The sequence below is a fragment of the Paenibacillus hodogayensis genome (assembly GCF_039536325.1).
GTDB lineage: Bacteria > Bacillota > Bacilli > Paenibacillales > NBRC-103111 > Paenibacillus_AB > Paenibacillus_AB hodogayensis.
This window is the reverse complement of record NZ_BAAAYO010000006.1, coordinates 1-115343: the sequence shown is the minus strand read 5'-3', so window position 1 is coordinate 115343 and position 115343 is coordinate 1. Positions and strand designations below refer to the sequence as shown.

The window sequence follows — 115343 nt, the reverse complement described above, 5'->3', positions numbered from 1 at the left end:
AAGCCCAATCCGGTCTGCTGGACGATATCGAATGGCTGCTGGCCGAGGGGAGCTACTGGGGAGACGACAAGGATGCGCTGCGCCTGGACTATTTGAAGAAGAACGGCATTGAAGTGTACGGCGCGGTAGTGACCGGTCCGGTCCGCGAGCTGGAGAAGCTGAAGCGCGAGGAGCAGTTTTACGAGTTCAAGCTCGGTCAGGTGGAAATCTGGAACTGGAGATAACCGAGTTGACACGATCCCCTTTTTCGCCTAGAATTAATTTAATTTATTGATTAAGTTAATACAGGGAAAGGGAGGAAGCGGCTCTTGTACAAAACGGAACCCAACTACGACCTCGAACAGCTCGTCCGCCAAAATCTGCATATCCATACGATTCATTCGCCTTGCGCCAGCCGCGAGATGGTCGTGCGCGATATCGTGGAGACGGCCGTCAAGGACAACATTCGGGTCATCGCCTTTACCGATCATTTTAATAGCAGCGACTTCAATATTCTGGACATCAGTCTGGACTTGAAGAAGCAAGTGGAGGAATGCGGCGCCGATCTGAAGGTGCTTTATGCGGCGGAGCTTTCGGCTTACGGGGTCGGCAAATTTCTCGACGATCTTGCCGTCAACGAAGCGTTGGACTACAGGCTTTATTCCTACAATCATTATCATCTGGACTATTGGGAGCATCCCGAAGACAAGTCGCCGCGGGGGTATGTGCGCCATGCGCTGCAAGTGCTGGAGTCGTTGTTCGCGACGAGCCGGGCCGACTGTATCGCCCATCCTTTTATAGGCAGGTTCATCCGCACGCTTGAGGACCGGACATCGGTCACCAGGGAGATGACGGATAACGAGCTGGGGGACATATTGGAGAAAGGAAAGCGCAGTCAGGTCGCTTGGGAGCTCAACGTTCCGGCGTTGTTCGGCGATCCAGAATTTTCGAAACGGTATTGGCGTATCGGCAAGGAAGTCGGCGTAGTGTTCCACCTGGGGACGGATGCCCATGCGTTGGAGGCGGTCGGCACGTCGCAGCATCTCGAACGGCTAAAGCAGCTGCTGCAATAACTTCTGCATAACCGCGAGGACGATTTGGCCGAGGGCCATCTACGATCGAGCAGCCGGGAGACAATCTTGGCTGCTTTTTGCCGTCCGGCGCTTGTGGAGCAGCTTCGGTGGATGATAGGGCAGGCCCTGGCCGGATTTCCATAAAGATGGGGACGGGCAGCCGGATGATTTGCAGGTTCGTCACACGTTTGGGCAGGAGTAGCCGCTGTCCGTGTCGAATGTTGCACTCATATACGAAGAAAGGATGATCGTTCTCGATGGGAAACGTATTTCATGCTTTTGACCACCGGTACGAGCTGTACGTCGAGGAAACCGCAGCGCGCCGCTACCATGTTGTCATTAATCTATATGCCGAGCCCGAGCCGATCGTTCTCCACGCTTATCCGAACAAGGAAGAGGCGATCGGCGTCGCCCAGACGTTCCCGAAGCTGTACCGGATCGCCCAGCAGAAAGGCTACGAGCTTGCCGGCCAATATTTCGAGCATCCCGACGGCCGGAGCGTTCACGTCTCGTTCGCGATGGAGCCGGGCACGACGCCCGACCGCTTCATGAAGGTGCTTGTCTAATTCAAGGCGACTTTGCACACTAGAACCGTCCGGATTTGAAAATGGAATGAATGAGCCACAGGACGAGAAAGATGGCGATCACGAAGCCGATTTCGAGCGCAGGGACGTGCCACAGCATGCTGGACTGGCGGTTCAGCGACGAGCCGATAATCAGCCCGGTCATAATAATGCTGAACGACAGCAGCACGATGCTGAACGAGATGCGGTTGATGATCCGGTCGAGCTTGCGCAGAAATTTGTCAAAATCGGGTACGGCGATTTCCAGCCGGCCCTTTTTGAGCGTGGTCATCATGTCCTTCAGATGCTTCGGCATATGCAGGAACAGCTCGCCAAACTCCCCCAGCTGCTCCCACAAGCCGGCCGCCAGCTTGCGCGGACGGATCTGCTCCAAGAGAAGCCGTTTGCCGAACGGCTCGGCGATGCGGACGATGCTGATTCCGGGATCGAGCTGGCTGACCAGCCCTTCGATCGTGACCAGCGCCTTGCCGATCAGGATGAAGTCGGTCGGAATCCGGATGCGGTGCCGGTACGCCACGTCCAGCAGATCGTTGACCGCCTCGCCGAGGCTGATCTCGCCGAGCGGGACCCCCACGTACTTGTCCCTCAGCCGGTCTACGTCGCGCCGGAGCTCCTGCATGTCCACCTCGTCGGTCACGATCCCCATGCGCAGCACCGCATTGATGATTCCGGTCGTGCTTTGACGCATCAGGGCGATGATCAGAGCGGCAAAATGGTCCTTCATGTCCGGAGTGAGCCGGCCGACCATCCCGAAGTCGAGAAAGGCGACGGTTCCGTCCGCGAGCACCATAATATTGCCGGGATGCGGGTCGGCGTGGAAGAAGCCGTCGATGCAAATTTGCTGGAGCACCGCCTGCATGAGCCGTTCGGCGATCGCTTGCGGATCGTGCCCCATGGCGCGCAGACGATCGGGCCGGTTCAGCTTCATTCCGTCCACAAACTCGCTCGTCAGCACCGTTCTCGAACAATAGCGGGCATGGGCGCGAGGGATGCGGATATGCGGGTTGTGGCGGAACCGGTTGAACAGGACGTCGGCGTTGCGTGCCTCGATGGAATAATCCAACTCGTCGATCAGCGCCTTGCCCAGATTTTCGAGCATATGCTGGAGCTGGAACCGTTTGGCCCATTCGAAGCGGGCTTCGGCCAGTACGGCCAGGTTTTGCAATATGGCCAGATCGGTGCGAATCGTCTCGGCTATCGCCGGACGCTGTACTTTAACCGCGACCTTCTCCCCGGTTTTGAGCACGGCGACGTACACCTGGCCGATCGAAGCGGCCGCGAGCGGTTCGGCATCGAACGAGGCGAAAGCATGCTCCAGCTCCGAGCCGAGCTCGGCCTCGATAATGGTTCGGGCTTCGTGGAAGGAGAAGGGCGGCACATCGTCCTGCAGCTTCTCCAGCTCCTTCAGAATCGGCTTCGGGATCAGGTCGGAACGGGTGCTGGCGATTTGGCCGAGCTTGACGAAGGTCGGACCCAGCTCCTCGAGTACGTTGCGGATGCGCTCGCCGACCGTCTTCCGGTCCGTTCTGGCGGCTTTCCAACCGAGCCGCTCCGGAATCGACAGCAGGTGAAAAATGTCCATCTCCTCGACGACGAAGCCGAAGCCGTGCCGGGTGAGCGCGAGGGCGATGTCCCGGTACCGGTTAATATGGCGAAGCCGTTTGCCGATCACGCGGCATCATTCCCTTCGGGGGATATCTTGCGGGCCGGGCGAGCTTGTTACAGCGGAGGCGGGGCCGTCTCCGGCGCTTCCGGCGTTCCTTCCAGCTTGGCGATGCGCTGCTCGAGCCGCTCGATATCGCTTCTCGTGGCGACGTGCAGCTCGGCGAGCAGCTTCTGCAGCTGCTCTCGCGCCAGACGTTTCATCTCGCTCTGGCCTTCTTCGCCCTTGGCGATCAGACTGGCGATCAGCTCGCCGGATTCGGCGGGGGCCACCTCGCCTTTTTTGACCAGCTCGTCGACGACGCTTTCGATTTTTTCCTTGCTGGCGACCGTAATGCCAACTCCGAGCGACAACGCTTTGCGGATCAGTTCGTTCATCGGTGCGACACCTCCGTTAATGGCTTTCATCTTTAAGAAGATTCCCCTCGAACGGCAGTATTATCCATGGAGCGAAAAGCCAACCGGACGCGCAAAGGCCGATCCTGCCGAGATTGGAGCCGGCCTGCGGCTTGCGGTCTTCTGCAAGGGGGAGTCGGCGGTCATGGAACGATTGCGCGCAAAAAAGACGCGTCCCGTCATGGGAACGCGTCTTTATCTGCTTATTCGGCCCGGCCTGTCCGCCGAGATGGATTCGCTCAAGGAAACGCCGTAGAAGGAAGCGTACTGCTCGTCGTTGCAAAAGCTGCAGCTGGACAGCTCCGCGCCTTGACGGAGCCGGATGCTCAGCAGATGAATGCTTTGCAGGAGCCGCTGACGCTCCGTTTCGTCCAGAGAGAAGGCGATGCCGTATTCGAAAACTTTATCGGAATGGGACGATTTGCGTGTAATCGTGCCCAGATAGCGATGATCCGTATGGAAGAGGGTAAAGCCGAATTCAAGCAGCAGATCGGGCGTAACCGGAAAGCTGTGCACGGAATGAATGCGCACTCCGCCGGCGCCGAGATCGAGTATGAACATGTGAGCCAGCTTGGAATCGAGCTTCTTCTCGTTTAGGCCGACGATCTTCAACGTGCCGTACAACGGCTCGGCCAGCATGAGGCGATGGAATTTGCGTTTGTTGGCGAACGACATTGCGTTATTCCTTTCCCGGTAATGCTACTATTATACACCAAGAGAGGCCGTGCAGGGAATGCTTGAAGCTTGTCCCGATCGTTCGGTATACTGGATTTATTTGATAAACGCATTCAACCGGCCGAGGCCGGGTGAAACGATAATGGGGGAAACCGATGTTGAGCGCAGTTCCGATCGATTCCGTACTCCCCGAGCTCGCAAGACTGCTCGGGGACGCCGGCCGCGCCGTGCTCGTCGCGCAGCCCGGTGCAGGCAAAACGACGCGGGTGCCGCTTGCGCTGCTGGATTCGCCGTGGCTTGACGGCAAGAAGATCGTCATGCTCGAACCGAGACGGCTCGCCGCACGCTCGGCTGCGCGGTATATGGCGGCCGGACTCGGCGAGGAGGTCGGCCGAACGGTCGGCTACCGAATGAAGCAGGATACTCGTGTAGGGCCGGCTACGCGAATCGAAGTCATCACCGAAGGAGTATTGACGCGGATGCTCCAGTCCGATCCGGCGCTGGAGCAGGTCGGACTGATCATCTTCGACGAATTTCACGAGCGCAGCCTTCACGCCGATCTCGGGCTGGCCTTGTGCCTGCAAGCCTGCGAGCTGTTCCGCGACGATCTGCGGCTGCTCGTCATGTCGGCGACGCTGGACGCGGCGGCCGTGGCGGACATACTTGGCGGCGCTCCGGTCGTGGAGAGCCCCGGACGCGTCTACCCGGTGGAGACGCATTATTTGCCGCGCAAGCCCGAGGGCCGCATGGAAGATATGGCAGCCCGCGCCGTGCTGAGGGCGCTTGCCGAGCAGGCCGGCGATGTGCTGGTGTTTTTGCCCGGCATGAAGGAAATACGCCGCGTCGCTTCGCTGCTCGCCGGACAGGCGACGGTGCCGGACGTCCAGGTGCTGCAGCTGCATGGCAGCATGCCCCAGGACGCCCAGGACCGGGCGATCCAAGCGTCCGTTCCCGGCACGCGCAAGGTCGTGCTGGCGACCTCGATCGCCGAGACGAGCTTGACGATCGAGGGCACGAAGGTCGTCATCGACAGCGGCTGGATGCGCGTGCCGCGGTTTTCGCCGCAGACCGGGATGAGCCGGCTCGACACGGTGCGCGTATCGGCAGCCTCCGCCGATCAGCGCAGAGGCCGGGCCGGGCGTCTCGGGCCGGGCGTCTGCTACCGCTTATGGACGCAGCAGGAGCAAGCTTACTTGGAGCCGCACGGCACGCCGGAGATCGAAGAGGCGGATCTGGCTCCGCTGGCGCTCGAGCTGGCCGTCTGGGGAACAGCCGATCCGAGCGAGCTGCGTTGGCTGGACGAGCCTCCCGCAGGCGCCTACCGGCAGGCCAGAGAGCTTCTGGAGCTGTTCGGCGCCCTCGACGGACAAGGGGCGATCACGCCGCATGGCGCGCGTATGGCCGAGATCGGGCTGCATCCGAGACTGGCCCAGATGTCGCTTCGTTCCGTGCCGCTCGGTCTGGCGGCGACGGCGTGCGATTTGGCGGCCTTGCTGAACGAGCGGGATTTGTTCCGCCAGTCGTTCACCGGCTCGTCCGCGGCCGACTTGCGGCTGCGGCTGGAAGCGCTCGGGCGCGCCGATGCGGGCGCGCATTCCGTGGACGCCGCCGCTTTGAAAAGGGTTCGCTTGGAGGCGGAGAACGGAAGGCGGGCGCTTGGCGCGACCGGCAAGCGGACGGACAGCGAGGCGTGCGGGCTGCTGCTGGCGCTGGCGTTCCCGGATCGGATCGCGCAGGGCAGGGGAGACGGGCGCTTCCTGCTCAGCAACGGCAGAGGGGCGGTATTCTCCGAGTCGCAGACGTTATCCGGGGCCGCCTACCTCGTAGCGGCCGAGCTGGACGATGCCGGCACGGACAGCCGGATCATGCTGGCCGCCCCCGTCGATGCGGCTCAGCTGGAAGCCGCCCTGCCGGGGCTGATCGAGGAGGAAGCGCTCGTGGAATGGGATAGCACGGCGCAGACGGTGCGGGCGCGGCATAGACGCCGTCTAGGCGCTATTGTGCTCAGCGACAAGCCCCAGCAGCGTCCGGACCCGGACCGGCTGGCCGCGGCGCTGCTCGGCGCGGTGGAGTCGGAAGGAACCGGCATGCTGCCGTGGACGAATACGGCCAGAAAATTGCAGCAGCGCGTCGTATTTATGCACCGCTTCGACAGCGGCTGGCCCGATTGGTCCGATGAAGCGCTTGTTGCGACGCTGGACGAGTGGCTGAAGCCGCATCTCTACGGAATGCGGAGCCGCAACGATGTCCAGAAGCTGAATGTGGCGTCGGTGCTGGAAGCGGCGCTGAGCTGGGAGCGGCGGAGGAGGCTCGACGACCAGGCGCCGACGCATATCGTCGTGCCCAGCGGCACGCGCGTTCCGGTCGACTACGCGGACCCGGCCGCTCCGGCGCTGGCTGTTCGGCTCCAGGAGCTGTTCGGCATGACGGAAACGCCGAAGATTGCCGGAGGCCGGGTGCCGATCACCATGCATCTGCTTTCTCCGGCCCAGCGGCCCGTGCAGGTGACACGCGATTTGTCCAGCTTTTGGAAGGATGCCTATTTCGAAGTAAAAAAAGATTTGAAAGGCCGTTATCCGAAGCATTATTGGCCGGACGATCCCTTGACGGCGGCTCCCACTCACCGGGCGAAGCCGCGCGTCTGAGAGGCTGCCCGCCTTTACACGGAAACCGGTTGAGCTTCGCGGCATGCCGGCATGTCGGCAATACGTCTGCGCAGTGGCGTATAGTCCCGCACGGTGCCGGTATAGATCAGAGTGGCGCGAGACGATCTGCCCAAATCCCCGGGCGTCGTCAGCTCGGGGCATTTGCCGGACAGCGAAATGCCTCCGGTCTGGAAGACGGCTGCGACGAATTGCGAGCAGAAGTAGGCGTTTCGCCGCTTGACCGGGGTGTTCAACGCGACGCCGAGCAGGCCGAGGGCATTGTAACGGTATTCGTTCTCCCTCTGCCGCATGGCGGCTACGGTTTGCCGGATGCGTTCGTAGGCGGCTCTGCCCACCTCGTATTCGTAAACCGCGCAGGTCGTGTTTCGCTGCTCGTCGAGGAACAGCGAGCCGAGCATATTTTCCCGCACGAAGCCTCCGCTCAGCGGGGTGGATTGTTCCTTGCGGCCGAAGCTGTACACCTCGCGCAGCTCCTTGTCGAAGGCAAGGGAGGCGTGATTGAACGGCTCCTTCGTGTAGCTTTTGATTACTTTGGTCAGCCAGGTTCCCGTGTCGGTCAGAACAATGTACAACCGTTTCTTGTCCTGCATCGTTCATCCACACCTCTGTCAACTTGTTGATTTTATTGTAAAAGAACGCTGCCTTAGCCGGAACCGACTGGCGACGGGAACCAAATCTGGACCTCGGTAGGGGGAAAAGCCGGACGCGCGCCAGAGGCGGTCGTCGAGCCGAAGCGAAATGTTCGCGCACGGGACGGGCTTTTCATGCTAGAATAGAACCGTGAAACAGTTCGGGAAACGGAAAAAAAACGGGCAATGCGAGACTTTGGATGGGGCGGGGGATGCCGGTGAACGAGCGGATACGACCGGCCGGCGAGCAGCCGGGTGCGACGGCCGGAGGGAAAGCGACCCATACGGACTGGAGCGCGGAAGTCGAGCTGCTCCAGCTTCGTCTGCGCGATCTGCGCCGGTCGGCGGCTCCGGCCGCACGGCAGCCGGCAAGCCGCGAAGAAGCGGACCGGCCCGGCGCCGGGCCGGCCGGGATGGGCAAGTCGCTGCTGGAAAGCCTTGCGTATGCGCAGACGGTGCAGCCGCGGCAGGAGCGGCCGCGGAAGACGGTGCGGCGAAACTGGCGGGCCGAGGCGTTCGAGACGCCGCTCGGCTCCGACCTGCTGCCGGACAGCGGCTGGACGAACAAGCGCGAGCGCGGCGACAACTGAGGTATTGCGATGGACGCCGGACGAATATACATAAGTTTATAAGCATACCGGGCAATCACATAATCGCCCGGGCGATGAGGCCCTTTAGCCCCGACCGGTCGGGGAGCGTACGAGATCGGAGGGGGTTGGGTTGGAGAAGGAGCGTACTATGAGAATCGTCTTTTTCGATTCGGGCGTCGGGGGGCTTACGGTGCTGCGGGAAGCGTGCCGCAGGCTGCCTGCCGAATCGTTCCTGTACTATGCGGATACGCAAAACGTGCCATACGGCGTACATACGAAAGAGGAAGTATACGGGTTCGTCGTCGGCTGCATCGACGACATGCTGCGCAGCCATCCGGTGCGCGCGATCGTCGTTGCCTGCAATACGGCGACGAGCGCGGCTGTCGACGAGCTGCGCAAGCGCTACGCGTTCCCGGTGATCGGCATGGAGCCGGCCGTCAAGCCGGCATTGGCAACGGTCCGCGAATCGGGCAAGCGCGTGCTGGTTACGGCTACGCCGCTGACGCTGAAGGAGCACAAATTCCAGCAGCTGCTGCGCAAGCTGGAGGCGCCGAGCCAGGTCGATGCGGTCGGTCTTCCCGGTCTCGTGGAATTTGCCGAGCGCGGCGTGTTCGAAGGTACGGAGGTGGAAGCTTATTTGCGCGAGTCGTTCGCTCCCTTCGAGCTGGAGCGTTACGGCGCTGTCGTGCTCGGCTGCACGCATTTCGTCTTTTTCCGCGAGACGATCCGCACGATGCTCCCGCCCGACGTACTGCTGATGGACGGCAACGACGGGACGGTCAAGCAGATGATGCGCATCCTGGAGCTGGAAGGCACCTCCGAATGTTCGTCCGGGTCGGAGGCGGATATCGTCTATATGTCTTCGCTCGGCACAGATGACGACAAGGCTCGTCTGGCGGCTGGTTACCGGAGGCTGGTGTAAAACGCGAGCGGCCTCGTGGAGGAAACGGCCGTTCGGGCGTCCTGGGCGGAAGCTCCACAGGCGGCGCTCCGGCAGATCCGCAAACCGCATAGGAAGTCTCCCCGCTTTGGCGAACAAGGCGCGGGAGGCTTTTTTTGGCATGCACGTACGGTCGGGAACTCGTTTTCGATCGCAAACCTATCGCAACTTGGCGCTCTTGAGGAACGGCCGCATGCAGGCGACGGGCGGACGGCGACATTTTGTTCTGGACAAAATTGTTTGAATATAACATAATAAATGTTGAAAACAAACATTTTATAATATGCAATTCGATCAGGAGGCCTTTCTTATGTCCATCATGCCCAGAATGAACCGTCTGTTCGGCGAAGACGGCAAATGTTTCGACGTAGCGATCGACCACGGCTTTTTCAATGAGGTTTCGTTTTTAAGCGGGATTGAAAATATGAAGCAGGCGATCGAAACGATCGTAGCCGCCGACCCGGACGCCATTCAGCTCAGTCCCGGCCAGGCGAAGCTGCTGCAAAGCATACCGGGCAAGAAGAAGCCTTCGCTCGTGCTGCGCACCGACGTGGCGAATATTTACGGTAAGGCGCTGCCGTCCCATCTGTTCAGTCAGCTTGTTCACAATCCGGTGGAGCAGGCGCTCGCGCTCGATGCGGCGTGTGTCGTCGTCAATCTGCTGCTGCTGCCGAATCAGCCGGAGCTGTACCATCAATGCGTCAAAAACGTATCCGAGCTTAAGCCGCAATGCGAGCGTTACGGCATGCCGCTTATGGTGGAGCCGCTGGTGATGCTCCCGAACGATAAGCACGGCGGATATATGGTGGATGGCGATTTAAGCAAAATCGTACCGCTCGTCCGTCAAGGCGTAGAGCTCGGAGCGGATATTATCAAAGCGGACCCTTGCGATAACCTCGAGGAGTACCACAAAGTCGTCGAGGCCGCTTCCGGCAAGCCGGTTCTTCCGCGCGGCGGCGGTCGTGCGGCGGACGAGGAAATTTTGTCGCGCACGCACACGCTGATGCAGCAGGGCGCTTCCGGCATCGTATACGGCCGCAACGTCATTCAGCATGCGACGCCAGACCGGATGACGCGGGCATTCATGGCGATCGTGCACGAAGGAGCGTCGGTCCGGCAGGCGATGGCGCTTTTGGAGGGGGAATAAGCGAATGGATAAAACGATCGTACGCTTCGGTGTCATCGGCTGCGGTTTGATGGGCAAAGAGTTTGCGAGCGCCGCAGCCCGCTGGTGCCATTTGACCGACGTCGGCTTCGAGCCGCGCATTACGGCGGTATGCGACGCCAATCCGGCCGCTGCGGAATGGTTCGTCCGCCAGGTGCCGAGCGTGAGCAAGACGACGACCGACTACCGCGAGCTGCTGGCCGATCCGGACATCGACGCAATCTATTGCGCGGTGCCCCATAACCTGCATGCCGACTTGTATATCGATATTATCCGCGCCGGTAAGCATCTGCTCGGCGAAAAGCCGTTCGGGATCGACCGGGAGGCCAATGCCCGCATCGTTGCCGAGATGGCTAAACGTCCGGACGTGCTCGTGCGCTGCTCTTCGGAGTTTCCGTTCTTCCCCGGCGCTTACCGGATCGGTCAATGGGTGCGCGAAGGGCGATTCGGGCGCATTATCGAGGTGGAGGCCGGCTTCTGGCACAGCAGCGACCTGGACCCGCTAAAGCCGATCAATTGGAAGAGACGCATCGCCACGAACGGCGAATACGGCTGTATGGGCGATCTCGGCATGCATGTGCTGCACTTGCCGCTGCGCTTCGGCTGGCAGCCGGACAGCGTGCGCGCCCTGCTGCAGAAAACCGTGGATCAGCGTCCGGACGGCAAAGGCGGCATGGTGCCTTGCGAGACGTGGGACAATGCGATTTTGGCTTGCGACGTCAAACGCGAGGACCAGCGGTTTCCGATGGTGCTGTCGACGAAGCGGATCGCTCCCGGCCACGCCAATACGTGGTTCATCCGCATCAACGGCACCGAGCTTTCGGCCGAATATTCCACGAAAAATCCGAAGCAGATTCGCTCGCTGCCTTACAAGCCGGGCGGGGAGCAGGCGTGGCATACGCTCGATGTGCCTTACCAGACGGCTTATTCCACGATTACCGGCGGCATTTTCGAATTCGGCTTCTCGGACTCGATATTGCAAATGTGGGCCGCCTTCTGCGACGAGCTGGTGAATCGCGACGGGATGAGCCAGCCGCTTTATTGCGCTACGCCGGAAGAAGCGGCGGCCAGCCACGAGCTGTTCACGGCGGCGCTGGAATCGGACCGCACCGGTCAGACGGTGCGGATCGGCGGGAGGGATTCGCTTGAAGCAGCCGCACGGTCAGCCGGGATTTGAGCCGCAGCCGGCCGGGAACCGGGAACGGCCGGGCGTTATCGTAGCCGGACATATTTGTCTCGACGTTATACCGGATATGGGCGGCACCGGTCTGTCGGCATTAAGCGTTCCCGGCGCGCTCATTAATGTCGGAGGCGCTCTGCTGTCCACCGGCGGAGCGGTCGCGAATTCGGGGCTGGCGCTGAACCGCCTGGGCGTTCCGGCTAAGTTGATGGGCAAGATCGGGAACGATGCCTTTGGCCGCCTGATCGCGGAGACGCTGGAGCGTCACGGAGCCGGTATCGCGGACGGCATGATCGTCGGCGAGGGCGAGCAAAGCTCGTACAGCCTTGTCATCAGCCCGCGCGGCTCGGACCGCATCTTCCTGCATTGTCCGGGTGCGAACGATACGTTTGTGGCGGACGACGTTTCCGCCGATTCGCTGGCGGGGGCGGGACTGTTCCATTTCGGCTACCCGCCGCTTATGAAAGAAATGTATGCGCAGGACGGACGGGAACTGGAGAAGCTGCTGGCCAAGGCGAAGGGACAGGGACTTACCGTGTCGCTGGACATGTCGCGGCCCGATCCCGACTCCCCGGCGGGCCAAGTGGATTGGCGGTCGCTGCTGAGCCGCGTTTTGCCTTACGTGGATCTGTATTTGCCTAGCTGGGAAGAGACCGCGTTCATGCTGGGCGCGGGCAGCCTGACGGCCTCCGGCTGCGATACGCCGCCAAGCGGAGCGGCTCTTGCCGAGCTGTCCGGCCAACTGCTCGACATGGGCGCCGCAGTGGTAGGCATTAAGATCGGCGAGGAAGGGCTGTACGTCCGCACGACGAGCGACAAGGAGAGACTGCAGGCTTTCGGCGCCTGCCGGCCGGACGATGCCGATCAGTGGGAAGGCCGGGAGCTGCTCGTCCCGTGCTTTGTGACCGAAGTTGCCGGCACGACGGGCGCAGGCGATTGCACGATTGCCGGGCTGCTGTGCGGCTTGCTGCACGGCTTGCCGCCGGAGCGGGCGATGACGGCCGCTGTAGGCGTCGGAGCGTGCAGCGTAGAGGCCCTCGACGCCACAGGCGGTCTCGTGCCTTGGTCCGACGTGCTGCGGCGGATAGAGGCAGGCTGGGAGCGTCGCAGCACGTCTCTGCCTTTGGAAGGCTGGAGAAGCGCGGATCGGGGGGCCGTCTGGATCGGGCCGTATGACAAACGCCATGCCAATTCGGTATAATGAAAGGAAACGAGGAACGGAGTGAACGTGAGGGCATGCGTCTGAATTTGAACGACCGGCAAAACGATATATGGAATGCCATCCAGCGGGACGGGGAGGCGAAGATCAGCGAGCTGAAGGAACAATATGCCGTCACCGATATGACGATCCGCCGCGATCTGGAGAAGCTGGAGTCGCTCGGTCTCGTGCGCCGCACGTTCGGGGGGGCGATTCCCGTTACGCTGGACGTCTCGCTGCAGGAACGGGATACGGTGCGGACGGACGAGAAGGCCCGGATCGGTAAAGCGGCCGCTTCGCTCATCCGGCCGAATCAGGCGGTGTTTATCGACGGCGGTACGACGACGCTGCAGGTTGCCCGGCATATCCATCCCGATAGCTCGATTACGGTCGTCACGAACGCCTTGAACGTGGCGGCGGTGCTGCTGGACAAAGGCATCCATACGATCGTAGCCGGCGGCATGCTGCTGGAGAAAACCGGTTCGATGGTCGGTCCGATCGCGATCGGCACGCTTGGCGCGATGGCGTTCGATCAGGTGTTTCTCGGCACGACGGGCATTACGGCCGAGCACGGCTTCAGCAATTCCAACTCGTTCGAGGCCGAGCTGAAGCGCCAGGCGATGCGCCGGGCTCACCGCGTCAACGTCGTCGCGGATGCGACCAAGTTCGGGGAGCGGACGCTGCATTCCTTCGCCTCCCTGACGGAGGTGCACTGCGTCGTTACCGACCGCGCTCCTTCACTGGCGCTGGAGGAAGCGGCAGGCGGAGACGGCCCGGACTGGATGATCGCCCCCGTCTGAAACCGGCCTGCCGGATGACGCAAACGAATCAAGACAAGAGGCTGCGGAGCCGCTCCGCCGTCCTTGTCTTTTTTTCATATTAGTTCCATTCAGCATGAACAAAGCCTTTTGCGAAAAAAATCGGACTGGATGTGCGGCGCGTTTCAGTGTAGACTGTTCAAGTCAAGATTCGCAAGGAGGCAAGACCATACCGATGAAAAAACACCCGTTCGATTACGATCCGTCCCAGCCCTACATGAAGCAGGCGGGAGCCTGGATTGCGGATATATTTTACGATTTGCTGCCGGAGCACGGCTTCGAGCTGCGCGACGAGCAAATATACATGGCGTTTCAGCTGGAGAAAGCGTTCGCGGAGAAGCGGCCGCTTTTTGCCGAAGCGGGAGTGGGTACGGGGAAAACGCTCGTCTATTTGCTCTATTCGATCTGCTACGCCCGTTATATGCGCAAGCCGGTCATTATCGCCTGCGCGAACGAATCGCTGATTGAACAGCTCGTCAAGCCCGGCGGGGATATCGACAAGCTGTCGCGTATTCTGGATCTCGAGATCGACGCCAGACTGGGGAAATCCCCGGATCAGTTCGTCTGTCTCGTCAAGCTGGACGAGGCAAGGTTCCGCGACGAGGAGTCTGAGCGTTACGAGAAGCTGTACCGGGGTTTGCCGGAATTCGTCCGCACCCGCGAGGCGATGCAGTCTTTCCACGCTTACGGCGACCGCAAGCATTACCCCGAGCTGAACGACGCGCAATGGAGCCGGATCAGCTGGGATTCCTTCCAAGACTGCTTCGTCTGCGACAGAAGGCACCGCTGCGGCATGACGCTTTCCCGCGACGCCTACCGGAGGTCGACGGATCTGATCGTCTGCTCCCACGATTTTTATATGGAGCATGTCTGGACGTACGATGCCCGCAAACGGGAAGGACAGCTGCCGCTGCTGCCCGACCACGCGGCGGTCGTGTTCGACGAAGGCCATCTGCTGGAATACGCCGCTCAGAAAGCGCTGGCGTACCGGCTCAAGCATTCCGTGTTCGAAGAGCAAATTACCCGCCTGCTCGGAGGGACGATCCGGGAGTCGCTGGCCGTCCTGATCGACGAAGCGATCGCGCAAAGCGAGGTCATGTTCGAGTCGCTGGCCCGTCACAGCTCGACGATTCACGGCTCCGAACGAAAGCGGATCGAGCTGGCCGGGGAGCTGGTGGGCGAGGTGATACGGTTCCGCACGCTGTTGGCGACGATCGAAGAGGAACTGGTGTTCGAGAGCGGATTGTTTACGATCAGCGAATACCACCTGCGAATCGTCGAAGAGCATCTGGATATGATGAACAAGGCGTTGACGCTGTTCGATAAGCTGGAGACACTCATTTGCTGGACGGAATACGAGGGGGCGGATCTGACGCTGTCCATTATGCCGAGAACAGTTAAGGAAGTACTGCGGGAAAGGGTGTTTTCCGCCAAAATGCCGATCGTGTTCTCGTCAGCAACGCTCTCGGTGAACGGTTCGTTCCGCTTCATTGCCGACAATCTGGGCATGGAGGACGGCCTTTCCTTCACGGTGGCGTCTCCCTACGATTACGAGCGGCAGATGCAGGTCGTCGCTCCGGCGGCGGAGCCCGGAGACGCATTCGAACGCAAGCTGAGACTGGCCGCGCGCTGGTTAAGCCGCACCGGAGGCCGGGCGCTGCTGCTGTTCTCCGAGCAGAGGGAGCTTCTTCGTTTCAAGGAGGGTATTTCCCGATATGCGGAATGCGCCGCGATCCGGTTCGTCTTCGAAGGCGACGGGGAAATAAGCGGTCTGATATCCGATTTCCAGCACGACGAGGAGAGCGTTCTGGGGGCGGTTAGTCTATGGGAAGGGCTTGACGTGCCCGGGCCTTCGCTGTCTAACGTATTGATCTGGTCGCTGCCCTTCCCGGCGCCGGACCCAGTTATTATGGCCAAACGGCAAGATGCGAATTCGCCTTACGAGGAGGTCGATCTGCCTTATATGCTGCTGCGGCTCAGGCAAGGGATCGGCCGCCTGGTCCGCGGCCGCGACGACAGCGGGCATATCGTCCTCCTGGACGAGCGGATGCACGAACAGCCCGAGCTGCGCTCGCAGATTGTCTCGGTACTGCCGGAGGGCGTGGAGCTCACCGGCTGGCCGGAGTAACCGGGACTGGGCAGTGGGCAGGGCGGCAACGGAGAGAGTATTTTCGGCAGGCGGCTAAAGCGGGTTTATGCCCTTGCTTAAACGCAGGCAAGCTCCCGCAGCGCTTCCGGGGTTACGACGACCGTATCGCGCGACACGCTCGCCCAATCGAAGAGAGGTATGAGTTCGGCGGCGGCAAGCGGTTCCGGCCGGTCGGTCAGTCCGCTCCAGTAGGCCAGCCAGCCGACTACCCGCTCCGGCTTCGTTCCGGCGGCCCTTATCTCGCCGAGCATGACGGCGTCGTCGCGTTTGGCCAGCCTTCGCCCGTCCGTACCGACCAACAAAGGGATGTGGCCGAAGCGCGGGATTGGCCAGCCGAACGATTCGTAAAGGGCCATTTGCCGCGGGGTCGAATCGAGCAGATCGCAGCCTCGTACGACATGAGTTACGCCCATGGCCGCATCGTCCACGACGACCGCCAACTGGTACCCGATGACGCCGTCGGCGCGCTTGACGACAAAGTCGCCGCCAGCGCCTGGGGCGAACCGCTGCGGTCCCATTGCCATGTCATCGAAAGCGATTTCGCGCTCGGGCATCGCGAAGCGCAGCGACGGCTGCTTCGCTGCGGCTCGCGATGCGCGATCCTCTTCTGTATGATGCCGGCATGTGCCCGGATAAGCCGGCCCTTCCGATTCCAGCCCGTGCGGGGCGCTGGCGATGGCCGCCAGCTCGGCGCGGCTGCAAAAGCAAGGGTACAGCTTGCCGTTCAAGCCGAGCGTCTCCAAAGCATGCTGGAACCGTTCCTCCCGCAAGCTTTGCACGTAAGGCCCGTACGGTCCGCCTATGTCCGGTCCTTCGTCCCAGTCGAGACCGAGCCAACGCAGCTCGTTCGTCATCTGTTCGGCGTAAGCCGCCCGGGACCGGGATTTGTCGATATCTTCGATTCGGAGAATAAACTGCCCTTCCGCAGCGCGTATATGCAGCCAGGCGAGCAGGGCGCTCCGGGCGTTGCCGATGTGCAGCCGCCCGGAAGGCGTGGGGGCGAATCGTCCGCGTATCAGGGTAAGCACCGCCTTTACATGACAGGTCAGGTCCAGATGACAGAATCGTATCATACGGCCGCGAGGCGTGCAATGCGCGATGCATGCGGGGCAAGGCACAAGCGCACTTGGATTCGTATCGGACAAAAAACAGGCGATCTTCCGAGTAGGGAAGACCGCCTGTTTTTTCATGGCGAGCGAAAAAGCGTGCTCTATTGTCCGATTACGCGGCGAGCGGTCGTATAATGCTCGTCCCACCAGCCGGAATTGAGATCGTCGATCGTCACGCCGGGATCGCCGTACGTGTGCAGCACTTTGCCGTTGCCGATATAGATGCCGACATGGTGCACGGGCGAATAGAAGAATACCAGATCGCCGGGTTGAAGCTGGCTTCGCGGTACGTACGTGCCCGCCTTGGACTGCTCTTTGGATGTCCGGGGCAAAGTAACGCCTTTCAACTCATACAAATATTGGGTGAAGGACGAACAGTCGAACGACTTCGTATTGCCGGTTTTGGCGCCAAAGTCGTAGCGAACGCCCATGAACGTTTTGCCTTTGGCAATAATATCGCTGGCCGTCTGCGAGGCGGAGCCGGATGTCGACCCGGAATTGGAGCCCGAACCGGATTGATTCCCGCCCGAATTCGAGCCGGAGCCGGTGTTCCCGTTACCGGAACCTCCCCAGTTCCCCCAATTAAAATCCCAACGACTGGCGGAGCTGTTGTCGCGGTTGGCCGCATGGGCCGAGGAAGCATTAAAGATCAGGTTTCCGGACAAGAAGAGGGTCACGCTCAATCCTATGGCGACAGTGGCGCGGCTGAAGCGTTTTTTGGCTATAGTCATTGCAGTATTCCTCCTCGTAATGTTGTGGACTCGCGAATAAGCATGCAACTACCATAACACATAAAAAAACAAACATAATTTGGATCGTCCCGGCAAGATCCTTGTCTCGCCGGACGTCGGCTGCTATAATGAGAAATTCATTAGAATTGAAAACGAATTTTTACTTGACAATAACCAAATACGGGGACTGTCTGGTTTTGAGCTTGGTGGGAGGGCAAGATTTCATGATCTTCGAGCACGTATTAAAGCGGGTGACCTACGCGTTGGCCATCAGTTTCGTTTGCGCGGTCGGGTTTGGCGGCATCGCCCTGCTTGTCGGCGTCAATCGGATGGACGCTTTCGATTCGGCCGTGATTGGCTTTATTCAAGGGATGGAGTCCGATTCGTTGACGAAAGTCATGAAGATGTTCACATGGTTGGGAACGGGCTTGCCTATAGCCGTCTTGACGGTGATTGTTGGCTGGGTGCTCTATTCAGCGCTGGGGCATCGGCGCGAGCTGCTGCTGCTCGGCATCGCGATGGCCGGATCCGGACTGCTGAATTATTTATTGAAGCTGGCCTTTCAACGGGCGAGACCGAACATTCACCGGATTATGGAGGTGAACGGCTACAGCTTCCCGAGCGGACATTCGATGGCGGCATTCAGTTTATACGCCACGATCGCCTATTTGCTGTGGAGACATATTCCCAGCGCGTCAGGGCGGGTTATCCTGATCTTGGTCAGCTCTCTGTTTATATTGATTATCGGCATCAGCCGGATTTATTTGGGGGTGCATTACCCGAGCGACGTCATCGGCGGATATTTGGCCAGCGGCTGCTGGGTTTACGCCTTGGTCTGGGCATATACCGGATTTGGCAGGGCCTCCGCGGTCACCTATCCGGGTTCCAGGTAATTCAATGCGGTTATAACAGTCCGATGGATAAAGTCGGCTGTATGACCCATTCCAAGAGGTGACAGGATGGCTGTAGTCAAAGCAAGAGAGAGATCGACTTGCTGGCGAGGCTGTTGCGGGCGGACATTTACAATACGTTCGCCTAAAGGCGCTCGTCGGACGATGCTTGACCGCGGAAAAACGCAAAAAAAAGCTTGAGCGATCAAGCTTTTTTTGCGTTGAATACCGTTGAGACCGCAGGCAGACGTTTTGACTCAACCGGCGGTTTGCGGTTCTAAGAATCCGTCGCTACGGTCTGATCGTCCACGGTTGCCGATCCGCCCGTTTGCGACCCGGCGGCTCCCGGGCGGTGCTGAAGCTGGCGAATATGCTTCACGCGGACTTCCGAGCGAATGGCGCAGTTGGAACCGACCTGCAGGACCGAGGAGGAGGAGACCGAGATGATATCGACGGCCTGGACGCGAATAAACGGATCGCGGGTCGAGACGTCCATCCGCACGTCGTCCATCGGGGAAGGCTCGGGCATAGCCAAGCTTCTGGAAAATAGAGGGAACTGATCGTAAGACCCTTCGTTACCGCTGAAAACGGACGTTTGGCGCTGCACTGCCAACGCTTTGCTGACAGGCTTGACTTCGATGCAATCGCCGATCAGGCAAGTCGAGGCGAGACCGACCTCCTTGATATGGATATGCCAGACGGTTGACGTTCGCGTTTCCATCCGCCTCCTTTGTCGAAGTGTGAGCAGCTTGCATTCATCGCTCCGCAGCCAGCGGGACGAGCGGACCGATAATCAGCGATTCGGGCGGGGTATCGAAAATGGAAGACAAGGTGATTTCCTTCGTGTCGCCGATCAGGACGACCGAGGAGCTGGCAACGCCAATGATCCGGATCAGCCCCACCGACAGCTGCCGGTTTTCCACTTGCATATTCATCATGCGTCATCTCCTTTTTTGTGCGTCTGCAGATGCCGGTCAATCGCAACCGTAATATCCGCTTTGATTTTCTCCACAATCAGATCTTCCCTGGCAGAGTGCGGGTAAGACGGGATTCCTTGAGAGGGAGTGCCCTCTGGAACGGATTGCATATAATGAGAAATTCGCTGGTCGATCTGGCCGGCCATATCCTGAATCATAACCTCCACGTAGTCGCTGCCGAGCACGAGCCGATAATGCCCTTCCCGTTCCCGGATCAGCTGCCGGCACTCTTCGTTCAGAAACCGGTCGATGCGATCGCGGATGCGAGAGCGGGTATCCGGCTGCTTGGATGTCATCGGAAATTGCAGCGGACTGCCGTTTGCCGTAAAATCCTCAATTGATTGCCCGAGCTCGGGGGAAATGCCGATATGGAGCGTACCGTCCAGTTTTTCAATCTTCAGCTGGTCAAATTTGTATTCGATTTTCTCGACGTTCATCGTCCGCTGCTTGCCGAGCGCATCCAACTGCTGCTGCATCTGCGCGACTTTGCTTTCCAGCTGCGTGACCTTGCTTTCCAGCTGCGCGACCTTGCTTTCCAATTGCTGCAGCATCTGCGCTTGCCATTGCAAGCAGGCGCCCAGCTCCTGGAAGTAGGAAGGCGGCGGCAGCTCGTTCATTGCTCGTTTCTCCTTTCTGGCGAACATATCGGCGGCTTCTGCGGTACGCCCGGCACCCTAGTCTTTCACGTAGGGGAAGGAAGCGGAACGAGCGTTTCTGCGCCGACTGTGGCGAGCGCGGAAGGGGCGGGGCCGGTAAAGCCGCCTGTATTGTACAAATTAGACAGCCCTTTGATCATGCCGGCGCTGCCGATCTGCAGGACAGAGGAGTTGGCGACGGAATCGACCTTCAACTGGTGAATGACGATGCTTTGGTGAACGATCAGGTTCATCGCTAAAGGACACCTACCCCGTTGGCCGATACCGCATTCGCATCGGCGATATCGGAATCGTATGTGACGGTGCTGCTGACCGCATTGTAATTCTGCACGGAATCTCCTGTGTTGAAGGAGCCCGCTCCGGCAAACGTCTTTGAGGCGCTTTGCGGAGCAAGCTGGATGGAATCGCCGATATGTACGATGGAGCTCGGACCCACGTTCACTATTTTTATGCTACCGACGATGGCGGGCATCCGGTCACATCCTTGTCGCATGTCGTACTGTCATTGTATGTATAGGGCCATTCGGGTATGATATTTCGGTTCTAACGGAAGCTGCCGATCGGAAGCGCTGGCGTGGAATTGCGCTATCGTCCGCGACATATACTGGTGCATAGAAGGGTGAGGGGTGGGATTATCGTGGACGATCCGAGAAAAGATTTTTTCGCCAACTTCGACTGGAAAAGCTTCGAACAGTTTTTCGGCGGCACCTTTCCGCTGACGCCGACAGGCGTGAAGCAGGATGCGTCCTGGGTCGGAAACGTGGTCAAGGACGTCATGACCAAGGCGTTCCCGGGCGGGGTCGAAGCCAGTGTGCTGGCCAGACAATTCCGAACAGAGGTGTTCGAGACGCACAATAATGTGATCATCAAGGTTTATATTCCCGATAAGGAGCAAGCCCGCAACATCAGACCGGCGCTTTCCGCCAACCGGCTTGTGCTGGAGGGTGCGGACGAGGAAGGACAGACCGTGCATTTGACGTCTCCTGTTATTCCCGACAGCTGCAAGGCCGTTTACCGGGACGGCGTGCTCCAGCTTCATATGAAGAAACGGAAAGGCAACGAGCGCATGCATGAGGTTCATGTCCGTTACTTTGAGTAGCGATTGCCCCCGGCCGAGCTCCTTCTGCCCGATCTCGAAGGCGGAAAACCTTGCCTAGCGTCAAGAAATGCGTGGCCGGACAACAAACGCCAGACCGGGTACAGATGAGGTCTGGCGTCTTCGTTCGACGGAGTTTGATTAGCCTTTCAGTGCGGAGACCGAATCGATCACGTCCGGATCGGAGGTGATCGTAAAGCTGAGCAGCGAGATAGCTTGCGAGAAATCGCCGGTGTTGCCCCCGCCCGAGCCGGTATACGTTTTCGACGAGCTGTTCGGCGATATTTGCAGGACATCGCCGAACGTAACGTTGCCGTTAGCCCCGGTTATTTTGATCGCTCCCAATAAAATGGCAGGCATGCGCTTATCCTCCTTCGGCATGGTGTTGTGGTGCATCAATCGGCATGACTGTTTCCACTATATGCGCGGCTTCGCCAGATCATGCAATGGCGCCGAAGCCTTGTCCCTGAGCGGTTTTCCGGGACGGGGGCCCTATAAAACAAAACGTATTCCGCCTGGACGATCAGGGGAATACGTTTAATTGTTTACAAGTCGTATATAATTGTATTGAAAGTTGTAAATAATCATGATATAATGCCGGATAGAATTTAAACCGTTTTTTACACTCAATCAAAAATACACTACCATAATCTTGTGGTTTTGTCAATCATAAGAATCGATGGACCCGCTTGTACATTACGTTCTACTTTCCAAGGAGGATGGAGCCGGATTATGGCGAACGACGAACGTTCGGGATCTGAGAATATGCTATCGCTAGACAAAAACAACAGGGAGTCCATCGGGCACGACGAGGACCGCAACGACTTCACTGCGGAGCACGATCTGTCGCTGCCGCCGGGTATTGGCATCAACGACCCGGTCCGCATGTATTTGAAGGAAATCGGCCGTGTGCAGCTGCTCTCCGGCGAGGCCGAGGTGGAGCTTGCCAAACGGATTAACGAAGGGGACGAAGATGCAAAGCGGCAGCTCGCGGAAGCGAATTTGCGGCTTGTTGTCAGCATCGCCAGACGGTATGTCGGCAGAGGCATGCTGTTTTTGGATCTGATTCAGGAAGGCAATATGGGCTTGATCAAGGCGGTCGAGAAATTCGATTATTCCAAAGGCTTCAAATTTAGCACCTATGCGACCTGGTGGATACGGCAGGCCATTACGCGGGCGATCGCGGACCAAGCCAGAACGATCCGCGTGCCGGTACATATGGTCGAAACGATCAACAAGCTGATCCGGATTTCCCGTCAGCTGCTTCAGGAGCTGGGTCGCGAGCCGACGCCTGAAGAAATCGCCAAAGAAATGGATATCAGCCACGAGAAAGTACGGGAAATTATGAAGGTAGCGCAAGATCCGATTTCCCTCGAGACGCCGATCGGCGAAGAGAACGATTCCAACCTCGGCGATTTTATTGAGGATCAGGACGCGACCGCTCCGGCCGATGCCGCGGCATTCGAATTGCTCAAGGAACAGCTCGAGGACGTTCTCGATACGCTGACCGAGAGGGAGGAGAACGTGCTCCGTCTGCGCTTCGGCCTTGACGACGGACGTACGCGCACGCTGGAGGAAGTGGGTCAAGTATTCGGGGTTACCCGCGAGCGGATTCGTCAGATCGAGGCGAAAGCGCTGCGCAAGCTCCGCCATCCGAGCCGCAGCAAGAGATTGAAAGATTTCCTGGAGTAAGGGCAATCCCAACGTATGCCAAAAAAACCTCTGTAAAAGCATAGGAATTAAAGGTATAATGAAGGGTAGCTTGACCACATCCTATTATAGAGGAGCCCTACGATGGAAAAAGTACTTATTTTCGGACACAAAAACCCGGATACCGACACGATCGGCTCGGCGATTGCTTATGCCGACTTGAAGAGCAAACTCGGACAAGACGTGGAAGCCGTTCGTCTCGGCGACATTAACGGAGAAACCCAATACGCACTGAACTTTTTCGGCGTAGAAGCGCCGCGCCTCGTTGAAACCGTTGCAGGGGAAGCGAAAAACGTCATTTTGGTCGACCATAACGAGCGCCAGCAAAGCGCCGCTGACATCGATCAGGTTCGCGTGCTGGAAGTCATCGACCACCACCGGATCGCCAATTTCGAGACAAGCCATCCGCTGTACTACCGCGCCGAACCGGTCGGATGTACGGCTACAATTTTGAATAAGCTTTACAAGGAAAACGGAATCGCCATTTCCAAGCCGATTGCCGGCCTGATGCTTTCCGCCATTATTTCCGATTCTCTTCTTTTCAAATCGCCTACCTGCACCGAGCAGGACGTTGCCGCCGCCCGCGAGCTGGCCGAGATCGCCGGCGTGAGCGCGGAAGCGTACGGATTGGACATGCTGAAAGCCGGCGCGGACTTGAGCGACAAGACGATCGCCCAACTGATCTCGCTCGACTCCAAGGAGTTCTCCATGGGCGGCCGCAAGGTCGAGATCGCGCAAGTGAACGCCGTCGATACGAACGACGTGCTAAGCCGCCAAGTCGAGCTGGAAGCCGCTTTGTCGACGATTATCGCCGACAAGGGGTTGGACCTGTTCGTGCTCGTTGTCACCGACATTCTGAATAACGATTCGGTTGCGCTTGCTCTCGGCAGCGCCGCACATGCCGTAGAGAAAGCGTACAACGTCACGCTGGCCGACAACAAGGCTGTGCTGAAAGGCGTCGTCTCGCGCAAATCGCAAATCGTGCCGGTATTGACCGATACGTTCAACAGCCTGTAAATTGCAATTGACCGGATCATAAAAGCCCGAATCGCCCTGGCGCGAGCTCGGGCTTTTTGGCGTGTAACGTATTGGGGAGTTGTGGAGAATTTCACCGAAATTCATAACTATTTTAGAAAAGAATATTCCATTCTGCTATAATGAGGGTTGGATTGCTGCGAAATCATAAAACAACGAAATCGGACGAAGAAGAGGTGAATGCCTTGAAAACAATCGGATTTATTGACTATTTTCTCGACGAATGGCATGCGGAGAAATACCCAGCCTGGATTGAAGCCGCCTCGGGAGGGGAGCTGCGGGTCGCTTACGCTTACGGCATGACGGATAAGCCCGGCGGTTTGACGAATGCCCAGTGGTGCGAGCGCAAAGGCATCGAGCTGCTTCCGACGATCGAAGCGGTCGTGGACAAGAGCGACTTCTTGATCGTGCTATCGCCGGATTTTCCGGAGTATCACGAGGAGCTGTCCCGGCTGCCGCTGCAATCGGGCAAGCCGGTGTATATCGACAAAACGTTTGCGCCGGACCGAGAGACCGCCCTGCTGTTGTTTGAGCGCGCCCGTCAGTCAGGGACGCCGATGTACTCTTCGTCCGCGCTGCGGTTTGCCGCTGAATACGAAACGATGGACAGGGACGGCATTGAGACGATCTTATCCGTCGGCCCGGGCAAATTCGCCAATTATTCGATTCATCAGATCGAGCCGATCGTCGCTTTGATGGGTACGGACGTCCGGCAGGTCATGTTTACCGGCACGGCGGAATCGCCAGCGCTGCTCATCGGGTTCGCCCACGGCAGACAGGCGACGGTCAATCATTTCGGCGATGGAGCTTCCTTTGGGATGATTGCCAACTACCGATCCGGCAACGCGCGAACGGTCAAGATCGAATCGGAATTTTTTCAGGCGTTTATCCGCAACCTGATTCGTTTCTTTCAAACCGGAGAAGGCGCGGTCGACCCGGCCGAGACGGTGGCGATCATTACGATTATCGAATACGGCCTGAAGGCGGCTGAGACTCCGTATCAATGGCTGAAGCTGCCTACGGCGTGAATGAAGGCAAGCCAAGGCCGTCACTGCAATGCAAATAGCAATAACCCGGCAGCGGTCTGCTCCGGGTTTTTCCCCGTTCCATAAGCGGATTATGAGGGAAGCGTCAGTGACGCGTAATGTTATTTCTTGCCCGTTTGCGTTATGATAAAGAGTGAACACGACTGCACGATTGAGCGGAGGGAAGGCTTCTGGAACCATTTGCTTGTCTGTATATCGTCCGGGGCGATCCTTTCCGGCCCGGCACTTGCTTAAATCTGTCTGCCGCCGAGACGGTAATCGGCAGGATGAGCGCCGGGTTTTTGCCTGATTTTTCGTTTACGAATGCGTTTATTTCGCGAAAGCATCTTTTGATCCGCAAGGAAGGGGATGCCGCCGTGCTGTACGATTTGGGAAGCCGTCACGGCACGGAGATCAACGGCGTTCGCGCCGAGCCCCATAAGCCGTATACGCTGCAAACGTCCGATATGATCAAGCTGGCCAGAGGGATGAATGTCATCCATTTCTCTTACCTGTTCGGCGAGCAGACGCTGGAGCTGGAGCCGCTCTCCGTCACCCAGCAGCTGGAAGAGCCGCAGGGAGAGCTGTCGATCCAATGGGAGAAACGGGAATGCGTCGTCGGCGGCAAGCGGATCGTGATGTCCGAGAAGGAATATTTGTTCATTCACTTGTTGTACAAGCATGCCAATACGCTCGTAGCGATTAACGACATTAAACAAACCGTATGGTACGACCGGGCTCTGGGTCCGAAAGGAATACCGGATGTAAGCATGGACGAATTGAACGCTCTGCTGTACCGGGTTCGCAAAAAATACGGCAAGGATACGTTTCTCATCAGCGCCGTAAGGGGCAGCGGCTACATATTGGAGCTCGATACGCACTAAGTTAACCGGAAGCGGAGGCTGACCATATGCGATATATTCAAGTAGAACATGCCGGAGCGCTGTACGGCTCCGTTACAATACCCGGCTCGAAAAATAGCTCGCTCGCGCTTTTGGCCGCAGCCTGTCTGGCCGACGATGTCGTGACGCTAGAGGGCGTTCCCGACATCGAGGATTTGAAGCCGATCGCCGGTATCGCCGATCATATCGGCCTCGCGATGCGAAGGCTCGACAACGGCGACATGGAGCTGGACCCGCGCTACATTCACGGCGCGGCGTTAGACCCCGGCAAGGCTTCCGCTTACCGCGCCTCGTATTATTTCGTCGGGGCGCTGCTCGCCAAGTTCGGTCGCGTCACGCTCGGCTATCCGGGCGGCGACGATTTCAAGTCGCGGCCGTTCGAGCAGCATATTAAAGCGTTCGAGGCGATGGGTGCGAAGGCGACGATGCATGACGATCACTATATCGTCGAGGCGGCGGAGCTGCGCGGGGCGGACATTTACTTCGATATGGTGACGAGCGGAGCTACAATCAACGCGATGCTTGCCGCCGTACGCGCCCGGGGCCGCACGAATCTGTACCATGCCTCGGTCGATCCGGAGGTGGTCGATACGGCCGCGCTGCTGAGCCAACTGGGCGCACGTATTTACGGGGCGGGTACGGATCATATTCGCATCGAAGGGGTGCCTTACCTGAACGGCGGCCGTCATACGGTCATACCCGACAGGCTGGTAGCGGGCTCGTATCTGATGGCTGCCGGCATAACGGGCGGACGGGTGACCGTCAACGAGGTCATTCCCGAGCATCTCGGCTCATGCGTGGCGAAGCTGCGTGAAGTCGGACTCGGGATCGAGGTGGGGGACGGCTATATAACGGCCGACGGGAGTGGCACCATCCGGGCGACGCGCATCCGGGCAGCCATGTATCCGGGCTTCGCCACCGACCTGCAGCAGCCGATGACGGCGCTCCTGCTGATGGCCAGGGGCAAAAGCATCGTGACGGACAAAGTGTTCCCACACCGGTTCAACCACGTGGGTCAACTGCGGCGACTCGGCGCGGACATCGAGCAGCGCAAAGAGAGCGCCTTTATTCGGGGAGGCCGCCCGCTAACGGGCGATTGGGTGCATGCGACCGATGTGCGGGCCGGCATGTGCCTCGTCTTGGCCGGATTAGCTGCCGAAGGCCGCACGCGGATTACCGGGGTCGAGCATCTGGAACGGGGCTACGGTGATCTGATCGGCACCTTTCGGTCGCTCGGAGCTCGTATTTCGCTGGGCGATCAAGAAGATGAGGCCGTTTACCGAGGGCTAGGAGGCCTGTAAAAGCCCCATTGCTACATAGTCACGCGCGAAAAAGCATTGAACAGGTAGGCATGCTACAAAAGGCTTGTCGCTAAAAGAGGAGCGTCCGGGCGCCAGACAGATGGGGACCGGGCGCTCTTTTTGTGTTATAGTGATAATAATTATCATTATCGATCTTGTGCAGGAGGCTGTATGCCGGATGTCCACTTCGTTTCATCAAATCTATAACCGTTATTTCGATTCCTTATTGCTTTCGCGCGTTCCGTCGGACAATGCGGGGGAACGGCTGGAGGTGCCGTCCTCGGCTGGAGCGGGAGCGGTAAGTCGTCTCGTGACGCCATCCGGCATCGAGATTGTCTTGAGCGATCATTGCTTTCAAGCCGAGCGGCTGTGCCGGTTCCGCTCCGACGAAGCCATGGTCGAGCTGAGCTTTTGCATGCAAGGCGGAGGAGAGGTAGACGTGTCGGGGGAGACGCACGAGCTGCTGCCCGGCAACTGCTCTCTACATCTGATGCAAGGGTTCGAGGCGACGTTCCGCTATCCGTCGGAGCAGCCGATCCGCACGGTAGCGATTGGTGTACCGGTGGCGCTATTCGAGGCGTACATGAGCGGCGGCGGGGCGGGACCAACTAGGAGAGCGAGCGCGGGGGCGACGTTCGCCGGCTTGCTGGGCGAGCGGCCGTTCCGGATGTTCCGCAAGAGCATAGATTCGCGCTCGTCAAGACTGATTTTGCAAATGCTGGACTGCTCCTATATGTCGGTCATGCGCCATATGTATTTGGAGGGAAAAGCGCTGGAACTGCTCGCCGGCAGCATCGAGACGTTTCTGTTCGGAGAGGGGCCGAGCGGTTCTCCGGCATCGGGTTTGTCCCGCAGCGACCGCGAGAAGGTGAGGGAGGCGGAGGAGCTGCTGCTCGGCCGGATGGAAGCCCCCCCTTCGCTGCTCGAGCTGTCACGTCTCGTCGGCCTGAACGATTACAAGCTCAAGATCGGCTTCAAGGAACAGTATGGCAAAAGTGTATTCGCCTACCTGCGGGACAGACGGTTGGAGAAAGCGTGGAGTCTGCTGCAAACGGGGGAGATCAGCGTCAGCCAGGCTTCGGTCATGGTCGGCTATGCGAATTTCAGCCATTTTGCTGAAACGTTCCGGAAGCAGTTCGGCATTCGCCCGTCGGATATACGGCGGGATAACCGGTAAGGGGAATTCTCTTTTCAGAAAAAATCCGCACAACCGTCATTTTCTCCGCGCCCCGGTAGTGGTCCGGTCTTCTCATGCGTATAATCGGGATTGTCTTGTTGAGAATTATTATCATCATGGGAGGTCCCGATTTTCAATGAACCGATTGATCAGAAAGACGCTTGTTTGGCTTGGCGCCGCGCTCGTGCCGCTGCTGCTGTTCGGCTGCGGGGAGACGGACCGGGTCGGCGGCGATGCGAGTGCATCCGTCGGCTCGAAGGCTGTGGCGAGCGAGCCGGAGTTCCGCACCATCAAAGTTGCGCAAGGCGAGGTGCGGATCCCGGTGAAACCGCAGCGGATCGCCGATATTTCCGGCTCCACGGAGGAGCTGCTGACGCTCGGCTTCACGCCGATCGCCAGCGGCAACACGGATATGGCCAACGCCTCCGCGTTCACGCCGATTTTGAAGCAGAAGCTGCCGGCGGGCACGATCAACACAGGCTGGTACGCCTCCGAAGTCAACATCGAGCAGCTCGTCTCCGCCAATCCCGACCTGATTTTGGCCGGACCGCGTCAGGAAAAGCTCTACGAGCAGCTGTCCAAAATCGCACCGACGGTCATGGTGCCTTACGATTTTAACGCCTTCCGCGAGCGGTTCGCTTTCGTGGCGGATACGCTCGGCAAGAAGCCGGAGATGGAAGCTTGGCTGAAACAGTACGATGAACGGGCGTCGGAGCTCGGGAAAACGCTCGCCGCCGCGACGCATAACGGCAATTTCGCCGTGATCGAGGCGACGGCCAAGGAAATCCGCATTTATGCGACGACGGGCGTAGCTGGCATGGTCTTCGGCGATCTGAAGCTGCCGAAGGCGCCGGGGACGCCGGAGCCGGACAAATGGGGCGGCAAGGTGACGAGTCTCGAGGGACTGTCGGAGCTCGATCCGGATCATATCGTGCTGATGGCCGACAGCGAGCAGAATGTGCTTCAGCAGAGCAAGGTGTGGAGCGGTCTCAAGGCGGTCAAGGCGGGCAACGTCTACAAGCTGACCACCGTCCAAAATTACAACGAAGCGTTCACCGCACTCGGCAAAAAAGCGCTGCTGGAGCAGCTTGCCAAGGATATCGCCGGGAAAGCGAAGCGGTAGCGCACCGATTGGAGGAGTACGGAGTCAAGCCCGATTTGCAGCCGGTTTCCAGAGCGATTCCCTTGTTTCCCGCAGGGCTCCGCCTTTACAGTTGCGACGGCAAGTGCTACATTATAATGTGAACGTGGCACAGGCCGGCAATCGGCCGTGTCCAATCCATTGATAAGGCGGCACGAACAGCATGGGACAAGTCATCGTAATAGGCGGAGGGCCTTGCGGCCTTTCCGTTGCGGCATCGCTGCAGGAACGGGGCATCGCATGCCTCGTGCTGGAGAAAGGCGGCATCGTCAACTCGATTGCGGCGTTTCCGGCGAATATGCGGCTGTACAGTACAAGCGACCGGCTGGAAATCGGCGGGGTGCCGTTTCTGTCCGAGGAGGAGCGCCCGACCCGCAACGAAGTGATGCGGTATTACCGCTTGCTGACGGCGAGACTCGGAATTGCTATCCGCACGTTTCACCGGGTAACGGACGTCGTCCGTACGGGTGGCGGCTTTGAGGTGCGGGCGGCCGACCAGCATGGCCGGGACGTATCGTTCGAGGCGGACGAAGTCGTCATCGCCACCGGGACGTACGATCAGCCGCGGCTCATCGAAGCGCCCGGGGAGCAATTGCCCAAGGTGCGCCACTACTATACCGAGGGCCATTCGTATGCAGGCATGCGGGTGCTGGTCGTCGGGGGCAAAAATTCCGCCGTCGAGGCCGCGATCGATCTGTATCGCAACGGTGCGGACGTAACGCTCGTTCATCGCGGCGATACGGTATTGAAGGGCATCAAGCCGACCTTGATGCTCGATATCCGCAATATGATCGAGAAGCAGCGCATTCGTTTCTATCCCCAATCGCACGTGCTTCGCATTGAGGAGGACTATGTGCGTCTCCTTACGGAGGAGGGCGAGGTGGAAGTGCCGAACGATTTCGTATTCTCGCTGATCGGCTACCAGCCGGATATCGCTCTCCTGCGGCGGCTGGACATCGGCATCGACGAGGAGACGAAGTCACCGAGGTTCGACCCGTTCACCTACGAGACGGACGCGCCGGGCGTCTATGTAGCGGGCGTGGTGACGGCAGGCATTACGAATACGGTGTTTATCGACGACGGCCGGCTGCACGGGCCGGCGATCGCGGAGGCGATTGCCGCGAGAAGACAAGCAGCCGGACTGGTCCGAAGCGGGGGAAGCGGCACAATCGCTTGATCGCAGGCCGTCGAAAGGCGCCGCCTTCTGCGTAGCTGCACTTCCATGAAGCTCTCGTAAACTCATAGCTTCCTCACCCTGTAAGATGAAGTCGTTCTTCCCCCGAACGGCTTTTTTTCTTTGTTTGGCAAAGTTCGATGTTAAAAAATCCGTACAACCGCAGTTTTTATCCGTCTGCGGGGGGACAAACGCGTCCAAATGGTGATAACCTTTCTCAAGGAGACACTTGAGGAGGGATACGATTTGAATCATAGACGGAAACCCAAATCCGGCTTCGCCCGGCTTTTGGAAATAGCGGGAGAGAAAAAAGGGCTGCTTATCGTCGCCTGCGTCTTGTCGTCAGTCAGCGCGGTCTGCATGCTCGTTCCTTATGCGGCAGTATATGTCGTCCTGAAGGAGCTGCTCGAGCATGCGACCGATCCGGCCTCGGCTGACAAAGGGCTGATGATCCGCTCGGGCGTCATCGCCCTGCTCGGGCTTCTCGGCGGCTTTGTTGCCTTGTATGCGGGCGGGATGGCTTCGCATGCGGCCGCTTTTCGTATTTTGTACGGACTGCGCGTCAAGCTTTCCGAGCATATCGGCGGACTACCGCTCGGCTGGCTGAACGGCACGTCCACGGGGGCGATCAAGAAAACGCTGGAGCAAAACGTCGAGAAGGTGGAGACGTTCGTCGCCCACCAGCTGCCGGACTTGGTTCATGTGGCGGTGACGACGGTTGTCATGATTTCCGTCATGCTTTATTTGAACGTATGGATGGGGCTCGCCTGTCTCGTACCGATCATCGCCGGCTTTGCTGTACAGGCCGCATTAATGAGCGGCGAGGAGGCGAAGCGCAACATGCAGCGGTATCACGATTCGCTGGAACGGATGAGCGGCTCGGCCGTGCAATACGTGAGGGGCATGCCTGCCGTGAAGGTGTTCGGACAGACGGTGCGCTCGTTCCGCAAATTTCACGCCGATATGATCGCTTACCGCGATTACTGCGTTCAGCATACGGACCGGTTCCAGAATGGATATTTGCTGTTCAAGGTGCTTATCGGCTCGTTTGCGGCGTTCGTGCTTCCCGTCGGGGTGTTTCTGCTAGACCGGAATCCGGGAAGCACGGCTTTCTCCGCTAAGCTGCTGTTTTTTCTGGTGATGGCTCCGGGCGTGTCGGCGCCGATGTTCAAAATTTTGTTTTTGTCCTCCGCGCTCCGGGATATTAACGAGGGCGTCGCCCGGTTCGACCGGATCTTTGCCGAACAGCCGATCCCCGAGCCGCAGCAGCCCAAGCTGCCGAGCCGTTACGACGTGGCGTTCGAGAACGTATCGTTCGCTTACGGTCAAGCTGACATGGCTGCGCGCCGGGAGGCGCTGTCTTCGGTAACGTTTACGGCCTTGCAAGGGACCGTAACCGCACTGGTGGGTCCGTCCGGCTCCGGCAAGTCGACGATTGCCAACTTGGTTCCGCGCTTCTGGGACGTAGATAGCGGGCAAATCCGCATCGGCGGCGTAGACGTGCGCGACATCCCGTCCGCGGAGCTGATGCGCACTGTCGCTTTCGTGTTTCAGGATACGTTCCTCTTCTACGATACGCTGTACAACAATATTTCGGTCGGCTGTCCCGACGCTGTTCCGGAGGACGTGTACGCTGCGGCGAAAGCGGCACGCTGCCACGATTTTATCCTCAATCTGCCGCAAGGGTATGATACGCTTATCGGCGAAGGCGGCGTGTACTTGTCCGGCGGCGAAGAGCAGCGCATTGCCGTAGCGCGGGCGATTTTGAAAAACGCCCCGATACTGGTGCTGGACGAAGCGACCGCCTTCGCCGATCCGGAGAACGAGCACGAAATGCAGCAGGCGCTCAAAGCGCTGATGAGCCGCAAAACGGTTATCATCATCGCGCACCGGTTGTCGTCCATCCGCGACGCGGACCGGATCGTCGTCCTGGAAGAAGGACGCCTGCGCGAGCAGGGTACCCACGACGGTCTGCTTCGGGAGAACGGGCTGTATGCGCGGATGTGGAACGCTTACGCCGACGCGGGGCAATGGAAGCTGGGGACAGGAGGGGTGCGAGTATGAGCATGATGAACATGATGAGCAACATTACCGCCGGCAAGCCGCGCAAGCTCATAAAGCCGGTGCTGTATACGATCGTCTCCAATCTCGCCGGCATTTTGCCCTTCGCCCTGCTTGTCGCCGCGGCGAGGTTGATCTTCGAGCCTTTCGTTCATCCCGGGGCAGCGCTAAACACGACTGGCCTGTGGTGGCTGTGCGGCGGACTGATTGCGGCGATGGCGGTCGTCTATATGTGCGAAATTCCCGCCTACCGTTCGCAGTTTCGCGGCGCTTACGGCACGGCGGCGGAAGGGAGAGCGCATTTGGCGGAGCATTTACGCAAGCTGCCGCTCGGTTTTCTCAACAAGCGCGATCCCGGCGATCTGGCCAATATGATGATGGGCGATTTTACGATGGTGGAGCATGGTATCTCCCATTTGTTCCCGCAAATGATCGGCGCGCTGCTGCTGCCTTTCCTCGCTTTTGCCGGACTTGTCTTCCTCGACTGGCGGATGGCGGTAGCCATGTTTGTCGCCTTTCCGGCGGCGATCGCCATTGTACTCGCCACATCGGGCATTCAGCGCAAGCTGGGGGAGCGCCATATGCGCGCCAAGATCGACGCCGCGAATCGGCTGCAGGAGTATTTGAACGGCATCCGCGTCATTAAAGCGTACCATTTGACCGGTACCCGCTTCGTCCGTCTGGAGCAGGCTTTCAAGGAATTGATGAGGCGAAGCATCCGCATCGAGGGGCTGATGGGACCGATCGTGCTGAGCGCCGTGGCGCTGATCCGGTCGGGGTTGACGATTATAATCATCGTCGGAATCAATCTGCTGCTTGGCGGTACGCTTGACGTCATCACGCTGGTCGTGTTCCTGCTTATCGGTACCCGCGTGTTCGATCCGCTGACGACGGCTCTGGTCAACTATGCCGAGTTCCGTTACCACGAGCAAGCCGGAGAACGGATCGTCCGGCTGCTGCAAGAGCCGGTCATGTCCGGGGAAGGCATTCCGTCCGGAGGGCACGACGTGGAGCTGCGGAACGTGACGTTCGGTTACGCCGGGCGGCCTGTGCTGCACGATGTCAGCATCCGTATGCCGGCAGGCTCCTTGACCGCGCTGGTCGGCCCGTCGGGAAGCGGCAAGAGCACGGTGCTGCGGCTCGCCGCGCGTTTCTACGACGCGGAAGGCGGCCAGGTGCTGCTGGGCGGGACAGACGTGCGCGGGCTGGAGCCCGAGGCGCTGCTGCGCAAAGTGTCCATGGTGTTCCAAGACGTCTATTTGTTCCAGGATACGATCGAGAACAACATCCGCTTCGGTAAAGCAGACGCTACGCGCGAGGAGATCGAAGCTGCGGCGAAAGCGGCGCGCTGCCACGACTTTATCATGAGGCTGCCGCAAGGTTACGATACGCCTGTCGGCGAAGGCGGGAGCACGCTGTCCGGGGGCGAGAAGCAGCGGATCAGCATCGCCCGGGCCATGCTGAAGAACGCCCCAATCGTGCTGCTCGACGAAGCGACCGCTTCGCTCGATCCGGAGAACGAGCTGGACATTCAGCGCGCCATCGACGAACTGATTCAAGGTCGCACGGTCATCGTAATCGCCCATCGGTTGAAAACGATCCGCAGCGCCGAGCGGATTATCGTGTTGAACGAAGGCCGGGTGGAGGAGCAGGGCCGTCACGACGAGCTGCTGGCTCTGAACGGGCTGTACGCGCGGCTTTGGCGGCTTCAGCAGGAGACGGCGGAATGGAAGGTGTCGTCCAAGAAGACGGGGCAATCGCAAGAAGCTCAACCGTCCGACGCCTAGCCAGAGGGATCTTCAAGCTTGTAACCGGCGTGGAGAGCATCCCGTTCTGATCGAACAAGAGCGTTATTAGAAGCTGACCCAAGCTGCGGAATAGTTGTACGATTTGCCGCGCCGGGTGCTGCTGCGTACGGCAAAGAGGAGGTACGGAAGCTGCTTCACGCGCTTCGTACCTCCCATGTGGTTAGACATGATTAACGGACTTCCGCGGCGAGCTTCGAGATGCCGACAAGCTCCACGCCGGTGAGCGTACGCGGCAGCTGAGCGACGACCTCTGCCGTATTTTTGCCGCCGCCCCCGACATGACCGATCGCGATGCAAGTATCGTGCTCGGACAAATGTTTTTGCAGCTGCTTGACCTGATTCAATACGTGCAGCTTCGTCTTGATATCGTCCAGAAAAATATGGTTTTCCAAACAAGGTACGCCGATTTCCCGCGCCAGTTTCCCCACAATGCTCCGGTAGTTCGTATGGCTGTCCAGAAACAGCATTTGCCGCTCTTTGCAAACTTCCAGCACGATCCGCATGACCCGCTCGTCTACTGTCGCCTTCGACCCCATATGGTTGTTAAGCCCGATGGCGTAAGGCACCTCGTCAATCGCCGCTCCGACCCGTTTGCGGATTTCCTCGTCGGACAAATCGCACGTAATCGCTCCCGGTCCCAGCCAGCTTTTGTTGCCCTTTAGCGGTTCCATCGGCAGATGGACGATTACGTCGTGTCCGTTGCGATGAGCTTCCTCTGCATCCTTCTTCGTTGAAGGCAGGAACGGCATGACGGCTACCGTAAGCGTAAACGGCACCTTCAGCATTTCTTCCGTTCCCTTCATATTGTTGCCAAAATCGTCAATGACGATCGCCGCTCTGCGGACCCGGACAGCTTCCGGACCGTTCTCCGCCCCGATTGGCTGCGGCGCTGCCAACAGCAGAACCAATGCGGTCATACACAGGCCGATTCGTTTCATGTTCATGGTAGGCTGTCATCCTTTGGCATAAAAAGTACGCTTATTGTTCTCCTCCGGGACGTTTGAAAAACAAGGAAAATGTTTGCAGGAGTAGAAAAGAAAGCATCTCGCCATACTAGGGAAGAAAAATGGGTGCAGACCGGTTTAAAGGGCTGCGACAAAAACCGAAAAAAGGGTGGGAGAAGATCGATGGCAGCGCTGGCGAAACTATTGCGCATCGCGACGGTATGCGCGCTGTTGAGCGCGTTCGGAACGACGGCCGTATTCGCGTCCGACGACCGGCCTTATCATTTTGGCTTCAAAAAAAGCAGGAACGGCAGTCCCGCTACGATCGACGAGGAAGGGTTCAAGCCCGTCATCGACCAGTATGGCGCCATTTTCCGCAAGGACGACTCGCGCAAGGTGCTTTATTTGACGTTCGACAACGGCTACGAGAACGGCTATACGGCGCGAATTTTGGACGTGCTGAAGGAAAAGCGGGTGCCGGCGGTCTTTTTCGTGACGGGCCACTATATCGAAAGCCAGCCGGAGCTGTTGAAGCGAATGGCCGATGAAGGCCATCTGATCGGTAACCATTCGTGGAGCCATCCGGATATGACGCAAATTTCCGATGAGCGGATCACCAAAGAACTGTCACAGGTGAAGGAACGCGTCGAAGTGGTCACGGGGCAGAAGGAGATGCTTTATTTGCGCCCGCCTCGCGGTATATTCAGCGAACGCACGCTGGCAGTTAGCCGTAACCTTGGGTACACGAACGTATTCTGGTCGGTGGCGTACGTCGACTGGGATGTGAAGAAGCAGAACGGTTGGAAACACGCCTACGATAAAGTGACAAGCCAGCTTCACCCGGGAGCGGTGTTGCTGCTGCACGCGATTTCCTCCGACAACGCGGGGGCGATGGGAGCCATCATCGACTATGCGCGTCAGCAGGGCTACGAATTCAAGCGGCTGGACGAAACTGGTTAACGACCGAGAAGTGGGGTCTGCCTGCTTGACCGAATAGGGATAGTCAAATGAACCCGGTTTCGATATAATGAGAATGATTATCACTTTCTGTCAGTAACCAGAAAGTATCGACCGGGGGCAGGATGATGAACGGCGGCGGAATTCATGAAAATTTTAACCAGTTTTTTGACAATCTTGGCGTTTCCGGATCGAGCTCGGAGACGAACGGCTTCGTGCGGCTGCGCCCGCAGCTGGGGAACGGCTACATGCTGCGACTGGTGCCGCGTGACGATATGAGTGTCGCGATTGCCAATGTGACATTCTCCCGCCGCTTCGGGATGCCATTAGAGACCGATGTACCGATGGTCGAGCTTAATTACTGCCTGCAAGGCTCTCGGGAATTGCAGGTCGGCGGTTCGACGTACGAATATGCGCGGGGCGACTGCACGCTGCAATTTATGAAGCCCGGGGAAGCGCGGTTCTGGTTTAAGGAAAACGAGCCATGGCACATGCTCGGAATCGGCATTCCGGTGTCCGCGTTTCAACGATTTCTGGGCAAAGACGGTGAAGCGGGTTCCGCCGATTTTTCGCGGATATTAGGGCGCAGCGCGTTTCGGCTATTCCGGGAAGCGATCAGTCCGGCTGCGGGCGTCATCGTGGAGCGGCTGCTGCAAGCGTCGCAAACGCCCGGGATGCGCAATATCGAGACGGAATGCTGCGTGCTCGAGCTTCTTTCTATGGCTTTCCGCTCGTTTTTAGCCGAAGATCCGCCCGCGCATCCGAATTTGTCGCGAAGCGACGTAGATAAAATACGCCAGGCTCGCGACATGATGATGGAGCGCATGACCGATCCGCCGTCGTTGATCGGTTTATCCCGTCTGATCGGACTTAACGATTACAAGCTGAAGGTCGGGTTCAAGGCCGTGTATGGAACGACCGTCTTCGGCTATTTGCGTGACAAAAGGCTGGAAAAGGCGTTCCTGCTGCTCCAGCAGGGACAGATGAATGTGAACGAAATCGCCTGTGCGGTCGGTTATGCGAACGCCAGCTATTTCGCCGAGGCGTTCCGGGACAAATATGGCTTCAATCCCGGCCAGTTCCGCCCCTGACTGCTGCAACAATCTATATTGCAACGATTCGAATCGCTCGCAGGAGCGATTTTTTGTTGTTCCGGCAATTTTATCCGTCCAACCAGCAGCCGATTCCGCCAACTGGTCGCATGGGGGCATACCGCTGCCGTATGATAATTCTCGTTGATAATCAATCTCATTTATATCAAGAAGGGGAATCGAAACGACATGGTCAAACAAGCAGGGCTCCTCCTCGTCTTGACAGCGATCGTCTGGACGACAGCCTGCTCCGATGCAGGTACGGCAAATCATCAGAACGGAACGACGCCTCCTGTCTCCAACGCGCAGGGCACAGCCGATCCGGGCCAGCAGAAGGCGACGGCTTTTCCGCGAACGGTGACGCATCTGGCGGGGAAAACGGCTATTCCGGCCAAACCGCTTAAGATCGCTACGCCCTATATCGCCTTCGTCGACTATTTGGCGGTGCTGGACGAATATCCTATGGCTGCGCAGGGCGTATCCACGATTCAGCGCAATTTTCCGAGCCTGAGCAAGCGTTTGACCGGCAAGACGATCGCCGATCTGGGCATGCAGGTTGATCTGGAGAAATTGTTGGCCGTTCAGCCCGACCTTATTATCGCCGCGGACGATATGAAGGAGCAGTACGACAGGCTATCGCAGATCGCCCCCACAGTCGTCTTCCCGCAAGCCGGAGACTGGCGCGAGACGCTGCTGCAGCTGGCCGAAACGATCGGCAAGGAGGAAAAGGCGAAGGCCGTGCTGGCCGAATTTGACCGCAAATCCGCGGAGTACAAAGAAAAGCTGGCCTTTCGCAAGGACGAACCGGTGCTGTTCGCCATGTATAGCGGCAAGGAGCAGTTCACGACATGGAATGACGGGCGGTTCGATCCGTTCTACAAAGGGTTGGGTCTGAAGCCTGTGGAAGGCAGCAAAACAACGGGGCAATTGTCGCTGGAGAGCTTGGCCGCGCTCGATCCGGACCATCTGTTCATTATCAACAACTGGCAAACTCCCGTCCAAGGAGGGGTCAAGGAAGCGCTCAAGGACAACAAAGTATGGAACAGCCTGAAGGCGGTTCGCGCCAATCAGGTGTACGAGCTGGCCGATCCTTCGCTGCCCGGCCCGATGGCGCTCGCCAAAATCGACGGTATCGAGGAAATCGTCAAGGCGATGGGGAAAAAATAACGGTATCTCGGAGTTCGGATGATGTAAAAGCAAGGAAGAGCTGGATAACGATGAGGCAAGGCCGCCGCGAGGCGGTCTTTTGCATGATAGGAAAAGTAACGGTGTACGATACTTGAACATTTTAGCTGCGTCTGTAACTTTTCGTTTATCCGTACGTAGTTCGATTGGGAGGGAGGGGATGAAGCCAAATCATCTGGATGAATTATACCGGCATTATATGAAGGATGTTTACCGTTATCTGCTCTCCCTCTGTTACGACCATCATGCGGCGGAAGATCTGATGCAAGAGACGTTCTACCGCGCTTATTTATATTTGGAGGACTGCCGGGAAGAGAAGATCAAGCCATGGCTGTTCCGCGTCGCCTACAATGCGTTTGTGGACTACAGACGCAAGGAGAGCCGCAGCAGCGTGCAGGGACCGGACTATTTCCGGAACCGCGGCCATTCCGATACGCCGGAGAAGGCGGCGCTGCGGGATGAGCGTCGGCACGAGCTGGGAAGGGCTATCGCACAGCTTCCGGACAAACAGAGGGACGCGCTGCTGCTGTACGATTTTCGCGGGCTGTCATACCAGGAGGCGGCTGAACGGATGGGCGTCAGCCTGTCCCACTTCAAGGTGCTGCTGTTCCGGGCCAGGCAGCGGCTGCGCGAGGCCGAACGAAAGGACGTGGAACGATGAGCGAGGAATTCAGGCGCAAGTTGAAGCAGTATGCGGACGGCACTTTGCCGGAGAGCGAAAGGGAAGAAGTCGAGCGGGAAATGGATAAAATGGAGGCGTATCAGACGTATTTGGAGGACGCGATGGGAGGGGACCGAAAGCAGGCAGCCGCCCTGCCCGAATCGCAGCGGGCCGGATACCCTGCCGAGCCGGAAACGCCAATCGACGAGAAGCGTATTTTACGCAAGGGCAAGTGGAGGGCTCGCATCGTCACTACGTGGAATGTGCTGGCTCTGCTGATTATCGTCATGATCGTCGGTTCCGTTCTGACCTCCCTGTATTACGACAGCGGCAATCCGGAACGCAGGACGATGTACCGGGACATTGTCGTTTCGACGGTTGCCGTCTCCCGGCCTAACGTATCGCTTAATGTGAACAGCCAGAGTAACATGCTTACGCTGAATTTATCCGGCAAAATGAACAAGCAGGTGGGAGACAAGGACTATGCCGTCGGCGATTTCTCCATGAAGTTTCTGTTAGGGGGCGCTTCGGTTCCTCAGGAGACGCGTCTCGAAGAAGGGAATACGGGTTTCTATACGTTCCGCCATCCGGGTTACAATCTTTCTGCGGATGCTCACGAGGGGGTGGAGCGCCGGAAAGAAGAGCAGGATCAGACGGGATGGAAAACTTTGGAGAAGCTTCCCGAAGGGACCGTCGCCGAAGCGTACCTTTCATTCGACCGGCTGTTCGCTACGGACGAGCTGCTCGCCCGATTCGAGCCCGCGAACCTGCTGCCCGTCTGGTTTGCCGTCAATACCGGTCCGGAATCGTACCGGAGTTACGGCGGTGCAGTGGCGTTTCCCGTCGGATTTCCGTATCGGCCGATGTGGCATCCGGACGATCTCAAGATCGAGCATTACGAAGAAAAACGGTCGGGCCTGTTCGGCAAAATCGTGTCGAGCGGAGGGTCGTACCCGTCGGTAGCCGCTTACGGAAGCGGGGCGTTGCGCAACGAAAACTTTCTCAAGACGCTTCGTTTGCTGCAAGAGTACCGGTCGATTGCCCGTAAAACGGCCCCTTTCACCGACATTGACGCAGCGGTCGGTTATGTCGAAGAGAATGGCGTCCAGCTATACGGGGCCGTCGTCACCGGCCCGGTCAAGGAGCTGTTGAAGCTGCGCGAGGAGTCGTGGATTCGCGATTTCCACGTCGGCGAGGTGCGGTTGTGGAACTGGCGCGACCGTTGAACAGCGGCAAGCCAGAAGGGCTATAGGGGAGGTAAAAGCTCCGGTACCCGCAATATGCATGCCTCCGTATCGTTTCGAACGTTGCCAACTGTACTGGAGACGGGATAGGCCTGCATCTCTTCGGTAGGATAAGGCTGAAGCAGCATCATTAGCTGCTCGGCTTTTTGGCTTTTGTCCAGCCATTTCCGTTCATCGTCCCGGTTGCGCAAAATAACCGGCATCCGGTCGTGAATATCGGCCATCAGCTCGTTCGGAGTAGTCGTAATGACGGTGCAGGTGGATATTTTGCGTCCGTCCGGCGTTGTCCACGATTCATACAAGCCGGCCATCGAGAAGAGCGAGCCGTCCTTGAGCAGAATGCGCATCGGCTGCTTGCGTTTGCCATCGCTGCTTTTCTTCCATTCGTAGAAGCTGTCTGCCGGGACGAGACAGCGCTTTTGCCGAAAAGCCGTCCGGAAAGCCGGCTTCTCCGCGACCGTCTCCCCCCGCGCATTGAACAAGGGCGGCCCTTTCGAAGCTTCGCCGAGCCATTCCGGGACGAGCCCCCACATCAGGGGGCCGATCCGGTTGCGTATTCCGTCGCTAATCACCGCCGGCACCGGCTGCCCGGGAGCGATATTGTATCTCGGCTCGTGGAACAGGCTGGAAGCCGCATCGATGCCGTACCGCAGAAGAAGCTCCTCGATCGTAACCGTTATCGTAAATCGTCCGCACATGTTATCGTTCACCTCATCTCTATTTTCGCTAAAATATCGAGAAAATACAAATCGTGAGCCTTGTCTCGGCTCGAGCACAGGAATTCAATGGATTTTGTAGAATGTTATTTGGGAGTGGAAATCCAATCTGCAGCTATGGCGCGAGAGAACAGGAGGAATTTGGAATGCGATATCGGAGTTTGGGAACAAGCGGTTTGCAGGTTTCGATTCTGGGGTTGGGCACGAATGCGTTCGGCGGTCGTGCCGATAAAGAGACGTCCATCCGTGTACTCCATCATGCCGCAGCTCATGGAATTAATTTCATCGATACGGCTAACATCTACACCGGAACGAAATCCGAAGAAATTATCGGCGAAGCGTTCGAAGGCCGGCGCGAAGAGGTGATTCTGGCAACGAAGGCCGGGATGAAGCGGGGACAAGGGCCAAACGACAGCGGCTCCTCGCGTTATCATATTATCCGGGAGCTGGAAGGAAGCTTGCGCCGTCTGCGCACCGATTACGTCGATTTGTATCAAATTCACGCTTTCGATCCGAAAACTCCGCTTGAAGAGACGCTTCGGGCATTGGACGATCTGATTACCTCCGGCAAGGTGAGATACATCGGCGCATCCAACTACTCGGCGTGGCAAATGATGAAAGCATTGGCAGTCAGTAAAAGCCAAGGCTTGAACGCTTACGTAACGGTTCAACCGGGTTATTCGCTTGCCGACCGCGGAGCGGAAAGGGAGTTGGTGCCTTTCTGCCTGGATCAGGGAATCGGACTAATCCCTTATTTCCCCCTGGCAGGAGGCATCTTGACCGGCAAATATGCCGGGGGCTCCGTTCCAAGCGGCTCGCAGTTGGAGAAAAATCCGAATTTTGCAGACCGCATGGATGTCGACCGGATGAAGCTTGGCGACCGGGTGGTCCAGATTGCGGCTGAGATCGGGACGACCGCTACCGCTCTTTCTCTCGCCTGGCTCATGCACAAGCCGACCGTATGCACGGTCATTGCCGGCGCTACCCGCGAATCGCAAATCGACGACAACTTGAAGGCGGTGCAGCTCGATTTGTCCGAAGACGTTATGCGAGAGCTGAATGACGCAAGCGAGTCGTTTATATTTGACAGACCTTTCGGAAGCGGCGGACGCCGGTAACGAAAAACGAAAAAAAAGCAAAAATATCTTTACTCTACTTCAATTCCTTGATATCCTGTTTTCAATATTTCAAAAAATGCGATGAAGAGAAAAGTAAATTGAAGCGTTCTTCCACAGAGAGCTCCGGCAGCTGAAAAGGAGCGAAGAATTCTTGATTGAAGAAAGCCTCTGAGCAGTACGCCGGATCCGAAGAGGGGATGGCGTAACAGGAGCTCCTGTTATAGAGCTAGAGTATAAGCATCTTCCTTGAAGATGCCGTACTTGAAGAGGCGGATATGGCGACATATCGGCGAACCCGGGTGGTACCACGAGCATACAAATCTCGTCCCTGAGACTATAGTCTTGGGGGTGGGATTTTTTTTATTTCCGCTATCGCGAGTCGGACCGATTAATATTAAACCAAGGAGTGATTTCTATGTCTCGGTTAAGAGCGGCAATTGTTGGAGCAACGGGAATGGCCGGACAACAGTTCGTGCAGGCTTTATCCAATCACCCGAATTTTCAAGTTGACGTTATGGTTACATCCAGAACGTTGAGCACTTATAAGCAAGCGTTATTGGAATCCGACGGTTCGTCCAGATGGACGCAACATACGCCCGTTCCGGATGACATGTTGGACGTTCCGGTCGTCTCTTCCAAGGATTTTCGTCCGGACACCGTCGATGTTATTTTTACGGCGATCGAATCCGATCTTGCCAAGCAATTGGAGCCTTGGTTTGCTCAGACGACTCCGACCTTTTCGACGGCATCCGCTTTTCGTTATTTCGACGATACTCCGCTCCTCATAACCGGAGTGAACGACGATCATGCCGATTTGATTCGCAAGCAGCAGCAAGAACGGGGTTGGAGGGGATACGTGCTGGCTGTTCCCAACTGTACGGTTACCGGGCTGGCCATAACGTTAAAACCGCTTCATGAGCGTTTTGGCATTCAAAATGTGCTTATGGTTTCCATGCAATCGGTTAGCGGTGCGGGAAGAAGTCCCGGGGTACGCACATTGGATATTTTAGATAATATTATCCCGTACATCCCGAACGAAGAAGGAAAAGTACGAAAAGAGCTTCTAAAAATACTAGGCGATTATTCCGGCGACGGTATTACACCCGCGGAAATCAACGTCAACTGTATATGTACGAGAGCGAACGTGCTGGATGGGCACACGGAATCCGTATTTGTCGGTTTGAAGAAACAAGCCGGCTTATCTGAAATTAAAGAAGCCATCCATAGCTATAATCCGTTCGATAACTGCGGCTTCCATTCCGCTCCGGAACGCATGATTCATATTTTCGATGACCCTTTTCGCCCTCAACCTCGCTTGGATCGCGAACTCGGAGGCGGAATGACAACCAGTATGGGAAGGTTGGAGGAGGAGCCGGTACTGGGCGGAGTCAAGTATGTGCTGGTCTCCCACAATACGAAGATGGGTGCGGGAAAAGGCGCCGTTCTGCTCGCGGAATCGATGCTCGCACGGGGGTTGCTGTCATAAGCAGCGCTTAGGAAATATGGCTCGGAAGTTAAACGATGCAGCGGCAACCCTGGACCTTGTATGGGTGTCCTTGATTGTCGCTGCTTTTTTTGTGGCGCTTTGGAATTTTCACGGCTTTTTTGAAAGGCGGGACGGTTAAATAGCAAGTTGAATATTTTCGAATGGTACGTATTTGTTTTGTACAATTTCTGTATACACCCGAACGTAAGTTACATCAAGGGTAGCCGGCTCTCGCTCCAGCTCAAGCCGTACGAACGACAAAGCGCAGCCTGACTGCCGGCAGCGGCGTTGGCCAAAGGGCAGTTTTCTGGTAAAGGCTGAACAACAAAACCCGATCGGAGCTATCCACAGCCCGCTCGGGTTATTTGTTATCGTTTCAGCAAATCATGCAAATGGATAATTGTTTCATTCATGTAAATGGCGGGAGCACCAAGCTATAATGGGGTAGCAATTCATTCATGAGCGAAGGAGCGTGGATTAGGTTGGACATTTATGCACACAAAAGCGGGAAAGCCGGTGCTCGCAGATTCAGCGTTGCAGTTATCGTTATTGCTCTCCTCACACTGTTGGCGTGCCCTAGCTTGTTGCTTGCAGAAGCTGGAGGGGGGAATAGCCGACCGATTATGGAAGCGCTTTACGTATCGCCGAACGGTTCGGACACAACGGGCAACGGGACAGAGCAAGCACCCTTCCGCACGCCAAGCAAAGCGCGCGATTCGGTAAGAAGCTTGCTCCATTCCGGTACGATGATGGGAGACATTGTCGTCTACTTGCGGGGAGGAGCGTATTGGCTTACGGAAACGTTAGCGCTCGACGCCCGAGATTCGGGCCGCAACGGCTACGAGGTCGTCTACCGCGCCTATCCGGGAGAAAGGCCAATGATTAGCGGAGGCAAAGAAATTTCCGGCTGGGTGAATCAGGGGAATGGCGTATATACAGCGAACTCCGGCGGTCTCGATTTCCGGCAGTTGTATGTTAACGACCAACGGGCCGTTCGCGCGCGTACGCCGAACGTCGGCGAATTTTTCCGTATTCAGGAATGGGACAAGACGAACAAGCTGTTCGTCGTCGATTCGCATGACGTAGCGAACTTCCCGACGCTTGGCGGCAATTCCAATGTGGAGATCGTCATTCAGACACAATGGTCGGATCAGCATCTGAAGGTGGAGTCCGTCGTTACAAACGGCCACCAGGCTTCTATCGACACGAGGGTGCACGAACGGAATACGTTGTTCGGCCGAGCGAACCCGGGCAACGATCCGGGGGCGTCGTATCATGTTGAGAACGCGCTTGAATTTCTGGATACGAATGCCGAGTTTTATCTCGATCGTCCCGGCAATGTACTGTACTACAGACCTCGTTTCGGTGAAGACATGTCGCAGGCGATAGTCGTCGCGCCGCAGCTCGTCACGCTGCTCAATCTGGAAGGGACGCTCAACGAGCCGGCAAGCAACATCCGATTCGAAGGACTGTCGTTTCAGCACAGCGGCTGGAACGTCCCTACCGAGGAAGGCTATTTGAACAAACAAGCGACCGTTTACGAATATAACGCAGGCTGGGAGAGGAAGATGCCGGCCGCGGTCATCGTCAAGAACGCCCAAAACATCTCGTTCGAGCATAACCGGTTCGAGCGGCTTGGCGGAGCGGGACTCGATTTGGTGTCGGGTACGGCTGATGTCCGCATTGTCGGAAACGTGTTCGCCGACATATCCGGCAACGGTATGAACGTCGAAAGCACGCTGCCTCGGGACCGGGTCGTGCCGGCCGATACGAGAACGATCGTCAAGCGGACGCTCGTCTCGAACAATTATATAACGAAAATCGGCCAAGACTACTACGGCTCCGTAGCTATATTTGCCGGTTATCCGGAAGCGCTTACTATGGAGCATAACGAAATCGCTTATGTGCCGTACAGCGGCATTTCGCTCGGTTGGGGGTGGACCTCCAACGATACGGCGCTCAAAAACAACATCGTCCGTTATAACGATATCCATCATGCGATGCAGCTAATGGTGGACGGAGCAGGAATTTACACGCTTTCCAAGCAGCCCAATTCGCAAATCACGGAAAACTACGTCCACGACAATGTTCGTTCCCCTTGGGCAGCGCCGTACGTGGACCCGACCAAAAACCATTACGCGGTCGGCGGCATTTACTTGGATCTCAACAGTGCCGGCTTTACGGTGGCCCGCAACGTCATCGAGAATGTGCCGACGCCGTTGTTTGCCAACCGGTTCAAGTACGGAAGCAATCAGTACATCGGGAACGACGGACATGACGAAGCCGTCAAGAGCAACGCCGGGTTGCAACAGGAGTTTCGTTCGCTCCGCAATTCCGTCCATGCGTACGATTCCAGGCAGCCTACGCTGGTGAGCGCCATTGCCGATCCTATAGGACGTCAGATCGTCTTGACGTTCAGCGAAGCGATCGATCCGGGCATGCTGCAAGCGAGCGGATTTACGCTCGGCGGAGCCAGCGCCGTCGTCACCACTGCGGAGCTGGATACGAATGTGCCGGCCAACAATGCGGTTCGACTTCTACTGAGCGAGAGGCTGCCATACAAACAGCCGGTCACGCTTTCGCTGGCCGAAGCGGCGGTGCGGGATGCAAGCTGGAATACGAACGCTCCGCTGGCCTCGTTCGAGGTCGATACCCGCGACGTGGAGAGCCCGTACGTCATTCATCTGGATATAACCGGATCGCCGATCATGACGGTAGGGGATACGGTATATAGTGCTCCGTCCGTATACACAATCGAAGGAACGCCGGTCATACCGGGGCCGGCCCACTGGCAGTTCGCATCGGCTAACCCGGCGATCGCGACCGTGGACAGTACCGGACAAGTGCGGGCAATAAGCGCGGGTAAAACCGAAGTGACGATTTCTGCTCTTGTCGGCGACATCGTTTCCGTTCCGGTTGCGACGCATCTCGACATATTCGTTTTTGCTGCGGGAGAAACCGTCCCTAGGCTGGTTAACATAGCCGAAAAGAAGGCCGTAACGGCGACGGGAACAAGCGCGGGAGTTAACTATGGGCCGGAGAATGCTGTCGACGGAACTATGGGCACCGTATGGGCGCTCAGTACCGAAGGGACGCTGACCGTCGATTTGGGCGATACGTATGCCTTGTACGACATTGAACAAGTTCAGGTAGCAACACGGACCGATTTCGACCAAAAAACGCCGAGACGAAACTTCGAAGTCCAAGCGTCCAATACGCGCGATTTCTTGACGTATACGGTATTGGGGGGGCAAGGGGATATAGAGCTGCCGTTCGGGGGTACGTTGGATATTAACTTGACGCAGCCGCAGTCGTATCGCTTTATTCGCTTCGTCAAGAACGGAGGGTATGCGGTGTTGGCCGAATTGCGGGTGAATGCGTCTTATCGTCAAGCTGATTCGACTCCGCAATGGCCGATGTTCGCCAAGCTGGACGCGGCAGAAGAGGCGCCAGGGCAAGTGCGTCTTATTTGGTCCCCGCCAAGCGACTTTTACGACATAACCGGCTACCGTATATCCTTCAACGGGGGAGCGCCTGTTACGGTAAGCGGCAGCGTCTATTCCTACTTGATCGACAACGTGACGGAAGGAACGCCGCTTCAGGCGACCGTTCAAGCCGAGAACGCATACGGCACCAGCTCGAACGGTCCATCCGTCACGATTAATCCAAGCTGGTCGGGCTACTATTTGGACTTGACATGGGACGGCACGCCCATCATGTTGGCGGGCGAAAATGTAACGCTTAAGCCGTTAGTGAAAAACGCCGATAACCGTCCCGTTAAGTGGGGGGCGTCAACATGGCAATTTTCCTCCTCGAATACGACCGTCGCTACCGTAAACAGCGATGGCGTCGTAACGGCTCTCAGCACCGGCGTTGGCGGGCAAACGCAAATTGCTTTGAGCGCCACGCTAAACGGCAACACCTACTCAAGCCGATTGGACGTCTACGTATTCTCGGCGAGTCAAGCCCGTCCGACGGAAGTGAATGTGGCGAGAGGCAGAGAAACGTCTTCGAACGTGGGATACGTTTCCCCGCATGCAACGACAAGGGCGGTTGATGGCTTAAACAACACCATGTGGGCGACGAACGTGCCAGGCTATTTGCAGCTCGATATGGCCGACTCGTACCGTTACTATGACATCGTCGCGATTGAGGTCGTGACCAGGCAAGATGCGGATCTTCAGTCGCCGCGCAGAAACTTCGACATCTATGGTTCGAGCAACTCTGCCTTCACGACGTCAACGCTGCTGGCCAGCCAAGGAGCGACTGCGCTTGCCTTCAAGGAAATCAAGCGCTACGATTTGGCGCAGCCGGGAAGCTACCCGTACATCCGTTATGTCAAAACCGGCAATTACGCCGAGGTAGCCGAGCTGCGGGTATGGGCTACATTGAAGCCGCGGTGATCGACCCTGGCATGAACGTTGTTCCCGAGAATTCCACCGGATTTTTAAGTGCAGTACAGCGTTAACCTCATAACTAGTGATACCCCAAGCAAGCCTCTACAACCGCGACAAAAGCGGGGACGGAGGCTTGCCTGCTGTTTCGCTTGACCAATATCCTCTTCATGATGAGTGAAGTGGTGCCCAGACTGCTCGTGTCCAAGCCATTTGCATACCGACTCGTTCCATATTGTTTTGACTCGAGCTTCCGAAGCTTGCTTGAGCTACTACAAGTTCACAGTGAGCTTTATGAGCCTCGTGCATTCGCCATAGCAAAAGCGAAGTTTGCAGACCGTTCCGTCTACATTCAGGAACTGTTGCGGCTAAAGTGTACGAGGCGATATGGTTGCCGATGTGCATAACAGCTACAGCTGCGGGGATATCATTCCAGTATGCTAAAAACAATTTCCAGCCGGCACGATTCAGCAAACCTATATTGTTGTTAATAAAGTGATGTTTATGAGCAATATCCATTCCAGATCCGACGCAATGAATACCCGCATAGAGGTCGAAATCTACTTCATTATCAATTTCACGTATTTTGATGCCGGAGGGGATTTTGGGTAGCTCCCTACTGGGCAAACCGTATAGGACGGAGTGAAAACTATGTTGAAACAGACCATTTTCGGCTAAACGCCTTAACGTATGGGGAGTAAGACCGACAGGATTGATGTCTAGCTGAAATGTTCTTTCTCTTACGCGGTAGAAGTCAATAATTTCTTCTAATGTATCCACGTCATTGTGGGAGAAGCCCTTTACTGAATTGAACAGCCCCCAGGGCATTGTTTTTATGTAGAAGGCAGTAGCGTTTCCAAATGTTCTGATTTCGACACCTTCCGGATTGCCGCTTCGCTCTCCAATAGAGCTAACTCTTGAGGAAAAGTAATCCACTTCGGATTGCTGTATACGTTTAGCCAATTGTTCATTAACAACAGGCAAGCCCATTTGTGTTTCACCTCATGCTTCTTTTTGATTTTCCAGCTCGTAGATTAAACACCCATCTGTAATAGTGTAATAAGTGATGGAATGCAAGTCAAAACTGAAGTAGGGAAGAATATCATTGCAATTTGGAATCGGATCGTTTATTATGGACACTACAGGTCCGCAATAATGATGATCATGAGAAGGGAGGAGGGGAATTTGCAGTTCTCCAAAAGTACAGATTACGCTCTACACGCTTTAGTTCATCTGGGACACCCGGAGCGTTGCAACAATGTCGGAATCAAGGAATTATCTTCAACGCTTGGTGTTTCCGAAAGCTATTTATCCAAAATCATGTCCAAGCTAAGGCAGGATGGAATCGTACGTGCTGTGCCAGGGGTGAACGGCGGTTACGAGCTTGCCAGGCTGGCTGAACAGATTACGTTTCTTGATGTGATTCAAGTGATTGAAGGAAGACAGAAGATGTTCGAATGTTCCAATACGAAGTCGCAGCAGCATCGGTTGTTGGCGGAAGAGGGGAGTGCCCGGCGGGAGCGGGATCAGGATCAGGAGCGTTCAGGAAAGAGCGAATGCATGATCGAGAAGGTGATGGAGGGCGCGGAGCAGCATCTGCACCAATACTTGCGGGAGCACACGATCCAGTCGTTGCTGGATGAAGCTTTCAAGCGCTGCAACCATGGGGCAAGCAAGAAGTGATACGCTTCTTGCGCTTTAATTATGGATATCTTAGATCCATGTAGGTGTATATAGAATGGAAAAACAACTTTTCGATATTGACACTATTGGCGGCGGACCGGCTGGGTTCAACGCCGCGGTCATCAACAATGAGCTAAATACGAGGCTTGGGGGAGAAACGGATGATTGATTTAACTAATATGAAGCGCGGTCCGATCATGTTTGCCCTAATTATCGGCATGTTCGTCGCCGCTTTGAACGAGACGCTAATGGGCAATGCCCTTCCCGAATTGATGAAATCGTTTGGCGTGTCTGCGGCAACGGCCCAGTGGCTTTCCACCGCTTACATGCTCGTCGTTGGCGTGCTAGTTCCGGTGACGGCAATTCTGCAGCAATGGTTCACGACCCGGCAAATCTTTCTGTCGGCGATGAGTCTGTTCTTCGTCGGTACGGTCACCTCGGCGGTGTCTCCGGAATTCGGCGTGCTGCTGGTCGGGCGCATTATTCAAGCGATAGGAACCGGCATGCTGCTGCCCCTTGTCATGAACGTAATCATGACCATTTATCCGCCGGAAAAACGGGGAGGCGCAATGGGGATGTTAGGGCTCGTCGTCATGTTCGCGCCGGCGATAGGCCCGACTATATCGGGTTTAATCGTTGACGGGCTTTCATGGCGCTGGCTGTTTTACCTTGTGACACCGTTTGCGCTGCTCTCCATTATTATAGGTGCCGCTGTCTTGAAAAATGTGTCGGAAGTCACCAAGCCGCGAGTGGACTTCTTATCCATCGTGTTGTCGACGATCGGCTTCGGCGGAATTGTCTATGGGTTCAGCAGTGCAGGCGAACACGGTTGGTCGGAACCGGAAGTCATCTGGACGATCGCCGCGGGCGGGGTTTCCTTGTTGCTGTTCGTCTGGAGGCAGCTATTGTTAAAGCAGCCTGTCATGGATTTACGTGCGTTTCGGTATCCGACATTTGCGCTCGTCGCGGTGCTGCTGTTTGTGCTTATGATGACCTTCTTCTCATCGGCGATCATGCTTCCGATGTTTATGCAAGGCGTGCTCTTGGTAACGGCATTCAAGTCCGGTTTGATCCTTCTCCCCGGCGGGATTGTGAACGGGTTCATGGCCCCGGTCTCCGGCAAGTTGTTTGACAAGTTTGGGCCTCGCGTTCTGGTTATCCCGGGACTGGCCATTGCCGTCGTCTCGTTGTGGCAGTTCACCCGATTCGACGAAGCGACGAGCACCGGCTTCCTCGTCGCCGTTCACATCGCCCTGATGATTGGCATCGCGCTGGTCATGATGCCCGCACAGACAGCCGGGCTCAACCAGCTGCCAAGCCATCTGCACCCGCATGGGACGGCGATCTTGAATACGCTGCAGCAGGTGTCTGGCGCAATCGGTACTGCCCTGTACATCAGTATTATGTCGGGCGGACAGAAGCAGTACTTGAGCGGAGTGAACGATCCGCAAGCTCCGGCGGAAATCGCCAATGGGCTCGCTGCCGGTATTAACAACGCGTTCTGGTTCGGCGTCATCATCGCGCTCGTTGCGCTCGTACTTGGTCTTTTTCTTCGTAAAGGGAGATCGTCGGAACAGGAACAGGAACAGGCAGCAGGATGAATCAGGCCGTTCCATTAGGGGAATCGATAAAATATAAGGAAAGCGTGGGGAATGCACATGAACGATTTTTTTAATGCAGCCATATGGGAAAAAGCATGGAAAGACGAGTCCGATTTGAAAATCGACAGGATGAAAAAGAACGGAATCGATCCTACCCGATCTTTCGACCATAAGGCCAAAACCTTCAACGAACAATCGTTTAGCGAAGAGGGAAGAAAGCGAACCAAACGAATCATGAACTGGCTGGAAGGACAAGGAGTTCGATTCGAAAATAGCTCCATTCTGGATATTGGTGCCGCTACGGGCGTGTTCTCGGTACCGTTTGCGGAGCGAGGGGCCATTGTAACCGCCGTCGAGACCTCTCCCCCGCAGATTGAATTGTTGCAAGAAAACATCTCGAGCTTCGCCGAACAACAGGTAAAAATTGTACCCGTACCGTTTGAAGATATTGACGTAAAGGCCCATGGCTGGAATCAGGTCTTCGATCTCGTCTTTGTGTCGATGAGCCCGGTCATTCACAATTGGGAGAGCGTGGAGAAGGTGCTCCAGTGCGCTCGAAAGTTCTGTTATATCAGTATGCCGGTAAGTCCTGCGGAACACAGCCTGGTGAATGAAATTTGGCCGATCATCACCGGTCAGCCTTACCATACGAAACATATGGAAATGGGATATTTGCTGCATTTGCTCTATCTTAAAGGCTACGCATTCGAATCGCTGATCACGCGGGAAGCGAAAACGACGGAAGTCTCCAGAGAAGCAGCGTTGCAGGAAGCGATGACTTGGCTGGGCCATCACCGTCTGCCTGTTGATGAGCGGAACCGGAACATCATTGCCGACTATTTGGAGCAAGCCTATCCGTCCGGAAAAGTCGTCATCCATGAAGGCGGACGTTTTGGCAAGGTACTGATTCGATTGCAGGATCAGAACATGTACACGAGAGAGATTTGAGTCCGGCAAGGCGGGTTTGCCTATTCATTTCCGAATAATCGGAGATCACTTGCCAATAGTGTAAAGCGAACAAAATCAGTAAGACCGGAGGGACAAAAGCCACTCTGGTTTTACTGATTTTTTAGCTCGCTTCAGACAGAACGGTGATGCGTATCGCGCATTCTGGTAATGCAGAGAGTTGAGTTAAAGGTAATTGATGGTTCTGAAAGAAAAGAAAAGATGAGAGGTGACAGTATCGCTCCAGCTAAAAACGGTGAACAATTTTATGTAGCACATTTACCTTAAATCCTATAAGGTTATCTAATAAAGTGAGATGTCTGAACCATGAAGGAGAAAACAGATGACCATAATCGATAAATTAGCAACTGGACTCAACCGCAAAGACGAAGCTCCTAATCAGGAACTGGCGAAAGAAATTGCCGACCGGGATGATAGAGAAGCTGTGAAAGAACTTGTTGATCACTTGTTGCATAACAAAGACAAGAACATTCAAAGCGATTGCATGAAAGTGCTCTATGAAATTGGAAATCTCAAACCGTCGTTAGTTGCCGCATACAGCAAAGAGTTCGTAACATTGCTTGATCATGGGAACAATCGATTGGTTTGGGGAGCTATGACAGCATTAGATGCGATAACTCTTGAAAATCCGGAAGTCATATATGCAGCACTTGCCAAAATTATTGACGTTACGGACAAAGGGTCGGTAATCACCAAAGATCACGGAGTCCATATTCTGATTAAACTTTGTTCGGTCAAACCTTATGCGGATCATGCATTCCCATTACTCATCGAACAGCTTGAGAGATGTCCGACAAATCAACTTCCCATGTATGCGGAGAATGCAATATCCATCGTTAACGATACCAACAAAGCCTCTTTCATAAAGACGCTTTTCTCACGACTCGACGATATTGAAAAAGACACAAAACGCAAGCGAGTGGAGAAAGTGATTAAGAAATTGAGTTGATTGTAGCATTTATGTAACACAGAACATAGGAGGAGTACATGTCCTGGAGCAAATTGAAACAAAATCTGGAGAGTTTTCTCTGTCCTGCGTTATACGGAAGGGTTGAATACCGTGCAACCAGCTACCGTTATTTACCTGATAAAGCTGGGCTTTGTTATATTGCGGTAGATAAAAAGAACGTACTCAATATGAGTGATACAACTACCTTAATCCGATGGTATCAGACGGAGCTGGAAATTAAGAATGATTCAACTATCCAAATTCCTATCAACAATGAAGAAATTGAAGCAGTCAGAAATGATACCAAGGGGACAGTTCCGGAGGATCGTCTAATCGTGATGGCAAGAAGAAGAAAAATATCAGAATATGCAAAGGAGCTGTTGTCGGCGCAGTCATCATTAAGTAAATCAAATTTTATCGAAGTAGCTAATAAGTTTTTATCCATTTCAATTGAGGAAAGCATAGAGAGCAATGAGATCTTATTGAATATTCTAGCTTTGGTGGACAGACGAGTCGGAAAAAAGCGAATTTTAAACATGACCGAGAAGATGAAGGTAAAGCATCCAAGTGTGCAGTATTTTTATGAACTACGGCGTAGTACATTATGAAAATGAAAATACAGTAACTGTAAAAGTAACCCGGTTCCTTGATGATACTGGGGGCAAAAATAGAGATTTTAGCCGGGGAGTGATCACTTTGGACAATAAACCTGTTATTACATTTTCACAATATCAGAAGCATTTCCTTACGGAGAAGTCTTGCTTGGAGTATCTATACAATATGAAATGGCCTGAAGGTTTTCAGTGTTCCAAATGTCGGCATACGGCTTACTATGTCATAGTGACTCGCAACTCCCCGCTTTATGAATGCAGGAGGTGCGGCAACCAGACGACCCTTACCGTCGGTACCATTTTAGAGAAGACACATACGGATATCACAACCTGGTTCGCAGCGATTTTTTTAGTCGTTCAAGATAAGCAGGTATCCACAGCGCAAATCGCAAAACAGCTCGAAATCAGCTATCAAACCGGATGGTCAATGGTGTCGAAAATCCGTATGGCATTGGCGAATCCGAGATGCATAGCAAGCGCTCCCAAGTTCAGTGATGATTGATCGTTGTTGCGGCGTTTAAGCAAAGAAGGAACAGGTTTAGTTTTCCTGTTCTTTTTTTGTCGTTCTTCCATCTTGCTTGTTTCAAAAACGATTTCCTCTCCTGAGCTAATCCGATATACATTTACTGCTAGTTAACTATAATGAATGGATATATGACCCAACTGAAAATAAGGATGGACAGGGGAGGAAAAGATGAACACAGGAATTGCAGGGAAAAAAGCTTCATCCGCAGATGTAAGCGGGATAAAGAGAGGACCTATCGTAGCGGCTTTGATTATCGGCGCATTTGTCTCGATCTTGAATGAAACGTTGTTGAATATTGCTTATCCGGAGATGATGAAACAATTCGACGTAACGGCTTCAACCATTCAATGGTTGTCTACCGGCTATATGCTCGTTATTGGCATCCTTGTACCGGTAACGGCGCTTCTTCAGCAATGGTTTACTACGAGACAAATGTTCTTGTCCGCCATGACAATCTTTCTGGCAGGGACGATTGTTTGCGCGGCGGCCCCCTGGTTCGGCATGCTTTTATTCGGACGGATCGTTCAGGCGTTGGGAACGGGACTTATGTTGCCCGTATTGATGACCACGATACTTGTTATGTTCCCTCCGGAAAAACGGGGCGGAGCGATGGGGCTGATCGGTCTTGTCATCATGTTCGCTCCAGCAATCGGACCGACGTTATCAGGCATGATCGTCGACTCGTTGTCGTGGCGCTGGTTGTTCTATCTTGTCACTCCATTGGCTGTGTTTTCCATTGTTTTTGCCGCGAGTTACCTAAAAAACGTATCCGAATTGACAAAACCGAAAGTGGATCTGGTGTCTATTCTGCTCTCCTCTATCGGATTCGGAGGAATCGTTTACGGGTTCAGCCAAGCGGGGGAAGGTTCATGGTCGGAACCGGAAGTATATGGGACGATCATTGCAGGGGGCGTATCGATTATTTTGTTCATATGGCGTCAGTTGGTCGTGAAGGAGCCTATACTTGAGCTTCGGGTGTTCAAATACCCTCTGTTCTCATTGGCTATGGTGCTCATTCTCCTTCTGATGATGATGATATTTGCAGTCATGATTATACTTCCGTTGTATTTTCAGACCGTATTGCTTATGACAGCTTTCAATTCAGGGCTGGCCTTGATGCCGGGCGGTATCCTTAATGGCATGATGGCGCCGCTTTCTGGCAAACTGTTCGATAAGTTCGGTCCTCAGGCTTTGGTTATACCGGGTCTTGTTCTGGCCGTTCTGTCCACCGGGTTGTTCATCGGAGTCGGAACCGGCGCAGATGCGTGGTATTTGATTATCCTTCATGTCATGTTGCTTGGCGGATTTTCCATGGTGATGATGCCAGCGCAAACAACAGGGCTGAATCAACTGCCTCATCATCTATACCCGCACGGAACGGCGATCATAAACACGCTGCAGCAAGTTGCCGGCGCAATCGGCACCGCTTTGTTCATCAGTATTATGTCATCGGGAACGAAGGCTTACATGAATATTTCCGAAGACCCGACTTCTCCAACTGAAGCGATGAACGGATTTGTCGCAGGCATGCAAGACGCCTTTTTTGCCGGCTTAATCATTTCTTTGATCGCTTTGGCAACCGGTTTCTTTATCAAACAGGCCAAGACTTTAAATGTTCCAACGATGGACAACACGAAAGATTCCGCCTTCAGAAGAATGGAGGAATCTTCCTGAAGGCGAAGAACGCCCATTTTTATAAGTTTAGTTTAATGCAACTACAATCCGACCGAGGGTACGGGACTGCAAGATATCTTTCAAAGCTTCAGGAAGTTCTCGCAGCGTTACTTCCCGATCCATTAAAATCTCCAGATGATTAGGTTTCAGATCAGTAGCCATACGGTTCCACACTTTAGTACGAGTATCGCTGTCGCAGAACACGGAGTCAATGCCCAGGAGACGGACTCCGCGCAGAATAAAGGGCAGTACGGTAGTAGGGAGGGATACTCCTCCTGTTAAACCGCTTGCAGCTACGGCACCGCGGTAAGCAATCTTACTCAGGATGGCCGCAAGTGTAGCTCCGCCAACAGAATCGACAGCGGCTTGCCATAATTGCTTGTTTAGGGGCTTATCGGATTGCCCTAATACATCTTCGCGAGAGAGGATTTCTTCGGCACCTAGCGCTTTGAGGTAGTCTACGGCTTTAGCATTACCAGTACTAGCATCGACATGATAACCATTTTTGGCGAGCATGGCTATGGCGGCTCCGCCTACCCCACCGGTAGCGCCCGTGACAAGCACTTTGCCTTGATCAGGGGAAATTCCATTCGATTCAAGACTTTGAATAGACAAAGCTGCTGTGAAGCCGGCAGTTCCCAAGATCATAGCTTCTTTTAAAGTAAGTCCCTCGGGAAGAGGGATAATCCAATTAGCAGGAATACGCACATATTGACTGAAGCCGCCATAATGAGAAACACCCATATCATAGCCGGTAGCTAGTACAGGCTGACCTTGAGTAAAGCGTTTATCGCTGGAGGAGACTACATAACCCGATAGATCGACTCCAGGAACAAAGGGATAGGATTTGACGATTTTACCATCTGGAATACTGGCTAACCCATCCTTATAGTTAACACTGGAGTATGCTACCTGGATAACGACTTCTCCCGTTGGCAGGTCTTCCAATGTCAAGGGTTGAGTATCGACTGAAAAAGAGGTAGCAGTCTTATTGACTACGAGTGCCTGAAATGTATCTGGCATGTATGGTTTCATTTTTATGACCTCTTATGTATCAAGATAACAAAGTTATACAATATTTATTCTGACCGGTCAACTTTTTATGTGTTAGAATAACTATACTATTCTGAACTCATGGAGGATGTATGGTACGCTACAAGAAATCGGAGGAAAGACGTAAACAAATCCTTTTCGCTGCTTTTAAGGCCCTGTCCGATTATGGATTTGAGACAGTAACCTTACAGATCATTGCAGATAATGCTCAATTGAGCAAAGGGGTTGTACATTATTATTTCGATAATAAAGAGGCCATTTTGGTCGAGCTTCTGGAGTGGCTGACGCTCAAAATTTACTTAAAAGAACGTGCAGCTACTCAGGAGCAGGATACAGCACTCGGGAAATTGGAATCTTTTCTAAATTCTGTATTTATTTCACCAGAGGAAAATCGTTCTTTCTACCGTGTCTATCTGGATTTTCTGGCACGGGCCAATCGAGTTTTAGCTTATCGTGAAATAAACCAGAGATTCTATGACAATTGTGCAAGTATTAGTACAGAAATTGTGTTACTTGGTCAACAGGAGAGGATTTTCGCTGAACATCTCTCTCCAGAAAGTACGGCTCCGATTATCCGCGCGATCATCGATGGCTGTCTGATTCAGTGGCTGATGTCTGACAGGGACGAACTGCATGCGGTGTTCAAGAAATCCTGCTATGATGCGATAATCCATTTACTAATGAAATGAAGAAATAACGAAGTTATCACAGTTTTGTGATGACTTTTTTTCGTTTGAACTGCTTGAGGGCTTATACAAGTGGAGTTAAATAAATCTTTCTTTTGCTATACGTATTAACTCCGATACGGCCGGAGTATAGTATGAATCTTTGCGGCGAACAAATAAAGTCGCCGTTTTGAATGATTTCTCCGCTATTTTTTGAATTTGAAGACGATAGTGTTCTTTCGCTCTCTCCACAACTGAATGGGGTAATAGTGAAATGCCAAGCCCCGCATGAATACATCCAAGGATTCCTTCAACTGTACCGAACTCCATAATTTTGGCCGGCTTTATTCCTTTGAGACTTAACCAATCTTCATATTTTTGACGGTAGGAGCACCCCGTTCTAAAAACGAGTAGAGTTTGGTTTTGTAACTCTTCCATTCGTTCCATGGATAAATGTTGTCCTCCTGTTACGAGCACAAGTTCTTCATAACCGATCGTCGTTGTTTCTAACTCTTCATGCCCCATTGGCGCGGATACGAATGCACCGTCCAATTCAAACTTCAGGACTAGCTTAGTAAGTTCGTCCGTAGTGCCCGTTTTCAATGTTAAATCGACCTCTGGATAGGAACTATGATAATCGGCGAGAATATTCGGCAAACGAATGGCAGCTGTAGTTTCAAGGCATCCTACTCGAAGCGGTCCTTGTGGTGTTGATCTATCCGATACGACTTGTTTCGCCTCTTGCGTAAGAGATAAAATTTTCTCTACATAGGATTTAAGGATCTGTCCCGATGTAGTGAGCCGAACTCCTTGACGCTGCCTAAAAAACAAAACGGTATTCAGTTCATGTTCAAGCTGTTGAATACGTATGCTTATACTCGACTGAACATATTCCAATTTCTCGGCAGCACGTGTAATGCTGCCTTCGTTGGCGACAGTCAAAAAAATGTGCATGTCGCGGATTTCCATAAACATTCTCTCTTTCTTGTATTGATTTTTTTAATGCAAAGTATCGCATACCTTCATTTTACACAATATCATGATGGAGTTAAAATGAAAACCGGAGGGGGAGATCCATTGACACATTCAGATATACAAGTAAAAAGCAAAGCTGCTTCGACAAAAATCTTAATTGGCGGATTTGTTATGCTAACTATTGCAATGGGGATCAGTCGTTTTTCATATACCTCGATACTCCCATTTATGCAGTCACAAATGAACTTATCCATAACAGAAGCTGGTTATTTGGCGGCAATTAATAATTTGGGTTACTTGGTTGCAGCTTTTTGCGCGGGTTTCATTACATCCGGAGCGCGAAGATCTACTCATCTGCGAATTCAGTTGGTGTTATGCATGGTAACAACAGGATTAATGGGGGTTACGTCTTCGTTTTCTTGGTGGATGATACTCCGTTTCATAGCGGGCTTGAGCAGCGGTTTTATTTTTGTCCTTGCCTCAAGTTTAGTTTTGGATGCGCTTCTCGCGGACAAACGTGAAAAATGGATCGGTATTTTTTACGGCGGGGTTGGATTCGGTATTGCTTTATCGGGGTTACTTGTTCCCTTATTCGGACTTCACTCCTGGAGGGGAGCATGGATAGGGCTCTTGGTTGTTAGTATCATTCTTGTGGCCATGATTTGGAGATCTGTCCAGGAGCCCCAAAAGCAACACCTGCCTCTAAAGGGCAGCGCTAAAGCTTCTTTTATAAAAGAAACCCATTTATTCGTTTATTTGCTTATTGTTTATGGTCTTGAAGGCTTGGGCTATATTGTCAGTGCGACGTTTTTAGTTTCTTATGTCAAACAAATTCCGAATATGGAGTTTTTTTCGGATTATAGCTGGATTATCGTCGGCGTAGCGGCGGTGCCCTCGACTATATTCTGGTCTTGGTGTATGGGTAAGATGGGTTATGTAAAGCCATTGATACTTGCGCTTATTCTCCAGGCTATCGGAGTTATATCGCCTGTATTACTACCTAATATTTTCGGTGTAACTCTGGGTTCAATTCTGTTTGGCGGGACCTTTATGGGGATTTCCATGCTTGCAATTACCGCGGCTCGAGCACTAAAACCAACGAGCGGCAATCAAGCCATTGCGTTGATGACTGGTTTTTTTGGGACTGGACAAATCCTTGGTCCCGTAGGGGCAGGCTTTGTTTTGAGTACAACAAATCGTTACGACATATCCTTGGCTCTTGCTGCCTTGGTACTTGTTATTGCTGTAATTGTAATGATAGTGGGTCATGTTGTGTCCAATGGGAAAACTCTAAAAAAGGTTTAACTACGCAAGTCAATCGATTAACGTAAAGCAGGGGACAACTGTGATAGGAACAGCATCTATTGTTGAAGAAGCCAAGCAGTTGGAGTTGGCAGGGGTAGATGCCATTGTAGCGCAGGGAAGCGAAGCTGGAGGGCATCGAGCAACGTTTCTGAGAAGGACTGCGGATGTTTTAATAGGAACAATGGCTCTAGTTCCTCAGATTGTGGATCAAGTAGCCGTTCCTGTTATAGCATCAGGCGGGATTATGGATGGAAGAGGCCTCGTAGCGAGTCTTACATTAGGAGCATCTGCCGTACAAATGGGTACTGCATTTCTAGCGTGTATGGAAAGTGGTGCTTATACTGTTTATAAAAAGGCAATTCTTTCGGCAAACGAAGACTCCACTGTAGTTACGCGTGCATACTCAGGTAGAGCGGCTCGTGGTATTCAGACTAAATTTATTAGAGAGATGGATCAATATCCCGGAGTCATTCCTGCTTTTCCAATTCAGAACGCGATGAAAAGAGATATTCGACAGGCAGCGGCTAAAACGAATAATCCGGAGTATATGTCGCTATGGGCAGGTCAGGGGCTTAGATTAGCAACCGATCATTCTGCAGGTACACTTATTAAACAGACTATGTCTCAATCGCATGCACTTCTTGAAAAAATGATCAAGGGGTGATAGGAACAACCATGTTGGGGATCAAGAGGGGAAGAAAATAAAAAAAAGCTTGGCAAATGAAGCCAAGAGACAGAAAATAATTGAACGCAAAAAAACGCCATGATATAATGGATGGCGCAATCGAAAATCATGTTAATAATGGTGTCCCACTTACTTTCCCTAATTTTAGTGTACACCAGTAACCTCTGATTTGTCAATGCTCTTTTTATCCAATCTGGACTGAAAAGGAGTGTTCATAAAACCATGGAAGCGAAGGAATGGCGGACAGAACAAGAACGGCTGGATCAGGTTAGGGAAAAGCTGAAAGCGAGGATCGACGAGTTGGAACCGGTAGTTACCGGTCTGCGCGATCAGGCTGCGGAAATTCGCAGGCGATTCTGGGAAGAAGTTACCGTAAACACAAGCACGGACGAAGATTTTGAAGAAACCTTTTATACGATCAAACAACAGGCTGCGGTGTTATCCGAACGGGAGCGCCGCCACCGGCATATGACGCAACAATGGAGGAGCTTAAATCGGCTGCTCCCTTCTCCGTATTTCGGACGCATCGACTTTCTAGAGGACGGACTGAACCTGAGCGAGCAGATATATATCGGCGTATCCTCCTTCCTCGACGAAGATGGATTGAGCTTCCTGGTGTACGACTGGCGCACGCCCATCGCGAGTTTGTACTATGACTATTCCCCCGGTCCGGCCTCGTACGTCACGCCAGTCGGGCAGATCACGGGTACGATGGAGCTGAAACGGCAGTATCAGATTCACAACGGACAAATCCGTAATATGTTTGATGCCAGCGTAACGATCGGCGACGAGCTGCTCCAGCAAATGCTGAGCAAAGGCGCGGACTCGCAGATGAAGAGCATCGTCTCCACCATCCAGAAAGAGCAGAACGCCATCATCCGTAACGATAATAGCCGGCTGCTTATTGTGCAAGGAGCGGCCGGCAGCGGAAAGACCTCTGCGGCCTTGCAGCGTGTGGCGTATTTGCTTTACAAACACCGCGATTCACTTAAGGCCGATCAGATCGTTCTTTTCTCGCCGAATCCGATCTTTAACAGTTATGTATCCTCCGTCCTTCCCGAGCTCGGCGAGGAGAATATGCAGCAGACGACCTTGCAGGAATATCTCGATTATTGGCTAGGGTCATCCTTAAGTCTGGAGGATCCCTTCGATCAGATCGAATTTGTGCTGACCGCACAGTCAACGCCAAATTACGAGGCTCGTCTTCAGGGGATCAAGTATAAGGCGTCGGAGTCTTTCTTGAGAGCCTTGCAGAACTATGCGCAGTGGCTGGGACGGGAAGGCATGCTTTTCAAAGGCATCCGATTTCGGGACCGTGATCTGATTACCGCGGAGCAGATGAGATCGCAATTTTACAGCTACAACCCCTCCTTGCGCTTGGCCAATCGTGTCGATCTCCTGCAAAAATGGCTCTTGAAGGAGCTGTCATTACTGGAACGCAAGGAACGAACGGCTTCTTGGGTAGAGGAGGAGTTGAATTATCTCGAGAGCGAGCAATATGCGGAAGTTTTCGGCCTGCTGCACAAGGACAAGGAAGTGTTTGACATTGCCGAGCATTACGCCGTAGTTAGGGAGAAAATTACCAATAAGTCCCGGGAAGATGAAGGCGACTTTGACTTTGCCGAGCGAGAGCAGAAGTTGCTCAGCGAAGCAATCGTGAAGATGAGCTTCAAACCGCTAAGGCAAAGCGTAAGGAAATTATCGTTTATCGATATTCAAGGCGTATACGCCCAATTGTTCGGCGATGAAGCTGCTTACCGGGAGAGGACGGATGAAGACGAGATCCCTGTTCTATGGGCTGAAATCTGCAAACAAACCAAAGGAAAGCTGGACCGGTTCGAATTATGTTATGAGGATGCGACTCCGTATTTGTATATCAAAGAACTGATCGAAGGCGTTCGCACGAACACGGAGATTCGTCATGTCGTCGTCGATGAGGGGCAGGATTATTCGACATTTCAATACGAGTATCTCAAAAAACTGTTCCCGCGTGCCCGCATGACTGTTCTCGGCGATTTCGGACAGGCGATCTTTACGCAGGAGACAAAACTGCAGGAGTCCGATTCGCCGCTCGTTCGGCTTTATGGCGAGGACGAAACAAGCTTGATCCGCCTTGTGCGCAGTTATCGTTCGACTCGGGAGATTGTGGAATTTACGAAAGTATTGCTTTCGGATGAGTCGGAAATCGTACCCTTTGAAAGGGGCGGACCGAAGCCTCTTCTAACCAGGTTAGAAGGCGGAGAGAAGCGTGACGCGCGCATATGGAAAGACATCGCGGCGCTTAAAGCCAAGGGCTTCGACTCTATTGCCATCATTACGAAGACCGCGGCTGAAAGCCGCATAGCCTTTGAATCATTACAGATGCAAGGAAGCGAAGCGCTGCAGCTCATTACGAAGGAGACGGTTACCTTTGAGAAAGGAGTAATGGTTATTCCAATATATCTCGCCAAGGGTGTTGAGTTCGATGCCGTTCTGATTTATGAGGCTTCGTCTCAAGCTTACGGCCGGGAAAACGATCGCAAGCTTCTGTACACCGCATGTACGCGAGCCATGCATCAACTGCTGCTTTATACAACAGGGGATTGGACACCGTTCGTGCAGGCATTGCCTGCGAATTTGTATGAGGAAGCAACCTATTGACGGAATCAGAGCCCAATCCGCTCCTAATGCAAATAGCCTTGGCCGCTAGTCGGCCAAGGCTTGATTCGTTTCCTATTTGCCACTGGTAAACGCAATACAGGCATGCAGGACGCATATAATCTAGGATGGAAACTCGCTGCGGTATTGGTAAAGCCGATCCCGCCGGCAGCAGGTATTGGGCTTTGCAACCGAGAATACAACTTTTAGGAATTATAGAAAGGGAGGTTTTCATGGAACTTCAAGAAATCAATCAAAAATTAAAAGAAACGAGAGACGAATTACTGGAAATTCTTAATGGATTGAGTGCAGATCAATTAAACAAACGGAAAGATGCCTACAGCTGGAGTATTGGTCAGGTGTGTCAGCACTTGGTTAAAACAGAAGAATTATATGCCGCAGCCATAAGGAGAGGATTAAGGAGCAAGGAAGATTCATTTCTGGAACGTAAACCATTGGATTTTTTGCTCGATCGAAGTAACAAGTTGGAAGCTCCTGATATTGCTAAACCAACGGATGAAATTTTTGAATATAAAGACATCATCGATAAACTAAACCTTTCAAGAGAGAAGCTAAATGAACTATTGAACACCGTAGAGGACCCGTCCGTGCTGAGCAGAAGATACTTTACACACCCGGTCTTTAAAGAGATGTTATTGATTGAATGGGTCAGATCGCTGTACTTGCATGAACAAAGACATATGGAACAAATTATTGAAATTCGAGATGGATGTAAGTAAATTGGATGGAGCCGCAACGCATTGGCTTGGGTCATCGGTTCGAAGCTTATCAGAGTAGGGGCGAAGCAGAAGAGCATCCTCGGAGAAGAGAATGCTCTTTTGGCGTTGCAAATTGAATTTTTCCCGTGCCGACATCGGAATCCATTCAGCTTGCTGGCGGGTAGCATCGGAAATCCGCTCCAAGTGGCGGAGCCGGATTTTGCCCGATTGGCTGGTTACGGGCCTCGAATGATCCGGTAATATAAAGGACGGACAGGCATTCCGGCGTGTCCGGATCTTTTATCAAATAATGGTTGTATTTTTATACAAAGTATAATAAAATAACTATCGACAACAATTCATACTAATCAGGTATGAATTATGAGTTAAGGAGAGAAGGGGAAGGGGTGAATCCGCTGGTGAGCGATTCCGCAGCAGTCCGGGTGCTCGACCTGTGTAAAAGCTTTGGGTCCGATCGGGGCGATTCAGAGCCGGTATTGAGCGATATTTCGTTCAGCGTGGAAAAAGGGGAGCTCGTCTCGCTGCTCGGGCAAAGCGGATGCGGCAAGAGCACGCTGCTGAACATGATCGGCGGCTTCGAGAAGCAGGATAGCGGTCAGATCGTCATGGCCGGCCAGCCGGCGGCCCGTCCAAACCGCAAATGCGTCATGCTTTTCCAGCATTATGGCCTTCTGCCGTGGCGGACGGTGTTGAAGAACGTGGAGCTGGGCCTGGAGGACTCGGGTTTGGACGCCTCGCGACGCAGGCAGCGGGCGCGCGACTATTTGCGGCTTGTCGGCCTGGACGACAAGCAGGACCATTTTCCCCGCGAGTTGTCCGGCGGCATGCAGCAGCGGGTGGCGTTGGCGCGTGCGCTCGCCCTGGAGCCGGAGATCATTCTCATGGACGAGCCGTTCGCGGCGCTGGACACGTTCACGCGCTATTACTTGCAGGACGAGCTGCTGCGCATCCGGAAGCAGACCAAGATGACGATCATTCTCGTCACGCACGATATCGACGAAGCGGTGTATTTGTCCGACCGGATTCTGATCATGAGCGCCAATCCCGGTCGTCTGGACAAAGAAATACGCATCCAGGCGGCTAGACCGAGAGACAGGGGGGACGGGGAATTCCAGCATTACCGAAAGCAGATTCTTGAGCAGTTTCACTTCGACCGCCCCCCGTCGCCAGCGGAGTACAGCATTTAGCGTTGCGCCAGACGGAGCGCTCGACCGCTCCGCATCACGTAAGGGGGATATGAGGATGAGGTTGGGCTTGCGCACGTACAGGGCATGGGCCGTCTTGCTGATATTAACCGTCATGGTAGCCGCATGCGGGCAAGGCGTCAAACAGGCGGAAGCGCCGGCAGGGAAGGACAGCAAGAAACCGGTCATTAAAATCGGTTATTTGCCGATTACCCACGCCGCGCCGCTGTTTATTGAGGAGGAGCTGGGAAAAAGCAAGTTCAAGCAGTTCGAGCTGCAGCTGGTCAAGTTCGGCTCGTGGCCGGATCTGATGGATGCCCTGAACACCGGCAATATTCAAGGAGCTTCGGTGCTGATCGAGCTGGCCATGCGGGCGAAGGAGCAGGGCATTGATTTGAAGGCGGTTGCGCTCGGGCACAAGGACGGGAACGTCGTCGTCACCGCCAACGACATCCAGCAGGTCGCCGATCTGAAAGGAAAAAGCTTTGCCATCCCGCACAAGTTTTCCACGCATAATGTGCTGCTTTACCTGATGCTGAAACAGAGCGGCATGAAGCTGTCCGACTTGAACGTGGTGGAGCTGCCTCCGGCGGAGATGCCGGCCGCACTCGCCGAGAAGCGGATCGCAGGATATGTCGTGGCCGAGCCGTTCGGAGCGAGGTCGGTGGCGATTCAGAAAGGCAAGGTGCTGTTCCAGTCCGAGCAGCTGTGGAACGATTCCGTCGATTGCGGGCTTGTCCTGCGCGGAGACTTCATCCGCAGCAACAAAGACGCCGTCGCCGAATTCGTCGCGGAATACGTCAAGGCCGGAGCGGTCGCGGAGCGCAAGGATGCGCAGGCGAAGCAGATTTTGTCCAAATACATGAGCGTGGAAGACAAGGTGCTGGACTTGTCGCTGCAATGGATCAAGTACGACGAGTTGAAGCTGGACGCGGGATCGTACAAAGAGCTGCAAACATACATGAAGGAAATGGGACTCATTCCGAATCCGCCGTCGTTCGAAGATTTCGTAGACAATTCTTTTATTGACGAGGCGATGAAGCGATGATCAGGCAGCTGACGAAGACGTCCCACGTGCTGATCGGTTTCGTCCTCCTGCTGGCGTTCTGGCAGGTGACGGTGCTGATCGGAGGGTTCGAGGAATCGCTGTTTCCGCCGCCGCTTAAGGTGGGGAAAGCGATTGTCTCGCTCATCGAGAACGGCAGCCTGTGGACGCACCTGCAAGTCAGCCTGCTGCGGTTCGGCATCGGCTATTCGACCGCCGTCGTATCGGCGGTCGCGCTCGGCCTGACGTTCGGGCTGCTGCCGCGCCTGTGGGTCTATATCGATCCGATCGTGCAAGTGTTGCGGCCGGTATCGCCGATCGCCTGGTCGCCCTTTATCGTGCTGTGGTTCGGCATCGGCAACGCCCCGGCGATCGTCATCATTTTTTTGGCCGCCTTCTTTCCGGTGCTGCTGTCGACCGTATCGGCCGTGCGCAAAGTGGAGCCGATTTATTTGAAGGTGGCCCGCAATCTGGAGATGCGGCGGTTCCCGCTCGTCGCCAAAATCATTTTACCGGCATCGTTTCCCTATATTGCAAACGGTCTGCATATCGCGATCGGCACGTCGTGGATTTTCCTTGTCTCCGGCGAGATGGTCGGAGCTCAGTCCGGCCTCGGCTTTCTGATCGTCGATGCGCGCAATTATTTACGGCTCGATCTCGTGTTCGCGGGCATCATCTGCATTGGGCTGTGCGGCCTTCTGCTGGATAAAGCCGTCGGTCTGCTGGAGAGATGGATCGAGCGGCAGTGGGGGCGCTAGGACCGAGCCGGCCCGTCAGCCGACCGGAGTCGGCGCGGGAGCGGACTCGGACGCCGACAACTCGGTTACCTTCAAATCCGTGACATGGGTGTCGCAATGCGAACAGTAATAGGCGATGCTCACCTCGTGGCCGCAAGTCTGATGCACCAGCTTTTTGTAGCACTTCTGCAAATGCTCGCGCCCCCACAGCACGAGCGAATGAAACACGTGCTCCAGCGCCTGGCCGCTTTCCGTTGCCGTATATTCGTAGCGGGGCGGGTGCTCGGAGTACAGCCGCGACACGATCAGGCCGGCTTCTTCCAAATATTTCAGCCGCTCCGACAGAAGCCGCGAGGAGACGCCTTCCAGCGATTTTTTGATTTCGTTGAACGTCGTGCGTCCGACCAGCACCTCGTGAATAATGAGCAGCGTCCAGCGGTCGCCGATAATGTTCAGCGTTTGGGCGATATTGCAGGGCAAGTCGTATCGGTCTTTCATCGAATAACCTCCATCGGCCGTTTTGTAAGTATCATACCACAATTATGCGGCTAGTAAGTTGATTTTTGCAACCAAGTAATCTAATATTACCATTGGATAGTAGGTTTTAAAAATATACTTACTGGAGGAGAACGAACATGTCGTTGTATTTGGTAGAGTCCGCCCTGGCGGCGGTGGCAAAGGACAAGGAAAGCCTGGAGAGCAAGCTGGCCGCGCTCCGCGAGGAGTTGGCGACCCGCGAAGCGAGCTTGATCGAGGTGCAGGTGTCCAAGGATTTCAGCCGGGCCTTCTTTATTTTCGAAACGTCCGGGCGCGACAGCCTGCTGGAAGGACTGCGCCAAGCGGGCATCCCGGTCGTCCTGAGCAAGCCGGTGCGGCTGATCGGCCAGGAGCTGGAGCAAGTGAAGGAACAGTCGGAGACGGTCAATTATTTGGTCGAGTGGAACTTGCCGGAGCATTTGACGATGGAGCAGTACTTGGAGCGCAAGAAAACGAATTCCGCCCATTACGCGGAAGTGCCGGAGGTCGCCTTCTCCCGTACGTATGTATGCGAGGATATGACCAAGTGTCTATGCTTCTACGACGCTCCCGGCGAAGCGGCGGTGAAGAAAGCCCGCGCGGCCGTGAAGGCGCCGATCGACTCGATTACGGAAATTATTTCGGGAACTTAACACGCGAGCAGCGGATCTGGGGTTGAATGATATGATCTTGAACGATACGGAACACGGCAAGCTCTTGAACCAGCTCATCCAGCGCTCCTTGAAGCCGGTTGTGCACAAAATCGACGCCGAAGCGTATTATCCGGAGGAGTATTTGACCGGGCTCGGCCGAACCGGGCTGCTCCCCGCCCGCCCGATGCCGGAGGCGGATATTCGCGCCGTGCAGTTGTCGCTGGTCGAGCAGACGGCCCGGACGTGCATGACGACCGCCTTTAACCTATGGTGTCATTTGGCGGCGATGACTTATGTGAGGGCGAGCGGCAATTCCTTTTTGCAAAACGACATTCTCCCGCTCCTGGAAACAGGCCGGATGCTGGGGGCGACCGGACTGTCCAACCCGATGAAATATTACGCGTGTCTGGAAAGCCTGTGCCTGAAGGCGAGGAAGTCCGGCGACGGGTATATCGTGACCGGCAAGCTGCCGAGTGTCTCCAACCTCGGTCCGGACCACGTCTTCGGTATCGTGGCGGAGGCGGATGAGCATACGCGAGTGATGGCTTTGGTCCCTTGCTCGTCGCCGGGGCTGTCGTTGAAGGAAAAATCGAATTATCTCGGGCTCAACGGAAGCGCGACGTTCATGTGCGAGTTCAACGAGGTGCACGTTCCTGAGCGATGGATCTTGTCCGAGCAGGCCGACGAGTTCGTATTCGGCGTTCGATCCCAATTTTTGCTGTATCAAATCCCGCTCGGGCTCGGCGTCACGGCTGCAGCCGTCCGCTCGATGAAGAAGCTGAAGAACAGACAGAACGGCTGCAGCCGGTTTCTGCGCGATCAGCCCGAGCAGCTCGAGGAGGAATGGCAGCTGCTGCGGGAGGAGTTGTATCGGTTCGCCGCCAGACCGGAGCAGGAGCTGGCTTGGGACGAGGCTGTGCGTATTCGTCTGGAAGTCGTCTATTTGACCTTGAGGGCGGTCCAGTCGGGGATGCTGCATGCCGGAAGCGCCGGCTACATGCAGAGCAGCAGCGCTTCGAGGCGGCTGCGGGAAGCGTATTTTATGGCGAACCTGACGCCGACCGTCAAGCATTTGGAAAAAATGCGGCAAAGCCGGTAACGACGGCTGCCGTTCCGAGTGACGACGGTCGTCAACCGGCGCAATCGATCACAAACCGTTTACAGGCATCCTTCATCCATACCGTATACGGCAAGCCGGTTCCGAGCCTCTCTGCAGGCGGGAGCCGGCTTTTTGCCGTATGGTACGAAGTCGCCCGCCGCTGCCGGATGCATATCCGGCGCATACCGGGGAGTTGCAGACGCTGGCGGATCGGTGTACAATCCATCTCAAGAAAACGAAGCGGAAAGCGAGGGACGGTGCGATGGAAGCGAAACGATTGGCCGCGGAGAAGGCGGCGTCCTATGTGCGGGACGGAATGACGGTCGGATTGGGGACCGGCTCGACCGCTTCCTGGGCGATCAAGCGTCTGGGCGAGCGGGTAAGGGAAGGGCTGAGCATACGGGCGGTAGCGACGTCCGTCGAGTCGGAGCGGCTGGCGGAGGCTTCGGGCATTTCACTTGTGCCGTTCGCGGAGGTGCAGCGCATCGATGTAACGATCGACGGGGCGGATGAGGTCGATCCGCATTGGAACCTGATCAAGGGCGGCGGAGGCGCCTTGCTGCGCGAGAAGATTGTCGCCGCAGCGAGCGGACGGCTGATCGTCGTCGTCGACGAAAGCAAGCTGGTGCGCCGGCTGGGCGCTTTTCCGCTGCCGGTCGAAGTCGTCTCCTTCGGTCACGAGCTGACGATCCAGGCGCTGGAGCGTCTAGGCTGCCGGCCCGTTCTGCGGCTGAGCGACAACCGGCCCTTCGTTACGGACGGCGGCCATTATATCGCCGACTGCCGCATCGGAGCGATTCACGGGCACCGGCAGCTGCACGAACGGCTGAACGCGATTCCGGGTGTCGTGGAGAACGGCTTGTTTATGCAGATGGCGAGCCAGGTGATCGTAGGCTTCCGGGACGGGACCGTCCGCGAGCTGCAACGGACGCAGGAGCGCTAGGGCGGGGACGGGCGAGCGATAGGGAAAATAATAATGCGAAGCACGTAACCTTTCTGCCGTTAGGCGGCACTTGTAGACAGAGCGGAAGAAAGGGGAGCTGGTCATGGAGGAATGGACAGTATGGGTCGGGGCCGCGATGCAAGGAGAACGCTCCGCCTTCGACCGGCTGGTCGGACGGTTTTCCGGCATGGCGTATGCCGTGGCATACGAACACCTGCGCGATGCGCACGAGGCCGAGGATGCGGCGCAGGAGGCGTTCACCGAGGCGTTTCTCCATCTGGGGAGTCTGCATAAGCCGGAAGCGTTCCCCGGATGGTTCAAGACGATTGTGATCCGCCGAAGCCGCCGGCTTCTGCGCCAGCGTCGGCAGGAGGCGGTGCCTTTCCGGGAGCTGCCCGAACCGGAGGGGGCTTCCGGCGCCAGCGCGGCCGATATTGCCGAACGGAGGGAGATGGAGCGAGCTCTCCGCGCCGGCGTGGCTGCCTTGTCGCCCAATATGCGCCTGGCCGTGCAGCTGTTCTATTTCCAGGGATATTCGCTCCGGGAAATATCCGCTTGCCTCGGGACGCCGGCGCCTACCTTGAAGAAAAGGCTGTTCGACGCTCGTCGCAAGCTGAAGGGCAAGCTCCCCGTAGCCGATTTCGTCTCGGTCATCCGTCACTTGTATGAAGGAGGTACTCGCATGCTGCATATCGTCAATGGAGATTCGGTCGCCGACAAGCTGAGGCAAGGCGCCGTCAAGGGGGATATCCTCGTCTGGAGGGAAGTTTACCCGGAAGGACCGGTGTTCCCCGACCCGGCAGAGCCGTCCGCCCGTGCCGTCCGCGCGCATGATTTGGAGCGGACGCTGGGAATTCCCGCAGCGGAGTTTATCCGGACTGCGGAGGAACAGGAGCGCATATTGGCGAATTGCGGCCAATACGAAGAGGTGGTGCTTTGGTTCGAGCACGATTTGTTCGACCAGACAATGCTGTGTTACTTGCTCCACTGGTTCGCCAAGCACGGAACCGGAGACGCGAAGCTGAATCTGCTGTGCATCGGCGCTTATCCCGGCATCGAGCCGTTTCGCGGCTTGGGACAGCTGTCTCCGGCTCAGCTGTCCGGTTTGTCGGGGACGTGGCAGACGGTCGGTCAGGAGGAGCTTCGGCTCGGAAGCGCGCTGTGGGAAGCTTACGCGGCCCCCGACCCGGAAGGGCTGCAGCGGCTCGTGACCGGCGATACGTCCGCTCTGCCGTATGCGCACAGCGCTTTTATGCGTCATCTGGCGCGTTTTCCGTCCACCCGCAACGGGCTCGGAATCGTTGGGCAGACTACGCTCGAGCTGGTGCGTGACGGCGTTCGATCGCCGCTGGAATTGTTCAAGCAGGCAGGAGATCGGCTTCATCATCTGGGAATGGGCGATTTGCAATATTGGCATGTGTTGGCCAAGCTGACTCGGGGGCCGCATCCGCTTCTGCATATCGCCGGGCTGACCGCGTTTCCCGATTATAAGCGGGCGGTTCCCGACTTCGGAAGCTGCGTCGTTACGCTTACCGAGCAGGGCGCAAGCGTGCTTGCTGGCGAGGCGGACGCCGTAACGTTGAACGGCATCGACGCTTGGTACGGCGGCGTGCACGAGCAAGGCTGCTCGGCACGGTGGAGGTGGGACGAGCAGGCGGAGGCGCTTGCGCTGCCGCAAGCCGAAGGGACCGATTGAGCCCGCTGAAGACCGGCAAACGTCAAAAAAATCCGTGCATGCTGCGCGGATTTTTTTGCAAACGGCAACTAAGCAGGCCATCCCGGCTCTTGAATGTTCGAGCCCCGGCTTGGCAGGAAACTGGACCTTTTCGTATACATCGGGATGGCCTCCGGGTTTCGTATCGTTATCCGGGCTTCGGATTCATGCGAGATCGCTTACGCAGGAAACAACTGGACCAGCCGGCTCAGCAGTTCTTCGCTGTCGAAGACAAACGTACAATGAGCTGCGCGAAGCGAGATGACTTGTTCGCAAGGGGTGAGCGTATACATCTTTTTTTGAAGCTCGGGGCTGATCGCATGGTCATATAGAGTCGTCATATAAATGCGCTCGATGCTTCCGAAGTTGGCGTCGGTTAATCTTGCTTTTTCCCGGAAGGGTCCCATCGCTTCAGGTTGTAAACGCGATTTGGCCAGCATCAGATTCTCCGGTCCGCAATCTTCATAGAACACTTTTTCCACGGTCTCCGGGTTAATATGGAAGGAGCTGTAGTCATCGGCGAAGAGCAGATGGGAAGGAACCCGCGAGTCCTTGTCCTGCATAGTCAGATCGGATGCGGACTCACCGTTGCGGGGCAAATAAGCGCTCAAATAAACCAGAGCCTGAATACGGTTCGCACGGTATTCCGCCGCTTGGCTGATGACCAGCCCTCCGAAGCTGTGCCCCAGAAGAATGACCGGTCCTTTAACGGAATCGATCGTCGCAATAACGCTTTGCACGTAGCCCTCTAAAGTCAGAAGCTGCAAGGCGGTCTTGTCCTCGCCATGTCCAGGCAAATCCCGCGCAAGGACGGAGTGCCCCTTTTCCGCAAGCCGCCTTGCAAGATCGCTCCAACACCAGGCTCCGTGCCATGACCCGTGAACTAAAATAATGGTACTCATCTCATGACCCTCCTGAACCTTGCAGCATGTACCAATGGGTTTCCAGTGGCGTGTTTCAGCCGTACCTGATAATCTTGAAATAGGGACATTTGATAGTTTACAAGATGTCTGCTTGTCGTTATGCACATTTATTGCTTATTTTGAGAAGGAGCCCTCATGAATCGCCCCTATAAAACATCCGTCTACCGGATCATCGAGCAGACCGTCGCTTATATTGAGGAAAATATGAAGACGCCGATCTCCTTGGATGATCTGTCCGCTTCTTTGAATGTTTCCAAATTCCATCTTCACCGGCTTATCCGGCACACGACGGGCCAGCCGCTGGTTGCGTATATACGGGCAAGGAAATTGAGCAGAAGCGTGGATTATTTGCTGAACACCGACTGGAATATTATCGATATCGCCACCGAATTCGGCTTTGAGCACGAGCAATCCTACATTCGTTCTTTCAAGCGTTTGTTCGGGGCGACGCCTTCCTATTTGCGCAAGGTCTTTGCTCCCATTACGCTGACGGAAAAAATGGATCTCTCCAAGCTGGAAAACGTGGCAGAGGGCCTTGTTTTTGAACCGACGGTCGTCGTCAAGCCCGTTACTTATTTGGTCGGCAAGAAGGGCGAGGTCCATATGGAGGAGAACTATTATAAGCATACGGCCAATGCGGCGGGCAACCGTTTCTTTTACAACGATCACCCCAAAATCCCGAATAAAGTGAATGAGAATCTGTATATTGGGCTTACCCAGTTTATTAAGAATTCGGTCACGTCAGACTATATTCCCTCTGCCGAGGTCCATTCCTTGGAAGGCCAATTCGAATCGTGGGATACGACCGTTCTCCCTGCACACAAATATATGGTTTTCAAATATGTAGGCGATTTTCACCCCAGGCAGCTTACGTTTGTCCAACTGGAGCACATTTGGAATTACATAGACGGGTGGCTTCCGCACTCCATATACGAGCAGAGCGCTCCGTATTATTTCGAATATATCGATGTTGGCCTGGCCAGCGAGGACTATTGCGAAGTCGATCTGTATATTCCGATCCAAAACAAGCAGAAGCTGCTGCCTTGATTCGTTTGTAAACCCGCCAACAACCTTGATTGTATAATGCCTTTGGTCGGGTCGAGGATGACTTGCCTAAGGCTGTAAAGGTATGGTATAGGGTTTGTTGTGATAGTCAGGGGAGGTTGTCGATGTATCGACAAAGAGGGGGAGAAATCGTATGAAAATCAAACGCTGGCTGTGGCTTATTCCGGTCCTGTGCTGCTGTCTGGCAGGCTGTGGGCAGGTCGTCGTCGATTGGGCGGATTTCCTGAAGCTGAACGGAGTTTCATATACGGGTGATTGGCAGACGGTCATCGTCGATGCGAGCAGCATTGGTGAACCGGTCGGGGAAGTGAAATTCGAGTTAGCTGCCTCAAAGCACAAGAACAATTCGCGCTACAAAACGAAGGACGGAGACGCGGCGTTTTTGCCTGCTGGCACCCGGGTGTTCGCCATTAAGGGAGTGTCCGATCATTCGCTGGTTGCGGCCGCCGTGGACGGCGCATTCAATGGATACCGCGTGTACCGGCAAGACCAGAGAGCTCCAGTGGAGCTTCAAGCCAAAGATGTCGCGAGTATTCAATTATATGAGGTCGCGAATCCAAACGTACTGCACGGCAAGCATGTCCGGACGATACGGGGCGGCGATATTCCCGCCTTCCTGGCACTGTTCGACCAGGCGGTCGAGGACAGGTCAGCCGGACCGGACCGGAACCTTCGCTATGTGGTCGTCTATGAGCTGCCGGGCGGTTTGGGCATTCAGCACCGGCTTGTTGTCAGCGGGGACCGTTATTATGTGGGGCATACCGAAGCGAAGCTGCCCGACGCGATTCGAGCCTGGTTACGTCCGGAGTGATCCCTGTTGTCGACCGTCATACAACGTAACACGCGCAGAGAAAAGGTACGCGATCCGAAATGTTCGCGACAGTGAAAAGACCGGTTAAGGGGAACCGGTCTTTTTGCCTTGCGTCGAGCTGTAGTGCGAGGGAGGGCAGCCCATAATGCGCGAGAACGCTTTGCTGAACGATTGGGCTGTTTCGTAGTGAAGCTGTTCGGCGATTTGCCGTATCGACAAATTGCCGTATTTCAGCAGCTCGAGCGCCTTCTCCGCTTTTTTGTGGTTGATATACCGCTGCAGCGTCATGCCCGTCTTGTCTTTGAACGTATGCGACAAATACGTGTAGCTGTAACCGAGATCGTCGGCGATCGTGCGGATCGTTTTCAGCCCGAAAATATGCTTCTCCACGTAGCGTATGACCGAATATACCGTATACCCGACCGAATTGGCCGATTTTTGCGGGCTGTACGGAACCGTTCTGCCGCTCGTTTCGGTAAAGGAACGGTAGGAAAGCACGATGACCTCCTCCAAGTAATTGCGGATCATCGTGCGCGAGTAAGGCTTGTGGGCGTAGAATTCGTCGATGTTGCGCATAAACGGAATCATAAGCCCATACGTATCTTTCGCATGGTGGTAAGGGGAGGCCTGCAGAAATGAGCGGATGCTCGCCAGTTCCTCATCCGTCTTGTCGTTGAACATAAAGCCCATGTAAACGAACCGCAGCAGGCTGGAGGCATCCGCCGCGATCGCATGCATATGGCCGAACGCATTGCAGACGATATCTCCTTGGGTCACTTTGACGGCCTTGCCATCGCAGTAAAACACGCCGCTCCCGGACACGATATAGCTCAGCTCCAGACATTTCTGCCGATGAGAGGAGATCTCGTGTCCGCCTTCGCAGCAAATTTCCCCGATCTGGTACAGATCGATGCAGCCGAACGTAGACTCGCCTGCCGCGAATACGTTATCGAAATGAAACAGACAGCCGGCTCCGGCATGCTCCTTAAACCCCATATCCGTCGTCGGTCGGAAGCGCCATCCATTGGAAGGGAGAGGCTATCGCCAGCAGGCCTTGCTCGATGATCGTCATGATCGCGATCGTCTCCGCCGGGTCTACCGGCACTTCGCCGGTTGCGAAAAAGCGCGTCAGGCTGCGGATGAATGCCGCAAAAAAATCCGATTCGATCCGGACCGCCTCCGACTTGCCCGCTCCGTAATGAATCGACATGCTGAACGCGGCGCTGCCGAAATGGTGCATCGACGCTTGCCGTCCGTCCCGGAAGCCGATCAGCCATGCGGGCGAGCGTTCCGTGCCGACGAACATGATCCGTTCGGCTTCGCTGCCCATCAGACTGACGATCGGCTCGATCTGATGGACCGAATAGTTGGCGTATGCGCCCGGCCCGAAGCTGCAAACCATGTCGATGCCGGTCCGGTCGATTCGTTCGTATTCGGCGGCAAATCGGAGAGCTGAGGATGAATAGACCGGCGTACCGTGATTCCGCGCCGTTGCGAACAGGCGCAGCGCGGTTCCCCGGTCTGGCGCGAACGTCTTGTCGACGTAAGTCGGCTTGCCCGATTGCAGCGGCAGCGTCGCCAGCTCCTCGTGAAATTCCGGATGGTCGGGCGACAGCACGATCAAATAATCGCTGCGCTCCACAACCTCTTCGATGGTTCTCAGCAGCTCAATGCCGTTGTCCCGGCACCAGTCGGCATTCGTCCGCCCGCCGGGCGCGTCCTGCTTGCCATAGGCGAAAGCGACCCGCATGGCGCCGTTCGTAGCCTGCTCGATCCACCCGGGGTATTTGTTCGCGTGCCATTCGTCCAAATAATAGTCGATAAATCCGATTTTTTTCACGTGTTGCCCTCCTTAAGCTTGGAGCTTTGACAAATTAATTGTAGCTCGATATTCGCCGCGCACAAGCTCTGGGTTCGACTTTGCGCTTATCCCGATTTGCGGTCCTACGGTTTTCTACAGATTAACTTAAGATATTTTTAACATTTCGTTACATATTGCTTAAGTGTTGTCCGGTATAGTTGTACTTGCGTTCCGCTTGGGCGGACAAACGCGGGAGTATTACGAATGGAAACGAGGGTTCGCGATGATCGAGGTTCAAGGAGTCAGCCATCAATTCGCCATTGGCAAAAAAGGAAGAGAGCGGATTATTCCGGTCCTTCATCAAATCGATATGCGCGTGGAGCAAGGGGAAATTGTCGCCATCGTCGGACGGAGCGGTTCGGGAAAATCGACGCTGCTCAATCTGATCTCCGGGTATATACGTCCTACGCTCGGGGAGATCCGGATCGCCGGGAGGACGGTGACCAAGCTTAGCGAAGGGCAGTGGGCGGATTTTCGGCTCGGGCATTTCGGCTTTATGTTTCAGAGCTTCCAGCTCATTCCGAGCATGACGGCCTTCGAAAATGTGGAGCTGCCGCTCGTGCTTAAAGGGATCGATCTGGCCGTGCGCAAGAAGCGGGTGGATGTCCTGCTGGAACGGGTCGGCTTGTCCGACTGTGCCAGCCATTATCCGGGCGAGCTGTCGGGCGGTCAGCAGCAGCGCGTCTCAGTGGCGCGTGCGCTCGTCCTGCAGCCGCCCATCGTGCTGGCAGACGAGCCTACGGGAAGCCTGGACAGCGACAACGAGCGGCAATTGCTAACGTTGATCCGGGAGCTGAACAGGGAGAACGGCATCACTTTTTTAATGATTACGCACGACGAACAGGTCGCCGAGGTAGCCCACCGCACCGTCCTGCTGCAGGACGGCCGTATCCGTCCGCGTCCGAGCCGCGACGGGATGAATGGGCAAGGCATTCCGGCCGCTCAACCGGCAGGATGGACGGCAAGTCTGATTGAAGAGGGGAACAACCGATGAAGTGGAACGATCAGGTCCGGTTCGTCCGGCAAAATATGAAAAAGAACAAATCGCGGCTGTTTATGACCGTGCTCGCGACTGCCATGGGGTGCGCGTTTCTGATCGTGCTGGCCTCCGTCGGTTTTGGCCTGCAGCAAAGCATTGTCGACAAAATGGTCGGCGACCGGCTCGTGACCGCCATCGACGTATGGGGCAAACAAACGAACGGCAAAACGGTCAACAGCATGACCCCCGAGGATATCGCCTACCTGCGGTCGCTCCCTAAGGTAAAGGCGGTGACGTACCGCCATGTTTTGCAGCAAATTCCGCAGCCTACGGTGGAGGGGAAAGTCGTTAGCGGCGGCGCGATGATCGCGCTCGACTTCGACGCCGAGACGAAGGCCGGCTTCGGTCTTGTCGCCGGGAGGCTGCCGCAGGCCGCCGACGAGGTCGTGATCGGCTACAACATACGCGAACCTCTTCCGGAGGCAAGCGAAGCGGGTCAAGTCGCTTCCGCTCCCGTTCAGACGAAACCCGAGATTCCGCCGGCCAAGGACTGGATCGGCAAAACCGTGCAGCTGGAGGTTATGCAGCGCGTGAACGACGTCGAGCAGAAGACGAAGCTTACGGCTACCGTAGTCGGGGTAGCGAAGGAGCCGACGCGCGAATGGAACAAAGACCGCAACATATACATGGACGAGCGGCTGCTCGACAAGATCGAGTCCATCACCGGAACAAGGCTCGGAGCGGTGATGCCCAAGAACAAGGACGATCCCGGTATGGAGAGGATCAGACCTTACAGCGAGCCGCGCCAGTACAATGGAGTACAGGTCATTGCGGAAGGCGGCCAATATGTGAAAGCGATCGGCGAGCAGATTCGCGCCGAAGGGTACTTCAATCATTCGATCGCCAATGAGCTGGAGCAGATCAATATGGTGTTTCTCATTATGAAGATCGGGCTTGTCTTCGTCGGCACGATTGCCATTCTCATTGCCTCGATCGGCATTTTCAATACGATGACGATGGCCGTAACCGAGCGCGCGCAGGATATCGGCATTATGAAAGCGATCGGCGCGCATCCGTCGGCCATCCGCCGTATTTTCCTGCTGGAAAGCGGGTTTATCGGCTTGCTGGGCGCGGCAATCGGCATCATCGTCTCCTACGCGCTGTCAATGACGGTGAACGCCGCGCTGCCGCTCTTGATCCGCTCGTTTCTGAACGAGCAGGTGCCCGGCGATTTCCGCTTCTCGCTGATCCCGCCGCTGCTGGCCGTCTTGGCGGCCGTCATCTCGCTAGGCGTAGCCGTATTGTCCGGCGCTCGTCCGGCGAAGCGCGCTACTCAGGTGGATGTGCTGCGCGCTTTGCGGCGCGACGTATAAGCTTACAAGGAGCCGGGGTGCTTGTAGGCGATGCGCCACAACCCGGGGCTTTCTTGGAACACCGACGAGGTAACGACAACCATATCGAAGGGGGCGATCGGCGGTCCGACCCGGATCGCCTCATTTATATCCGCCGGGACGCCGAAAGAAAAGAAGCGGAATTCTCCGCCTTTATCGTTCAAGTAGAGCGGCTCATAGGAGCCGCCTTTGAACTGTTTGCTCGCTTCCGTCAAATTCACGGATTCCCGTTCCTTCGGCGTCACGAACTCCGCATTCCACCTTTCCAGCTCCCGGGCTGTCGATAGGGGGAATGTGAACGTCTCCGCCTGCTCCTTCTCCGCCTTCCGAATCTCTTCGATCATGTCTTCCGCCATCTGCTTTGCGCGGACCAGGAAATCGACGGCGTTTTTCAAATCCTTGGTTTGCCGTGCGGTGTGGCTGTCTTGTAGAAGCTTCTGGATCTTGTCCCCGTATTCCATGACCGATTCGTCCAACAGGGTAGGGTCTAGCAGCTTGGTCATGCCAGTCAATGCGCTCTTCAGCGATTCGGATACGTCGGTGGCCGCCTTGTGCAGCAGTTCTACGATGCCTCCGTCCGTCATCAGCTTGGCGATGATCTCGTCGTTGCTCCCCAAATCGGGGAACGTATGGGAGACGAGGGAAGCGACATCCTCCGCTCTCGCGCCGCCGACGGACGGAGCCCACTGCTTGGCGATCAGCGTCCGTTTCCCGGTCTGGTCCATGACCAGCTTGTCGTGCGTACGGGCGGAATCGCTTACGGAGAACGCATACGGCTCGCCGATCGTCGGATTCGCGCTGCCCCAAACGCTCGGAGGGACGGACTTGGCGGCGTTCTCCCCGGAGGATGCCGGTTTCTCGGCAGCCGGGAGCGGTTTGCCGGACACGACCGTCGCATCCATCTTCCAGTCGGTCGGAATACGCCGGGGAATGGAGATCGCTTCATCCAGCTTTGTATTCGGGAACAGCTTGCTGCCGATCCGGACATGGTCGGTGCCGAACTTTTCCCAAGGAACGATATTGCGCTTCAGCAGGTCCCCGATCCGAACATCATAGCTGCCGCCGTCGGGATAGTCTACCTCGACTTCGACCTTGACGGTTCGGCCGCCCTTGGCCGCTTTCTTGACCTCCTCCTCCATCACCTGGGCGTAGGCGGGAGCATTAAACTCCGACGCTTGCGGCGCCAAATTCCACATCGTGAACGAATCGTCCGTGCCTCCGACTAACTGATCGGCGACGAGATGCCCGGCGTCGTAAAACTTTTTGACGTCCGCTCCCTGCAAAAGCACTTGCTCCGCACGCGCCATCGTCGTCACCTTGCTCAGATTGCCGCTGTTTTTCCGATCCGAATCCCGCAGCGTCTTCTTCGTTATCTCCGCTTCGACCTTCTTCGGACGTTCCTGATCCTCGGCCGGCTGAGAGCCGGGCAGCAGCATTTTGCTGACGGGGAGGTTGCCAAGCGCGGAGCGGATCGCTCCGGCTGGCGACTCTAAAGTGTCGGAAGAGATATTGGTAAGCTTGCGCTGAATCAGCATGCCCGTTGCCCGATTGCCGATCGAACGCTGCAGCAGCTCGATCGGCGGCAAATCGGCCAGATCAGGTCTATTTTGCGTCTGCGTAATGGTGGAGTCCTTCTTGCCCGTCGAAGATGTAAGGTCGGGGACTCGTCGATTTTGTTTGTTCAACGTATCGTTCCTCCCTGAAAAATCCGGTTTTTTCCAATTTTTATTGTACCCGATGAGCAGGGATACGTCACGGATTTGTACGGACGGGGCAAGGAAGGTAGGATAAAAAAATAATTCCGACTATTCCAATTGACATTTGGTAATTTTGAGTTAATATAAAGATAGAACCAAGGGAAGCCGGAGCAAGCTAAGCCATTTTACTTATAGGAGGAGTCGGCATGAAGACGGTAGCGATTATCGGAGGAAGTCAGACGGATACGTTCAAGAAATTGGGCGAGAAGAACGGCTTGATCGTCGAGCATCATGACGGCAAGACGGGCGGAGGCTCTGTAGAGCACTATTTTCAACGGATCATCAATAAAGCGGACGTTATTATTATATTAAAAGGCGCGATCAAGCATACATCTATGTGGGCGGTGCGCGAGCTGGCCGAGAAGCATGGCAAAAAAATCGACTATCATGACGGCTTCGGCGCGTCCGGCGCCTTGAAGAAGGCGCTCCAACTGGTCGGCTAAACGCCGGCTGCCGTTCCATTCGAACGATTGGCATTTCTTATCGAAGACCCTTTTGTCCGGTTCCCTCTGGACGATGGGTCTTTTTTTTATTCAAGCGGTTCCATCCTCATGAAAGATATGGTACTATGAATGCGAACATCAGTTCTGTATAATGAGCCTGAAGGGGCGCTGCCCGCAACGGCTGAGGAAGGTGGAGGATTCGTGTCTTACCGATATTCCGAAATAGACGGGGTGATCGCTTACATTCACGAGCACATTTATGACCCGCTACCGCTTTCCAGCCTTGCCAAATACGCGGGCTACAGCCCGTACCATTTCACGCGCATATTCAAAGAAAGAATCGGACTGTCTCCGCTTTATTACGTGTCCGCCCTGCGCCTCCAGAAGGCGAAAGATTTGCTGCTCCGCACCCGGCTGAGCGTCCGCGATATCGGTCTGGAGATCGGCCAGCAAAGCCTGGGCACGTTCACGTCGCGTTTTACCGAGCGGATAGGGGTTACGCCGGCTCAGTTCCGCAATTCCACACTGCTGGCGGACCGCCATCTGCACTCGCTGCAGCAGCTCGATAGCTGGCGCGAAGCGCTGTTTCCGCTTGCAAGCCCTTACGGCAAAGTGGAGGGAACCGTGCAGGCCACGGAACCGTTTCAAGGCGTCATACTGATCGGTTTGTTCGCCAGGCCGATTCCGGAAGGCATTCCGTTGTACGGTACGGTATTGTCTGCACTCGGTTCTTTTTGCTTTACCGGCGTAAAGCCGGGCACCTATTATATGATGGCGACCTCGGTATCGTGGGGAACGCAGTCCGTGGACGTCCTGCTTCCGCACTCGACGCTTCGCACCCGTTCGCGAGAGCCGATCGTCGTCAAGCCCTTCAGCGCCGTTCCTTATCAGGAAGTGATGCTGTATCCTCCGCGTCTGGACGATCCCCCTATTCTGATCTCGCTGCCCTTGCTCATGAACCGGTTTTTGAGCCGGATGGCGCAGCGCCAAACATCCATGTAAATTTCCCGCAGAACGTTTTTGTTCATTGCTAGGAGTCTTTAATGATTTTGCTAGAAGTTCTTAATAGGTTATAGGCAAAGCTCGTCGGGCGGCGGGCTTTTTTTCTTGGGCTAATACCGCAATCGATAAGAAATCCGTTTCGAGGGCCAATGCTAGAATAGAGAGCGGTCGTGATGCGATCAATCTAAGGATTAGGAAGGAAGTCGCCCGTTATGAATGTTCCGGAAGTCTCCGCCGGTGCGAGACCGGCTGCAAGTACGGAGGGGATGAAGCGAAGCGTGCCCTGGATTTATTATGTCATCTTTTTCGCCGTACTGAACGAGTCGGTGTTCAATGTATCCACGCCCAACATCGCCGCCCAGTTCGGCCTCGACGCTTCGGGCGTAAGCTGGGTCGTCACGATCTTCTTCATCGCGTTCGGGATGGGCATGGTCGTGTTCGGAAAGCTCTCCGATATGTACAGCATAAGGAGGCTCATAACGATCGGCATCATCCTGTATGGCGTGGGTTCGCTGCTCGGATTCGTGTGCCAATCGTGGTATCCGGCCATCCTGGCCGCGAGAGCCGTTCAAGGTGCCGGAGGCTCGGCCATCCCGGCGCTTATCTTCGTGATGGTGGCCCGATTCTTCACGGCAGAGCAGCGGGGAAGGATGTTCGGCATCATCACATCGATCGCTTCGTTCGCTGTCGGGATCGGACCGGTGCTGGGCGGGTATATCGCCGGCTCGTTCCATTGGTCGTTTCTGTTTCTCGTTCCGCTGCCGGCGCTCGTTGCCGTTCCGTTTTTCCGCAAGCGGCTGCCCGAAGAGGAGCGCGGTCCGGGGCGGCTGGATATTATCGGAGCGGCGCTGCTTTGCAGCGTAGTGACGACGGTTATCCTGTTTACGACGGAGGCGAACGGGTTGTATTTGCTTGCGGCCTTGCTGGGGTTGATCCTGTTTATCTTCCGCATCCGCCGGGCGAAGGAGCCGTTCGTCGACCCGGCCCTGTTCTCCAACCGCCTGTACCGCAGCGGGCTTCTGATCGGTTTTCTTATCTTCGGCACAGTCATGTCGGTGATGTTCGTCATTCCGCTGATGCTTCATCACGTCTACGCGCTGAATACGGAGCAGATCGGGCTTCTGATGTTTCCGGGAGCGATCAGCGCGGTCATCTTCGGCAAAGTCGCCGGCCATCTGACGGTCAAGCGCGGATGCAAGTTCGTCGTCTATGCCGGCCTCGGCTTGATCGCTCTCAGCCTGCTCGCGCAATCGTCCTCCGTGGGACTGTGGGTATGGTATATCGGAGCGGCGCTCATCTTGATGTACATCGGTTTTTCTTTCCTCCAGACGGCTTTGACCGAAAGCGTGACGCAAATATTGCCCGGGCTCCAAATCGGCGTCGGCATGGGACTGTTCAATATGACGTCGACGATATCCGGAGCGGTCGTCACGGCTTTGGTCGCTAAAGCGATGGAACGCCGGCTGCTGGCATTCCCACTTCATCCGCTGCTGGCGAGCGAGCAAACGCTTTTATACGGCAATCTGATTCTGATCCTCAGTTTGGTCGTTATTGCGAGCGCGCTGCTGTATTTCTCCACCTTCGGCAAGAAGGCGGCTCTCCCGGTTCAGAAAGCGCAGGAAGCGCACTAGCGCGGCCGTCTCCGCACGGCAGCGGGAAGGTCCGGTTTGTTTAAAAAACGGCCGATACGGGTAATGAGTGCTTGTAAAGCTATCCACGTATCGGGAGGAGCCGAATCGATCATGCACATGCTCTATGAAACCGGATCATTTTACGATGAAATGTTGGAACCCTGCGGCACGCCGAAGACGCACTACGAGACGGTTTATCGGGCGCTTCACCAGCTGCCCGCCGACGAGCTGCGCCGCAAGCATGAGACGGCCCAGAACCGCTTTTTGCGCCAGGGCGTTACCTTTACGGTATATAACGATAACGCCGGAGCGGAGCGGACTATGCCTTTCGATCCGATTCCGATTATCGTGCCTTCCGCGCAGTGGGCGCGTATCGAGCAAGGGATGATTCAGCGCGTAAGCGCGTTAAATTGTTTTTTGGAGGATGTGTACGGGGAACAGTTTATTGTCCGGGACGGCATCATACCCGAGAAGCTGGTGCTGGACAACCCGGCTTACCGGCCCGAGGTTGCCGGCCATTCGTGCGCGCCGCGCAATAGCCGGATTTTTCTGGCGGGCATCGACCTGATCCGCGACGACTTCGGCGAATACCGGGTGCTGGAGGACAATCTGCGCAACCCTTCGGGCATCGCCTACGTCTACGAGAACCGCAACGTAATGCGGCACGTGTTCCCGGAGCTGTTCCGCAGCCAGCAGATTATGTCGATCGAACACCAGTTCGGGGTGCTGCACGAGACGATGCTCAATCACGCCCCGGCTGGGTTTCGTGGCCCTGGCCTTCCGCGCGCCGTGCTGCTGACGCCGGGTCCGTACAACTCGGCCTACTACGATCATGCGTTTCTGGCCCGTCAGATGGGCATCGAGCTGGTCGAGGGCGGCGATCTGGCCGTACTGGACGGCTATGTATACGAGAGGACGATCCGCGGGCTGCAGCGGGTCGATATTATATACCGGCGCATCGACGACGATTTTCTGGACCCGCTGGCATTTCGCCCGGATTCCATGATCGGCGTGCCCGGTCTGTTCGACGCCCATTGCCGGGGTAACGTTTCCATTCTGAACGGGCTTGGCAACGGCATAGCCGACCATAAAGGCGTATACGCCTACGTCCCGGACATGATCCGCTATTATTTGAACGAGGAGCCGATTATTCCGAACGTTCCGACGCTGCTGCTGAACGATCCGGAGCAAAGGGAATATGTATTCGAACGAATGGACAGGCTGGTTATCAAAAACGTAGGGGCATCGGGCGGTTACGACATGCTGATCGGACCTCACGCGACTGAAGAGGAAATCGTCCTGTTCCGGGAGAAAATGATGGCCAACCCCGAGCAGTATATCGCCCAGCCAACGGTCAAGCTGTCGCGGGCGCCGACGCTGCACCAGCACGACGACCGGGTGTACCCGTGCCATATCGATCTGCGCGTCTTCGCGATGCGCGGCGGCGACCATACGCATGTGCTGCCGGGAGGGCTGTCGCGGGTAGCGCTCAAGGAAGGCTCGCTGGTCGTCAATTCGTCCCAAGGAGGCGGCGGCAAGGACACCTGGGTGCTGCAGGAAAGGGGCGGCCTCGTATGCTGAGGCGGGTCGCCGGCACGTTTTACTGGATGGCGCGCAATATCGAGCGGGCGGAAAACAATGCGCGCATTATCGCCGTACGGCTCGGCCGCATTCCCGGCTCGTGGGAGGAAGCGGCGGCGGCAACCGTGTACTTGCGGACAACCGCGAATCCGGACCATCGTCCGGACGAAAAGGAGGCCGCTGCCGATCTCGGGACGGACAGCCTGGGCGGGGAGAGGGAATGGGAGGATTTGCTGGAAATATGCGCTTCGCTGGCCGACTACCGTGATACGGGGCTGCCGATGGAGCTTGAAGCGATTTTGCGTTATTTGACCGTCTCCGCGCACAATCCGAATTCGGTCTTGAACTGCGTTGCTTGCGCCCGCAGCAACGCACGCTCGGCGAGCGACGCCATCCCCCGCGAACTGTGGGAAGCGCTGAACGACATGTACTGGAACGTCAAGCAGGCCGAGGACGAACCGCTGGCTACCGGGGACCTGCATTCGTTTCTGCAGGGGGTCAAGCAAAGCTCGTTCACGACCCAAGGGGTGATCGAATCGCTAATGCCGCGCGGGGCCCCGTACTTGTTCGTTCAGCTCGGCAAATGGCTGGAGCGGGCCGAGAAAACGGCGCGCATTCTGAACGTCGTCTGCTCCAACGCGACAAAGCCCGGCGAGTGGCCCCATTCCCGGCAATATTACCACTGGCTGACTGCGCTTGAGCTGGTCGGGGGCTACGACGCCTTTTTGCGGCAGTATCCGCCTTATATGAATACGCAGGACGTGCTGGCCTTTCTGGTGGCCGATCCGGCGTTCCCGCGGTCGATCCGCTACTGCGTGGAGCATGCCATTCAGGGGCTCGAGCGGCTCGGAGAGGAAGGGGTTTCGTTCGAATCGGTGAAAATCGGCGAAGCGCTTCGCGGCTTGATCGAGCAATCCGGCGAAGCTCGCATCCGGGAGTGGCCTTTATACGATCTGGAGAAGTTTTTGGACCGCGTCCAAAACGACTGCAATGCGGCGGGGGCGCTGTTGACCGAAGCGCTGCATTCGGGCGGCGTGACCGTGGAACGCGACGCGATGATATACATACAGGAGTGACTCTGTTCATGATTTATCGAATCGAGCATACGAATACGTTTCATTATGAAACGCCGGTGGATCAAAGCTTGAACCACGTCCGGCTGAAGCCGCGAACCGACGTTTGCCAGAAGGTGGTGTCGTACCGGACCGAGATCAGCCCTGCGTCGATGTCCAAGGAATATACGGACCTGTGGGGCAACCAGGTGGAGACGTTTTTCATTCCCGAGCAGCACCAGACGCTGAAGGTGAAGACGACGTCTACGGTCAGCGTGCAGCGGAGCCCGTTTATCGGCAAGATCGAGAATTCTCCGGAGATGCGCGACATATTCGGCTCGGCTCTGTTCCGCCAGCACTATTTGGCCTTCTTGAACGAAACGTCCTATACCTTTATGGAAGACGGGCAGATCGCGGCGATCATGTCGGACGTCGGCTCGGTGGACAATCCGGTCCGCCTTTCGTTGAGGCTGATGAGCTACATTCACGAAACGTTCGGCTATGACGCGAAGGCGACGAACGTCGATACAAAGGCGAACGAAGCGTATACCCTAAAAAGAGGGGTATGCCAGGACTTTGCCCACATCATGATCGGGGTTTTGCGGTCGCAGGGCGTGCCGACCCGGTATGTGAGCGGTTATTTGTACATAGGAGAAGACTCGGCTTTTGTCGGCGACGCCGCCACGCACGCTTGGGTCGAGGTAATGATTCCCGGCATCGGCTGGGTGGGGCTTGACCCGACGAACAACGTGGAGGCGCTTGGCTCCCATATCCGCGTCGGAACCGGACGCGATTATGGCGACGTCAGCCCGCTGCAAGGGGTATACCGCGGCGGACGCCATACGCTCGACGTAAGCGTCGGAGTGAAGGTGTTGGAGAAGTAAGGCACGGCGAAAGCAAAATCGCAATCGAAGAGAAATCCGACATCCCGCCGTATGGTAAACTAAAGGGGTGAAACGGCGAAACACATTCTACGATCGAGGTGATTCTGGTATGGCAACGACAGCAGATAAAATATTCGTGAATTTACCGGTCAAAGATTTGAAGCAAACGATGGCTTTCTTTTCCGGCCTCGGGTTTGAGTTCAACCCGCAATTTACGGACGACAATGCAGCTTGTATGGTGATCAGCGAGCATATTTTCGCCATGCTGCTCGTCGAACCTTTTTTCCGCACGTTCACGACGAAGGAAGTCGCCGACGCATCCCGAACGGCGGAAGTGATCGTCGCTCTATCGGCGTCCAGCCGGGAACAGGTCGACGAAATCGTCAACAAAGCGTTGTCCACGGGCGGGAAGCCGAGCAAAGACAAGACGGATCATGGATTTATGTACGCCTGGAGCTTCCAAGACATCGACGGCCACTTGTGGGAAGTCATTTATATGGACGAGAGCGCGGTCGCCCAAGGGTAAGGGAGCGGCTTGTTCGCTAGGCGGACCGTTCGCCAACGTATCTGTACGCGCGATTGATGCAAAAGAACGTCTCCATCCCCGCTGCGGCGGCGGTTGGAGGCGTTTTTGGCGTTGGCGGTTTGCAGTGCCGGGACGACTGAAACGCCTTGCTGGCAAGGCAGCGACTTTCTTCGGCCGACGGCAAGCGGGTAGCGGAATCGTCTTCTGTCCGGCTTCGACAGCGAAATTCGACCCTATTTATCAATATATCTGATAATATCTATAAGATCATTCTAATTGACCCCTTCCAGGTACTGTGTTACGTTCAAGAAAGTGAAAAATTAACGATATACGATTACTGGGATTTATACTCATTCGTATGCAGCCGAGGTGGATATTGTTGGAATTTCAAGTTACGAACAGTCCTTTTCATCAGGAGCAGGTCGAGCTGCTCAATCGCCTTTTGCCGACATTGACGGAATCGCAGCGGATTTGGCTGAGCGGTTATCTCGCGGCCGTTAACGGAGCATCCGCCGCGCCTTCCGCCGCCACTCCCCAGGCGAGCCCCGCCGCGGGCGCAATCCCGTCCGCTCCGCCGGTCTCCAAAGAGGTGACCGTGCTTTTCGGATCGCAAACCGGCAACTGCCACGGACTGGCCAAGAAATTGTCCAAGAAGCTGGAAGAACAGGGCTTCCTGGTCGCGCTTTCCTCCATGAGCGATTTCAAGCCGAACGGTCTGAAAAAGCTGCAAAACCTGCTGATCCTCGTAAGCACCCACGGGGAAGGGGAACCGCCGGATAACGCGATTGCGTTCCACGAATTTCTGAACAGCAAGCGGGCGCCTCAGCTGGAAAGCTTACAGTATTCCGTGCTGGCGCTTGGTGATACGTCCTACGAGTTTTTCTGCCAGACCGGCAAAGATTTCGACAATCGTCTCGCCGAGCTGGGAGCGAAGCGGATCGTGCCTCGCGTCGACTGCGACGTCGATTACGATCAGCCCGCCGCGGAATGGGTCGCAAGCGTGATCGGCGCACTCGGAGCGGGCGGCGCGGCTTCGGCTTCGTCGGCCGCAAGCGCGTCCGCCGTCGTTGAAGCGGGAGAATCGGAATATTCGCGTACGAATCCGTTCCAGGCCGAAGTGCTGGAAAATTTGAATTTGAACGGACGCGGCTCCGACCGGGAAACTCGTCATTTGGAAATTTCCCTCGAAGGGTCGAATTTACAGTATGAACCGGGCGACAGCATCGGCATCTATCCGGAAAACCATCCCCGTCTCGTCGACGAATTGATCGAGGCTATGGGCTGGAAGGCGGACGAGCTTGTGCCGGTGAAAGGCGCCGAGCCGAAGTCGCTGCGCGACGCGCTGCTGAAGCATTACGAGATTACTGTGCTGACCAAGCCGCTGCTCGAGCAGGCGGCGCAGCTCGCTACGGCGGGAAGCGCGTTGAAGGAGCTTGTGCAGGCGGGACGCGAGCAGGAGCTGAGGGCTTATATTCAGGAGCGGGATCTGCTCGATCTGGTGCAGGATCATGCGCTGAAAGGGGTCCGCGCCGCCGATTTCGTATCGATCTTGCGCAAAATCCCGGGCCGGCTGTACTCGATCGCCAGCAGCCCGAAAGCGTATCCGGACGAAGTGCACGTAACGGTCCGCACGGTCCGCTATGAGTCGAAAGGCCGCGAGCGTTACGGCGTATGCTCGGTCCAGCTTGCCGAACGGATCAAGCCGGGCGACGCGCTGCCGGTATACATTCAACACAATTCGAACTTCAAGCTGCCGGATAATCCGGATACCCCGATCATCATGATCGGCCCGGGCACCGGCGTCGCTCCGTTCCGGGCATTCCTCGGCGAACGGGAGGAGCTCGGAGCCGAAGGGAAGTCTTGGCTGTTCTATGGCGATCAGCATTTCTCCACCGATTTCCTGTACCAGTTGGAATGGCAGCGGTGGCTGAAAGACGGCGTACTGACGCGCATGGATGTCGCTTTCTCGCGAGACACCGACAAGAAAGTATACGTCCAGCACCGGATGATGCAAAGAAGCAAGGAACTTTACCAATGGCTGCAGGACGGGGCATATGTCTATGTTTGCGGCGACGAGAAGAAGATGGCGCATGACGTTCATGCGGCCTTGGCCACGATCCTCGAACAAGAGGGCGGCTTGAGCCCGGAGGAAGCGACCGAGTATTTGCTCCGGTTGCAGCAGCAAAAACGATACCAGCGGGACGTCTATTAAGCCGAAAGCCCAGGAGAAGCGAGAGGAGACAGCAAGCATGTCGGACAACAACCTACTTTCCCCGAACAGCGCTCCGCATAGCGATGTGGAAGACATCAAACGCAGAAGCAATTATTTGCGGGGCAGCCTTGCGGAGACGCTTGAAAATACGATAACGGGGTCGATCCCCGAAGACGATAACCGCCTGATGAAATTTCACGGCAGCTACATGCAGGACGACCGCGACTTGCGCAACGAACGGAACAAGCAAAAGCTGGAGCCGGCCTACCAGTTCATGCTGCGGGTACGCGCAGCCGGCGGAGTCGTCACTCCGGACCAATGGCTGATGATGGACCGCATCGCGCAGAAGTACGGCAACGATACGATCCGTCTGACGACCCGTCAGTCGTTTCAACTGCACGGCGTTATCAAATGGAATATGAAGCAGACGATCAAAGAAGTGAACGACGCGCTGCTGACGACGCTGGCCGCATGCGGAGACGTCAACCGCAACGTTATGTGCAACCCGAACCCTTATCAGTCCGACGTGCATGCCGAGGTTTACGAGTGGGCCGGCAAAATCAGCGAACACCTGAACCCGCATACGAAGGCGTACCACGAAATATGGCTGGACGGCGAGAAGGTGCTGGACAGCTTGGACAACGGCGAGACGCAAGAGCCGATCTACGGCCCGGTCTACTTGCCGCGGAAGTTTAAAATCGGCATGGCCGTTCCGCCGTCGAACGACGTGGACGTGTTCTCGCAGGATCTCGGCTACATCGCGATCATCGAGGACGGCCGTCTGAAGGGCTTTAACGTAACGGTCGGCGGCGGCATGGGCATGACGCACGGCGATACGAAGACGTACCCGCAGGTTGCTCAGGTAATCGGCTTTTGCACCCCGGATCAAGTCGTCGACGTCGCCGAGAAGACGGTGACGATACAGCGCGACTACGGAGACCGCGCGGTGCGCAAGCACGCTCGGTTCAAATATACGATCGACGACCGCGGCATCGACTGGTTCATCGGCGAGCTGCACAACCGTCTCGGCTGGAGCCTGGAGCCGGCCCGCGCCTATCATTTCGACCATAACGGCGATCGTTACGGCTGGGTGAAGGGAAGCAACGGCAAGTGGCACTTCACGCTGTTCGTCCAGAACGGCCGTATCAAGGACGACGGCGACATCCGGCTGATGACCGGGCTGCGGGAAATTGCCAAGACGCACAACGGCGATTTCCGTCTGACGGCGAACCAAAATCTCATCATCGGCAATATCAGCAGTCAAAAGAAGAAAAAAATGGAAGAGTTGTTCAAAGAATACGGCATTACCGAAGGCGGTCAGCATTCGGCCTTGCGGAGAAATGCCATGGCATGCGTAGCGCTGCCGACGTGCGGACTGGCAATGGCCGAATCGGAGCGCTACTTGCCCGAGCTGCTGGATAAAATCGAGCCGATGCTCGACGAAGCGGGACTGCGCGAGGAAGATATCGTCATCCGCATGACCGGCTGCCCGAACGGATGCGCCCGGCCGATGCTTGCTGAGCTTGCTTTTATCGGCAAAGCGCCTGGCAAATACAACATGTATTTGGGCGGCGGCTTCACCGGCAACCGTCTGAACAAGCTATACAAAGAAAACATCGGCGAAGAGGAAATTCTCGAATCGTTGAAACCGATCGTGTCGCGCTATGCGAAGGAACGTTCGGAGGGCGAGCATTTCGGCGATTTCGTCATTCGCGCCGGATACGTCAAAGAAGTACGCTCTGGGCAAGATTTCCATTCGTAAACCACATAATGAAACCTCCAAAGCTGCAGAGTCTGCATGCTTTGGAGGTTTTCTCTTTTTTTATTACCGGCGTTCGTATCCCGGATGCTCGTAGTCGGGATTGCGCAGTTTGGCGAGCATCTGGGACTGCTCGATATAGTCGCGCGTTTCCGTCGTGCCGAGCGCATACAAGGCGGCGTACAGCTGGTACGTCCGGTTGTTGAACGACTCGGTAGCTTCGTCGTGATCGGCTGACTTGTAAGGCACGGGCGCGCGTCGAAGAGCGTGCATATCTTGGTCGGCGTATGAATCGAGCAAACGGCGCAGCTCCCCGATTTCGTCGTCGGTCGCTTCCACGCTAAACTCGTAAGTCCGGTCGGGCTGCTCGAACCGGGCGGCCTGTTCCGTAATGGTCCCCGCCGAAACCGACACGTCGTATATGGTTTTGTTCGTCATCTCGTCCGCCTCCCTTGAATCTTCTCCTTCTCTCTTAACCGGCGACGCAGGTCATGAATCAGCGCGGCGCGGCTAAGAAAGATAAAAACGTGAGGGCGATCCGACAATATCGTACGTATTCAAAGCCGATCGGTTACGGTAATATAGGGCTACTATGGCCCATTCCGGCTGCAAAAGCGAATGGAAGAGGTGTAACGATGGGTCAAGCATTGCGCAGACTGCTGCCCCAAAAGATCAAATACCGGTTTTTCTTCAGCTTCGTTATCGTCATCCTGATCCCGTTCTTCCTGCTCCAGCTTTACTACTTCAGCCGTACGGAGCGTCTGATCGTAGACAAGATCAAAGAACAGAACGGACAGCAGTTAAGCATCATGAAGGCCGATTTTAACTCCATGACCAATATTGCGTTTTTGCAATGGATCGAGCTGGAGCGCAACCGCGAGCTGATCGAGGCTTTGCAGCCTACTGACAGTCCGAAGAGAGAGGACGGCGCAGCCGGCAAGGAGCGGCGAGGCGAGGTGCTCAAGGAACAGGTTGACCATGTGCGCAACCGCTTTCTGCCACAGAGCCGTTATTTGTATTATTCCGTTGCCGACAGGAGCGAGCAGTTGTACGGCAGTTACGAGACGTCCGGCACCTCCTATGGAAGCTGGAGCCTGAGCGTCGCCGACGAGATGGATCATCTTGGGGAAAACTACCGCTGGATAGACGAGGACCCGAATTATTTGCCGTCCGGCGTTACCGGCAGCCGCAAGCTGCTCACGCTGATCGGCGCGGTTCGGGAGAACGGGGCACGGCTCGGAACAATCCGGATCAGCTTCGATTACGAAGCATGGCTGAAAGATGCGGCCAAAAACTTTCCGGTGCTCCAGATGTATCACCTGTTCGACGCGAACGGCAAAGAGCTGGCCCGAACGGAGCGGATCGGCGCGGATCGGCCGGACATCAGCGGAAAGTTCGATCCGTCCGCAGGCAGTCCGGCGTTCTGGTACGACGAAAGCGATACGATGCTGTACGGCTCGACGTTTCTGCTTCCGCAGCGCTGGCAAATTGTCGGCGCGTTTCCGCTGAGCTTTTATTTCGGCGATCTGAAGCAGCTGGAATTGCAATTTTTCCTTACCTTTCTTGTGCTTATGGTCGTATTCGTCATGCTGACTTTTGTCATTTCCTCCTCGGTAACGCGGCCGCTGAAGCTGTTGAAGAACAAGATGGAGGGCATGGTCCGCGCGGATATGAAAACGTTTTTGCCCGAGCAGCCGTACGACGGAGAGCTGTCCGCCTTGTCCCGCTCGTTCAACCGGATGGTGACGGATATGAACCTGATGGTCGAACGGCTGAAGCGGGAGGAGCGGCAGCGGGAAGCGGCGCGATTCCAGATGCTGCTCAGTCAGATGGACCCGCATTTTCTGCTGAACACGCTGAATACGCTAAAGTGGCATGCGATCGACAAGGAAGACGAGAAGGCGGCGGACATTTGCAAGCAGCTCGGCAAGCTGCTGGAAACGAGCTTGAACGTCGAAGCGGATTTGATCCACTTGAAAGAGGAGATTGAGCTGGTGCAGGCTTACGTGCGCATCCAAAATTTCCGCTACGACGACCGGTTCGTCGTCCGCTTCGACTACGAGGACGAGCTGCTCTATGCGCTCGTGCCGAAGCTGAGTCTGCAGCCGCTTGTGGAAAATTCGATCGTGCACGGGTTTCCGCGCCTGGAAGAGCAGGGCGTCATAACGGTTCGCGTGTACCGGGAAGCCGGCAACGTCGTCATGGAGGTCGAGGATAACGGGCAAGGCATCGTCGAGGCGGAGAAGTGGAAGCAGAAGCGGATACGCAAAGGCATCGGGCTGACCAACGTCCGCGAACGGCTGCAGCTGCTGTTCAAGCGGGATACGGAGCTGCTGCTGATCGAGCGCGAGCAGGGGACGCTTACGAGAGCGACATTCCCGCTGCTGCTCGCCGTACCTTACCGACAGAAGGAGGATTCGTGATGTGGAAGCTGATTATCGCCGAGGACGAGCCTATGGTGCGCCGCACGATCCGGCAGAAGATCGACTGGCCGGGGCTGGGCTTCGAAATCGTTGGCGAAGCGGAGAACGGCGAGGATGCGCTGCGGCTGATCCGGGAACATAGCCCCGATCTGGTCATCGCGGATATCGTCATGCCGCTCGTAGACGGTATCGAGCTGCTGAAGCGGACGCGCGAGGAAGGGCAAGAATGCCGCTTCCTGATGCTGACGTGCATGAGCGAGTTCGAATATGCGCGGCAGGCTTTGGAGTACGGGGCGTCCGCCTACGTGCTGAAGCTGTCGATGGACGTGGAGACGCTGCAGACCGCGCTGCTCAAGATCCGGAGGGAGCTGGAAAGCCGCTCGGAGATCCGGGAGCTGCAGGCGCGTACGCGCATGCATGCTTACGAGCAGTTGTTCCCTGTCCTATGGGATGGAATGTATTATCACAATACGCCTCCGGAAGAACGGGAGGCCGCAGCGGCGAGACTGCGGCGGGAGGTGGGCTATGTATGGTTCGGAGCGTTTCTTGACGGCTCCGCAGACTTTTGCGTTGGCGAAGTGCGGCGCCGCGGCTTCGCTGGCGGGGAAGGGCGTCTCGTGCTTACCTCCTTTACGGCTTCGGGCGTCACGACCGTGTTCGCCTTCGGCAGCGAGCCGCCGCGCTGGAACGTTCCGACCGTAAACGATCCCGGACCGCATTCGTATGCCGCCATTTACGCCCGACCGGTGGCGATCACCGATCTGCCGGACGTCTGGGCCGGACTGCTGCGAGCCGCGGACCGGGTCTGGTACGACGACCGGCGGGGACTTCAATACGCCGATATCGCGTCCGAATCCGGCAGCGACACGCCGGCGCTCTCCTGGTCGTACGAGAAAGAGCTGCTGCGGCAGTTCGAGCAGTCCAAGACGAACGCCTGCGCGGACACGCTTGCGCGAATGTGGGACGAAATGCGCCGGCTCCGTTATCCGCTCGTGCTCGCCAAAGCGACGATGCTGCGGCTGGATCAAGTGTTCGCTCGCATCTCCGCGCTGCCGCCTCTCCCTCCCGGGGAGCTGACGGAAGCCGCTTCCTTCACTGCGGCCATAACCGTGTTCGCCAATCGGATGTCGGCGTACTTGGAGCGCCTTGCGCTGTCCGAAGAGCGGATGACCGATCACGAGGAAGTGAACAAGATGATCCGCTACATCCGCCAGCATTACGACAGTCCGATCACGCTCAAGTCGACCGCGCTGCATGTGGCGATGGAAGAGCATTACGTCAGCAGACTGTTCAAGAAAAAGGTCGGCGAGTCGCTGATCCATTATTTGCAGCAGTACCGGGTCGACCGGGCGAAGGTGTATTTGACCGAAACCGATATGAACGTCGGAGACGTCGGCCGCAGCGTCGGCTTTGCCAGCGATAATTATTTCAACAAAATATTCAAGCGCACGACCGGACTTACCCCGAGCGAATACCGCAAACGGTTCGGCTCAAACGGATAATTTCGTTCTAATAACCGGACAACAATGTTCCTTAATCTCGCCTCCTCCCCCTGTTAGGATAGAAGACAGACAGAGTGGAAAGGGAAGGTGCAGGTTGGAACAGTCGGCTGCTTACTGGAAGAAGGTGTGGAGCTTTCGCGCATTTTACGTGATGCTGCTGCCGGGGGTACTGTATTACATCGTTTATAAGTATGTGCCCATTTACGGTTTGGTCATTGCCTTTAAGGACTATGACATTATCGAAGGGATTTTGGGCAGTCCGTGGGCGGACCCGTGGTTCAAATATTTTCAGCAGTTTTACGAATCGCCGTATTTTAGCCAGCTTTTGACCAATACGCTGTTGATCAGCGTATACAAACTATTTTTCGGCATGGCTCCGCCAATCGCGCTGGCGCTGCTGCTGAACGAATGCCGGGTCACCTGGCTGAAGCGGATCGTGCAGACGCTGAGCTATATGCCGCATTTTTTGTCTTGGGTCATTATATACGGGATCTTGATCGTGCTCATGTCGCAAAACTCCGGAATTATCAACCGATGGATCGTGGAGGCCGGCGGACAGGCCATTCCGTTCCTCAGCTCCACGGAATGGTTTCGTACGGTACTGGTCAGCTCGGAAGTATGGCAAAATCTCGGCTGGGGCGCCATCATCTATCTGGCCGCGATGGCCGGCATCGATCCTACGCTTTACGAAGCGGCGAGGGTGGACGGAGCAGGCCGGATGCGCATGATCTGGCACATTACGCTGCCGGGCATCCGCACGGTGATCATCCTGCTGCTCATTCTGCGATTGGGCCATCTGCTCGACGCAGGGTTCGACCAAATCTACATGCTCTACAACGTACACGTCTATCCGGTAGCCGATATTCTGGATACGTGGGTATTCCGAACAGGTCTCGAACAGTTTAACTTCAGCCTTGCCTCCGCCGTCGGTTTGTTCAAATCGCTGATCGGTCTTGTGCTCGTGCTCGGTTCGAACGCGCTGGCCAAACGATGGGGGGAAAGCATATGGTAAACTCCGCTTCGGATCGTATTTTCAATACTGTCGTTTACGTGCTGCTGGCGCTGGTCGGACTGGCCGCGGTGCTCCCGCTCTTGTACGTATTCTCGGTTTCCTTGACGCCTTACGGCGAAGTGCTGAAAAACGGCGGATACGTGCTGCTGCCCAAATCCGTTACGTTGGAGGCGTACCGCAAGCTGTTCGAAACGTCGAATATTATGCGCTCCTTCGGCGTTACGGTGTTCATTACCGTCGTTGGCACGTTCGTCAACCTGACGCTGACGGCGTTGACCGCCTACGCCTTGAGCCGCAAAAACATGCCGGGACGCGCGCTGTTCCTTTACATGATTGTGTTTACGCTGTTGTTCAGCGGAGGCATTATCCCGACTTACCTGATCGTCAAAGCGACGGGGCTGCTCGATTCGGTATGGGCGCTCATCCTTCCGAGTGCCATATCCAGCTTCAACGTCCTGCTAATGAAAAGCTTTTTCGAAAACTTGCCTGAAGAGCTCTTCGAGTCCGCCCGCATCGACGGGGCGAAGGAATTTAGAATTTTGCGGCAGATCGTCGTACCGCTGTCGATGCCGTCTTTTATTACGATCGGGCTGTTCTATGCCGTCGCTCACTGGAACCAGTTTTTCGCCGCGATCATGTATGTGACCGACCGTCGTCTGTATCCGCTGCAGGTCGTCGTCCGGGAAATTTTGACTATGGCCCAGCAGCCACTGGATAGTGCGGAGAATATGGTTCCGACTGTCACGATGCAGATGAGCGCCGTTGTAGCCGCCAGCCTACCGGTTTTTATCGTCTATCCGTTCTTGCAGAAGCATTTCACCCAAGGCATGCTTCTTGGCTCCATCAAAGGTTGAGTTTGGGTATGCCCCAATTTCAATATATGACGCACGTGAAGATAGAGAGGGGAACATTACCATGGTAAAAAACAAGAAAGGCGCTGTCGCTACGACAGCGCTGGCTTTGACGGCGGCGCTGTTGTCCGCCTGCGGCAGCTCGGGATCGGGCACCTCCGCCACAGGCGGCGACAACGCGTCGGGCAGCGGGGGCAAGCCGGCCGCGCCGGTCGCCCTTAACGTCACGCTGACCGGAACCGGCCTGCCGATGCCCGAATCGGACGTGATCAAGCAGCAGTTGGACAAGAAGCTGGGAATCGATTTGACCTTGGCGCCTTTTCAAACGCCGGACGATTACTCGAAGCAGATCCGGCTTCGCATCTCTGCGGGCAACTATCCGGATTTGTTCCAGGTTACGTATCCCGAGCTGAAAGAATATGCCGACAAAGGGCTGCTGCTCGATCTGACGCCTTACTTCGGCAAAGAGCTGAAGCCGGCCGGCGACTTCGTTACGTCGCTCGGCAGCGAGCTGTTGAAGAAAGCTTCCTACAACGGCAAAGTGTATGCGGTTCCGCGCAACGGGGACGCTCCGTTCGACGCCTTTTGGATTCGCAAGGACTGGCTCGACAAGCTAAACCTGAAAGCGCCCACAACGCTGGATGAGCTGCTCGCCGTTTCGAAGGCATTTACCGACAACGATCCCGACGGCAACGGCAAAAAAGATACGTACGGCATCCTAGGCGGCGAGTTTTCCGCTTTTGCGCAAGTGCTCGGCGCCTACGGCACAAGCAACCCGTTTGCCGGAGCATTCTATAAGAAAGACGAGAAGTTGATGAACGCGTTCTATGATCCGGGTATGCCGGAAGCGCTTGCGGCGATGAAGAAATTGATCGATGCCGGCGTGGTCGATCCGGAGATTATGACGAATAAATCCAACGAAATTCAGCAAAAAGCATTCCAGGGCAAAGGAGGTATCGTCAATTACCCTTGGACGGGGATCGTCAAGGACGAGTTCGTGACGCAGTACAAGACGGTCAATCCGAAGGCGGAGTGGATCAACATTCCGTCACCGTCGGGACCTGCAGGCCAGTTCGACGGAGCGTTCGATTACGACAGACCGGGACGGTTGCTCGCCATTCCGAAGACGCTGGAGAAGGATAAGGCGAAGCTGCAAAAAGTATTCGATCTGATCAACTACGTCTCCTCGAAGGAAGGCAACGAACTGGTCATGTATGGCATCGAAGGAAAGCACTACAACAAGCAGGACGGCAAGTTCGTGCTAACCGAGCTGATGACCAAGGAAGGCAACTATTTCACGCTGTACCAACTGACTGGTCGTCCGAACGAGTCTTATCTGGCGAACAAATTCCCCAACCAGAAGGAAGTCAGCGCGGCGGCAGCGAACGCGAAGCGGATTCGTCTGCTCGACAGCTCGGTTATTCCGCCGGATGGGTTTAACAAGGCTGACGCCGACCGCTACGCAAAGGAGGAAATGGTAAAGTTCATCTTCGGCAAACGTCCGCTGTCCGAGTATCCGGCGTTCCTCAAGACACTGGAGGAAACGTTCAAGTACAAACTGTACACGGAATCCGCAGAGAAGCAGTTGAAGGAGCAAGGTTTGTTGAAATAACGGTTAGCGCTGGTCCAGACGGCGGTCGCTTCGGCGGCCGCCTGTATGCCAAGACATCGGGGACTCGACATACGTGAAGGAATCTATATGAAACGACTACATATAGGAGGAATCCCGATGGAGACCAACAATCGTACGGACGTCACGCTGGTAATGGAAGAGCAGGGTGAGCAGGCCATGAGCCGCAGAAAGCTGCTGAAGTCGCTCGGCATCGCCGGAGCGGCGCTGGCAGCAGGCAGCTTGATCACGCAGCGAACCGATGCGGCCGCTTTTGAAAGCGTAACCGGTTCGGTCTATGGACTGGCCGAGGACGGATGCTGCTCCCCGGACGAATTCGTCATCAATACGACGATCGCCGTCCTGCGCGCCGCAACGGCCGCCAATCCGGATCATGTCCATTTCGTGCGGGACCTGGCGCAAGAAGGGCATTTCCGCTACGATTCGAGCGATACGACGACGGCGGACAACACGGGAACGGTTCTCGTATCCGCATCCGGTCTGCGTTTCAAGAGATTGTATTCCGGAGCGTTGAACGCCAAGTGGTTCGGCGCCAAGGGCGACGGAGTCAGCGACGACACGGCGGCTTTGCAAAAAGCCGTCGATATCGCCCAGGACCGGGGAGATACGCTGTACTTGCCGACGGCGGACTACATGATCTCCGCCCCGATCGTCATCGGCGCCTCCAAGCGGTCGATCCGCATTGTCGGAGACGGCTATCACAAGGGCTCCTGGATTCGCGCCCATTCCTCGATTACGCCTGCAGCACCGCTGAAAGCCGCGTTCCTATTCGACGATTCGAAGGTTGCGGAACGGTTCGAGTTTTCGGATATCGTCATTCAAGGGGAAACCGGCAAGTTCGAGTACGGCATTTATACGAAGAAGATTTCCCATTCGCTGTTCCGGCGTATCCGGGTCGTGCAGACGAAGGTTGCGGCTATCGGTATCGGTTACGGCTGGTGCAACGATATCGAGACGTGCGAGCTATCATTCAACTTCGGAGACGGCATCTTCTTCACCGCCGACAATGTGAACATGCTGAACGTCGTCAATACGAAGCTGTTCTCCAATGACGGCTTTGCCGCCAATCTGGCCAACAGCTCGCTGACCGTCCGCTTCAACGGTTGTTCCATTGAGAAAAACAAAGTCGGCGGCATATACACCAAAATGCTCAATACGCCGCTCGACATCTCGGACTGCTATTTCGAAGACAACGGATCGGTCGGCTACCAGCTGCAAAACCCGAACCGGCTCATCCGCTCTTGTATCATCATCAACGGAAATACGGCGCCGAACATTATCGCTAACGCGTATCCGACCGGAGCGGTACGGATCACGAACAATATCGTGTCCGTCTCGTCGGACGAGTCGTTCGTCGCCTGCTACTCGGCAGGAAGCAGTCTGGAGATCGGCAACAACACGTTCGTCCGTTACAAGACGCCAGCAGTAACTTACTCTTTACTGCGCACGGGGACAAGCAAGACCGGACTCGGCGCGAAGGTCAACAACTTGCGCATTTATGGAAACGGCGTATGGGAGAACCATAAAACGGCCATGACGCTCAAGACGTTGTGGATTGAGGATTTGGGACAAGCGACGACATTGCTGCACAGCGCCTGGCTTCAAGGTGTGCCGGAGCCGAACTATGCGCCAGCCCCGTCGACGTTCACGTCCGTCTTTAGCGGAGGCGGTGGGGCGATCGCGCCTTCGGCAACCAAGTTTAACGGCAACGACGTATACGAGCTGAGCGGCGCGGCGAACACCGATGTGTTCGGCTTCTCGATCAATCTCGCAGATTACCCGCGGCTTGCCGGCAAGTACGTGTACATTGCCTTCTACGCCCGCGCGTCTGCGGCGAGCACCGGAGCCGTCGCGTATACGAGCCAGTTGAGCATGAACACAACGGCTTATACGCCGGATACGAACTGGCGTCTGATCAGCTACGTCGATCTGATGCCGGCGAGCGGCACCGTTTCGTTCGGCCTGCGCAAAATATCCGCCTCGGCCGGCTCGATTTTGTACGTCTCGCTGCCAGTGTTGAAGGAAGTCGGGGCAGCGACGAACAGCTTTATCGAAGGATAAGGAAGTCCGTTCGTCGGACATACAGGGCGACATCGCGAGCGGCCGATACGTCTGCACCAGCCTCGCAGGGGTACGGACGCGGTTGCGAATGAAGCACTGAAGTGTGACCGGATGTTGCACCAAAATAATAGATATGTTAGAATTTCGCTAACATGGAACGTAAGGAGATGAAGAGGATCATGTAATAGACTTGCCCTGTTAAAGAATAGAGCGGAATTTGTTTTATTCTTTTTGGCAAGAACGTTACCTGATTCTTTTCACTCCAATCACGGGTTCTCTATATTCCCCTTTTTTGGGAATTTCCGTTTTTGAGCGGGAAGAAAGGTCACTTTCTTCCCGCTCTTTCTTTTGTGTCCATGGACAAGGCGAAACGAACGACTAACTCGATTGGAGGAGAAGGAACGATGAGGTTGATTGCGGTCGCAGATGATCGGGTGAGCCGGTTCCCGGCGGTTGGTTCACCCCAAAACATTCGCATGCCGGAGAGTCACCAAACGATCGACAGGTACACGTAGCGATCGGTCTCCAAGCGTTTCGTGCGGAACCTGCGTAGTTGGCTCATGATGGGGGAAGGCACCGCTATACGGTGGCGTTCCTGACGTTTTCTCCGGCGGTAAAGGAGAAGACATGAAGCTGGTCTCAAAATATGAAACGATTCGGCAGCTGCTGATCGATCTCAAACAGCCGTTGTTTCGATATAAACAAGTAATAGATGCGATCTTCAAACAGAGCATCGGTGAATATGAACGAATGACGATGCTGCCCCAATCTTTACGCAATGAGTTGACCCGGACGCTCGGTCCGCGCGTTTGCAGCATGGCTCCGGTTAAGGAGATCACGTCGAGTCAGGTCAGTAAAGTGCTCTACGCCACAAAGGGCGGCGAGTTCGTAGAGGCCGTACAGCTTACTTATGAACGAGGGTGGAAATCTTATTGTATTTCCAGTCAGTGCGGCTGCGGATTCGGATGCAAATTTTGCGCTACCGGCACCATCGGCTTGAAACGAAATCTGACTGCCGACGAAATTACCGACCAATTGCTGCACTTCCGTTTGAACGGACATGCCTTGGACAGCGTCTCTTTCATGGGTATGGGAGAGGCGCTTGCCAACCCGAATGTGTTTACGGCACTAACGATATTGACCGACCCGAAACTTTTTGGTTTAGGACATCGGCGTATTACGATTTCCACGATCGGCTTATTGCCGGGGATCGACAAATTGACGAGGGAGTTTCCGCAGGTCAATCTCACTTTCTCGCTGCATTCGCCCTTCGACGATCAGCGAAGCGAATTGATGCCGATCAACGATCGTTTCCCGATTCCCGATGTACTGAATGCCTTGGATCGCCATATCCGACATACGGGCAGGAAGGTGTACATTGCGTATATTCTACTTCGAGGGGTCAACGACTCGATCAAGCATGCGGAAGCGGTTGCCGGGTTGTTGCGAGGGCGGGGACCGGGGGAGCATCTGTACCATGTCAACCTGATTCCTTACAATTCGACCGAAGTTACGCCTGAACGCTACCGGGCATCCGATGCGCTTCAGATTGAGGCGTTTGTCCAGGTATTGAAGTCGAAGGGGATCAGCATCACGGTTCGCACTCAATTCGGATCGGACATTAACGCGGCGTGCGGCCAGCTGTACCGAACCCAATAACGTTAGTTGCAGCGTGTCTGCGACTGGAAATTCAAACGGCTGCCCCGAGGGGGGCGGCCGTTCACACTATTTATCCCGCATTAATTTCAAACATGCAATTATTAAGCATAATACTGCCGACACTCAAAATAAAGCATAAAGTATCGTGCCGCTACAAAAAATAAAAGGAGCTCCCATCTGATTCGTGCGAAGCTCCTACTTGCCACATCTGAAACCTTGACCTTAATTTGTAACGAAGCCGGATGATGAACCCAATGAATTCCATTTACTTTTGATCGGAATGGTGATATTATCGACTTCGATAGTTATAGAACTGCTGAATAGATTCGGGAGGTGATACGAATGGGAGAAAATCAAGAAGATATGGGGCAAGCCGTTAAACTGTATAAAGCTTTGGGGGAACCTACCCGATTGAAAATCGTCTTACTGCTCGCGAAAGAGAGTAATTTATGCTTCACCGCCATCGGTGAAAAGCTTGAATCGGTTGCAGGCTCTACGCTATCGCATCATCTGAAGCAATTGACGGACTCTGGCTTGATTCATTTTCGTAAGAATGGATCGTTTATTCACTATAACGTCAATCGAGAAATGGCAGAAAAATTCGCGCCCTATTTGTTGGCGTAATTTTTTTAAACATGAGTTCTACAGATTTAGAAATATAGAATTGTTAATGAAGGAGAGAATGATGATGAGCGGTCAAACGAATACGATGGAGATTGGAATTAGCACATTCCTCCATGCAAATCCCGGAAATGGTGTCACACACGCCCAGAGGCTGCGCCAAGCGATAGAAGAGATTCAATTGGCAGATCAAGTCGGCCTTGACGTCTATGCCATCGGCGAACATCATCGAATCGACTACACAAGCTCGTCGCCAGCCGTCATTCTGGCCGCCGCTGCCGCTGCAACGAAGCGGATCCGGCTCTCGAGCGCAGTGACGGTGCTCTCTTCGGATGATCCGGTGAGGGTATATCAGGACTTTGCAACGCTGGACGGTCTGTCGAACGGACGGGCGGAGATCATGGCCGGACGGGGGTCATTCATCGAATCGTTTCCGCTATTCGGCTATGACCTGAAAGATTACGAGGAATTGTTTGAAGAAAAACTGGAACTGCTGCTGAAGATCCGTGCTTCCGATAAGGTGACCTGGCGCGGCAGTCATCGCCCGGCGATGGACAATATGGGCATTTATCCTCGCGCACAACAGGAGCCTATACCTGTCTGGATCGGCACAGGCGGCAACCCGGAATCGGCTGTTCGGGCCGGCTTGCTGGGACTTCCGGTTGTCTTCTCGATCCTGGGCGGGATGCCGCAGAGATTCGCAACCCTGGTGAAGCTTTATAAGGAAGCCGCCGTGAAAGCAGGTCACGATCCGAATAAGCTGCAAATTGCTACGCATTCGCATGGCTTTATTTCGGATACAACACAAGAAGCAACAGAACGGTTTTATCCGGTCATGGCTTCCCAAATGAACCAGATTGGACGAGAACGAGGCTGGGCGCCTTATACACGCGACTCGTACGATGCATCCTGCAGCCTTCATGGCGCTCTTTATGTCGGGGACCCCGAATATGTAGCAGAGAAGATCGTACTACTGCACAACAACCTAGGCTTGACTCGATTTCTGATGTACGTCGATTTCAGCTCGTTGCCGCATCGCGACTTGCTGCGGACGATAGAGCTGCTCGGCACTAAAGTAGCCCCGATTGTCCGTAAGGAGCTCGCCCGTCAGACGTCTGGCCGTAACGATTAAAACAGCGGACGAGCGTGGGAGCAAAGAGACTGACTAGGCCAAGAAATGGCGTTGGCAAAACGAGTAACTTATTTTTTTAATCATGAGTTCCACATATTTAGAACTGTAGAAATGAAAAGGAGACAAACAATATTATGAAAAACTCATGGAAAATTTATATTCTGGCCATGATCAGCTTTTTAGTCGGAACTTCGGAGTTCGTCATTGCCGGCATTCTGGATAGGCTTGCAAGTGATGTTGGAGTTTCGGTAGCGGCGGCCGGGCAGCTGATAACGGTCTACTCGCTTGCTTATGCCATCGGTACTCCGATTCTTATTGCACTCACGGCAAAAATGGATCGAAGAAAGCTTATGCTGTCGGCTTTGGGATTATTTTTCGTAGGGAACTTGATCACTGTCACAACTACAGGCTACGGCATGCTGATCGGAGCAAGAATTATTTTGGCGATAAGCACGGGGGTCTTTATGGTTGTCGCTCTGACCTTTGCGGCCAAGATATCTCATCCTGGAAGACAGGGCAGCGCTATCGCTACGGTTCTCTTGGGCTTTAACCTCGCGCTCATTCTCGGGGTCCCGCTTGGGAGGATCATTGCGGACTCGTATGATTGGAGAATCATCTTCACGGGGATCGGCGTTCTTAGCTTGATCGCGATGTTGGTCCTTTTGCCGACGATTCCGAAATCGGAAGGAGAGGCTCCCGTTCCTATCCGGGAACAGCTCGCCTTGTTAAAAAATCCCCGAATCTCAGTCGCGCTGTCCATCAGTTTTTTCTGGATATTGGGATATATGATTCTGTACACTTATATAACGCCGTTTCTTCTGACCATTACGGGGATGAGCGAACGGATGGTAAGCATCGGGTTGTTTGTGTTTGGACTGGCCAGTCTCCTGGGCTCCCAAGTTGGCGGCTACGGTGCAGATAAATGGGGCGTCCACCGCACGATGATAGGAGGCTTGCTCTTCCACTCCGGCATATTATTTTTACTGACGGCGTTCTCCCATTCGTCCATGTTCGTGTTACCTTTGCTTATGTTTTGGTCCTTTTTCGCTTGGTCGACGGGGCCGGTTCAACAAGTTTATTTAATCGGCATGGCTCCTCAGGCTTCGGGGATCATCCTGAGTTTGAACAATTCTATCGTGCAGTTGGGCATGGCTGTAGGGGCTGTAATCGGGGGCGTCATTGTAGAAAGCATCTCTCTTTCAGCAGTCGGTTGGTTTGGTGGAGTTGGCGTCGCAATCGGACTCATCCCGGCTATTTATGCTTTATCCATGCGTCGAAGATCTGCAATAGTGGAACAAACATTGAGCGTAACCGATAAAGCGGAAGTTTGAAAAGATTTTCTAGAGAAAGTGAGCCGGCCCTCAGAGGTACCCGAGGGCCGGCTTTTTTTGCGTGTTCGGACGTTTTGGGACAGATGCCCAAAAAATGGGCTATTGACTCAGTAACAAACGCGGAGTGTCGACCATAAGCTGGGATCATGTCAATAAGAAAAAAATTACTGGAGGTTTTTCACATGACCAATTTTCAAAATGAGCTTCAGCAGTTGGATGTTTCGCAGTTCCAAGCAACTGAAATGACGCCTTGGGAGCAGCAGCAGCAGGCTCAATATTTTGCTGGCCAGTATCCGAACGGCCAAGTGCCGGTGGACCCGTCGCGTCTTTGCGTCGGATTTTGCGCCGGATCTTGTGTCGGATTTTGCTCCGGATTTTGCGGCGGGTTTTGCGCCGGAACTTGTGGCGGGTTTTGCGGCGGCTTCTGCGGCGGCGTTCGCTGTCATAATTGCGGGGGCGGGGGCTTCTGCCATCAATGCGGTGGCGGCCACCGCTGCCGCTGACGCCTTCGTCTTCTCTTTCGGATTGCAGTAAACCGATCGCCCCTGCACGGCACTGTGCAGGGGCGATTTTCTATTCCCTAGGAGATGTCTGACATGATGGACATATAGAAGTACATATGATGTAGAACGACGATTGCAAATTGGAGTACAGCGTTTGGCTAGGAGGGCTGAGATGTCAAAGTTGACCCCGTCTGCGCGCCTTCAGGTAAAGGCGGATACCTTTTTTTTGCCGGTTCAGAATGACGGCGTCTATTTCCGAAACAATGTCGGCACGTTCCACATGAAAGGCGAGATGATTGACCGCTGGCTGGAAAAGCTCGTCCCCATGTTCAACGGAGAGCATACACTGGCGGAATTGACGGACGGGCTATCCAGCCCGTACCGGGACCGGGTGTACGAAATCGCGGAAGCGCTTAGGGAAAAAGGCTTTGTGCGGGATGTGAGCCAGGATCGCCCGCACGCTCTTTCGGAGCAAACGGTCCGCAGGTATGCAGGGCAAATCGCTTTTCTAGACAGCTTCGGCGATTCCGGCGCTTACCGGTTTCAGCATTACCGGCAGGCCGAGGTGCTCGCGGTCGGCTCTGGCCAGATCTTTTCCGCGCTTGTGTCGTCGCTGCTTGAATCGGGTCTGCCCCGGTTCCGCATGCTGATTACGGATCCGCTGCCGACGGATCGGTATCGGCTTTCGGCTTTGGCGGAGCACGCTCGCCTGACGGACCCCGAAGTGGAGATCGGGGAAGCTGTACTGCCGAACAAGGGTATCGATGGTTGGAGGGAAGCCGTGCGGCCGTTCCAAACGGTCCTTTATGTTTCCGAGCAGGGCGATTGCGAGGAGCTGCGGCTTCTTCATCAGGCATGCCAAGCGGAACACAAAACGCTGCTTCCCGCCGTGCGTACGCATCAGGCCGGCCTCGCGGGCCCGTTCGTGCAGCCGGAGAGTACGGTCTGTTGGGAATCTGCATGGCGGCGCATCCACGAGTCCGAAGTGTTCAAAGATCAGGAGAGGTTTGCTTTCTCCTCAACCGCGGGGGCGCTGCTCGCGAATGTGATTGTGTTCGAACTGTTCAAGAATGTAACGGGCACCGCCGAGCCGGAGCTGAGAAACTCGCTGTATCTGCTTGATTTGGAAACATTGGAAGGAGGCTGGCACCCCTTACTGCCGCATCCGTTTGCTACTGGAACATTCAACGCCGCAGCTAACTGGGTGGATGACGTGGAGCTGCGGCTCGAGGAAGGGCCGAAAAGCGGCGCAGTGAACGGTCTGTTTGCGTACTTCAGCAAGTTGACTTCGGACCGCACGGGAATTTTCCATAGCTGGGAGGAGGGGGAACTTGGCCAGCTGCCCTTGTCACAGTGCCGGGTTCAGGCAGTCGATCCGCTGTCGGAAGGACCAGCCGGGCTGCTGCCGGACATCGTTTGTTCGGGATTAACGCATGGGGAGGCACGGCGTGAAGCGGGGCTGGCCGGTCTTGAGGCGTATGTGTCGCGTCTTGCGGGGCTTCTCGTCAATACCGAGCAGCTGATCGGGGTCGGTATCGGGGAGACGGCCGCAGAAGGCGCGACTCGCGGACTGCAGGCTTGCTTGACGAAGCATTTGGAGGCGCGGCTGACAGACCGGAAGCCGTCTGTCGTTCGGGTTCGGCTCGGCCAGATTGACGACGAGCCATGCCGGTTTTATTTACAGGCGCTGACCACGTTGCGGGGCACACCGACGATCGGGCTTGGAGAAGAGGTGTGCGGATTTCCCGTCGTATGGGCAGGCACGGAGGATGGATGGTTCGCTGGCACCGGCTTGACCGTGACAACGGCGCTGCGCAGGGCTTTGCAAGCGTCGCTGATGAAGGCGCAAAACGGATCCGCATGCCGCGTGCCGCAGGCCGTGGAGGCGAGTGCCGCGCTGCTTGATTCGGGCGCCCAGCTGGAGCTTTCCGTCCCGGCCGAGGAGTCGGAGGCGAAGCCGGATCGGGTCAGGGACGCGATGCGGGAGCTGAAAAGAAACGGCCGGGAATTTTTCTTAATAGATTTGGCGGTGGAGCCGTTTTTGCGTGACGGTCCTGCAGCTGTCTTCGGCGTGCTGCTGGGAGAGGGGGAAGCCGGATGAGTGCGGTCGTAGCCGTTGTCGGAGAAGGAGTGCTGGCGGAGCTGGTGTGCGGGGAGCTGATCTCCGAGTGCCGAATCGTTCGTTTGGCCCATATCGGGGAGGGCTTGCCGGAAGATGCGGAATTTGCCCTTGTGCTGAACGATGCCTGGCATCCAGCCGTTCACCGCGAGGTGGAAGAGGAGCTGCAGGCGGCCGGCATTCCGTGGCTTCGCGGTTTCGTCGCTATCGGCGAAGGCGTTATCGGGCCGCTCGTCAGGCCTGGCCAGTCTGGATGCTCCAGGTGCGCCGATACCCGGCGGCTTATAGCGGGGCGCGACCGAAGGGAAATGTGGGGACTGCAGCAGCGGTTGACGGAGAGCGGGGGAATCCAGTCTGATGCATGGGCATCTCGCACGGGACTCCTGCAGATGGCGCATCTGCTTGCGACGGAATCGCGGAACGTGCTGCGGGGTATCCGTTCCCGAACGGAAGAGCGCGTGGTTTTGGTCAATCTCAAGACGTTGAATAGCTCCAGCCATTTCTTCCTGCCGGACCCGTTGTGTCCCGTATGCGGACGTCTGCCTGAAGATTCGCGGGATGCGGCCCGGATCTCGCTGAAGCCGTCTCCGAAAGTCGGAGAAAACATCTACCGCAGCCGATCGCTTCAAGAGCTGAAAGCATTTCTGACCAGGGACTATCTCGATTACAAGATCGGATTTCTGAACGGAAAAATGCTGGATCTGGTTTCGCCCTTGGCCGATGCGACCGTAAATCTTCCGATGTTAGAGCAGGACGAGGTGACGGCAGGCCGGACGAATAGCTATGCCGATAGCGAGCTGTCGGCTATTCTGGAGGGCTTGGAGCGTTATTGCGGCATGGCGCCGCGCGGCAAGCAGCCGGTTGTTCGCGGCAGCTATCGGCAACTGGCGGGGGAGGCGCTCGATCCCGTGACGGTCGGGCTATATGCGAAGGAGCAGTACGAGCTGCCTGGATTTCCTTTTAGACCGTTCGATCCCGATGCCGAGACCGATTGGGTCTGGGGGTACTCGTTTGCGCAAGAACGCCCGATTTTGGTGCCGCAGTGGCTTGCATATTACAGCTCTCCATGCCGTCAAGGCTTCGTGTACGAGACATCCAACGGCTGCGCCTTGGGCGGAAGCTTGGAGGAAGCGATCCTATACGGGATGCTGGAGGTCGTGGAGCGCGATTCGTTCTTGCTGACATGGTACGCGCAGCTGCCGCTTCCCCGAGTAGACCTACAATCCTCCGGAGACCGCGACCTGCAGCTTATGGCGGACCGGTTGCGGGCCGTTGCCGGTTTTGACGTGTTCTTGTTTAACGCGACGATGGAAAATGGGATTCCTAGCATTTGGGCGGTGGGGAAAAATAGAAAGGCTAATGGATTGAATCTTATCTGCGCAGCCGGAGCGCACCCGGACCCGGTACGGGCAGCGAAAGGGGCAGTTCACGAGCTGTCGGGGATGATGCTCACACTAGACCACAAATTCGAGGAGAACCGGGAGGACTATGTGCGGATGCTCCACAATCCTTCGCTGGTTGGGGGCATGGAGGACCATTCCATGCTGTACGCCCTGCCGGAGGCGGAGCCGCGGCTGAGCTTTTTGCTGGAGGAAAACCGGCCGATGCGAACGTTCGCACAAGAATTTGGACCCGCTGCAAAGAACCAGGATTTGACCGAAGACCTGAAGGCGATGATCGATAAGTTTCTCCGGCTGCATTTGGACGTAATCGTGGTTGACCAGTCGACACCGGAGTTGAGGCGTAACGGGCTGCACTGCGTAAAAGTGTTGATACCCGGCATGCTTCCGATGACGTTCGGCTACCCGTTTACCCGGTTGGCGGGGCTGGAGAGGGCGCTTCGAGTGCCGAGCGAACTCGGGTACACGGATCGGCCTTTGCGTCCGGAGGAGCTCAATGCTCATCCGCATCCGTTCCCTTAAATGAGCGGGCCCATGTCGGCTAATGCCAAACCGCGGTATCACTACAGGGAGGGGGAAGCAGGATGAGTCTGGAAGCGTTTCTTAGCCAGCTTCATGCCGACGGCAATACGAGCGGGCTGCCCGGCTGGGAGGTCGATTGGGACGATGCGCCGCTTGCCTATAAGCTGTATCGCGGCTTGCCGACTCTTCCGCTGTCCTCGGATATCCCGATGACGTTGGAAGAGCGGACAACGCCTGTTGAACCGAGCCTGAAAGACATCGGCCATTTTCTCTGGTACGTCTACGGGCTGACGCAAGTAAGCGATTCGACAGCGGCACCGTTGCGAACGTACCGCAGATTCGTCCCTTCCGGCGGAGGGCTGTACCCGAACGAATTGTACGTATACCTCCGCAAAGAAGCAGGCGTTCATGGACTCTACCATTACGATGCAGCGCATCACCGTCTGGTGCAGCTGCGCGAAGGCGATTACGATTCGTATTTGGCCCGGGCTCTTGGCAGCCGCTGTGATCTATCCTCATGCTTCGGCGTTGTGTTTGTATCGACAATGACTTGGAAAAATGCTTTCAAATACAACACCTTTGCCTATCGTCTGCAAGGGCTTGATTCGGGCGTACTGCTAGGGCAGCTTCAAGAAGCGGCGAAACGGTTCGGTTATGCATCCAGCGTGCATTTCCGGTTTCTGGACCGAGCCGTGGGCCATCTGCTCGGGCTATCCGGCTCGGAGGAGAACGTTTATGCGGTCATACCTCTTTCGGTAAAGCGCGACATCGCAAGGATCGACGATGCCGGCGGTACGCCGATGCAAGTCGCAGCCGATGAGCTGTGCCGTGAGCTTCCGGCCGTTCAGCATGATTATTACGTGCGTTCGAGATCCGTTAAGAAGATTCCGCAGCTGACCCAGATGAACGAAGCGGCGAAGCTCGATACGCTGTCGCCGTTTCGCCGCTTCGAGCCCGTCCATCGGACGGAAAGCGGACTTCAGACTGTCTATTTGCCACCGGTGAAGCGGCTAAACTTCGATCTGGCGGCGACCAGCCGAGCCCGGCATTCGCCCGAAAGCGAATTCGTCTTGAGCCGTGTAACGGCGGAGCAGCTCGCCGCGCTGCTGCAGGAAGCAGCGGCTTCCTTCGCGTATCGCAACGATTTGGATGGCGAGAGAGAGGCGCCTCCGCATCGTGTCGCGTTATACGGATGCTTCTATAACGTCGAAGGCGTACCGGACGGTGCTTATCGTTATGACGCAGCCGCCCACGCTCTCCGGCGCGAACTGGCCGGCGATCATCGGCCCCGGCTGCAGCAGGGGATGACCCTGCACAACGTCAATTTGTTTCAAGTGCCGATCTGTTTGCACATCGCGGGTGATGACGATCACCTGATTCCGCAATTGGGGTATAGAGGGTACCGTATTCAGCAGATGGAAGCCGGCATGCTCCTGCAGCGCCTGCTGCTGGCGGCGTCCGCTCTCGGCTTGAGCGGGCGTCCGCTGCTTGGCTTTCAGGCCGGAGCGTGCGACGAGCTTTACCGGATGTCCAGGCATGGACGAACTACCCTTGTCCAGATCCCGATCGGCTGCTGCCTTCCCCGTCCCCGTCTGGAGGGAGGTTTGCATAGCTAGGATAAACTGGATATCTCCTAGATGCGGATGCGGTTATTTTCGCTATCTACCCGATGCATGTGGAGTCGGTCAATTGAAGGTTCGAAGAAATCAATCGCCAAGCGCGGACGAGGACGGAGCGAAATTCGTCCTTCCGAATGCGCTCCGTATGGACGATCATGTCATGCAGCCGTTCCCGTTGACCCGAAAGAACAATTTGTCCCCATGGTCCACTTCATCCGTTTTCGGAAAGGAGAACGCGATTTGGCGCACATCGTTAATCGTAATAGCCACGCCCTTCGCCTCTTTGAAAGGTTGCAATAAACCAACTGTTTCCGAATTCATCTTTAATACCGCCGTTTCGTTCTCCATACGGCATGTCCGCAGGTTCATACAGAGAAACCGCTCCCGCTTTCAAGGCTCGCCTGTAGCACTCATCCGTGTTGCGGACAAAAACATGCAATGAAGTTTCATTGGCCGGCCAAGCCTCATTAGCATCCGATACTTCGACGATCCCATGTCCGATTCGCACCTCGGCATGGGTAACCTTCCCCTTTTCATCCGTCGTGCGGTGAAGCACTTCCGCATCGAAAACGGCTTGCATAAAATCCAACAATCGATCGGCGTGCTCCGCACGCAGTGTGGGAACAACTGAAGAATAGCTTTTAGGGGTCCACTCGTTTCCCATCTTAATGTCCTCCTCTTGTTAAAGTGTGAAAGGCATTCAGCGATAAGCTGGTTTGTGCTCTGTTCATCAATAAATGTTACAACAACCATCACACGTTGTATTGTAAATAATTGACCCCATCCGTCATAAGTGAACATGATTGTGATGTCTACCGGGAATCGTTACATAATCAGTCGGGCTCAAGCCGGAAAAAGCGCGGAAATCCTTAATAAAATGAGACTGATCGTAATACCCGCAATCCAATGCGATAGCTGACCAATCTGTCATTTTTTGTCGTTCATTCCTTTCCCTTAGCACTTCTTGAAATCGTCGGATACGGCTATAACGTTTGGGTGTATAGCCGGTTTCCCTCTGGAACAGTTCGATAAATCGTCTGTGACTGATGCCGATTTGGTCAACAATGTGTTGAACGTGATCCGTCTGTGCGTTTTTCTTGCTTACATGCTCAATCGCATATTGAACCGCCGGATGTCTATCAAGTGGCTTGACCGCCAATTGCAGCAACCGATCGTGAAGACGATGAAACATTTGTTCGAAAGTTGGCAATTCGAGCAGTTCCTCACGCAGTTTTCCGGCCAAATGCCCCCAAATCGCATCCATCGACAGCATGACATTATGTAATTGATCGAGCGGATAACCAATAAATGGATAGGCGCCACCCGGTTTGAAATGGATTCCAATCACTCTCGTTACTAGCGAATTGCAGATTACGAAATGTCTAGAATGAGGTCCACAGACAAATACAGGGTTGAGTCGCAATGTCTCGTTCGACGCGGTTGCCATGAGGACTTGATCAGCAGTTAAATCAATAATGAGATCGACGGAGCCGTCCGGTAAGGAAAGCTCATTTTGACATGCCGTATTTTGGCTTTCCATGTACCAAAAATAATCCACGAATGCCGATAATAACCCAGGCGGTTTGTAGGTGTGGATGATCATGCCGAAACAACTCCTTTTACACATATATAGCTAATTATAACGTTTAGCGTTTGATTGAACGCGATAAGATTGATTTAATATCCACTTATTTTGGAATCCGCTGCCTGCGGGGGTGTAAGTAGTAAAATAATCACTATCTAACGCGTGTACAATAAGAATTCGAAACATGTGGAGTGCCTAATATTGCTGATGCGTAATGAGATGTGACAGTACTGCTCAAGTCTACGTTGAAGGGGACTCTTGCGATGTGCAAGGTCTCCTTGAAATATGGGAGTATAAAGTTCCTGGTCCAGATGGTCACTATATATTATCTATAAAGCATACAGGGAATGCGTAGCATTTTAATCATCAGTTTGACTACATGCAAGGCAGATTAGAACGAAATCTGATTTTACAAGGAGTTTTGCATTGGATTTCCTAAAGGACAATTGTCTAGAAGAACCCTACAAAAATATCATTATTCGCTCATATGTCCCGACTAGAACACCTCATAGAAGAACAGATCACAAAAAGAGGATTGATTCTTTTTTGAAAGAAGATGTTAATCCGGATTTGCACTAGGTGTTCTGCACTCCTCACCTGCTCGGATCGGGGGTAGACCTTGGCGATTTTCAAGATCCAACGGATGATCAAAATACATACTAAGTGGAGCTGATAAATTCGAACGTGCCAGCTCCTTCAGATAGCCCCATGTGCGAACCATCTCTCGTACATGGGGTATTTTGTTTGGATCACCCATTCACCCAAGCAGAGATTGAATGAGTTCTCACAGATGCCCGAATAAGGGGTGAAAAATTTGTAGGTATTTAGTATAATAGTAATGTGGATATTTTTCCCATATACGTACTTACGGAGGAGATCTATATTACTGATCCAACAAAATACCTGCAATTAAAACTGAACCAAGTGGCTTCGAGGCACCTTTCAGATAAAGTGGCACTCTTCCGTGGGTTCTACGATGATATTGCTGATGAAAGGCTTAAAGAGTTGTTTGCAATATTTCATATGCAGTTTAATAATCTGTTCGCATACATGAACCAGAAACGCTACGCAAATGGCGGAGGACATTATAATGCGGATGCAAGTCGTGATCTCATTGATTTGATTGAACAGGAAAGAGTAATTCAAGCTACGCTTAAAGGTGATTTTGCTTTTGAAATTATTGCAGGCCTGTTGAATAACCACAAAATGGTAGAAAAAGAGCCGTCAACCCGGTAAACTGTT

At 55.4% G+C, this 115343-nt stretch carries 100 protein-coding genes, 5 pseudogenes and 1 other annotated feature (1 of these 106 running past the window's edge); of the genes and pseudogenes, 79 read left to right on the top strand and 26 right to left on the bottom strand.

Annotated features, from left to right (window positions below; genetic code table 11):
- From ABD796_RS11665 to ABD796_RS11655, 3 genes are all read left to right on the top strand, one after another.
- A protein-coding gene (locus ABD796_RS11665; protein WP_344907734.1) for an anti sigma factor C-terminal domain-containing protein crosses the window boundary here: on the top strand, nt 1-224 show its end. Its footprint begins 889 nt before the window's first position; the window shows 224 of its 1113 coding nt (coding positions 890-1113); the start codon falls outside the window, past its left edge; it ends in the stop codon at nt 222-224.
- Between the two features lie 84 nt (nt 225-308).
- On the top strand, nt 309-1052 hold the full coding sequence (locus tag ABD796_RS11660; protein WP_344907731.1) for a PHP domain-containing protein: 744 nt from the start codon (nt 309-311) through the stop codon (nt 1050-1052).
- Nucleotides 1053-1309: 257 nt separating this feature from the next.
- Nucleotides 1310-1618 carry a hypothetical protein gene (locus tag ABD796_RS11655; protein WP_344907728.1) on the top strand — a complete coding sequence of 103 codons (309 nt, stop codon included), beginning with the start codon at nt 1310-1312 and terminating at the stop codon, nt 1616-1618.
- A 19-nt stretch (nt 1619-1637) separates the two neighbouring features.
- On the opposite strand, the gene ABD796_RS11650 is transcribed toward ABD796_RS11655, so the two are convergent.
- The 3 genes from ABD796_RS11650 to ABD796_RS11640 form a co-directional block, all read right to left on the bottom strand.
- Entirely contained in the window at nt 1638-3308 is a 1671-nt protein-coding gene (locus ABD796_RS11650) for an ABC1 kinase family protein (RefSeq protein ID WP_344907726.1), read from the bottom strand.
- A 47-nt stretch (nt 3309-3355) separates the two neighbouring features.
- Nucleotides 3356-3706: a phasin family protein gene (locus ABD796_RS11645; RefSeq protein ID WP_344907723.1), complete on the bottom strand. Its 351-nt coding sequence runs from the start codon at nt 3704-3706 to the stop codon at nt 3356-3358.
- A 183-nt stretch (nt 3707-3889) separates the two neighbouring features.
- Entirely contained in the window at nt 3890-4369 is a 480-nt protein-coding gene (locus ABD796_RS11640) for a PilZ domain-containing protein (RefSeq protein WP_344907720.1), read from the bottom strand.
- A gap of 158 nt (nt 4370-4527) precedes the next feature.
- Between ABD796_RS11640 and hrpB the strand changes: the two genes are divergently transcribed.
- A complete protein-coding gene (hrpB, locus tag ABD796_RS11635) occupies nt 4528-7014 on the top strand; it encodes an ATP-dependent helicase HrpB (protein ID WP_379120361.1) in 2487 nt (828 codons plus the stop codon).
- Nucleotides 7015-7028: 14 nt separating this feature from the next.
- Here the strand turns inward: hrpB and ABD796_RS11630 are convergent, their stop codons facing one another.
- Nucleotides 7029-7625: a hypothetical protein gene (locus ABD796_RS11630; RefSeq protein ID WP_344907714.1), complete on the bottom strand. Its 597-nt coding sequence runs from the start codon at nt 7623-7625 to the stop codon at nt 7029-7031.
- Between the two features lie 251 nt (nt 7626-7876).
- On the opposite strand from ABD796_RS11630, the gene ABD796_RS11625 reads away from it, so the two are divergent.
- The 7 genes from ABD796_RS11625 to ABD796_RS11595 all read left to right on the top strand — a co-directional run bounded on the left by ABD796_RS11625 (nt 7877) and on the right by ABD796_RS11595 (nt 15683).
- Nucleotides 7877-8254 carry a hypothetical protein gene (locus ABD796_RS11625; RefSeq protein ID WP_344907711.1) on the top strand — a complete coding sequence of 126 codons (378 nt, stop codon included), beginning with the start codon at nt 7877-7879 and terminating at the stop codon, nt 8252-8254.
- A 148-nt stretch (nt 8255-8402) separates the two neighbouring features.
- Complete coding sequence (murI, locus tag ABD796_RS11620) at nt 8403-9176, top strand: glutamate racemase (RefSeq protein ID WP_344907708.1); 774 nt, start codon at nt 8403-8405, stop codon at nt 9174-9176.
- A gap of 328 nt (nt 9177-9504) precedes the next feature.
- Nucleotides 9505-10341 (top strand): class I fructose-bisphosphate aldolase, encoded by an 837-nt coding sequence (locus tag ABD796_RS11615; RefSeq protein ID WP_344907705.1) that lies wholly within the window; start codon nt 9505-9507, stop codon nt 10339-10341.
- 4 nt (nt 10342-10345) lie between these two features.
- Nucleotides 10346-11536 carry a Gfo/Idh/MocA family protein gene (locus ABD796_RS11610; protein WP_344907702.1) on the top strand — a complete coding sequence of 397 codons (1191 nt, stop codon included), beginning with the start codon at nt 10346-10348 and terminating at the stop codon, nt 11534-11536.
- Nucleotides 11505-12740, top strand: a complete 1236-nt coding sequence (locus ABD796_RS11605; protein WP_344907699.1) for a carbohydrate kinase family protein — start codon at nt 11505-11507, stop codon at nt 12738-12740. Before ABD796_RS11610 ends, ABD796_RS11605 begins: the two co-directional genes overlap by 32 nt.
- Nucleotides 12741-12775: 35 nt before the next feature.
- The gene (locus ABD796_RS11600; RefSeq protein WP_344907696.1) at nt 12776-13537 is read left to right on the top strand and encodes a DeoR/GlpR family DNA-binding transcription regulator; all 762 of its coding nucleotides are present in this window, start codon (nt 12776-12778) and stop codon (nt 13535-13537) included.
- A 193-nt stretch (nt 13538-13730) separates the two neighbouring features.
- Nucleotides 13731-15683: an ATP-dependent DNA helicase gene (locus ABD796_RS11595; protein ID WP_344907692.1), complete on the top strand. Its 1953-nt coding sequence runs from the start codon at nt 13731-13733 to the stop codon at nt 15681-15683.
- A gap of 77 nt (nt 15684-15760) precedes the next feature.
- On the opposite strand, the gene gluQRS is transcribed toward ABD796_RS11595, so the two are convergent.
- Both gluQRS and ABD796_RS11585 read right to left on the bottom strand, forming a co-directional pair.
- Entirely contained in the window at nt 15761-16777 is a 1017-nt protein-coding gene (gene gluQRS / locus ABD796_RS11590; protein WP_344907690.1) for a tRNA glutamyl-Q(34) synthetase GluQRS, read from the bottom strand.
- Between the two features lie 137 nt (nt 16778-16914).
- Nucleotides 16915-17277: pseudogene (locus ABD796_RS11585) on the bottom strand (C40 family peptidase); the annotation flags it as partial.
- Between the two features lie 491 nt (nt 17278-17768).
- Here ABD796_RS11585 and ABD796_RS11580 point away from each other — a divergent pair.
- Nucleotides 17769-18437 carry a phosphatase PAP2 family protein gene (locus tag ABD796_RS11580; protein ID WP_344907687.1) on the top strand — a complete coding sequence of 223 codons (669 nt, stop codon included), beginning with the start codon at nt 17769-17771 and terminating at the stop codon, nt 18435-18437.
- 274 nt (nt 18438-18711) lie between these two features.
- Here the strand turns inward: ABD796_RS11580 and ABD796_RS11575 are convergent, their stop codons facing one another.
- From ABD796_RS11575 to ABD796_RS11555, 5 genes are all read right to left on the bottom strand, one after another.
- On the bottom strand, nt 18712-19155 hold the full coding sequence (locus tag ABD796_RS11575) for a spore germination protein GerPE (RefSeq protein WP_344907685.1): 444 nt from the start codon (nt 19153-19155) through the stop codon (nt 18712-18714).
- A 34-nt stretch (nt 19156-19189) separates the two neighbouring features.
- The gene (locus ABD796_RS11570) at nt 19190-19369 is read right to left on the bottom strand and encodes a spore gernimation protein GerPD (protein WP_344908934.1); all 180 of its coding nucleotides are present in this window, start codon (nt 19367-19369) and stop codon (nt 19190-19192) included.
- Complete coding sequence (gene gerPC / locus ABD796_RS11565) at nt 19369-20028, bottom strand: spore germination protein GerPC (protein WP_344907683.1); 660 nt, start codon at nt 20026-20028, stop codon at nt 19369-19371. Before gerPC ends, ABD796_RS11570 begins: the two co-directional genes overlap by 1 nt.
- 65 nt (nt 20029-20093) lie before the next feature.
- A complete protein-coding gene (locus ABD796_RS11560) occupies nt 20094-20300 on the bottom strand; it encodes a spore germination protein GerPB (protein WP_344907680.1) in 207 nt (68 codons plus the stop codon).
- 2 nt (nt 20301-20302) lie between these two features.
- The gene (locus ABD796_RS11555) at nt 20303-20539 is read right to left on the bottom strand and encodes a spore germination protein (RefSeq protein ID WP_344907677.1); all 237 of its coding nucleotides are present in this window, start codon (nt 20537-20539) and stop codon (nt 20303-20305) included.
- A 165-nt stretch (nt 20540-20704) separates the two neighbouring features.
- Between ABD796_RS11555 and ABD796_RS11550 the strand changes: the two genes are divergently transcribed.
- Nucleotides 20705-21166, top strand: a complete 462-nt coding sequence (locus ABD796_RS11550) for an Hsp20/alpha crystallin family protein (RefSeq protein WP_344907674.1) — start codon at nt 20705-20707, stop codon at nt 21164-21166.
- 138 nt (nt 21167-21304) lie between these two features.
- Here the strand turns inward: ABD796_RS11550 and ABD796_RS11545 are convergent, their stop codons facing one another.
- Complete coding sequence (locus ABD796_RS11545; RefSeq protein WP_344907672.1) at nt 21305-21523, bottom strand: spore germination protein; 219 nt, start codon at nt 21521-21523, stop codon at nt 21305-21307.
- Nucleotides 21524-21952: 429 nt separating this feature from the next.
- On the opposite strand from ABD796_RS11545, the pseudogene rpoD reads away from it, so the two are divergent.
- The 10 genes and pseudogenes from rpoD to ABD796_RS11495 all read left to right on the top strand — a co-directional run.
- A pseudogene (gene rpoD / locus ABD796_RS11540) lies at nt 21953-22855 on the top strand (RNA polymerase sigma factor RpoD); the annotation flags it as partial.
- Nucleotides 22856-22957: 102 nt separating this feature from the next.
- Nucleotides 22958-23890, top strand: a complete 933-nt coding sequence (locus ABD796_RS11535) for a manganese-dependent inorganic pyrophosphatase (protein ID WP_344907669.1) — start codon at nt 22958-22960, stop codon at nt 23888-23890.
- A 203-nt stretch (nt 23891-24093) separates the two neighbouring features.
- Complete coding sequence (locus ABD796_RS11530; RefSeq protein ID WP_344907666.1) at nt 24094-24936, top strand: Gfo/Idh/MocA family oxidoreductase; 843 nt, start codon at nt 24094-24096, stop codon at nt 24934-24936.
- Between the two features lie 188 nt (nt 24937-25124).
- The gene (locus tag ABD796_RS11525; protein WP_344908932.1) at nt 25125-25817 is read left to right on the top strand and encodes an FHA domain-containing protein; all 693 of its coding nucleotides are present in this window, start codon (nt 25125-25127) and stop codon (nt 25815-25817) included.
- Between the two features lie 26 nt (nt 25818-25843).
- Nucleotides 25844-27136, top strand: coding sequence for a UDP-N-acetylglucosamine 1-carboxyvinyltransferase (murA, locus tag ABD796_RS11520; protein ID WP_344907663.1), 1293 nt, complete (start codon nt 25844-25846; stop codon nt 27134-27136).
- Between the two features lie 178 nt (nt 27137-27314).
- A complete protein-coding gene (locus tag ABD796_RS11515; RefSeq protein ID WP_344907660.1) occupies nt 27315-28313 on the top strand; it encodes a helix-turn-helix transcriptional regulator in 999 nt (332 codons plus the stop codon).
- A gap of 136 nt (nt 28314-28449) precedes the next feature.
- Nucleotides 28450-29436 (top strand): ABC transporter substrate-binding protein, encoded by a 987-nt coding sequence (locus tag ABD796_RS11510; RefSeq protein WP_344907658.1) that lies wholly within the window; start codon nt 28450-28452, stop codon nt 29434-29436.
- Nucleotides 29437-29617: 181 nt separating this feature from the next.
- Nucleotides 29618-30631, top strand: a complete 1014-nt coding sequence (locus ABD796_RS11505; RefSeq protein ID WP_344907655.1) for a YpdA family putative bacillithiol disulfide reductase — start codon at nt 29618-29620, stop codon at nt 30629-30631.
- A gap of 198 nt (nt 30632-30829) precedes the next feature.
- Nucleotides 30830-32671 (top strand): annotated as a pseudogene (locus ABD796_RS11500) (ABC transporter ATP-binding protein); the annotation flags it as partial.
- Between the two features lie 26 nt (nt 32672-32697).
- Nucleotides 32698-34476 carry an ABC transporter ATP-binding protein gene (locus ABD796_RS11495; RefSeq protein ID WP_344908931.1) on the top strand — a complete coding sequence of 593 codons (1779 nt, stop codon included), beginning with the start codon at nt 32698-32700 and terminating at the stop codon, nt 34474-34476.
- 66 nt (nt 34477-34542) lie between these two features.
- On the opposite strand, the gene ABD796_RS11490 is transcribed toward ABD796_RS11495, so the two are convergent.
- The gene (locus ABD796_RS11490) at nt 34543-34665 is read right to left on the bottom strand and encodes a hypothetical protein (protein ID WP_344907652.1); all 123 of its coding nucleotides are present in this window, start codon (nt 34663-34665) and stop codon (nt 34543-34545) included.
- 2 nt (nt 34666-34667) lie between these two features.
- Nucleotides 34668-35441 (bottom strand): divergent polysaccharide deacetylase family protein, encoded by a 774-nt coding sequence (locus ABD796_RS11485; RefSeq protein WP_344907650.1) that lies wholly within the window; start codon nt 35439-35441, stop codon nt 34668-34670.
- A gap of 183 nt (nt 35442-35624) precedes the next feature.
- On the opposite strand from ABD796_RS11485, the gene pdaA reads away from it, so the two are divergent.
- The 5 genes from pdaA (at nt 35625) to ABD796_RS11460 (ending at nt 40561) form a co-directional block, all read left to right on the top strand.
- Nucleotides 35625-36401, top strand: a complete 777-nt coding sequence (pdaA, locus tag ABD796_RS11480; RefSeq protein WP_344907648.1) for a delta-lactam-biosynthetic de-N-acetylase — start codon at nt 35625-35627, stop codon at nt 36399-36401.
- Between the two features lie 125 nt (nt 36402-36526).
- A complete protein-coding gene (locus tag ABD796_RS11475) occupies nt 36527-37489 on the top strand; it encodes a helix-turn-helix domain-containing protein (protein WP_344907645.1) in 963 nt (320 codons plus the stop codon).
- 189 nt (nt 37490-37678) lie between these two features.
- Nucleotides 37679-38656 (top strand): ABC transporter substrate-binding protein, encoded by a 978-nt coding sequence (locus ABD796_RS11470; RefSeq protein ID WP_344907642.1) that lies wholly within the window; start codon nt 37679-37681, stop codon nt 38654-38656.
- A gap of 178 nt (nt 38657-38834) precedes the next feature.
- Nucleotides 38835-39335, top strand: a complete 501-nt coding sequence (locus ABD796_RS11465) for a sigma-70 family RNA polymerase sigma factor (RefSeq protein WP_344907639.1) — start codon at nt 38835-38837, stop codon at nt 39333-39335.
- The gene (locus ABD796_RS11460) at nt 39332-40561 is read left to right on the top strand and encodes an anti-sigma factor (protein ID WP_344907637.1); all 1230 of its coding nucleotides are present in this window, start codon (nt 39332-39334) and stop codon (nt 40559-40561) included. Before ABD796_RS11465 ends, ABD796_RS11460 begins: the two co-directional genes overlap by 4 nt.
- A gap of 20 nt (nt 40562-40581) precedes the next feature.
- Here ABD796_RS11460 and ABD796_RS11455 read toward each other — a convergent pair whose 3' ends face one another.
- Nucleotides 40582-41277: an SOS response-associated peptidase gene (locus ABD796_RS11455; RefSeq protein ID WP_344907634.1), complete on the bottom strand. Its 696-nt coding sequence runs from the start codon at nt 41275-41277 to the stop codon at nt 40582-40584.
- Between the two features lie 164 nt (nt 41278-41441).
- Between ABD796_RS11455 and ABD796_RS11450 the strand changes: the two genes are divergently transcribed.
- From ABD796_RS11450 to ABD796_RS11440, 3 genes are all read left to right on the top strand, one after another.
- Complete coding sequence (locus ABD796_RS11450; RefSeq protein ID WP_344907631.1) at nt 41442-42413, top strand: aldo/keto reductase; 972 nt, start codon at nt 41442-41444, stop codon at nt 42411-42413.
- Between the two features lie 72 nt (nt 42414-42485).
- Nucleotides 42486-42746 (top strand) — a binding site (T-box leader).
- An 82-nt stretch (nt 42747-42828) separates the two neighbouring features.
- Nucleotides 42829-43899, top strand: a complete 1071-nt coding sequence (gene asd / locus ABD796_RS11445; protein ID WP_344907629.1) for an aspartate-semialdehyde dehydrogenase — start codon at nt 42829-42831, stop codon at nt 43897-43899.
- A 623-nt stretch (nt 43900-44522) separates the two neighbouring features.
- Entirely contained in the window at nt 44523-48302 is a 3780-nt protein-coding gene (locus ABD796_RS11440) for a discoidin domain-containing protein (protein ID WP_344907627.1), read from the top strand.
- A 159-nt stretch (nt 48303-48461) separates the two neighbouring features.
- On the opposite strand, the gene ABD796_RS11435 is transcribed toward ABD796_RS11440, so the two are convergent.
- Nucleotides 48462-49283: an N-acetyltransferase gene (locus ABD796_RS11435; RefSeq protein ID WP_344907624.1), complete on the bottom strand. Its 822-nt coding sequence runs from the start codon at nt 49281-49283 to the stop codon at nt 48462-48464.
- 195 nt (nt 49284-49478) lie between these two features.
- On the opposite strand from ABD796_RS11435, the gene ABD796_RS11430 reads away from it, so the two are divergent.
- The 7 genes from ABD796_RS11430 to ABD796_RS11400 all read left to right on the top strand — a co-directional run bounded on the left by ABD796_RS11430 (nt 49479) and on the right by ABD796_RS11400 (nt 56303).
- Complete coding sequence (locus ABD796_RS11430) at nt 49479-49976, top strand: RrF2 family transcriptional regulator (RefSeq protein WP_344907621.1); 498 nt, start codon at nt 49479-49481, stop codon at nt 49974-49976.
- A gap of 161 nt (nt 49977-50137) precedes the next feature.
- On the top strand, nt 50138-51577 hold the full coding sequence (locus ABD796_RS11425) for an MDR family MFS transporter (RefSeq protein WP_344907618.1): 1440 nt from the start codon (nt 50138-50140) through the stop codon (nt 51575-51577).
- A gap of 57 nt (nt 51578-51634) precedes the next feature.
- Nucleotides 51635-52525: a class I SAM-dependent methyltransferase gene (locus ABD796_RS11420; protein ID WP_344907616.1), complete on the top strand. Its 891-nt coding sequence runs from the start codon at nt 51635-51637 to the stop codon at nt 52523-52525.
- A 340-nt stretch (nt 52526-52865) separates the two neighbouring features.
- Entirely contained in the window at nt 52866-53492 is a 627-nt protein-coding gene (locus tag ABD796_RS11415) for a hypothetical protein (RefSeq protein WP_344907613.1), read from the top strand.
- Nucleotides 53493-53530: 38 nt separating this feature from the next.
- On the top strand, nt 53531-54100 hold the full coding sequence (locus ABD796_RS11410; RefSeq protein WP_344907610.1) for an SF0329 family protein: 570 nt from the start codon (nt 53531-53533) through the stop codon (nt 54098-54100).
- Complete coding sequence (locus tag ABD796_RS11405) at nt 54075-54605, top strand: transposase (protein WP_344907607.1); 531 nt, start codon at nt 54075-54077, stop codon at nt 54603-54605. The genes ABD796_RS11410 and ABD796_RS11405 overlap by 26 nt, the downstream gene beginning before the upstream one ends.
- Before the next feature lie 192 nt (nt 54606-54797).
- A complete protein-coding gene (locus ABD796_RS11400; RefSeq protein ID WP_344907604.1) occupies nt 54798-56303 on the top strand; it encodes a DHA2 family efflux MFS transporter permease subunit in 1506 nt (501 codons plus the stop codon).
- Nucleotides 56304-56330: 27 nt separating this feature from the next.
- Here the strand turns inward: ABD796_RS11400 and ABD796_RS11395 are convergent, their stop codons facing one another.
- Entirely contained in the window at nt 56331-57326 is a 996-nt protein-coding gene (locus tag ABD796_RS11395; RefSeq protein ID WP_344908930.1) for an acrylyl-CoA reductase family protein, read from the bottom strand.
- A 122-nt stretch (nt 57327-57448) separates the two neighbouring features.
- Between ABD796_RS11395 and ABD796_RS11390 the strand changes: the two genes are divergently transcribed.
- Nucleotides 57449-58045 (top strand): TetR/AcrR family transcriptional regulator, encoded by a 597-nt coding sequence (locus ABD796_RS11390; RefSeq protein ID WP_344907602.1) that lies wholly within the window; start codon nt 57449-57451, stop codon nt 58043-58045.
- Between the two features lie 75 nt (nt 58046-58120).
- On the opposite strand, the gene ABD796_RS11385 is transcribed toward ABD796_RS11390, so the two are convergent.
- The gene (locus ABD796_RS11385; protein ID WP_344907599.1) at nt 58121-58990 is read right to left on the bottom strand and encodes a LysR family transcriptional regulator; all 870 of its coding nucleotides are present in this window, start codon (nt 58988-58990) and stop codon (nt 58121-58123) included.
- A gap of 108 nt (nt 58991-59098) precedes the next feature.
- Between ABD796_RS11385 and ABD796_RS11380 the strand changes: the two genes are divergently transcribed.
- The 8 genes and pseudogenes from ABD796_RS11380 (at nt 59099) to ABD796_RS11350 (ending at nt 67350) form a co-directional block, all read left to right on the top strand.
- The gene (locus ABD796_RS11380) at nt 59099-60301 is read left to right on the top strand and encodes a YbfB/YjiJ family MFS transporter (protein ID WP_344907596.1); all 1203 of its coding nucleotides are present in this window, start codon (nt 59099-59101) and stop codon (nt 60299-60301) included.
- Between the two features lie 25 nt (nt 60302-60326).
- Nucleotides 60327-60965 (top strand): annotated as a pseudogene (locus ABD796_RS11375) (NAD(P)H-dependent flavin oxidoreductase); the annotation flags it as partial.
- A 243-nt stretch (nt 60966-61208) separates the two neighbouring features.
- Complete coding sequence (gene helD / locus ABD796_RS11370; protein WP_344907593.1) at nt 61209-63626, top strand: RNA polymerase recycling motor HelD; 2418 nt, start codon at nt 61209-61211, stop codon at nt 63624-63626.
- A 39-nt stretch (nt 63627-63665) separates the two neighbouring features.
- Nucleotides 63666-63773 (top strand): annotated as a pseudogene (locus ABD796_RS35645) (FAD-dependent monooxygenase); the annotation flags it as partial.
- Nucleotides 63774-63856: 83 nt separating this feature from the next.
- Nucleotides 63857-64363, top strand: a complete 507-nt coding sequence (locus tag ABD796_RS11365; protein WP_344907590.1) for a DinB family protein — start codon at nt 63857-63859, stop codon at nt 64361-64363.
- A gap of 398 nt (nt 64364-64761) precedes the next feature.
- The gene (locus ABD796_RS11360) at nt 64762-65550 is read left to right on the top strand and encodes an ABC transporter ATP-binding protein (RefSeq protein ID WP_379120352.1); all 789 of its coding nucleotides are present in this window, start codon (nt 64762-64764) and stop codon (nt 65548-65550) included.
- A 55-nt stretch (nt 65551-65605) separates the two neighbouring features.
- The gene (locus ABD796_RS11355; protein ID WP_344907587.1) at nt 65606-66595 is read left to right on the top strand and encodes an ABC transporter substrate-binding protein; all 990 of its coding nucleotides are present in this window, start codon (nt 65606-65608) and stop codon (nt 66593-66595) included.
- On the top strand, nt 66592-67350 hold the full coding sequence (locus ABD796_RS11350) for an ABC transporter permease (RefSeq protein ID WP_344907584.1): 759 nt from the start codon (nt 66592-66594) through the stop codon (nt 67348-67350). The genes ABD796_RS11355 and ABD796_RS11350 overlap by 4 nt, the downstream gene beginning before the upstream one ends.
- A gap of 15 nt (nt 67351-67365) precedes the next feature.
- Here ABD796_RS11350 and ABD796_RS11345 read toward each other — a convergent pair whose 3' ends face one another.
- Nucleotides 67366-67827: a winged helix-turn-helix transcriptional regulator gene (locus ABD796_RS11345; RefSeq protein ID WP_344907581.1), complete on the bottom strand. Its 462-nt coding sequence runs from the start codon at nt 67825-67827 to the stop codon at nt 67366-67368.
- A 137-nt stretch (nt 67828-67964) separates the two neighbouring features.
- Here ABD796_RS11345 and ABD796_RS11340 point away from each other — a divergent pair, with 137 nt between their 5' ends.
- The 4 genes from ABD796_RS11340 to ABD796_RS11325 all read left to right on the top strand — a co-directional run bounded on the left by ABD796_RS11340 (nt 67965) and on the right by ABD796_RS11325 (nt 72236).
- Nucleotides 67965-68498: a DUF4242 domain-containing protein gene (locus ABD796_RS11340; protein ID WP_344907578.1), complete on the top strand. Its 534-nt coding sequence runs from the start codon at nt 67965-67967 to the stop codon at nt 68496-68498.
- Nucleotides 68499-68529: 31 nt separating this feature from the next.
- Entirely contained in the window at nt 68530-69597 is a 1068-nt protein-coding gene (locus ABD796_RS11335) for an acyl-CoA dehydrogenase family protein (RefSeq protein WP_344907575.1), read from the top strand.
- Between the two features lie 262 nt (nt 69598-69859).
- Complete coding sequence (gene rpiA, locus ABD796_RS11330; protein ID WP_344908928.1) at nt 69860-70540, top strand: ribose-5-phosphate isomerase RpiA; 681 nt, start codon at nt 69860-69862, stop codon at nt 70538-70540.
- Between the two features lie 103 nt (nt 70541-70643).
- The gene (locus ABD796_RS11325) at nt 70644-72236 is read left to right on the top strand and encodes a sigma-70 family RNA polymerase sigma factor (protein ID WP_344907572.1); all 1593 of its coding nucleotides are present in this window, start codon (nt 70644-70646) and stop codon (nt 72234-72236) included.
- Nucleotides 72237-72433: 197 nt separating this feature from the next.
- On the opposite strand, the gene ABD796_RS11320 is transcribed toward ABD796_RS11325, so the two are convergent.
- Nucleotides 72434-73156, bottom strand: a complete 723-nt coding sequence (locus ABD796_RS11320; protein WP_344907569.1) for an alpha/beta fold hydrolase — start codon at nt 73154-73156, stop codon at nt 72434-72436.
- A gap of 156 nt (nt 73157-73312) precedes the next feature.
- On the opposite strand from ABD796_RS11320, the gene ABD796_RS11315 reads away from it, so the two are divergent.
- Both ABD796_RS11315 and ABD796_RS11310 read left to right on the top strand, forming a co-directional pair.
- The gene (locus tag ABD796_RS11315) at nt 73313-74224 is read left to right on the top strand and encodes an AraC family transcriptional regulator (protein ID WP_344907566.1); all 912 of its coding nucleotides are present in this window, start codon (nt 73313-73315) and stop codon (nt 74222-74224) included.
- A gap of 151 nt (nt 74225-74375) precedes the next feature.
- On the top strand, nt 74376-75053 hold the full coding sequence (locus ABD796_RS11310) for a hypothetical protein (protein ID WP_344907563.1): 678 nt from the start codon (nt 74376-74378) through the stop codon (nt 75051-75053).
- A gap of 84 nt (nt 75054-75137) precedes the next feature.
- Here the strand turns inward: ABD796_RS11310 and ABD796_RS11305 are convergent, their stop codons facing one another.
- The gene (locus tag ABD796_RS11305) at nt 75138-76049 is read right to left on the bottom strand and encodes a helix-turn-helix domain-containing protein (RefSeq protein ID WP_344907560.1); all 912 of its coding nucleotides are present in this window, start codon (nt 76047-76049) and stop codon (nt 75138-75140) included.
- A complete protein-coding gene (locus ABD796_RS11300; RefSeq protein WP_344907557.1) occupies nt 76039-76893 on the bottom strand; it encodes a Gfo/Idh/MocA family oxidoreductase in 855 nt (284 codons plus the stop codon). The genes ABD796_RS11305 and ABD796_RS11300 overlap by 11 nt, the downstream gene beginning before the upstream one ends.
- Nucleotides 76894-77137: 244 nt before the next feature.
- Here ABD796_RS11300 and ABD796_RS11295 point away from each other — a divergent pair, with 244 nt between their 5' ends.
- Both ABD796_RS11295 and ABD796_RS11290 read left to right on the top strand, forming a co-directional pair.
- Nucleotides 77138-77908, top strand: a complete 771-nt coding sequence (locus tag ABD796_RS11295) for an ABC transporter ATP-binding protein (protein ID WP_344907554.1) — start codon at nt 77138-77140, stop codon at nt 77906-77908.
- Entirely contained in the window at nt 77905-79266 is a 1362-nt protein-coding gene (locus ABD796_RS11290; RefSeq protein ID WP_344907551.1) for an ABC transporter permease, read from the top strand. The genes ABD796_RS11295 and ABD796_RS11290 overlap by 4 nt, the downstream gene beginning before the upstream one ends.
- A gap of 2 nt (nt 79267-79268) precedes the next feature.
- Here the strand turns inward: ABD796_RS11290 and ABD796_RS11285 are convergent, their stop codons facing one another.
- Complete coding sequence (locus ABD796_RS11285; RefSeq protein ID WP_344907548.1) at nt 79269-80969, bottom strand: DNA/RNA non-specific endonuclease; 1701 nt, start codon at nt 80967-80969, stop codon at nt 79269-79271.
- A 218-nt stretch (nt 80970-81187) separates the two neighbouring features.
- On the opposite strand from ABD796_RS11285, the gene ABD796_RS11280 reads away from it, so the two are divergent.
- From ABD796_RS11280 to cysI, 9 genes are all read left to right on the top strand, one after another.
- The gene (locus tag ABD796_RS11280; RefSeq protein WP_344907545.1) at nt 81188-81484 is read left to right on the top strand and encodes a DUF2325 domain-containing protein; all 297 of its coding nucleotides are present in this window, start codon (nt 81188-81190) and stop codon (nt 81482-81484) included.
- A 201-nt stretch (nt 81485-81685) separates the two neighbouring features.
- Nucleotides 81686-82486 (top strand): helix-turn-helix domain-containing protein, encoded by an 801-nt coding sequence (locus ABD796_RS11275; RefSeq protein WP_344907542.1) that lies wholly within the window; start codon nt 81686-81688, stop codon nt 82484-82486.
- Between the two features lie 212 nt (nt 82487-82698).
- Entirely contained in the window at nt 82699-84117 is a 1419-nt protein-coding gene (locus tag ABD796_RS11270; RefSeq protein WP_344907539.1) for an MFS transporter, read from the top strand.
- A 111-nt stretch (nt 84118-84228) separates the two neighbouring features.
- The gene (locus ABD796_RS11265) at nt 84229-85698 is read left to right on the top strand and encodes a circularly permuted type 2 ATP-grasp protein (protein WP_344907536.1); all 1470 of its coding nucleotides are present in this window, start codon (nt 84229-84231) and stop codon (nt 85696-85698) included.
- On the top strand, nt 85692-86774 hold the full coding sequence (locus ABD796_RS11260) for an alpha-E domain-containing protein (RefSeq protein WP_344907533.1): 1083 nt from the start codon (nt 85692-85694) through the stop codon (nt 86772-86774). Before ABD796_RS11265 ends, ABD796_RS11260 begins: the two co-directional genes overlap by 7 nt.
- A gap of 8 nt (nt 86775-86782) precedes the next feature.
- Nucleotides 86783-87634, top strand: coding sequence for a transglutaminase family protein (locus tag ABD796_RS11255; RefSeq protein ID WP_344907530.1), 852 nt, complete (start codon nt 86783-86785; stop codon nt 87632-87634).
- A 109-nt stretch (nt 87635-87743) separates the two neighbouring features.
- Nucleotides 87744-88160: a VOC family protein gene (locus ABD796_RS11250; protein ID WP_344907527.1), complete on the top strand. Its 417-nt coding sequence runs from the start codon at nt 87744-87746 to the stop codon at nt 88158-88160.
- A 379-nt stretch (nt 88161-88539) separates the two neighbouring features.
- Nucleotides 88540-90372 (top strand): assimilatory sulfite reductase (NADPH) flavoprotein subunit, encoded by a 1833-nt coding sequence (locus ABD796_RS11245; protein ID WP_344907524.1) that lies wholly within the window; start codon nt 88540-88542, stop codon nt 90370-90372.
- A 37-nt stretch (nt 90373-90409) separates the two neighbouring features.
- The gene (gene cysI, locus ABD796_RS11240) at nt 90410-92134 is read left to right on the top strand and encodes an assimilatory sulfite reductase (NADPH) hemoprotein subunit (protein WP_344907521.1); all 1725 of its coding nucleotides are present in this window, start codon (nt 90410-90412) and stop codon (nt 92132-92134) included.
- 63 nt (nt 92135-92197) lie between these two features.
- Here the strand turns inward: cysI and ABD796_RS11235 are convergent, their stop codons facing one another.
- Complete coding sequence (locus ABD796_RS11235) at nt 92198-92569, bottom strand: hypothetical protein (protein WP_344907518.1); 372 nt, start codon at nt 92567-92569, stop codon at nt 92198-92200.
- A gap of 197 nt (nt 92570-92766) precedes the next feature.
- On the opposite strand from ABD796_RS11235, the gene ABD796_RS11230 reads away from it, so the two are divergent.
- The 14 genes from ABD796_RS11230 to ABD796_RS11165 all read left to right on the top strand — a co-directional run bounded on the left by ABD796_RS11230 (nt 92767) and on the right by ABD796_RS11165 (nt 112513).
- Nucleotides 92767-94554, top strand: a complete 1788-nt coding sequence (locus ABD796_RS11230) for a sensor histidine kinase (protein ID WP_344907515.1) — start codon at nt 92767-92769, stop codon at nt 94552-94554.
- On the top strand, nt 94554-96056 hold the full coding sequence (locus ABD796_RS11225) for a response regulator (protein WP_344907512.1): 1503 nt from the start codon (nt 94554-94556) through the stop codon (nt 96054-96056). The genes ABD796_RS11230 and ABD796_RS11225 overlap by 1 nt, the downstream gene beginning before the upstream one ends.
- A gap of 151 nt (nt 96057-96207) precedes the next feature.
- Nucleotides 96208-97068 carry an ABC transporter permease gene (locus ABD796_RS11220; protein WP_344908927.1) on the top strand — a complete coding sequence of 287 codons (861 nt, stop codon included), beginning with the start codon at nt 96208-96210 and terminating at the stop codon, nt 97066-97068.
- Entirely contained in the window at nt 97062-97922 is an 861-nt protein-coding gene (locus tag ABD796_RS11215) for a carbohydrate ABC transporter permease (RefSeq protein WP_344907509.1), read from the top strand. Before ABD796_RS11220 ends, ABD796_RS11215 begins: the two co-directional genes overlap by 7 nt.
- Nucleotides 97923-97983: 61 nt before the next feature.
- Complete coding sequence (locus ABD796_RS11210; protein WP_344907506.1) at nt 97984-99531, top strand: extracellular solute-binding protein; 1548 nt, start codon at nt 97984-97986, stop codon at nt 99529-99531.
- Between the two features lie 117 nt (nt 99532-99648).
- Entirely contained in the window at nt 99649-101610 is a 1962-nt protein-coding gene (locus ABD796_RS11205; protein ID WP_344907502.1) for a glycosyl hydrolase family 28-related protein, read from the top strand.
- A gap of 627 nt (nt 101611-102237) precedes the next feature.
- Nucleotides 102238-103269: a Cfr family 23S rRNA (adenine(2503)-C(8))-methyltransferase gene (locus ABD796_RS11200; RefSeq protein WP_344907499.1), complete on the top strand. Its 1032-nt coding sequence runs from the start codon at nt 102238-102240 to the stop codon at nt 103267-103269.
- A 342-nt stretch (nt 103270-103611) separates the two neighbouring features.
- Nucleotides 103612-103893 carry an ArsR/SmtB family transcription factor gene (locus tag ABD796_RS11195; protein WP_344907496.1) on the top strand — a complete coding sequence of 94 codons (282 nt, stop codon included), beginning with the start codon at nt 103612-103614 and terminating at the stop codon, nt 103891-103893.
- A 64-nt stretch (nt 103894-103957) separates the two neighbouring features.
- Entirely contained in the window at nt 103958-105022 is a 1065-nt protein-coding gene (locus tag ABD796_RS11190) for an LLM class flavin-dependent oxidoreductase (protein WP_344907493.1), read from the top strand.
- A gap of 134 nt (nt 105023-105156) precedes the next feature.
- Nucleotides 105157-106353 carry an MFS transporter gene (locus tag ABD796_RS11185; RefSeq protein ID WP_344907490.1) on the top strand — a complete coding sequence of 399 codons (1197 nt, stop codon included), beginning with the start codon at nt 105157-105159 and terminating at the stop codon, nt 106351-106353.
- Between the two features lie 279 nt (nt 106354-106632).
- Nucleotides 106633-106887 carry a hypothetical protein gene (locus tag ABD796_RS11180; RefSeq protein ID WP_344907488.1) on the top strand — a complete coding sequence of 85 codons (255 nt, stop codon included), beginning with the start codon at nt 106633-106635 and terminating at the stop codon, nt 106885-106887.
- 141 nt (nt 106888-107028) lie between these two features.
- Nucleotides 107029-108957 (top strand): putative thiazole-containing bacteriocin maturation protein, encoded by a 1929-nt coding sequence (locus tag ABD796_RS11175; RefSeq protein ID WP_344907485.1) that lies wholly within the window; start codon nt 107029-107031, stop codon nt 108955-108957.
- A complete protein-coding gene (locus tag ABD796_RS11170) occupies nt 108954-110897 on the top strand; it encodes a TOMM precursor leader peptide-binding protein (protein WP_344907481.1) in 1944 nt (647 codons plus the stop codon). Before ABD796_RS11175 ends, ABD796_RS11170 begins: the two co-directional genes overlap by 4 nt.
- A gap of 62 nt (nt 110898-110959) precedes the next feature.
- Nucleotides 110960-112513: a SagB family peptide dehydrogenase gene (locus ABD796_RS11165; protein WP_344907478.1), complete on the top strand. Its 1554-nt coding sequence runs from the start codon at nt 110960-110962 to the stop codon at nt 112511-112513.
- A 256-nt stretch (nt 112514-112769) separates the two neighbouring features.
- Here the strand turns inward: ABD796_RS11165 and ABD796_RS11160 are convergent, their stop codons facing one another.
- Both ABD796_RS11160 and ABD796_RS11155 read right to left on the bottom strand, forming a co-directional pair.
- Entirely contained in the window at nt 112770-113180 is a 411-nt protein-coding gene (locus ABD796_RS11160; protein WP_344907475.1) for a VOC family protein, read from the bottom strand.
- 123 nt (nt 113181-113303) lie between these two features.
- Complete coding sequence (locus ABD796_RS11155; RefSeq protein WP_344907472.1) at nt 113304-114119, bottom strand: AraC family transcriptional regulator; 816 nt, start codon at nt 114117-114119, stop codon at nt 113304-113306.
- Between the two features lie 822 nt (nt 114120-114941).
- Between ABD796_RS11155 and ABD796_RS11150 the strand changes: the two genes are divergently transcribed.
- Complete coding sequence (locus tag ABD796_RS11150) at nt 114942-115337, top strand: hypothetical protein (protein WP_344907468.1); 396 nt, start codon at nt 114942-114944, stop codon at nt 115335-115337.
- The last annotated feature ends 6 nt before the right edge of the window (nt 115338-115343 follow it).

Bases quoted from the DNA above. Each gene is read 5' to 3' on its own strand.
- ABD796_RS11655 (WP_344907728.1), top strand. From the start codon at position 1,310: ATGGGAAACGTATTTCATGCTTTTGACCACCGGTACGAGCTGTACGTC.
- ABD796_RS11645 (WP_344907723.1), bottom strand. From the start codon at position 3,706: ATGAAAGCCATTAACGGAGGTGTCGCACCGATGAACGAACTGATCCGC.
- ABD796_RS11640 (WP_344907720.1), bottom strand. From the start codon at position 4,369: ATGTCGTTCGCCAACAAACGCAAATTCCATCGCCTCATGCTGGCCGAG.
- ABD796_RS11630 (WP_344907714.1), bottom strand. From the start codon at position 7,625: ATGCAGGACAAGAAACGGTTGTACATTGTTCTGACCGACACGGGAACC.
- ABD796_RS11625 (WP_344907711.1), top strand. From the start codon at position 7,877: ATGCCGGTGAACGAGCGGATACGACCGGCCGGCGAGCAGCCGGGTGCG.
- murI (WP_344907708.1), top strand. From the start codon at position 8,403: ATGAGAATCGTCTTTTTCGATTCGGGCGTCGGGGGGCTTACGGTGCTG.
- ABD796_RS11615 (WP_344907705.1), top strand. From the start codon at position 9,505: ATGTCCATCATGCCCAGAATGAACCGTCTGTTCGGCGAAGACGGCAAA.
- ABD796_RS11610 (WP_344907702.1), top strand. From the start codon at position 10,346: ATGGATAAAACGATCGTACGCTTCGGTGTCATCGGCTGCGGTTTGATG.
- ABD796_RS11600 (WP_344907696.1), top strand. From the start codon at position 12,776: ATGCGTCTGAATTTGAACGACCGGCAAAACGATATATGGAATGCCATC.
- ABD796_RS11595 (WP_344907692.1), top strand. From the start codon at position 13,731: ATGAAAAAACACCCGTTCGATTACGATCCGTCCCAGCCCTACATGAAG.
- gluQRS (WP_344907690.1), bottom strand. From the start codon at position 16,777: ATGATACGATTCTGTCATCTGGACCTGACCTGTCATGTAAAGGCGGTG.
- ABD796_RS11580 (WP_344907687.1), top strand. From the start codon at position 17,769: ATGATCTTCGAGCACGTATTAAAGCGGGTGACCTACGCGTTGGCCATC.
- ABD796_RS11575 (WP_344907685.1), bottom strand. From the start codon at position 19,155: ATGGAAACGCGAACGTCAACCGTCTGGCATATCCATATCAAGGAGGTC.
- ABD796_RS11570 (WP_344908934.1), bottom strand. From the start codon at position 19,369: ATGAATATGCAAGTGGAAAACCGGCAGCTGTCGGTGGGGCTGATCCGG.
- gerPC (WP_344907683.1), bottom strand. From the start codon at position 20,028: ATGAACGAGCTGCCGCCGCCTTCCTACTTCCAGGAGCTGGGCGCCTGC.
- ABD796_RS11560 (WP_344907680.1), bottom strand. From the start codon at position 20,300: ATGAACCTGATCGTTCACCAAAGCATCGTCATTCACCAGTTGAAGGTC.
- ABD796_RS11555 (WP_344907677.1), bottom strand. From the start codon at position 20,539: ATGCCCGCCATCGTCGGTAGCATAAAAATAGTGAACGTGGGTCCGAGC.
- ABD796_RS11545 (WP_344907672.1), bottom strand. From the start codon at position 21,523: ATGCCTGCCATTTTATTGGGAGCGATCAAAATAACCGGGGCTAACGGC.
- ABD796_RS11535 (WP_344907669.1), top strand. From the start codon at position 22,958: ATGGAAAAAGTACTTATTTTCGGACACAAAAACCCGGATACCGACACG.
- murA (WP_344907663.1), top strand. From the start codon at position 25,844: ATGCGATATATTCAAGTAGAACATGCCGGAGCGCTGTACGGCTCCGTT.
- ABD796_RS11515 (WP_344907660.1), top strand. From the start codon at position 27,315: ATGTCCACTTCGTTTCATCAAATCTATAACCGTTATTTCGATTCCTTA.
- ABD796_RS11510 (WP_344907658.1), top strand. From the start codon at position 28,450: ATGAACCGATTGATCAGAAAGACGCTTGTTTGGCTTGGCGCCGCGCTC.
- ABD796_RS11505 (WP_344907655.1), top strand. From the start codon at position 29,618: ATGGGACAAGTCATCGTAATAGGCGGAGGGCCTTGCGGCCTTTCCGTT.
- ABD796_RS11495 (WP_344908931.1), top strand. From the start codon at position 32,698: ATGAACATGATGAGCAACATTACCGCCGGCAAGCCGCGCAAGCTCATA.
- ABD796_RS11490 (WP_344907652.1), bottom strand. From the start codon at position 34,665: ATGTCTAACCACATGGGAGGTACGAAGCGCGTGAAGCAGCTTCCGTAC.
- ABD796_RS11485 (WP_344907650.1), bottom strand. From the start codon at position 35,441: ATGAACATGAAACGAATCGGCCTGTGTATGACCGCATTGGTTCTGCTG.
- pdaA (WP_344907648.1), top strand. From the start codon at position 35,625: ATGGCAGCGCTGGCGAAACTATTGCGCATCGCGACGGTATGCGCGCTG.
- ABD796_RS11475 (WP_344907645.1), top strand. From the start codon at position 36,527: ATGAACGGCGGCGGAATTCATGAAAATTTTAACCAGTTTTTTGACAAT.
- ABD796_RS11470 (WP_344907642.1), top strand. From the start codon at position 37,679: ATGGTCAAACAAGCAGGGCTCCTCCTCGTCTTGACAGCGATCGTCTGG.
- ABD796_RS11465 (WP_344907639.1), top strand. From the start codon at position 38,835: ATGAAGCCAAATCATCTGGATGAATTATACCGGCATTATATGAAGGAT.
- ABD796_RS11460 (WP_344907637.1), top strand. From the start codon at position 39,332: ATGAGCGAGGAATTCAGGCGCAAGTTGAAGCAGTATGCGGACGGCACT.
- ABD796_RS11455 (WP_344907634.1), bottom strand. From the start codon at position 41,277: ATGTGCGGACGATTTACGATAACGGTTACGATCGAGGAGCTTCTTCTG.
- ABD796_RS11450 (WP_344907631.1), top strand. From the start codon at position 41,442: ATGCGATATCGGAGTTTGGGAACAAGCGGTTTGCAGGTTTCGATTCTG.
- asd (WP_344907629.1), top strand. From the start codon at position 42,829: ATGTCTCGGTTAAGAGCGGCAATTGTTGGAGCAACGGGAATGGCCGGA.
- ABD796_RS11440 (WP_344907627.1), top strand. From the start codon at position 44,523: ATGGAAGCGCTTTACGTATCGCCGAACGGTTCGGACACAACGGGCAAC.
- ABD796_RS11435 (WP_344907624.1), bottom strand. From the start codon at position 49,283: ATGGGCTTGCCTGTTGTTAATGAACAATTGGCTAAACGTATACAGCAA.
- ABD796_RS11425 (WP_344907618.1), top strand. From the start codon at position 50,138: ATGATTGATTTAACTAATATGAAGCGCGGTCCGATCATGTTTGCCCTA.
- ABD796_RS11420 (WP_344907616.1), top strand. From the start codon at position 51,635: ATGAACGATTTTTTTAATGCAGCCATATGGGAAAAAGCATGGAAAGAC.
- ABD796_RS11415 (WP_344907613.1), top strand. From the start codon at position 52,866: ATGACCATAATCGATAAATTAGCAACTGGACTCAACCGCAAAGACGAA.
- ABD796_RS11410 (WP_344907610.1), top strand. From the start codon at position 53,531: ATGTCCTGGAGCAAATTGAAACAAAATCTGGAGAGTTTTCTCTGTCCT.
- ABD796_RS11405 (WP_344907607.1), top strand. From the start codon at position 54,075: ATGAACTACGGCGTAGTACATTATGAAAATGAAAATACAGTAACTGTA.
- ABD796_RS11400 (WP_344907604.1), top strand. From the start codon at position 54,798: ATGAACACAGGAATTGCAGGGAAAAAAGCTTCATCCGCAGATGTAAGC.
- ABD796_RS11395 (WP_344908930.1), bottom strand. From the start codon at position 57,326: ATGCCAGATACATTTCAGGCACTCGTAGTCAATAAGACTGCTACCTCT.
- ABD796_RS11390 (WP_344907602.1), top strand. From the start codon at position 57,449: ATGGTACGCTACAAGAAATCGGAGGAAAGACGTAAACAAATCCTTTTC.
- ABD796_RS11385 (WP_344907599.1), bottom strand. From the start codon at position 58,990: ATGGAAATCCGCGACATGCACATTTTTTTGACTGTCGCCAACGAAGGC.
- helD (WP_344907593.1), top strand. From the start codon at position 61,209: ATGGAAGCGAAGGAATGGCGGACAGAACAAGAACGGCTGGATCAGGTT.
- ABD796_RS11365 (WP_344907590.1), top strand. From the start codon at position 63,857: ATGGAACTTCAAGAAATCAATCAAAAATTAAAAGAAACGAGAGACGAA.
- ABD796_RS11355 (WP_344907587.1), top strand. From the start codon at position 65,606: ATGAGGTTGGGCTTGCGCACGTACAGGGCATGGGCCGTCTTGCTGATA.
- ABD796_RS11350 (WP_344907584.1), top strand. From the start codon at position 66,592: ATGATCAGGCAGCTGACGAAGACGTCCCACGTGCTGATCGGTTTCGTC.
- ABD796_RS11345 (WP_344907581.1), bottom strand. From the start codon at position 67,827: ATGAAAGACCGATACGACTTGCCCTGCAATATCGCCCAAACGCTGAAC.
- ABD796_RS11340 (WP_344907578.1), top strand. From the start codon at position 67,965: ATGTCGTTGTATTTGGTAGAGTCCGCCCTGGCGGCGGTGGCAAAGGAC.
- ABD796_RS11335 (WP_344907575.1), top strand. From the start codon at position 68,530: ATGATCTTGAACGATACGGAACACGGCAAGCTCTTGAACCAGCTCATC.
- rpiA (WP_344908928.1), top strand. From the start codon at position 69,860: ATGGAAGCGAAACGATTGGCCGCGGAGAAGGCGGCGTCCTATGTGCGG.
- ABD796_RS11325 (WP_344907572.1), top strand. From the start codon at position 70,644: ATGGAGGAATGGACAGTATGGGTCGGGGCCGCGATGCAAGGAGAACGC.
- ABD796_RS11320 (WP_344907569.1), bottom strand. From the start codon at position 73,156: ATGAGTACCATTATTTTAGTTCACGGGTCATGGCACGGAGCCTGGTGT.
- ABD796_RS11315 (WP_344907566.1), top strand. From the start codon at position 73,313: ATGAATCGCCCCTATAAAACATCCGTCTACCGGATCATCGAGCAGACC.
- ABD796_RS11310 (WP_344907563.1), top strand. From the start codon at position 74,376: ATGAAAATCAAACGCTGGCTGTGGCTTATTCCGGTCCTGTGCTGCTGT.
- ABD796_RS11305 (WP_344907560.1), bottom strand. From the start codon at position 76,049: ATGGGGTTTAAGGAGCATGCCGGAGCCGGCTGTCTGTTTCATTTCGAT.
- ABD796_RS11295 (WP_344907554.1), top strand. From the start codon at position 77,138: ATGATCGAGGTTCAAGGAGTCAGCCATCAATTCGCCATTGGCAAAAAA.
- ABD796_RS11290 (WP_344907551.1), top strand. From the start codon at position 77,905: ATGAAGTGGAACGATCAGGTCCGGTTCGTCCGGCAAAATATGAAAAAG.
- ABD796_RS11280 (WP_344907545.1), top strand. From the start codon at position 81,188: ATGAAGACGGTAGCGATTATCGGAGGAAGTCAGACGGATACGTTCAAG.
- ABD796_RS11270 (WP_344907539.1), top strand. From the start codon at position 82,699: ATGAATGTTCCGGAAGTCTCCGCCGGTGCGAGACCGGCTGCAAGTACG.
- ABD796_RS11265 (WP_344907536.1), top strand. From the start codon at position 84,229: ATGCACATGCTCTATGAAACCGGATCATTTTACGATGAAATGTTGGAA.
- ABD796_RS11260 (WP_344907533.1), top strand. From the start codon at position 85,692: ATGCTGAGGCGGGTCGCCGGCACGTTTTACTGGATGGCGCGCAATATC.
- ABD796_RS11255 (WP_344907530.1), top strand. From the start codon at position 86,783: ATGATTTATCGAATCGAGCATACGAATACGTTTCATTATGAAACGCCG.
- ABD796_RS11250 (WP_344907527.1), top strand. From the start codon at position 87,744: ATGGCAACGACAGCAGATAAAATATTCGTGAATTTACCGGTCAAAGAT.
- cysI (WP_344907521.1), top strand. From the start codon at position 90,410: ATGTCGGACAACAACCTACTTTCCCCGAACAGCGCTCCGCATAGCGAT.
- ABD796_RS11235 (WP_344907518.1), bottom strand. From the start codon at position 92,569: ATGACGAACAAAACCATATACGACGTGTCGGTTTCGGCGGGGACCATT.
- ABD796_RS11230 (WP_344907515.1), top strand. From the start codon at position 92,767: ATGGGTCAAGCATTGCGCAGACTGCTGCCCCAAAAGATCAAATACCGG.
- ABD796_RS11225 (WP_344907512.1), top strand. From the start codon at position 94,554: ATGTGGAAGCTGATTATCGCCGAGGACGAGCCTATGGTGCGCCGCACG.
- ABD796_RS11220 (WP_344908927.1), top strand. From the start codon at position 96,208: ATGCTGCTGCCGGGGGTACTGTATTACATCGTTTATAAGTATGTGCCC.
- ABD796_RS11215 (WP_344907509.1), top strand. From the start codon at position 97,062: ATGGTAAACTCCGCTTCGGATCGTATTTTCAATACTGTCGTTTACGTG.
- ABD796_RS11210 (WP_344907506.1), top strand. From the start codon at position 97,984: ATGGTAAAAAACAAGAAAGGCGCTGTCGCTACGACAGCGCTGGCTTTG.
- ABD796_RS11205 (WP_344907502.1), top strand. From the start codon at position 99,649: ATGGAGACCAACAATCGTACGGACGTCACGCTGGTAATGGAAGAGCAG.
- ABD796_RS11200 (WP_344907499.1), top strand. From the start codon at position 102,238: ATGAAGCTGGTCTCAAAATATGAAACGATTCGGCAGCTGCTGATCGAT.
- ABD796_RS11195 (WP_344907496.1), top strand. From the start codon at position 103,612: ATGGGAGAAAATCAAGAAGATATGGGGCAAGCCGTTAAACTGTATAAA.
- ABD796_RS11190 (WP_344907493.1), top strand. From the start codon at position 103,958: ATGAGCGGTCAAACGAATACGATGGAGATTGGAATTAGCACATTCCTC.
- ABD796_RS11185 (WP_344907490.1), top strand. From the start codon at position 105,157: ATGAAAAACTCATGGAAAATTTATATTCTGGCCATGATCAGCTTTTTA.
- ABD796_RS11175 (WP_344907485.1), top strand. From the start codon at position 107,029: ATGTCAAAGTTGACCCCGTCTGCGCGCCTTCAGGTAAAGGCGGATACC.
- ABD796_RS11170 (WP_344907481.1), top strand. From the start codon at position 108,954: ATGAGTGCGGTCGTAGCCGTTGTCGGAGAAGGAGTGCTGGCGGAGCTG.
- ABD796_RS11165 (WP_344907478.1), top strand. From the start codon at position 110,960: ATGAGTCTGGAAGCGTTTCTTAGCCAGCTTCATGCCGACGGCAATACG.
- ABD796_RS11160 (WP_344907475.1), bottom strand. From the start codon at position 113,180: ATGGGAAACGAGTGGACCCCTAAAAGCTATTCTTCAGTTGTTCCCACA.
- ABD796_RS11155 (WP_344907472.1), bottom strand. From the start codon at position 114,119: ATGATCATCCACACCTACAAACCGCCTGGGTTATTATCGGCATTCGTG.